Source organism: Methylobacterium sp. Leaf117 (assembly GCF_001422985.1).
Classification (GTDB): Bacteria; Pseudomonadota; Alphaproteobacteria; order Rhizobiales; family Beijerinckiaceae; genus Methylobacterium.
On record NZ_LMNL01000036.1, the window covers coordinates 61,508 to 174,951 of the forward strand.

Here is a 113,444-nt window from a genome sequence, read left to right on the forward strand (position 1 = left end):
GCCGCAACGCCGCCGAGATGTCCAACATCGGCAACCCCAAGCTGCTGCCGTACTTCGACAAGATCGAGGGTGGCGAGGAGGACACCGCCGCCCTGCTCTACAACATCGGCGGCCTGTGCGAGGATCGGGACCTGCCGTCCAACGACGGCTATCGCTACGCCGACCGGACCCTGCGGGCGCTGCGCTACCGCAGCCGCCTCGCGCCCCGGCCCCTGTGCTTCCGCAGCCTTGCCGGAACCGTGCCCCATCTGCGCGATCCCCGCACCGACACCTTCAACGCCGGCTGGATCGCCCACGTGGAGGCGCGCTGCCGCCGGGTCCCCTTGCCGGTGCCGCTGCTGCCGGTCTCCTATCGGGTCGCCGCCAATCAGGCGGAGTTCGCCGCCCTGCGCGAGGCCGGCCGGCCGCCGGGCCGCCGGGCGGTCGCCCGCATCCTGGCGATGATCGATTACGCCCTCGACCACGGCCGGGTGCCGACCATCGGCTACAGCTGGTACCTCCTGGAGGACCGCGACCCGAAGGACCCGGACCTGCACGCCGATCACGCCAGCCCCGTCATCGGCCGCCGCAAGGTCGGCGGCAGCTGCCAGTATCGGGTCCAGGACAACACCGGCGAATACTGCGCCCGGATGCGCGAGGGCATGCGCGAGGCCTGTGACAACGGTCGGGTCTGGGTCGATGAGGAGGCCCTGCGGCGCACGCTCTACAGCGTGACCTATCTTCGCTGACGGCGTCGCGTTTCGGCGCGGGAACCCAGATGCGGGTCCGGAGTGGACGAGGCCTGCGTCGGAGGGATGCGAGTCCCGGCTGGAGTTTGGCTGAGATCGGGGGAAACCGGTTATTCCGACAAGCCAAAGGAACCTGACGGACTCCAGTGCCTTGGAGCCGGGCGGTCAGAGCAGGCGCCGGTCCAGGCGCAGGATGCGGCAGGGCGCACCGGCCTTCGCCGCGGGGGCGTGCGGCGCGCGGATCAGCAGCGCTTCGGCCGATCCGAGGATGCGCAGCATCGACGAATCCTGGCGGTTCTCCGGATACACCACCGGCAACCGGTCGGGCGCCGTCTCGATGCGGGCGCGCAGGTAATCCTGGCGCAGGTCGTTCTCCGCGAGGTCGCAGCCGAGGATGGCCGGCTCCGAGGCATCAGCGGCCGCGTGCGGGTTGCCCAGGAGTGCCCGGATCGCCGGAACCACGAACAGCAGGCCGCACACCACCGACGCGACCGGGTTGCCGGGCAGACCGAGCACGGCCATGCGGCCGAGCCGGCCATGCATCAACGGTTTGCCGGGGCGCAGGGCCACGCGCCAGAAGCCAAGGTCGAGGCCCCGGGCGTGAAGGGCCGATTGCACGAGGTCGTGGTCGCCGACCGATGCGCCCCCGAGGGTGATGAGCAGGTCCGCCTCCGCCGCGACGGCACGGCCGATGGCATCGTCGAGGGCCGCCAGTGTATCCCCGGCGATCCCGAGGTCGATCGCCTCGGCGCCGGATTCCCGGACCAGGGCCGCGACGGCGAGGCCGTTGGAGGCGACGATCTGGTCCCAGCGCGCCGGTTCGCCCGGCGCCACGAGTTCGTCCCCCGTGGCCAGGATCGCCACGCGCGGGCGTCGCCGCACGGGCAGGACGGCGTGCCCCCCGGCGGCCGCGAGGGCGATGCGGCGGGGATCGAGGACGTCGCCGGCCTTGAGCAGGGGGTCGCCGGCCCGGAAATCGAGTCCGCTCGGGCGGATGAAGCGTCCGGCCGGCACGGATTCCCGTGCCGTCACGGTTTCGGGGGCTGCTTCGGCGTTCTCCTGGATCAGGATCGCGTCGGCGCCCTCCGGGACGGGCGCGCCGGTGAAGATGCGTACGGCCTCGCCGGCCCCCACGGCGCCGGCGAAACCGTGGCCCGCCGAGCTGGTGCCGACGAGCCGAAGGGCGACGGGCGCCGCGTCGAGGTCGGCGCTGCGCACCGCGTAGCCGTCCATCGCCGAGGCCGGGAAGGGCGGCTGCGTGCGTAAGGCGGCCAGATCGGCGCCGAGGGTCCGGCCGGCGGCCTGCCCGATGGCGATCGTCTCCGCCACGACGGGGCCGGGGATGCCGGCGAGAACCCGCGACAGGGCCTCGGCGACCGAGATCATGCCGGACCCCTTCCGACCTGAACCTTTGCCGCTCGGATCCTTGTCGCTCGGATCCTTGCCGCTCAGATCCTTGCCGCTCGATTTCCGGCCAGGCGCGTCCTGGCCGCTCAAGCGTGATCCTCGGCTCGGTAGGCGCCGGAGCGGCCGCCATCCTTGGCCAGCAAGCGGATGCCCTCGATCCGCATGCCGCGATCGGCTGCCTTCACCATGTCGTAGATGGTCAGGCAGGCGACGGAGACGGCGGTCAGCGCCTCCATCTCGACGCCGGTCGGCCCGAGCACCTTCACCTCCGCCGTCACGCGCAGGCCGGGCAGGCTGTCGTCGACCTCGCAATCGACCCGGACCTTCGAGAGCAGCAGCGGATGGCACAGGGGGATCAGCTCGTGCGTCCGCTTCGAGGCCATGATGCCGGCGAGCCGCGCCGTGCCGATGACGTCGCCCTTCTTGGCGTCGCCCTCGCGGATCAGCCGCAGGGTTTCGGGCAGCATGACGACGCTTCCCGTCGCGCGGGCGGTGCGGGTGGTCGCGTCCTTGTCGGACACGTCGACCATGTTGGCCGCGCCGGTGGCGTCGAGATGGGTGAGTTCGGCCATCGTCGCGTCCTCAGGCCTTCGCGTCGCCGAACAGCAGGCGCCGGGTGGCTGCCGTCACGTCGGCCTCGCGCATCAGGCTCTCGCCGACCAGGATGGTGTCGAGGCCGGCCTCCGCCAGGCGGACCACGTCGGCATGGCCGGCGATGCCGCTCTCGGCCACGGCGATCCGGTCGGCCGGCACGCCCTCGGCGAGGCGGATCGCGGTCTCGAACGAGACCTCGAAGGTCTTCAGGTTGCGGTTGTTGATGCCGACCAGCCGGGTGCCGAGCGGCAGGGCGCGGGTCAGCTCCTCGGTGTCGTGGACCTCGACCAGCACGTCCATGCCGAGATCGTGCGCGGTCTCCACCAGGGCGGCGGCCTCGTCGTCGTCGAGGCAGGCCATGATGACCAGGATGCAGTCGGCGCCCCAGGCCCGCGCCTCGAACACCTGATAGGGCTCGAACAGGAAATCCTTGCGCAGGACCGGCAGGGCGCAGGCGGCCCGCGCCTCGGTGAGGTATTCGGGCTTGCCCTGGAACGAGGGCGTGTCGGTCAGCACCGAGAGGCAGGTGGCGCCGCCGGCCGCGTAGGCGGCGGCGAGCACGGCCGGGTCGAAATCGGCGCGGATCAGGCCCTTCGACGGCGAGGCCTTCTTCACCTCGGCGATCAGCGCCGGGCGCTTCTCGGCGATATGCGCCGCGATCGCATCGGCGAAGCCGCGCGGGGGCGAGACGTCGGCGATGCGCTTCTCGAGCTTGGTCTGCGGCACCCGCAGCTTCGCCTCGGCGATTTCACGCCGCTTGTAGGTCTCGATGCGGGCGAGCACGTCCTTGCGCTCGGCGGGAGCGACGTGCGCGACGGACCCGGATTTGGGCTCGGACATGACGGGCTTTCAGGCGTGCGAGCGAAGGTTCGAGAGGCGGACCAGCCTGTGGAGTGTGGCACGCGCGGCGCCGCTGTCGAGGGCCTGTCCGGCCCGGACCACGCCTTCCGCGAGGGAGCCGGCGGCCTCGGCCACCACCAAGGCGGCGCCGGCATTGAGCACGGCGATGTCGCGATAGGCGTTGCGCGCCCCGTCCAGCACCTCGGCCAGGGCGGCGGCGTTGTGCGCGGGGTCGCCGCCCCGGAGGGCTTCGAACCCGTGCAGCGGCAGGCCGACCTCGCGCGGATCGATGGTGAATCGCGAGATCCGGCCGCCCTCCAGCGCCACCACGGCGGTGGGGCCGGTCACGGTGATTTCGTCGAGGCCGTCGCTGCCATGCACGGTCCAGACCCGGTCACTGCCGAGTTCGGCGAGCACGCCGGTCAGCGGCTCGGCCCAGGCCGGCGACGAGACGCCGAAGAGCTGGCGCCCCACCCCGGCCGGGTTCGCCAGGGGACCCAGCATATTGAAGATCGTCCGCGTCGGCAGCTCGGCCCGCACCGGGGCCACGTGGCGCATGGCGGCGTGGTGCGTCTGGGCGAACATGAAGCACAGGCCGGCCTCGGCGAGGCAGAGGCTCAGCTCCTCCGGTGCGAGGCCGATGCGGACGCCGAGCGCCGCGAGCACGTCGGCGGCGCCCGAGCGCGAGGTGGCGGCCCGGTTGCCGTGCTTGGCCACCGGCACGCCGCAGGCGGCGGTGACGATCGCCGCCAGGGTTGAGACGTTGTAGCTGCCCGAATGGTCGCCGCCGGTGCCGACCACGTCGATCGCGCCCGGAACGCTGCGCACCGGCACCATCCGCGCCCGCATGGCCTCGACGGCGCCGATGATCTCGTCCGGGGCCTCGCCGCGGACCTTGAGCGCCATCAAGAAGGCGCTGGCCTGGACCGGCGTGACCTCGCCCGAGAGCAGATCGTCGAAGGCCTGCCGCGCCTCGGCACGGTCCAGGCCCGCGCCGGTGGCGACCTTGGCGAGGAGGGGCTTGAAGGATTCCATGTGGCTCGGGCGTGACGGTCCGGCGCGGAGAGCCGGAGTGATTCCAGACAGGCGACGTAACCCGTCAATGCACGCCGTCGCGGTCCTTGTCACGCGCCGCATTCCACGTGGCCGCGATGTCCAGGAAATTCCGCAGGATCTGCGATCCGTGATGCGACAGGATGCTTTCCGGGTGGAACTGCACGCCGTGGACGGGGAGATGCGCGTGGGCGAGCCCCATGATCAGGCCGTCGGCCTCCGCCGTCACCGTCAGGTCCGTCGGGCAGCCGTCGCGCTCCACCACCAGGGAATGGTAGCGCGTGGCGTCGAAGGGGCCGTTCAGCCCCCGGAAGATCCCGGACGCCCGGTGCCGGATGCTGGAGACCTTGCCGTGCATCGGCGTCGGTGCCCGCACCACGTCGCCGCCGAAGGCCTGGCCGATGGCCTGGAGCCCGAGGCAGACCCCGAAGATCGGGATCTCGGCCGACAGGTCCTTGACCACATCGAGGCAGATCCCGGCCTCGTTCGGCGAGCAGGGGCCTGGCGAGAGCACGATCGCGTCGGGCCGGCGCGCGCGGATCTCCGCGATGGTGATCGCGTCGTTGCGCACCACGTCGATCGAGCCGCAGAGCGGGCCGATCAGGTGGACGAGATTCCAGGTGAAGGAATCGTAGTTGTCGATGACGAGGACGTCGGACATCGGAGCTTCGCGCGCGGGCATGGAGGCGGTGTGGCGCGAGTCCGGCGACCCGTCAACCGGTGCGCTATTGCCCCCGTCGCGCCCGGCTCGCGAACACCACCGCGTCCTCGGCCGCCCGGAACAGCGCCTTGGCCTTGTTGACGCATTCCTGCTGCTCGGAGGCCGGGTCGGAATCGTAGACGATGCCGGCACCGGCCTGGACGTGCATGCGGCCGTCCTTCACCAGGGCGGTGCGCAGCACGATGCAGGTGTCCATCTCGCCGCGCGCGCCGAAATAACCGATGCAGCCGCCATAGGGGCCGCGCTTCTCGCGCTCCAGTTCGTCGATGATCTCCATCGCCCGCACCTTTGGCGCGCCCGAGACCGTGCCGGCCGGGAAGCCCGCCGACAGCGCGGCCAGCACGTCGTGCTTCGGGTCGAGCTCGCCCTCGACGTTCGAGACGATGTGCATGACCTGGCTGTAGAACTCGAGGAAGAACGAGCCCGTCACCGTGACGCTGCCGATGCGCGAGACGCGGCCGACATCGTTGCGGCCGAGGTCGAGCAGCATCAGGTGCTCGGAACGCTCCTTCGGGTCGGCCAGCAGCTCGTCGGCCAGCGCCTGGTCCTCGGCCGGATCGGCCCCGCGCCGGCGCGTGCCCGCGATCGGCCGGATGGTGACGCGCCCGTCGCGCACCCGCACCAGGATCTCGGGTGACGAGCACACGAGCTGGAAGTCCTCGAAGTCGAGGTAGCACAGGAACGGGGCCGGGTTGGTCCGGCGCAGCGAGCGGTAGAGCGCCAGGGCCGGCAGGGTGAAGGGCGCCTCGAAGCGCTGCGACAGCACCACCTGGAAGACGTCGCCGGCGACGATGTACTCCTTCGCCCGCGCCACCATGGCGAGGTACTCCTCCGGCGTGGTGTTCGAGACCGGCTCGGGATGCGCGATGGCGCGCGGGTCGATCCGGGCCTCGACGGGCAGGGGGCCTTCGAGGATTTCGGCGACCCGCTCCAGGCGGTCGAGGACGGCTTCGTAGGCGGCACGCGCGGAGATCCCTTCCGTCGGGCGTACCGGGCCGACGACCGTGATGAGGTCGCGCACCGAGTCGAACACCACCATGATGCGGGGGCGCACCAGGATCGCGTCCGGGACCCCGAGGGGGTCGGGGTTCGGCGAGCCGAGGGTCTCCATCGTCCGCACCATGTCGTAGCCGAGATAGCCGAACAGGCCGGCGGCCATGGGCGGCAGCGCATCGGTGGCGCCGTCCACCCCGATGGCGCTCTCGGCGATCAGGGCGCGCAGGCTGGCGAGGGGGTTCGCCTCTTCGGGCGTGAACGCCGACAGGTCCGGGCCGCGCGCCAGTTCCGCCCGGCCGTCCCGGCAGCGCCAGGCGAGGTCGGGGTCGAGGCCGATCATCGAGTAGCGCCCGCGCACGACCCCGCCCTCGACGGATTCGAGCAGGAAGGCCGTGCCGGAATGTTGCGCCCGCAGCTTCAGGAAGGCAGCGACCGGCGTCTCCAGGTCCGCCACCAGGGTCAGGTTGAGGAGGGTCGGGCGACCCGCCGCGTAGGTCTCCGCGAAGGCCGTGAAGGCAGCGTCTTCGGTCATTGCCGGCTCAGTACTCGCCGCCGCCGATCGCCCGGCGGACGGCCGCCTGGTTGACCGTGACGCCCACGGAGGTCTGCACGTCGCCGATATACTGGCCGAGCACGTCGTCGGCGATGGTCGGCTGGAAGCGCTTGGTGATGGCCTCGTCCTCCGGTGAGCCCGGCACGAAGGCCGGCATCGTCGCGGCCGTGACCTTGAACAGGGCGCGGCTCTCGCCGGCCTCGGCCGAGGCCGCCTTGTTCACCGGCGTGGCGAAGGCGCGGTTGACCACGTCGGCGGTCATGTCGCCCTGCGGCTGGTTGCGGGCGAGATCGGTCACGGTCTGGACGTTGAGTCCGGCTTCCGCCGCCACGGTCTCGACGGCCTCCCCCTTGTCGAGGCGGGCGGTGAGGTCCTTGGCCTTGGCGATGAGGCGGCTCTGCGTCTCGGCCGCGCGCCAGCGGGCGACGACCTCGTCGCGGACCTGGTCGAGGGGCTTGTCGTGGGCGCGGTCGATGTTGGTGATGTCGTACCAGACATAGCCGCCGGACTTGGTCCGCAACGGCTCGTTGTCGCTGCCCATCTCGGCCCGGAACAGGGCGGACAGGGTTGTGTCGCGGTCGGGGATGCCGTCCACGGTCTTGCCCTCCGGGTCGAGGCCCTGGGCGGTCACGGCCGGGATGGTGCGCAGCGGCAGGTCGCGCTCCTTGGCGATGTCGGCCAGCGGCTTGGTGTTGGCGCGCTGATCCTCGATGGCGTCGTGGGCCGCGTCGATCCCGCTGGTGGCCCGCTCGAGGGCGATGGTCTTGGCGATCTCGGCGGAGACGTCGGCCAGGGGCTTCACGGTCTCGGGCTCGATGGCGGTGACGCGCAGGAGCACCGTGCCGAAGCGGCCCTTCACGGGGGCGCTGACGCTGTTCACCGGCAGCGCGAAGGCGGCATCGGCCACGGCCGGATCGAACAGCTCGGCCTTCGTCAGGGTGCCGAGCGACAGGTCCTTGGCATCGGCTCCGGTGCCGGCGGCCACGGCCTCGAACGGCTTCTCGCCGGCCTCGATCACCTTGCGGGCGGCCTCGGCGGCCGCGGCGTCCGGGAACACGATCTGCTGAATCGTGCGGCGCTCGGCCGTGCCGTAGCGGCCCTTCTCGGCGGCGTAGCGCTTGGCGATGTCCTCGGCGCTGACGGCCTCCGGCTTGGCCATCGCCTGCGGGTCGAGGACCAGCAGGGTGACGGACCGGGCTTCGGGGGCGCGGAAAGCGTACTTGTTCTCCTCGTAATAGGCCTTCACGGCCTCCTCGCTCGGCGCCGGGATCTCGCCGGCCACGGAGGGCGGCAGCATCATCAGGGCCACGGAGCGCCGCTCGGTGGTGTAGCGATGCACCGCCTCGCGCAGGGCTTCGGGCACGTGGAGGTCGGCCGCCACCGCCTCGGCGAGCTGGAGGCGGGCCGCCACGGCGCGCTGCTCACGCACGAAGGTGGCCTCGTTGATGCCGGCGCGCTGGAGCGTCTGGTAGAACAGGGCCGGTTCGAACTTGCCGTCCGCGCCCTGGAAGCTCTTCTCCTCCTGAATCGCCCGCAGAACCGCCGCATCGGGGATGCTCAGGCCGAGTGCCGCGGTCTGCTGGTCGAGGGAGGCCTCGCTGACGAGCTGCGCCAGCACCTGCCGGTCGACGCCGAGCCCCCGGGCCTGGTCCGGCGTCAGGGTGCGGCGGGTCTGGCTCTGATAGCGCTGAAGCTGGTTCTGGTAGGCGGTGCGCAGGGTCTCGGCCGAGATCTGCGCCTTGCCCACGGTAGCCACGCTGCTGGACGAGCCGGCGCGGAAGAACTCCTCGACGCCGAAGATCGCGACGCCCGCGATGAGGAAGGTGAAGACCACCGTGAGGATGATCTTGCCGAGCCAATGCTGGCTGGCCTTGCGCATGTTCTGCAGCATCGAACGTCCGGGTACCCGTCGGGTGGGCGTCGGGGGACGCCCGTCATTCCAGGGAAAGCCGCCCGCGATAGACCATCCGGGCTGTCACCGCAAAGGGCGTCCGGCGTTTGCGCCGCCTCCGAGCCTCTGTTACGGGCGGCGCAATCGCCAAGCGAAGCCATTTCTCGCCACGCAAGGTTTTATTGCCAGGCGAAGCGATGCAGGGCCGAGCGAAGCCGCAGAAGCCGAAACCACATCAGTGAGGAACGGGATGACGAAGTCGGGGCGACGGCCTCTTATTGCCGGCAACTGGAAGATGAACGGCCTGCGCAGCTCGGTCGCCGTGGTCGAGGCGGTCCGTCACGGCCTGACGCCCGACCTTCTCGATACGGTCGACGTCCTGATCTGCCCGCCCTCGACGCTGATCGCATCCTGCGTCGCCGCGGCCTACGGCTCGCCCATCGCCATCGGCGGCCAGAACCTTCATGCCAAGCCGAATGGCGCCTTCACGGGCAGCATCTCGGCCGAGATGCTGGCCGATCTCGGGGCCTCCTACGTCATCGTGGGTCATTCCGAGCGCCGGGCCTACCATCACGAGACCGATGACGGCGTCCACGCCAAGGCGCTCGCGGCGCGTCGCGCCGGCCTGTGCGGCATCATCTGCGTCGGTGAGACCCAGGAAGAGCGCGAGGAGGGCCGGACCCTCGACATCGTGCGCGCGCAGCTCGCCATCGGCGTGCCGAAGGGCGCCACCGCCAAGGATACGGTCATCGCCTACGAGCCCGTCTGGGCCATCGGCACCGGCCTGACCCCGACCCCGGCCGACATCGCCGAGGTCCATGCCTCCTTACGCGAGATGCTGGGCCAGCTCATCGGCGCCGAGGCGCAGGCCGTCCGCATCCTCTATGGCGGCTCGGTCAAGCCGAGCAACGCGCGTGAGCTGATGGCGGTGGAGAACGTCGATGGCGCCCTGGTGGGCGGCGCCAGCCTCGTCGCCGACGACTTCCTCGGCATCGCCCGCGCCTACATGCGCTGAGGTCCCGATACGCCGGGCCGGAGCGCCGGACGTCCGCTCCGGCTCGGGATCGCCTTCACGGCACCGAAAATATGGACGTGTGAACCCGATAGGCCCGGCTTGGGAGGGGAGGGCAGACATGTCCTGGACGTCGGATGCGGATTTGCACTGGTCCGTCGAGGAGGCCTGTGCCAACGCCCGGCCTTCGCCAAACCAGATCGTGTTCGGGGGCTGGCTTCTGCGAGCCTCCGGCGGGCCGACCCGGCGCACCAACGCGCTGAACCCCCTGCGCGGGCGGCGCGACGATCCTGCGGCGGTAATCGCTGCGGCCGACGCGGTCTATCGCGCCCTCGGCCAGCCGCTGATCGTCCGCGTTCCCGATCTCGCCCCCGAGATGGATGCGGCTCTGGACCGCCTGGGCTTCCGGGCCGAAGGCGAGACCGATACGCTGTTCGCCGCCGGCGCGGCGTGCCACGCGCCCGCGCCGGCCGATCTCGTCCTCAAGCCCGAACCCGATGCGGCCTGGTTCGCGGCGCAATCCGCCTGCGAAGGTCCCGTCTCCGCCCTCGCCGCGCAGACCTACCGGGCTTCGCTCGCCAGCCTCCTCCTGCCGCGCGTCTTCGCACGGCGCATGCGGGACGGGCGGCCGGCGGCGGTCGGCTACGGTGCCCTCAATCGTGGCCTGCTGGTGCTCGAATCGGTGGTCACCCATCCGGAGCATCGCCGGGCGGGACACGCGACGGCGCTCGTCGCCGGCCTGATGGCTTGGGCTCGGGCGCGGCAGGCGGAGGGGGCCTGCCTGCAGGTCGTCGCCGACAACGGTCCGGCCCGGGCGCTCTACGAAACTCTCGGATTCTCGCGTCGGTTGTACGGCTACCGCTACCGGCGCCGCGACTGAGCCGGCCGGCCGGGCGCCGGTTGGCGCAGGCAGCCATCTGGTGTATGGCCCCACGACATTGTCGGCGGCGCCAGGACTCTCCGGCCCGTGGCGCGCCCGCGTCCGACCCGATGCCCGACCGGGCTCGGGGCCGGCGCGCATATGGTGAAGATTCCGGATTTTCGATGCAGACCGTTCTGATCTCGATCCACCTCATCGTCGTCCTCGGCCTGATCGCCGTGGTCCTGCTCCAGCGCTCCGAGGGCGGTCTGGGCCTCGGTGGCGGCGGCAGCGGTGGGGTCGCCGGCTTCATGACCGGCCGCGGTCAGGCCAATGCGCTCACCCGCGCCACCGCGATCCTCGCCGCCCTGTTCTTCACCACCAGCATGGCCCTGGCGATCCTGTCGCACCGCAGCGCGGCGCCGCGCTCGATCCTCGACGGGACCGGCACCAGTCAGCCCGCGACCCAGCCGAATGCCGGCAACCTGCTCGACACCCTGCGGAACCAGGGCGGCGCGCAGCCGGGCACTCCGGCGCAGGTGCCCGAGACCGCGCCGGCCCAGCCGGCCGTGCCGCAGGCGCCGCAATCGCGCTGAACGTGTTGAGCCGGGGCGTTCGCCGCACCGGATGATTGTGAAGAGCGCGGCGTCCGAGGCATCGGGCGCCGCACAGCGTTCCACCGCCACGCCGAAACGAGTGTCTCACCGCCCCTGCGACCGCATGGCGGGGGACAAGCGTTTTTGTCGTTTGGCGAATCGTTCTCCCTTGTTTATGGACCGAGGCCCATGACGCGGTACGTATTCATCACCGGCGGCGTGGTTTCCTCGCTCGGCAAGGGCCTCGCATCGGCGGCCCTCGCGGCCCTGCTCCAGGCACGGGGCTACAAGGTCCGCCTGCGCAAGCTCGACCCCTACCTCAACGTCGATCCGGGCACGATGAGCCCGACGCAGCACGGCGAGGTGTTCGTCACCGACGACGGCGCGGAAACCGATCTCGATCTCGGCCATTACGAGCGCTTCACCGGCGTCGCCGCGACCCGGGCCGACAACATCACCACCGGCCGGATCTATCTCGACATCATCACCAAGGAGCGGCGCGGGGATTACCTCGGCGCGACGATCCAGGTGATCCCGCACGTCACGAATGCGATCAAGGACTTCGTCCTCGAGGGCAACGAGGCCTTCGACTTCGTCCTGGTGGAAATCGGCGGCACGGTCGGCGACATCGAGGGCCTGCCGTTCTTCGAGGCGATCCGCCAGCTCGGCCAGGAGCTGCCGCGCGGCGCCACCGCCTTCGTGCATCTCACCCTGCTGCCCTACATCCCGTCCGCCGGCGAGCTGAAGACCAAGCCGACCCAGCACTCGGTCAAGGAGCTGCGCTCCATCGGCATCCAGCCCGACATGCTGCTGTGCCGCTGCGACCGGCCGATCCCGTCGGACGAGCGGCGCAAGCTCGGCCTGTTCTGCAACGTGCGCGAGACGGCCGTGATCGAGGCCCGCGACGTCGATTCGATCTACGACGTGCCGCTGTCCTATCGCGAAGCCGGCCTCGACCGCGAGGTGCTGTCCCATTTCGGCCTGCCGTCGCAGGACGAGCCGGACCTGTCGCGCTGGCGCACCATCTCCGAGCGGGTGAAGAACCCCGAGGGCGAGGTCTCCATCGCCATCGTGGGCAAGTACACCGGCCTCAAGGACGCCTACAAGTCGCTGACGGAGGCGCTGACCCATGGCGGCATCGCCAACCGGGTCAAGGTCAACCTCGAGTGGATCGAGGCCGAGGTCTTCGAGCGCGAGGACCCGGCACCGTTCCTCGAAGGCATCCACGGCATCCTGGTGCCCGGCGGCTTCGGCCAGCGCGGGGCCGAGGGCAAGATCCGCGCGGCCCGCTACGCCCGCGAGCGCAAGATTCCGTATTTCGGCATCTGCTTCGGCATGCAGATGGCGGTGATTGAGGCGGCCCGCTCGCTGGCCGGCGTCACGGGAGCGAACTCCACGGAATTCGGTGAGACCGCCGAGCCGGTGGTCGGCCTCCTGACCGAGTGGCTGAAGGGCAACGAGCTGGAGCGGCGCGCGGCGGCCGGGGATCTCGGCGGCACCATGCGGCTCGGCGCCTATCAGGCGAGCCTGCGGCCGGACACCAAGATCGCCGAGATCTACGGCACCACCGACATCTCCGAGCGCCATCGCCATCGCTACGAGGTCAACATGGCCTATCGCGAGTGCCTGGAGGCCAAGGGCCTGCGCTTCTCCGGCCTCTCGCCGGATGGCCTCCTGCCGGAGACCGTCGAGCATGTCGGCCACCCGTGGTTCATCGGCGTGCAGTTCCATCCGGAACTGAAGTCCCGCCCCTTCGAGCCGCACCCCCTGTTCGAGAGCTTCGTCGGCGCCGCCATGGTGCAGAGCCGGCTGGTCTGAGGCAGCGCGTGCCCCGGCCGACGGGCTCGGCGGCGACCCCGAGACCCGGCGGCGCGGAACATCCGCTCCGGCTCTGCCATTGACAGCGGTCCGAGGCGTTTATCCGCCTCCTCGGGAAGTCCCCGCACCGGAGCCGCCTTATGCCGCCGACCTTCACCGCTGAATTCGAGACCCGTCGCGACGCCGAGATGAGCGTGGAGCATCTCGTCCAGGAGCACGGGCTCGACCGGAAGGCGATCATCGTCGTCTCTGCGGGCGACCAGAACAGCGCCGGGGTCGAGCAGGCCGGCGCAGACCTGGAGGACGGCCGCAACAAGACCGAGACCGAGGGCGAGCCCGCCCTGACCGGTGCGATCCAGGTTCGCGTCGAGGCCGACGACGCCCAGCGCGGCGTCATCGACGAATCGTTCTCGACCTTCGGCGGCAAGATCCGCCAGGTTTGATCGGACGTTTGCGTCTGACCGGAGCCCCCGGTCGGGGGGCGCCCTCAGGCGGCGAGCTTGACCTCGACCGGGGCCACGGACGCCCGCGGTCCGAACAGGTGCTGATGCATGGCGTTCGGGCAATGCGCCCGACCGGCCGCATCCGTGATGACGACCTCGGTCATCCCCGCCACCATCAGCGACCAGCCCTGCTCGACGGCGCCCAGGATCGAGCTGTGACGAAAGCTGAAGCGGCGCTCGGAGACGCGCGCGCTGACGGTGAAGTTCACGGGGGATATCCTCATGTGATCGCGGCGCGGACCGATCTGGGGCACGCGCGCCGATGAACGGATGAAAGGGCAGGGGAGGCGTCGGCGATCCGCAGGCCGGGTGCGGCTGCGAACAGATCGTGTGTGCCCTGCAATAATGGCTCTTGATTGACGAAGCCTGAGGAGAATCCGGCGGCCGGCGATTTCTTTTCAGGCCTTTTCGTGGCCCTGTCCGACGATGGCCCGCGTGGCCGCCAGCACGGCCTCCGGGTGCTGGTGGTGCAGCATGTGCCCGGTGCGCGCGAGCCCGCTGAAATGGGCGCCCGGAATGCGGTGGGACGCCCAGAGCCCGTGGCGCGGCGTGCTGACCACGATATCCGAATCACCCCCGAGGATTCGCACCGGCACCCGGCAGGTGTGATAGGCGAGGGCGCTCCGGATCAGGCCCGCCAGGAGGCCGGCCGCGTCCTCGCCCTCCGCCACCAGCTGCTCCGCGTTTCCCGCGAGCCCGAACGGATAGGCTTCGGCATAGGCCTGCGGCATCGTCCCGGGCAGGAACATGGCGTTCCACAGCAGCGGCAGCAGGGCCGGATCGGACGAGCGTTCGAGTAACCCCGACAGCCAGTTGCCGCCCGGCACCGCCCGGGGGCCGAACAGCAGGTGTTCGAGGCGGGGTTCGGGGAAGCAGATCGGCGCCAGCGCCACAACGCCCGCGATCGTATCGGGGAATTGCAGCCCGTACGCGAGGGCGACGGCGGCGCCGAACGAGTGCCCGACGATCACCGGCCGCTCCAGGCCGAGGGCCGCGATCCCGTCCCGGATCAGGGCGGCCTGTCGCCAGGAATGGGCATCGGCCGGTCCGCTGCGCCGGCTGAAGCCGTGTCCCGGCCGATCGACGGCGATCACCCGGAACTGCCCGGCCAGCATCGGCACCGGGCCGAGCCACATGTCCTCCAGCGACATCAGCGTCCCGTGGATGACGACCACCGGCGGTCCCGCGCCGGTCTCCGCATAGGCGAGCGTCCGGCCACCCCCGAGCTCGAGGGTGGAGCGCGGCACCAGGCGCGCGGCAACGGTGGGCGACAGCACCCCGATGGGGCTGGCGATCGGCTCGGGCTCGCTCACAACGGGCGCCGGCGCCGACGGCTCTGGCTGGCGACGAGGGCGGTCGCGGCGAGGCCGAGACCGATGCGGATGGCCGTCGCGGCGGGATGCAGCGAGGCTCGGGTGTAGGTGCTGGTGCGCCGGACATAGCCCGGCTGGTCGCCATGGGCCTCGCCGTCCTGGCCTGGATTGTGGAGCGCCCCTTTCGGGTCGCGCGGCGTCTCGCTGCGCTTCTGAAAGGCGATGATCGCCGGGGCCAGCAGGTCGTAGGCGCCGGGCGAGAATTCCTTGAGGCTGGTTAGGGCCTTGCCGCCGCCGCCGACCACGATGTCCCGCTCGGGGTGCACGGCGGCATGCAGGATCGCGTGCGCCACCTCCTCCGGCCGGTAGACCGGCGGCGGCAGCATCGGCTCGTGGTCCATGTAGTTGCGAGCGCGGTGCGGCAGCGGCGTATCGATCGAAGTCGGCTTGATCAGCGTCACCGAGATCGGCGCGCGCTCGTGGACCAACTCCATGCGCAAGGCGTCGGTGAAGCCTTTGATGGCATGCTTGCTGGCGCAGTACATGCCCTGGAACGGGAAGGCGAGATCGCTGGCGACGCTGCCGATGTTGATGAGACTTCCGCCGCGCTCGCGCAGGTGCTCCACCGCGATCAGCGAACCGTAGACAGTGCCCCACAGGTTGGTCTGGAGCAGGCGCTCGTGGTCGGCATCGGTGACCTTGCCGAGCGGTCCGTAGATGGTCAGGCCGGCGACGTTGACCCAGGTGTCGAAGCCGCCGAACGCTGCGATCGCCCGGTCGGCGATGGCCTGCACGTCGGCGCGCTTGCCGACATCGGCCGCGACCGCGATGGCGTGGCCGCCCTGGCTCTCGATCTCCTGCGCGATGCGTTCCAGGGTGTCCCCGCTCCGGGCCGCCAGCACCACCCGCGCGCCGGCCTGTGCCGCCATCCGGGCCGTCGCGAGACCGATTCCGCTCGATGCGCCCGTGATGACGATGACTTGGTCGCGCAGCTTCTTGCGATGGTGCATGGTGGTGGCTCCCCGGGTGGTCGGTTCGGATCGCCCGAACGCCTGTTGGTACGGTTACTCACCGAACGCCCGAGGGTTCTGTCGTGGAAGGGCCTGCGCGGTTTTCACGCGCGCGTTTTCCGGGGCTCGCCCGGGTGGGGCGGGACGGACCGGCTGGCAAAGGCGCGCGATAGGACTACCTTGCAGCCTGTGACCGAGATCCTGTTCTACCATCTGCAGCACCAGCCCCTCGAGGCCGTCCTGCCGAACCTGCTGGAGCGCTCCCTGGAGCGCCAGTGGCGCGCGACGATCCAGGCCGCCAGCGAGGAGCGCCTTCAGGCCCTCGACGACCAGCTCTGGACCTACAGCGACGACAGTTTCCTGCCGCACGGGACCGATCGCGATGCCGATGCGGCGAGCCAGCCGGTGGTGCTGACCCTGAAGGACACCAACCCCAACGCGGCCTCGATCCGCTTCCTGGTGGAGGGGGCCGACCTGCCGCCGGATGCCGCCGGTTACGCCCGCATCTGCGTCCTGTTCGACGGGACCGACCAGGACGCCCTCCTGCGCGCGCGCGCGCAGTGGAAGCAGGCCAAGGCAGCCGGTCACACCATTGCCTACTGGCAGCAGGACGAGGACGGCCGCTGGCAGAAGAAAGCGTGATCCGCTGTTCGGCCGCTTGGCCCGGAGGATCTGACCCGGCGGCGCCTCCGCTTTCGGACGGCTTTCATCCTCACGCAATACAGCGCAACACCGCCCCTCTTCCCAGCGAACCTCGGGTTCGTGGAGAGGTCTTGGTAGTGCCACCACCCGTTGTCATCCCGGGGCCGCGCAGCGGAACCCGGGAACCAGAAACTGCAATATTGCGGAGTCTTGCACGGTCAGCGGCGCTGGACTGCACGCCTCCGGCGCGCGCCTTCGGGTCCGGGTCCGGGTCCGGGTGCGCCTGCGCCGTCTCTTCCCCTGCGCCGTCTCCGAGTCGCTGGGTCGGGGCCGGTCTGATCCCGCCGCCGCATCACGACCCGTCGCCGAGAGGATCCCCCATGAGACGACACGCCATGAGACGACACGCCCTGAGAGGTTGCGCCATCGGCCTCGCGTCCCTGATGCTTGCCGCGCCGTCGCTCCAAGCCCAGCCTGCCCCGCAAGCCCAGCCTGCCCCGCAAGCCCAGCCCGCCCCGCAAGCCCAAGCGGCGGAAAAGGCGCAGGCGAGCGACAAGCCCGCAGAGGCGCGCAAAAGCCCGGACAAAAGCGCCGAGACGCGCGGCATCCCCGGCGGCAAGCTGCCGGCCGATGCCGTGACCGAGCACAGCGTCACCTTGCCGGGTGGCCGCGTCCTCGCCTTCACGGCCCGGGCCGGCAGCCTGCCGCTGGTGGACGAGGCGGGGAAGCTTCAGGCCGAGATCGCCTACATCGCCTACACGCTGAAGGGTCAGGACGGGGCGGCCAACCCGGGCGAGGGGGGGCGCCCCGTCACCTTCGCGCTGAACGGCGGGCCGGGTGCCGCCTCGGCCTACCTCAATATCGGGGCGATCGGCCCCTGGCGCCTGCCGGTGGAGGGCGCCAGCATCAGCCCCTCGGCACCCATCGGCCTCGTACCGAACGACGGCACCTGGCTCGATTTCACCGACCTCGTCTTCATCGATCCCATCGGCACCGGCTACAGCCGCGCCGCCGACGGCGATGCCAAGCGCTACTGGAGCATCGACGCCGATGCCTCGGTGCTGTCCTCCGCCATCGCCCGGTGGCTGCGCACCAACGACCGCATGGCCGCGCCGAAGTTCTTCGTCGGCGAGAGCTACGGCGGATTTCGCGGCCCCCTGATCGCGGCGAAGCTCCAGGAGGAGATCGGGGTGGGCCTGTCCGGCATGGTGCTGCTCTCGCCCGTACTAGATTTCGCCTGGCTGCAGGCGCCGCGCACCACGCCGTGGGGCCACGTCATCAAGCTGCCGTCCTTCGCCGCCGCCGCCATCGAGCGGGCGGGCGGCACGCCGACGCGCCAGACCATGGCCGACGCGGAAGCCTACGCCACCGGCCCCTTTCTCGCTGACCTGCTCAAGGGTCCGTCCGACAGCGCCGCGGTCGCGCGGCTCGGCGACCGGGTCGGTGCCCTGGCGGGTCTCGACCCGGCCTTCGTCCGCCGGCAGGCCGGGCGCCTGTCGGGACAGAGCGTCCAGCGCGAGATCGGCCGCGACACCGGTCGGGTCGCCAGCGCCTACGACACCGGCGTGACCGGCTGGGACCCGGACCCGAGCGCGGCTTATTCAGGCTTCGAAGACCCACTGCTCACCGGGCTCCAGGCGCCGCTGACCAGCGCCATGCTGGCGCTCTACACCGAGAAGCTGAACTACCGGGTGCCGGACCTGCGCTACGAGCTGCTCAACAGCGCGGTGAACCGGGGCTGGACCTGGGGCGGCGGCCGCTCGGCACCCGAGGCGCTCGGTGCCCTGCGCGGCGTGCTCGCCCTCGACGGCAACCTGCGGGTGCTGGTCGCCCATGGCTACACCGATCTGGTCACGCCGTACTTCGCCTCGAAGCTGCTGATCGACCAGATGCCGGCCTTCGGCGGCGGACGCCTCGATCTCGCCGTGTACCCCGGCGGGCACATGTTCTATTCCCGTCCCGATTCGCGCGCCGCCTTCCACATGGATGCGGCGGCTCTCTTCGCGGCCGCGCTCAAGGCGCGCAACGCCGCGCAGCGCTGAGGACCTGTCCGTGCCTGCTTCCTTCCGCCTGCGTCTGCTCGCTTCGATCGGTGTGATCGCGCTCGTCCTCTCGGCCTGCACCAGCACCGAGGAAGCCCGCGCGCCGGCGCCCGCTCCTGCGCCTGTCCCGGTGGCCAAGCCTGCCCCGGTGGCGAAGCCTGCCCCGGTGCCGACCTTCTCGGGGCCGGTCCTGACCCAGGAGGGGACCTGCACCGCCCCGGCCCCCGTGGGCGCGAGCGCCATCGAGATCGGCATCGGCGAATGCGATTTGGTACGCCTGAAGGGCAAGCCGCCCACCGACGTCCTGGTGGGCGAGGGGCGTTCGGGACGCGAGGTGCAGGTGCTCTACAACGAGCCGGGCGCGAAGGAGCTGTACTTCTTCGTCAACAACCGTCTCGACCGGATCGTGAAGTGAGGCGCCGCCTCACCGTTCGGTGAGCTTCATCTCGATCCGGCGGTTGCGCGCATAGGCCTCCTCGGTCGTTCCGGCCTCGATCGGCTGGAACTCGCCGAAGGCGGCGGCGAGCAGGTGCTGGGGCGGGATGCCCTTGGCCACCATGGCCTGCACCACCGCGATGGCGCGGGCCGCCGAGAGCGCCCAGTTCGAGGGGAACTGCGACGACGCGATCGGCCGCGCATCGGTGTGGCCGTCGATGCGCAGCACCCAGGGAATGTCGGCCGGGATCTGCTTCGACAGATCGAGGATGGCTCCGGCGATCCGGTCGAGTTCCGGGCTCGCCTCGGGCTTCAGGCTGGCGGAGCCGGCGGGGAACAGCACCTCGGATTGCAGCACGAAGCGGTCGCCGACGATGCGGATGTCCGGGCGGTTGCCGAGAATCTGGCGCAGGCGCCCGAAGAAGTCGGACCGGTAGCGCGCCAGTTCCTGGACCTTCTGCGCCAGCGCGACGTTCAGGCGGCTGCCGAGATCGGCGATGCGGGCCTGGCTCTCGCGGTCGCGATTCTCGGAGGCCGCCAGCGCATCCTCCAGCGCCGCGAGCTGCCGGCGCATCGCCGCGATCTGCTCGTTCAGAAGATCGATCTGCGACGCGGCCCGGGCCGTGTTGGCGCGCTCGGCCGCCAGCTGCCTGTCGACCTCGCCCTGGCGCCCGGCGGAGCCCTGCACCGCCTCGGCCTCGGCCTTCAGGCGATCCCGGTCGGCCTGCGCCCCCAGAAGGGTGCTGCGCAGCGACGACGCCTGCTCCTCCTGGGTCTTGCGGGTCGAGCGCTCCAGCGCCAGCAGGTCGGTGAGATCGGCGATCTGGCGATTGAGCCGGGTCAGTACCGAATCACGGCCGCTGATCTCCTGCGACAGGAAGAACTGCCCGACGACGAAGATCGTCAGCAGGAAGACCACCGCCAGCAGCAGCGTCGCCAGGGCATCGACGTAGCCCGGCCAGACGTTGAGGCTCCGGTCGCGACGGACGCGGGTCGAGGCCATCTCAGTTCCGCTCGCGGGCCAGGCGCTCCAGCACCTGCTTCAACTCGCGCTCGCGATTCGCCTGGGCCTCGACCCAGTCGCGAATCATCTGCTGCTCGGCGCGCATGTGCTGGACCAGCCCCTGGATGCCCTCGGCCAGATTGGTCATCGCCTGCGTCGCCACCCGACCGTTCGCACCCTCCGCGACCACCGCGGTCAGCCGGTCGACGGCATCCTTGAGCTCCCGGGCACTGGCGGGGTCCTGGACCGGAAGCGGCGCGGCCTGCGGCTTCGCGAAGGCCGCGACCTCGACGCGACCCTGCGGTATATCGCCGGACAGCAGCCAGTCCTCCAGCTCGTTGTGGAAGCGGGCATGGGCCTGCCCGGCCTGCAGGTCGAGGAAGCCGATGATCAGCGAGCTCGCCAGGCCGAACAGCGAGGCCGAGAAGGCGAGACCGATGCCGGAGAGCGGCACCGCGAGCCCGTTCTTCAACTCGTCGAACATCGCCGCGGCCTCGCCGCCGCCCCGCATGGTCCGGATCACGGCGCCGACCGCGCTCAAGGTGTCGATCAGGCCCCAGAACGTGCCCAGCAGGCCGAGCAGGATCAGGAGGCCCGAGACGTAGCGCAGGATCTCGCGTCCCTCGTCGAGGCGCGCTGCCGCCGTATCGAGGAAGGCGCGGGATGTCGGCAGCGTGACGCCGTCGTGCCGGGCCGCGATTGCGGGGGCCAGCGGCGCCATCAGCGGCGGCGCCCGGCTCGGGCTCTCGCCGGCCGCGACCGCGTTGACGTAGGCCGTCTCGCGGTAGAGCCGGATCACCTGTCCGAAGGCCAGCAGCACCGCGATCAGCAGGACACCGAGGATCAGCCCGTTCAGGCCCGGATTGGCCAGGAAAGCCGGCGTGATCTGCCGGAACAACACGAAGGCGAGGAAGCCGACGAGGATCAGGAAGACCAGCATCCGAACGAGGTAGATGCCGGGCTTGGCGATCGTCGCGGGTGCGGTGGGGGTCGCCATCGTTTCGGGCACACTCTTCGACGCGGAACTGGCAGCCCGCGCGCGGCGGACCTCGGGACGAACCCGGCGGTACATTGCAGGGTGGTTCGGCCCCGATCAAGTCGCGGGAGGCGCCATCCCGTGGAAGCGCACGGCGTTGCGGCCCCTAATCCCAGTCGCGCGGCCAGGTCTCTTCCAGGTGCGGACCGAGCCGGACGGCCGCGACGCTCCTGGCTAGGCCGGTGGCATCGTCGGTCTCCACCGCGATCCCGCACAGGGTTCCCTTGCCCTGAGCGGCCTCGAGGCGGGCGCCGGGCGTCTTTTGAAGGAAGCGGCGCAGCGGCTCGTCCTTCTGCATGCCGAGGATCGAATCGTAATCGCCGCACATGCCCGCATCCGAGAGGTAGGCCGTGCCGCCGGGCAGGATGCGGTGGTCGGAGGTCGGCGTGTGGGTGTGGGTACCGACCACGAGGCTGGCCCGCCCATCGAGGAAGTACCCGAAGGCCTGCTTCTCGCTGGTGGCCTCCGCATGCACGTCGACGATGATCGCGTCCGCGACGGCACCGAGCGGACAGGCGGACAATTCCCGTTCCGCCGAGGCGAAGGGATCGTCGAGGGCATCCATGTAGATGCGTCCCATCACGTTGAGGACCAGGACGCGTGCTCCCTTCCGGGTCTCGACGACGGTGGCGCCACGCCCCGGCGTCCCCGCCGGATAGTTCGCGGGCCGGACCAGCCGCGTCTGGCGCTGGATGAACACCAGGGCTTCGCGCTGATCGAAGGAGTGATTGCCGAGCGTCACCGCATCGGCACCCGCCTGGAGGAGTTCATCGCAGATGGCTTCGGTGAGCCCGAATCCGCCAGCCGCGTTCTCGCCGTTGATCACCACGCAATCGAGGCGCCAGCGCTCGCGCAATCCGGGCAGGCGGTCCGTGATGACGGTCCGGCCGGGGCGGCCGACCACGTCCCCGAGGAAAAGAATGCGCATCGCGAAGGGTCAGGTCCGTATCAGCGGGACGGCGCCCGCTTCGGTCACGAGATGATCCAGGGGCTGGTCATGCGGCTCGGCGGGGACCTCGTCCACCGCCTGAGCCGAGAAGGCGATCCCGATCGTCAGCACAGGGCCGTTGCGCGACAGGCGCTCGATGGCCTGATCGTAGTAGCCGCGACCGTAGCCGACGCGATGGCCGCGCCGGTCATAAGCCGCCAACGGAACGATCAGGGCAGTGGGATCGAGCGGGGGCAGATCGTCGTGCGGTTCGCTGAGGCCGAACCGTCCGGCCACCAGGGCTTCGCCCTCGCGCCACTCCCGGAACACCAGTCCGGCGGGCGTGACCTTGGGCAGAGCGATCCGTTGACCGCGGGCGAACAGCAGGCGGGCGAGGGGACGCGGGTCGACCTCGCTGCGGATCGGCCAGAACGCTCCGACGATGGCGGCCTCAGCGAGGGACGGAATGCCCATGACGATGCCGGCGATCCGCTCGGAACCGATCCTTCGGTCCTCGGACGGCATGGCGTCGCGTCGGGCCAGGGCCGCGTTACGCAGAGCCGCTTTGCGGGCGGAGATCGCGATGTCGGGGGGGGAAGAGTCTGAGTGCGGAGCCACGTGAGCCGTTGGAGTGTCGATCCCGGGAAACCTACAGTGTAGGTGGGCGCCGTGTTGGCCAAGTCCAGGGACAGGGCCAGGGACAGCTCCCTTGGGAGTCGATAAGGCCCCGGGGAAAAGTTCTCCTGACGGACCCGGCAGCCCCGCATCCCCCATGTAGCGTCGGCAGGGGAATGGCGCCAGGGGGGTGCGGTCGCGGTCCGTCGAAATACCGGCGGATCGGGGTCTCAGCCGGCGGAAACCAGGTGTGCCAGGCGTTCGATCCGGTCCGCGCATCGTTCGAGGCCCGCAGCCACCTGCGCCTCCTCATCGGCTCGAACCGCATCGGCGGATTCCACTCGGGCTCGCAGAGCGGCCGTCTCCTGTTCCAGGGCGGCGAGGCGCCCTTGGGCCTCCTGCAGTTCGTCGGCCTGCATCAGCGCGGCCATGACGTGCAGCCGCATGTCGCCGATCTCGCCGAAGGCCCGTCGCATCTCGATGATGCGGGCGTCGAGGCCTTGCGCCAGCGCGGTCAGGTGCGCCTCCTCACCATCGGCGCAGGCCATCCGGTAGTTTTTGTCGTCGATGGTGACGTTGATCTGGGGCATCGGGCTTCGGAGTGATCGACCGTGACGCGTCAGGAGTTAGCGGCTGGCGCGCGAGGGCGCCAGCACGCCCTCGACCGCATCGATCGCCTGGCCGAGCCGATGCTCGACATTCGCCGAGGTCGCCTCGACTTCGGCCAACCGGGCGCTCGCGGCGTCGAGTTCGGCTGCGAGCCGCGCTCTGTCCTCCCCCATGATCGCCAATTCGGTTTCCAGGTCGCTGGGATCGCGCTCAGCCTCGAAGCGCTGGGTCACCGCACCTTCCAGCCGTGTCAGCACGGATTCGAGGCGTTGCAGCGCGTGGTCGATAGCCTGGCTCACGGACGGTCGCTCTTCATGGTCCACATCTTTCTCGCGGGTGCCGATCCGCTGTTTCCGCGGGGTGTGAAGCCGGAGATCCACTGACGGAGGGCTGTCGGAGGACCGGGTTCTGCATTCGCACAGCCACAGCGTACCCGCATGCAGTCGTCGATCCAGCCCTCCGAGTACGCCATGTGACCTTTGCCAGGATTTGTCACCATGTTAGAGACCGGCCGCTCGCAGACCGGTTATACGGCATCCCGAGACACTTACAGGCAGCTTGTCAGGAGATCCGGCGATAGCCCGGGTGATCCGAGGAGCCGCCTGATCAGGGTCCCGCCGCACGCTTCCTCCGGTCTTCGGCCGCACATGACGGCCTGCATCGGCGCGACAATTCATCTGTCGTTCAACCGGGGCGGGCTGAGAGCGGACGACAGATCGAGGCCTGCCCGTTGGGCGCGCCGCGACGATCAACATGCTGAAGGGTGCCGCGAAGCCGGCGCCCGAATTTGGGAAGGACTCACGCTGTGTCGGTGAAGGTTGCCATCAACGGGTTCGGACGCATCGGCCGCAACGTCCTGCGCGCCATCCATGAGGCCGGCCGCCAGGACATCGAGGTGGTGGCGATCAACGATCTCGGTCCGGTCGAGACCAACGCTCACCTGCTGCGCTTCGATTCGATCCATGGCCGGTTCAACGCCAAGGTCGAGGTCGATGGCGACTGCATCGTCGTCGATGGCAAGCGCATCCGGGTCACGGCCGTGCGCAACCCGGCCGAACTGCCGCACCGCGAACTCGGCGTCGATATCGCCCTCGAGTGCACCGGCATCTTCACCTCGAAGGACAAGGCCAAGGCCCACCTCGACGCCGGTGCGAAGCGCGTCATCGTCTCGGCCCCCGCCGATGGCGCCGACCTGACGGTGGTGTACGGCGTTAATCACGACCAGCTGACCGCCGACCACCACGTCATCTCCAACGCGTCCTGCACCACCAACTGCCTCGTACCGGTGGCCAAGGTGCTGAACGATCTCGTCGGGATCGAGCGCGGTTTCATGACGACGATCCACTCCTACACCAACGACCAGCCCTCGCTGGATCAGATGCACAAGGACCTCTACCGGGCCCGTGCCGCCGCGCTCTCGATGATCCCGACCTCCACGGGGGCTGCCAAGGCCGTCGGCCTGGTGCTGCCGGAGTTGAAGGGCAAGCTCGACGGGACCTCGATCCGCGTGCCGACCCCGAACGTCTCGGCCGTCGACCTCGTGTTCACGGCCAAGCGCCAGACCACGGTCGAAGAGATCAACAACGCGATCCGGGCCGCTGCCGATGGTCCGCTGAAGGGCGTGCTCGCCTATACCGATCAGCCCAACGTCTCGATCGACTTCAACCACGATCCCCACTCGTCGACCTTCCACCTCGACCAGACCAAGGTCATGGACGGCACCTTCGTGCGCATCCTGTCCTGGTACGACAACGAGTGGGGCTTCTCGAACCGCATGGCCGACACGGCTGTGGCCATGGGCAAGCTGCTCTGAGCCACGCCATCGTGTGCCGGATCGCCCGTTACGGACGATCCGGCGCAGTTCCAGGCAAGCGCGCTACAGGCTGGTGTTCCTGACATGACAGAGACTTCCCCTACCGGACGCGACTTCATCCCAGGTAACCCAGCGTCGCCGCCCTCGACGGCGGCGACCGGCCCGGGCGCGACCCCGCCCGTGGTGGTCGGCAAGGCGGAACCCCTGCCGGCCCAGAACGGCGCGCCCGGCGGCGACCAACTTGCCCGGATCGAGGACAAATGCGCCCGGATCGAGGACAAGTACGCCCGCTCCGAGGCCCTGCTCTCGCGGGTCGAGGAGAAGGTCGAGGGCGCAGCCGGCCGCATGAACGAGGCAGCCCGGCAGAGCGATCTCTCGGCCCTGCGTAGCGAAGTGCGCGCCATCGCCGACCGCACGCGCGGCCTGCCCGGCTCCGGCGCCTTGGTGTTGACTGCCGTGATCACCGCTGTGCTCACGGTGGCGCTCACCATCGCGGCGCAGCGCTTCCACCTCGACGCTCTGCTGCCCCCGCGCTGACCGCATTCCGCTCCGATCCTTCCAACGCTCAGGCCCCGATGACCGCTTTCCGCACCCTCGACGATGCAGGCCCGCTTCAGGGCAAGCGCGTGCTCCTGCGCGTGGACCTGAACGTGCCGATGGAGGCCGGGCGGGTGACCGATGCCACCCGCATCGAGCGGATCGTACCCACCATCGAGGACATCGCCGGCAATGGCGGGCGCGTGGTGCTGCTGGCGCATTTCGGGCGCCCGAAGGGCAAGCCGGTGGCCTCCGAATCCTTGAAGCCGGTGGTGGAGACCCTGAGTCGAAAGCTTGGTCGCCCCGTCGCCTTCGCCGAGGATTGCGTCGGTCCGGTCGCCGCTGAGGCAGTCTCTCGCCTGAAGGACGGTGAGGTCGTGCTGCTCGAGAACACCCGGTTTCATGCCGGTGAAGAGAAGAACGACCGGGCCTTCACCGAGCAGCTTGCCGCCAACGGCGATCTTTATGTGAACGAGGCGTTCTCGGCCGCGCATCGTGCCCATGCCTCCACCGAAGGTCTGGCCCATCTGCTGCCCGCTTATGCCGGTCGCCTCATGCAGGCGGAGCTCGAAGCGCTGACCAAGGGCCTGGAAGCGCCGACCCGCCCGGTGATCGCGCTGGTCGGCGGAGCCAAGGTCTCCTCCAAGATCGATCTGCTGCAGAATCTCGTCGCCAAGGTCGACATGCTGGTCATCGGCGGCGGCATGGCCAACACCTTCCTGCACGCGCAGGGCAAATCCGTCGGCAAGTCCCTGTGCGAGAAGGACCTCGCCGAGACCGCCCTGCGCATCATAGAAGCGGCGAAGGCGGCCCAGTGCCGGATCATCCTGCCCGTCGATGCCGTCTCGGCCTCCGAATTCAAGGCGAATGCCGCTCATGAGACCGTGCCGGTGGATGCCGTGCCGGAGAGCGGCATGATCCTGGATGCCGGTCCGGCCTCCGTCGCCGAGATCAACGCGGCCATCGACGAGGCCGCGACTTTGGTCTGGAATGGGCCGCTCGGTGCCTTCGAGTTGACGCCCTTCGACACTGCGACGGTCGCAGCCGCCCGGCACGCGGCCGAGCGCACGAAGGCCGGGAAGCTCGTTTCCGTGGCGGGTGGCGGCGATACGGTCGCGGCCCTCAACCACGCGGGTGTGGGCGAGACCTTCTCCTACGTTTCCACCGCCGGCGGCGCCTTCCTCGAATGGCTGGAGGGCAAGGCCCTGCCGGGCGTCGAGGCCCTTCGCGCGAAGGCCTGAGCGAACGGGGCGCGGCAGACCGGGCTCGGGTGGACGAGGCTCCCAGATGCAGGGCTGCCTCCCCGGATTGCTGTCCCGCGAGAGTTGCAACGGATCGCCAAAGGTCCGAAAAGACGAACCAAATTCGAATGACCGTGCGCTTCGGCGCAATAATTGACGGATCGCCTCGGCGGCGATCGTATCTGAGGAGAAATCCATGGCCCGCATCACCCTGAGGCAGCTCTTGGACCATGCCGCCGAGCACGAATACGGTGTGCCGGCGTTCAACCTGAACAACATGGAGCAGGGGCTCGCCATCATGGCGGCGGCGGATGCCACGGATTCGCCCGTCATCCTCCAGGCGAGCAAGGGCGCGCGCGCCTATGCGAACGACATCGTGCTGGCCAAGCTGATCGACGGCCTGGTGGAGATCTACCCTCACATTCCCGTCTGCATGCATCTTGACCATGGCAGCGACGAAGCGACTTGCGCCACGGCGATCCAGTACGGCTTCACCTCGGTGATGATGGACGGGTCGCTGAAGGCCGACGGCAAGACTCCGGCGGATTACAACTACAACGTCGAGATCACCCGCAACGTCACCAAGATGGCCCACTGGGCCGGCGTCTCGGTGGAAGGTGAGCTCGGCGTGCTCGGCTCGCTCGAGAGCGGGCAGGGTGAGGCCGAGGACGGCCACGGCGCAGAAGGCGTGCTCAGCCACGACCAGCTCCTGACCGATCCGGACGAGGCGGTGAAGTTCGTCGAAGCCACCAAGGTCGATGCCCTTGCGGTGGCGATGGGCACCTCGCACGGGGCCTACAAGTTCACCCGGAAGCCCGATGGCGACGTGCTGGCCATGAACGTGATCGAGGAGATCCATCGTCGGCTGCCGACGACCCACCTCGTGATGCACGGCTCCTCGTCGGTGCCGCAGGACCTGCAGGACATCATCAACCAGTACGGCGGCGAGATGAAGCCGACCTGGGGCGTGCCGGTCGAGGAGATCCAGCGCGGGATCAAGCACGGCGTGCGCAAGATCAACATCGACACCGACAACCGCATGGCGATGACGGGCCAGATCCGGAAGATCCTGGCCGAGAACAAGGCCGAGTTCGACCCGCGCAAGTACCTGAAGCCCGCCATGGAGGCGATGACGAAGCTGTGCCGCCAGCGCTTCGAGGAATTCGGCACCGCCGGACAGGGCTCGAAGATCCGTCCGGTCTCCGTGGCGACCATGGCCAAGCGCTACGCCAACGGCTCCCTCGATCCGAAGATCGGGGCGGCGGGCTGAGGCCTGCGAAAGGAACCTCGATGTCGGAACCCCGCACCCGCCTCGCCCTGCTCAGCCCGCACCGGGTCGAGGCCGGTGACGCCGACGCGCTCGCCGCCGCGATCACGGCGGCCTGCGCGGCTGGCGATGTCGCGGCCGTCCTGCTGCGACTCGCCCCCGCTGACGAGCGCAGCCTCGTCAATCTGGTGAAGCGTCTGGCACCCGTGGCGCAGGAAGCTGGGGCCGCCGTTGTGGTGGCCTGCACGGGCTTTGCCGGCGATCTCGTCAGCGTCTCGGCACGCGGCGGGGCCGACGGCGTGCATCTCGACAAGGCGCGAGACGGCGATTTGCGCGACCTGCGCGAGCGCCTCGCCGATGGGCGCATCCTCGGCGCAGGCGGCCACGAACAGAAGCACGCCGCGATGGAGGCCGGTGAAGCCGGCGTCGACTACGTGATGTTCGGCGGTCTCTACGCCGATGGAATCGCGCCCGAAGCCGCGACGGTCATCGAGCGTGCGAGCTGGTGGACCGAGATCTTCGAGACGCCCTGCATCGCAGTCGCGCATACGCACGACGAGGTCGGCCCCATTCTCGAGACCGGAGCCGAATTTCTCGGCCTCGAGAGCGCGCTCTGGATCGGCGATCAAGCTGATGTGGGCGCGATCCAGGCCGCGGTCGGTCAGGCTCGGATCGCAGCGGCAGCTCGGGACGCCGCCTCGTGAGGCTGGCGCTCGGCTTCCTGGCCCTGGCGCTCTGCGGCTCCGAGGTCCGCGCCGCGTCCTCACTCTCGCCCGAAGCGGCCAAGCCCGCGACGCGCGAGATTTTCACGGCGCCCCTCAAGGAATTGCCGACGCCCTACTCGGCGAACGCCGCCCGGGTGGTGCCGTTCACATCCAAGCCGAGCGACAAGCCGGTGGATACCGCCTTCGGCGCCTACCAGCGCGGACAGTATACCACGGCCTTCCGCGAGGCGACGAAGCGGATCGCCGCCGACCCCAAGGACGCGGCAGCGATGACGCTCTTGGGCGAGCTCTACAACCAGGGGCTTGGCCTAAAGCAGGACCCCGTAAAGGCGGCCGAGTGGTATCGCCTCGCAGCGGCGCAGGGCGATGTCCACGCCATGGCCTCCCTCGGCCTGATGTCGATCGATGGGCGCGGCGGTGCCAAGGATCTGAAGGCCGGGCGGCAATGGCTGGAGAAGGCCGCCGACAAGGGTGACACCACGGCGGCCTATAACCTCGCCCTGATCCTTCTGGGGACCGGGACGGAACCCGATCAGGCCCGGGCTGCCACTCTGTTCCTCAAGGCCGCCGAGGGCGAGATCGGCGCGGCCCAGCATGATCTCGGCGTTCTCTACCTCCAGGGCCGCGGTGTCCCGAAGGATCCGACCCAGGCGGCCGAATGGTTCCGCCGGGCCGCCGATAACGGCGATCTCGCCGGCGAGGTCGAGTTCGCCATCCTGCTCTTCAATGGCATCGGTCTGCCCAAGGACGAGGGTCGGGCCGCACGCTACTTCCAGCACGCGGCGGCGCGGGGCAACGCCATCGCGCAGAACCGGATTTCTCGGCTGTTCGTGGTCGGGCGCGGCGTCCAGAAGAATCTGGTCGAAGCGGCGGCCTGGAACCTCGCGGCCTCCGCGCAGGGACTCTCGGACCCCTGGCTCGACGACAACCTGAAGACGCTGGATACGGCCGAGCGCAGCCGGGCGGAAGCCCTCGCCGCCGAGCGCGCCAGGGTGAACTAGCTTCACCCGGAGGACGCCCCCGCCATGACCGGGGGGTGAGTCCGCGCGCAAACGTGGTATGGCCGCGCGAAATCTCCCGGATTGCAGGGTCTCCGTACCCACGGTCCGGGCATCGACGTTCTTTGAACCGACTTGGACCTGCAGATCGATGATCAGCTCACCCCTCATGACCGTGATGGTCGACGCCGTCCGCAAGGCAGCCCGTGGCCTCAAGCGCGACTATGGCGAGATCGAGAACCTTCAGGTCTCGCGCAAGGGCCCGGGAAACTTCGTGTCGGCGGCCGACCGCAAGGCCGAGGAAGTCCTGAAGGACGCGCTGATGAAGGCGCGCCCCGGCTACGGACTGATCCTGGAGGAGACCGGCAACATCGAGGGGGCCGACAAGAGCCACACCTGGCACGTCGATCCGCTCGACGGCACCACCAACTTCCTGCACGGCATTCCGCATTTCGCAATTTCGGTGGGCCTGGAGCGCGAGGGCCAGATCGTGGCCGGCGTGATCTATGATCCGGCCAAGGACGAGCTGTTCGTCGCGGAGCGCGGCAAGGGGGCCTACCTGAACAATCGGCGCCTGCGCGTCTCCGGGCGGATCGACATGGCCGACGCCCTGGTGGCCTACGGCTCGCCCTATCTGGGCCGGGGGGATCACCCGAAGCTCCTGCGCGAGGTCGCGGCCGTGATGGCGGTGACCGGCGGCGCCCGTCGCTTCGGTTCGGCGGCCCTCGACATGGCCTACGTCGCCTGTGGCCGGTCCGATCTGTACTGGGAACGCGATCTGCAGACCTGGGACTTCGCAGCCGGGATCATCCTGGTGCGCGAGGCCGGCGGGTTCGTCACCAGCGCGGATGGCGGCGCCGAGCCGCTGACCGCCCGCTCCGTCGCCTGCGGCAACGAAACCCTGCATGGCGAACTCGTGAAGCTCCTGCGACGTGCCAACGCCTGAGGGCACCGTCCCGTCGCGCTTCCCACTTCCTCGACAAAGGCCGCCCGCATGGAACCCCGCCGCCATATCGCGTTGAAGGATTCGATCCGCTCGATCCCGGACTATCCGAAGCCCGGGATCGTGTTCCGGGACATTACCACGCTGCTGAGCGATCCGCGGGCCTTCCGGCGCGCGGTTGATGCGCTCGTCCATCCCTTCGCCGGCGGCCGGATCGATCAGGTGGCCGGGATCGAGGCCCGGGGCTTCATCCTTGGCGGGGCCGTGGCGCACCAGCTGTCATCCGGCTTCGTGCCGATCCGCAAGAAGGGCAAGCTCCCGCACACCACCGTGTCGATCGCCTACGCGCTCGAATACGGGACCGACGAGATGGAAATCCACGTCGACGCCATCAAGCCGGGCGATCGGGTGTTGCTGGTGGACGATCTCATCGCCACGGGCGGCACGGCCTGCGCTGCGGTGAATCTGCTGCGCCAGATCGGGGCCGAGGTCGTGGCGGCCTGCTTCGTCATCGACCTGCCGGATATCGGCGGGGCGCAGAAGCTGCGCGATCTCGACGTTCCGGTGCGAACCCTGATGGAATTCGACGGGCACTGAAACGCCCGTGTTTCCCCCTCGAGTCGAGGGCGTGATTTCTCTGAAGCGAGCGGGAGCGCCGTCGCTCTTGAATCCAGTCCGAGAAACCGCCCGATATCTTGGACGGTCGCTCTCGGCAGGGGTGCAGAATGGCGCGGGCTAAGCCGCCAAGCTGGCGAAGAGCCCTCGCCCGTCGGTTCCGCCCACGAGACCTTCCACGAAGTTCTCCGGATGCGGCATCAGCCCGAGCACGTTGAGCTGCTCGGAATAGATGCCCGCGATCGAATTCAGCGAACCGTTGCGGTTGGCATCCACCGTCAGGTTTCCAGCGGCGTCGCTGTAGCGGAAGGCGACCCGGCCCTCACCCTCGAGGCGGGCGATCGTGTCCGGATCGGCAAAGTAGTTGCCCTCGCCGTGGGCGACGCAGACGTCGATGACCTGGTCTTTGGTATAAGCCGAGGTGAAGCGGGTATCGGCGCGCTCGACCCGCAGAAGCTGGCGGTGGCAGATGAAGCGCCGGTCGACGTTGCGCATCAGGACGCCCGGCAGAAGCCCCGATTCGCACAGGATCTGGAAGCCGTTGCAGATGCCGAGCACGAGGCCGCCGCGGGCCGCATGGGCGCGGACCGCATCCATCGCGGCCGCGCGGCCCGCAATGGCGCCGCAGCGCAGATAATCGCCATAGGAGAAGCCGCCCGGCAGCACCGCCAGATCGGTTCCGGCCGGCAACTCCGTGTCGGCGTGCCAGACCTTGACGACGTCGGCGCCGGCCTGGGTGAGGGCCCGGGACACGTCCGCATCGCGGTTGGAACCCGGAAAGACGATGATGGCGGCGCGCATCAGGCGATCTCGATGGCGTAGTTCTCGACGACGGTGTTGGCGAGCAGCTTTTCGCAAGCGCTCTTCAGCGTCGCCTCGGCTGCCGCACGATCGTCACCCGCGATCTCGACGTCGAAGACCTTGCCCTGGCGTACGCTATCGATACCGGCGAGACCGAACGAGGTCAGCGCCGCCTCGATCGCCTTGCCCTGCGGGTCCAGCACGCCGGTCTTCAGGGTGACGATGATGCGTGCTTTCATGGGGTCGAACTCATCTCGTGTCGGGGCCATCCTGCCGATAATCGGGAAATGCCGGACAGGCAACGCGAAACGGCCCCGGAGGGGCCGTTCAGGGTCATCGAAGCGAACGGGTCGGTTCAGCGCGTCGCCGATTTGCGATCCCGAAGGGGCTCGATGGTGGTGGCGCGGCGCCAGAGCTGCAGCATCACCCAGGCGGCGAACAGGCTGAACACCGCCATCAGGACATGCCCCACGGTCTCGCCGAGATCGAACATACCGGCCAGGGCCCAGCCCGCCGCGATGGCGACCGCGAACACTTCCGTGCCGACGAGCACCATCATGCTGAGAATGGTGATGAGGTTGCGCGTGTTCAAAGCTGTCTGTCCCGTTGCGGGCGTCACGCCGAGAGACTCGGCGCTCCCATCAGAAAGGGCGACGTAGCGCGAACCGGGCTGGTCGCGCAACGTCGCCCCTGTTGACCCGTCGGGTCTTACGAGCAGCAATGTTCAGCGCGGCGCGCGCTTGGCCAGGATGCGCTGAAGCGTACGACGATGCATGTTGAGCCGGCGTGCCGTTTCGGAAACGTTCCGTCCGCAGAGTTCGTAGACTCGCTGGATGTGCTCCCACCGCACCCGGTCGGCCGACATCGGGTTCTCGGGCGGATCGGCCCGTTCCCCCGGCTGTGCCATCAGCGTTCCATGGATTTCGTCGGCATCGGCGGGCTTCGCGAGGTAGTCGAACGCACCGAGCTTCACCGCGGTCACCGCGGTTGCGATATTGCCGTAGCCGGTGAGAATGACGCCGCGCGCTTCCGGGCGACGCTCCTTCAGGCGCGCGATCACGTCGAGCCCGTTGCCGTCGCCCAGGCGCATGTCGATCACCGCGAAGGCTGGCGGGCGAACGTCGACGAAAGACACGCCTTCGGCGACGCTCTCGGCTACCTGGACTTCGTAGCCGCGCATCTCCATGGCGCGGGCGAGGCGCGTGGAAAAGGGCTTGTCGTCATCGACGATCAACAGCGTGCGGTCCGTAAAGGCCGCCAAGGGATCGTTGTCGGCAAGCTGCGCGATATCGGCACTCGGCGCCGCTGTTCCGGTATGCGTCAGCATCCGACGCTCCTCCGTCTGTCCTGAACCAATTGCGATCGGGTTGTCATCTGACGTTTATATAGGTGTCGCACCGGTTTCGGTTAGGGGTTGCCCACGATTCAATTGCGCATGATGCAGCGCGATGGCGTCCCGCTCGAAGATGTGGCGGGCCCAGCTGATGCGGACGACTGCGCCGGTCGCCTCGTGTTGCGAGACGTTCGACAACGTCAACTGCGCGCCCGAGCGTTCGATCAGTGTCTTGGCGATGAAAAGTCCGAGGCCGAGCCCCGCACCCGTACTGTCCGGGCTGCGCGACCGATCCGGGCTGCGGGTGGTCACGTAAGGCTCGCCCGCCCGCAGCAGAACCTCGCTGGAGAAGCCCGGTCCGTCATCGCGGATCTCGAGCCAGACCCGTTCGAGGGTCCAGCGCGCCTCGATGATCACCCGCGATGTGGCGAAGTCGACCGCGTTGTCGACGATGTTGGCGAGTCCGAACATCACGCCGGGGTTGCGTCGGCAGGCCGGCTCCGGGCCTTCGCCCTGATTCGAGACGTCGAGAATGATCCCCATGGCGCGCTGAGGCTCCACGAGCTCTTCGACGAGGTGGCTCAGGCTCACCGTCTGCAGAATACCGGTCTCGTCGCTGTCGAGGGACGTCAGCTTGGAGAGGATGCCGCGGCAGCGATCGACCTGATCGCGCAGCAACGCCAGATCCTCGCGGACCGCCGGGCTGGCGGTCGTGGCCAATTGGCGCGTCAGCTCCTTGGTCACCACCATGATGGTCCCCAGGGGCGTTCCCAGTTCGTGGGCCGCCGCCGCCGCCAGGCCGTCGAGCTGCGACAGGTGCTGCTCGCGCGCCAGGACCAACTCGGTGGCGGCGAGTGCCTGGGCGAGCTGGCGCGTCTCCTCCGCCACCTTCCAGGCATAGACTCCCGTGAAGGCGGTTCCGAGCAGGATCGCGGTCCAGATGCCCGAGATGTAGAGGAACGGCAGTTCGAGCCGGCCGTCGGCGAACCAGGGCAGGGGGCGGTGGACCAGCGCCAGCAGGGTGGCGAGGCCGATGGCCAGCAGGCCGAGCGCCAGCGTCCGCTCCGGTGGCAGCGCCGTCGCTGAGATCAGGACGGGAGCGAGGAACAGGAGCGAGAAGGGGTTCTGCAGCCCGCCGGTGAGGAACAGCAGGGCGGCGAGTTGCACGATGTCGAAGGCCAGGAGCAGGGCCGCCGAATCGTCGCTGAGGCGATAGCTCGCCGGAAACCGGATGCGGAGCGCGAGATTGAGCCAGGACGAGGTGGCGATGACCAGGAAGCACCAGCCGAACGGAAGCGGCAGGCCGAGGCCGAACTGCGCTCCGACCACCGCCGCACTCTGCCCGGTAATGGCGAGCCATCGCAGCCGGACGAAAGTATCGAGACGCAGATGCCTGGCGTCACGGACGAAGCCGTTGGTGCTCATGTCGATCATGTCAGAAGAACGATAGGGCCGGGTTGTCTCGCGTCTATCCCTCTGGGGTCAGCAGATCGCTCTTGTCGACCGGGCATTTGCGCTAGTTCGGACCGGGTGGATCGGCGCCGAGCGAATCGCGGACGAGCCGGGCGGCGCACTTCGGCCCATGGAAGGCTCGTAAGGCGCGCGGTCCGAAGGCGGGGGAGCAGATCATGAACCTGTCCTATTTCTGGTACGAAGCGGCCCGACTCATGATGGCGCCGGCGCGTCTGGCCGCCGACATGGCGCGGCACAGCCTGCAGAATCCGGCCAACCCGCTGGCCTATTCGCCCTATGCGCGCTCTATGGCGGCCGCTTGCGAGATGTTCGAACGCGTCACACGGCGCTACGGCAAACCGAGCTTCGGTTTCACCGGCACCATCATCGACGGCGTGTCGGTGCCGGTGAGCGAGCGCGTGGCGTGGGAGCGCCCGTTCTGCCGCGTCGTCACCTTCGATCGCGGCTTCGTCCGCGGACCCGCCGAGCCGCAGCCCAAGCTGCTGATCGTGGCGCCAATGTCGGGCCACTATGCCACGCTCCTGCGCGGCACCGTCGAGGCGATGCTGCCGCATCATCAGGTCTTCATCACCGATTGGACCGATGCCCGGATGGTGCCGCTCGCCGCCGGGCGCTTCGATCTCGACACCTACATCGACTATCTCATCGACCTGTTCCGCGACCTCGGGCCGAACCTGCACGTGATGGCCGTATGCCAGCCGGCCGTGCCGGTGCTCGCCGCCATCGCGGTGATGGAGGCGCAGGGCCACGCTCCGGTGCCGGATTCGATGACCCTGATGGGCGGCCCCATCGACACCCGGCGCTCGCCCACCGCCGTGAACTGCCTGGCCCAGGAGCGCGGCACCGCGTGGTTCGAGCGGAACTGCATCACCACGGTTCCAGCCGCCTATCCGGGCGTGTGGCGCAGCGTCTATCCGGGATTCTTCCAGCTCTCGGGCTTCATGGCGATGAACTTCGACCGCCACGTCAACGCCCATGCGGAGATGTTCGACCATCTCGTCACCGGGGATGGCGATTCGGCCGAAAGGCATCGCGAGTTCTACGACGAATACCTCGCTGTGATGGACCTCACGGCCGAGTTCTACCTCCAGACCGTCAAGACCGTGTTCGTCGACCATGCCCTGCCGAAGGGGACGATGATCCATCGCGGCACGCGGGTCGATCTCGGCGCCGTGCGCAGCTGCGCCATCCTCTGCATCGAGGGCGAGAACGACGATATCTCGGGCGTCGGCCAGACACAGGCCGCCCTCGACCTGACGCCGAACCTGCCGCCGGAACGCAAGGCCTATCACCTGCAGACGGGCGTCGGGCATTACGGCGTCTTCAACGGCTCGCGCTACCGCACCATCATCGCCCCGCGGATCGCAGCCTTCATCCGGGATATGGGGCGATCCGCGGGCGCCGCGGACGGGAACGGCGCGGCAATCGACGGAGCGGGCCCCGAAGCTCAGAGCTGAGGATTGCGGTGCGCGGATCGATGGCGGAGGCCCGCGACAGCGGTTAAGCTGGCGTCATGCGATTGGCGTTGCTGCGCGGGGCGGACCCGGATCACCTCGACATCGTACACGAGGGCGAGAGCCTGCGTGTCCTGCTGCGGCGTCGGCCGACGGCCCGCCGCCTGACCCTGCGCGTCTCCAGCGCCACCGGCGAGGTGGTGATGACCCTGCCGACCCGGACGTCGGTCGGCGTCGCCCGGACCTTCGCGGTCAGCCACGGCGGCTGGATCGCCGCACGCCTCGCCCGGATGCCCGAGAAGGTGGCCTTCACGCCCGACGCGGTGCTTCCAGTCCGCGGCGTCCCGCATCGGATCGTCCATCGCGACCAACGCAGCGGCATTACCCGCCTGGAGCATGCCGGCGGTGAGCCTGTGCTGTCCGTGGCCTGCGACGCGCCGCATATCGGGCGACGGGTCGGGGATTTCCTGCAACGGGAAGCCCGGCGCGACCTCACCGAGGCCGTCGCACGGTATACCGAGGCCCTCGGGCAGGGGCCGACGCGCATCACCCTGCGGGATACCAGGAGCCGCTGGGGCTCCTGCACGGCCCGGGGCGAACTCAACTTCTCCTGGCGGCTCATCCTGGCGCCGCCGCTGGTGCTCGATTACCTCGTGGCGCACGAGATGGGTCACCTGCGCGAGATGAATCACTCGGCACGGTTCTGGACCCTCGTCGGATCACTCTGCCCGCACGTGGACGAAGCCGAGCGCTGGCTGAAGCGCAACGGAGCCACCCTCCACCGTTACGGCTGAGGCAGCCGCAAGCCTCAGCCTCTTGCGCGCAGGACGCGGCCGCGAACGACCTGCTCGGCCGGCCAGGTGGGGCGGGGATCGACGTCGCCGGGGTTGAGGGTGCGCGGCGCGACGTTATCGCAAACCTCGCGCTGGCGCAGGATCACCGGCTGGCCGAATTCGTCCCGTCTGCGGATGATGCCGCCGTCCCGGCAGAAGCCCGCCAGCTCGGCGGCGTTTCCGGCCCGGCGTCCGCCCGGCGTCCGGGCGATCGGCCGGTGCTCGATCACCAGCGGACCGTCCCGGTTCAGCGAGCGTTCGATGTAGGTCGTCTCGCCCACGGGCAACGGCTCGGCGACGGCCGGTCCGGCGAAGACAAGAGTGGCGAACAGGAGTGGGGCGCGCAGTCGCATGGATTCGTCCGTTGGCGAGCAAGCTTGGCGGTCAAGCGTGGCGGTCAGCACTAGAGGCTGTACGCGCGGCGCGATAGTCGGTTCCCGTGGGCCGGCCTTCGCTTGACAGGCAATGGCCCAGCATGGTCGGAACACCCGTGTTTTCGGTTAACGGCTCGCGGGGCATCGGGCCAGACGAAAGGGTCGACGCGTGGGGTTTCGTGGAATGGTGCAGCGCGCACGCGGCCTGGTCGCCCGGGGTGTCGCGGCAGGCGCGCTTGGCGCGGCGATGCTGATCGTCGTCTTCGCCCCGCAGGGTGCCTCCGCCCAGGGTATGGTCCGAAACACCTTCGGCGATTGGCAGTTGCGCTGCGAGACGCCGGCCGGCGCGAAGGCCGAGCAATGTGCCCTGGTGCAGTATCTCGCGGCCGAGGATCGGCCGAACCTGACCCTCGTGGTCATCGTGCTGAAGACGGCCGACAATCGCGGCTACCTTCTGCGCGTCGTCGCCCCGCTCGGGGTCCTGCTGCCGTCCGGTCTCGGGCTGAAGATCGACAAGACGGATGTGGGCCGGGCCGGCTTCGTGCGGTGCCTGACCACCGGCTGCGTCGCCGAAGTCGTGATGGATGACGGCTTGATCAAGCAGTTCAGCGCTGGCGCGCAGGCGACCTTCATCGTCTTCCAGACGCCCGAGGAGGGTGTCGGCATCCCGCTCTCGATGAAGGGCTTCGGCCAGGGCTTCGACAGTCTGAAGTGATGCGCTTCACAGGGGTCGGGCGTGCGATGCCGGTTGGATTCGGAAAGCGTGCCGGGCAATCAAGTTGGATCTGGGCAATGGATCTGAGCAAACGCATGGATAAAAGCCGACGCGCGGGCGGGCAGCGTCTCGGGTTCCTCCTGGCGGCCGCTCTGGCGGCGAGCCTCGTCGGCGCCGACACGGCTCGGGCGGAAGAGGGCAACATCTTCACCAACATGTTCAAGTACGGCGGGACCACCGTGCCGCCGTCTCAGCCGGACGACAGCGACCCACCCTACTGCCCCACGGTGGCGGTGCCGGAGGGCGGCGCGGCGACCCAGGCCTATGGCGGCCGCAGCGGCGACAGTGCGAGCCTTCGCCATCAGGTCACGCTCGGGCGCCTCGCCCGCGAATGTGCGAGGCTCCAGGACGGATCAATCTCGGTCAAGGTCGGGGTCGAGGGGCACGTACTGCTCGGCCCGCTGGGCAAGCCCGGTCGCTTCGATGCGCCTGTCACCATCGCCATCAAGGCGGGGGACAAGACGGTGACGTCGCGCGTTCACCGGGTGTCGGTGACGGTATCGCCCGGGGAGGCGCAGGGGCTGTTCTCCTTCGTCGAGGACAACCTCACGGTTCCGGGCGCCCTGGCGCGCGACTACGACATCGAGGTCAGGCTCGGCGCCGCACCGCAGCGTGCGGCACCCCGCAAGAGAAAGCCTCCCGTCGCCGCCGCGACGTCCGAAGACCGCGTCGCCACGCCCAACAAGGACGCGGCAGAGTGAAGAATGAACGCGTGCGGGGGATGTCCTGACCGAATTGGGTCGCTCCGTCGCCTTCACGCTCGATCCCACGCAGGATCCCGTCTTCGACCGGCGTCTCGGCCTCTCGGCGCCGGCGCGCGGACGCTGGATCGTGCTGACCTACCGCGGCAACCCGGTGCCCCGGCCGCTGCGCCCGCTTCTGCGCCTCACCCGTGACGACGGCCGCCGTGAAACCTTCGTGCTGCCGGCACCGGTCCAGGGCGCAGCCGTCTGGCTTGGCTACCTGCCGGCCGATTGCGCGGCGGTGGACCTCGCCATCGATGGGCGCGGCTTCGAGCTGGAACGGGTCGGCCTGCGCTCCGAGGCGAGCCTGTTCGGCGAGTGCCTGCGCAAGCGGCCCCTGCGCGCCATCGCGGCGGGCTATAACCGCCTGAGGCGCCACGAGCGGCGCTATCGCGACATCCTGCGCGGCAGCTGTGCCGTCACGCCGCGCGGAGCCTTCGATGCCTGGGCGAGGGACCGAACGCGCGCCGATCTCGGCCCCGTTCCGGCAGGCCCCACGCTGCAACTGATCCTTCCGGCCCGGCGCGAGGAAGGGGAACGGGTCGCCGAGACGATACGCAGCCTCCAGGCCCAGCGGTTTTCCGCCTGGCGCCTTCACGTGGCCTGGGATCACGCGGGCGCCGATCCGATCCCCGCCGATGCCCGCATCGTAGAGGGCCGGTGGCCGACCGCCGGGTGTTTCGGCGATCTCGTCGGGCGGGCCGAGGTGGCGGCCCTGCTGACTCCCGGTGACAGGCTCGATCCCGACGCTCTCGCGATCCTGGTCCGCACCCTGTCGGACGCGCCGGCGTCGGAGATGATCTATGCCGACGCCTGCATCGGAGCCGGGACGCCCGAGAGCGCGCGACTGAAGCCGGACTGGAGTCCCGATCTCGCCCTCACCACCGCCTATATGGGCACACCCACGCTCTATGCCGGCGCGTTGCTGGAAAGCCTGCAGGCTTTGCCCCTGGACGCTCAGGATACGTTCCCCCTCCGCCTGGCTCTGAACGCCACCGGCGCGGTCTCCTGTGCGCGGGTCTCGCATGTGCCGCGAATCCTCTCGCAGGGAGAGGTGCCCGACTCGGATGCCGGGCAACGCCACGCCGCCGTTCTTCAGAGGTATCTCGACACGCACCGCCTCCCGGCGCGGGTCGAGGCCCATCCACGCGGCTTCGACCTCCTCTGGGCCCTGCCGGAGCCGCCACCCCTGGCCAGCGTGATCATCCCGTCGCGCGATCGTCTCGATCTCATCCGGGTCGCGGCCGATGGAGTCCTCAATGGGACGGCCTACCCGGCGATCGAACTGGTCATTGTCGACAACGGCTCCGTCGATCCCACCGTCCTCGCCTATTACGACGGCCTGAAGCAGGATTCGCGCGTCCGCATCCTGTCCCATCCCGGCCCCTTCAACTTCTCGGCGATGATCAATGCCGGCGTGGCCGCTGCGCGCGGATCGGTGGTCGTCCTCCTCAACAACGACGTGGCGGTGCTGCGTGACGATTGGCTGGAGGTTCTGGTGCGGCAGGCCTGCCGGCCCGAGATCGGCGCGGTCGGTGCCAAGCTGCTCTACGCGGACGGAACCCTGCAACATGCCGGCGTCGTGGTCGGTCTCGGAGGCAGGGCCGGCCACATCCTGCGTCGCCGTCCGGCGGCCAGTCCGGGCGTCCTCGGCCGAAAGCGGGTGGCTCATGAGGTCTCCGCCGTGACCGCCGCCTGCCTCGCCGTCGAGCGGCACAAGTTCGACGCCGTCGGTGGCCTCGATGCGGAGACCTTCGCCATCGACTTCAACGATGTCGATGTGTGCCTGCGCCTCGCCGCCGCCGGCTACCGCACGATCTGGACGCCCCGTGCCGTCATGGCCCACCTCGAATCGACCAGTCGTGGCCCGGCGATCGGCGCGGCCCGGCTCCGCTTCGAGCAGGAGGCCGAGCGCTTCGTCGCGCGCTGGGGCGGGACCATCCGACACGACCCCTATTACCATCCGGCCTTGTCGCTCACGACTTTCGGGGAAGACCTTGAATAGGCCGGTGGCGGGCGAGGCGTCGCCCGCCCTGGCCTTCGCGACGGCCGCGCGGGAAGCGGCGCCTGTGCGCTGGCTGAGGGCCGCCGCGATCCTCGCGCGATCTCCCCGCGAGGCTGTCGCGATTCTGCGCGCACGGTTGGCGGGCAAGCGGGTCCGGGCGCAGCAGGCGAGAGCGGCCCTGTTCGGCCTCGATCATGGATCGCTCCAGGCTTCGCCGGCCGTCCAGGCGCGACTCCTTGCCGGAATCGCGACCGAATTTGCTCGAACCGACGTCGAGGATGTGGCCATTCTCCTCCCGGGAGATTTGGCAAGTTCGGGCCTTGCAGCGGCTTCTTCGGGCCTTGCAGCGGCTTCTTCGGGCCTTGCAGCGGCTTCTTCGGGCCTTGCAGCGGCTTCTTCGGGCCTTGCAGCGGCTTGTCTGGGCCGTGCGGCGGCTTCGGCCCCGATCCTTGTCCTGACGGCACCGGGACATGCCCTCGTGCCGGGAGCGACCGATCGCCTGACTGAACTTTTCGCCCAGGCTCCGACGATCCAGCTCGTCTATGGCGACGCGCTGCTCGGGCCGGTGACCGGTGCCGCGACGCCGCTGCTGCGCCCTGCCTTCGATCCCGAATACCTGACGGCCGTGGACTATATCGGACCGGTGCTGGCGATCCGGCGAAGCGCCCTCGCGGCCATCGTCGGCCCGGACGACGCCGCCAGCGGGGCCTTCGAACTCGTGCTGCGCACGGCCCGGCATTTCGGGCGCCAAGCCATCGCGCATCTGCCCGGCATCCTCTCCCGAAGCGATCCTGCGGAGAGCCCTCCGGCCGGCGACCCGGATCAGGCCGCAATCCTGCGTCGAAGCCTGGACCGGAGCGGTGGACACGCGATCGCGATCACCATCGAGCCGGACGGCATCCGGCGGCTGTCGCATCCGCTGCCGGAACCACATCCCCTGGTCAGCCTGATCGTGCCGACTCGCGACCGCGTCGACCTCCTCCGAACCTGCCTGACCAGCCTGATCGACCGCACAGACTGGCCGCGGCTCGAAATCCTCATCTGCGACAACGACAGTCGCGAGCCCGAGACCCTGGCGTATTTTCGGGATCTGACGGCGCGGGGCGTGGCCCGGATCATCCCGTGTCCGGGCCCCTTCGACTTTGCCGGGATGAACAACGCGGCCGCCTGCGCCGCACGGGGCCGGGTTCTCGCCTTCATCAACAACGACGTGGAAGCGCTGCATCCGGACTGGCTCGAACGCCTCGTGCGCGAGGCCCTGCGGCCCGATGTGGGGGCGGTGGGCGCCAAGCTGCTCGATGGGCAGGGCCGGATTCAGCATGGCGGCGTGCTGCTCGGCCCCGGAGGCCTCGTCACGCATGCGCATCGCTTCTTTGCTGGGAATGCCCCCGGCTACCTCGCGGGCCTGCGGGCGACGCGCGAGGTCTCGGCCGTCACGGCAGCCTGCCTCGTCGTGGAGGCCGCCAAGTTCTCGACGGTCGGGGGCTTCGATTCAGAGGCTTTCGCGGTCGATTTCAATGATGTCGACCTGTGCCTGCGCCTCAACGAAGCCGGGTATCGCACCTTGTTCGTCCCGGGGGCGGTGCTGCGGCACGACGAGGCTGCGAGCCGGCGCTGGACGCTCGCTGCGCGTGCCCGCCACGGGCGCGAGGTCGTGGCCTTTCAAAAGCGATGGGGGCCGCTGCTGGCGCAGGACCCCCATTATCATCCCGGGTTCGACCCCGATCTCGGCACCTATGCCCGCCTGCGGCCGGGCTGGCCCGGGGCCGGCCCGATACGCGCGCGCTGAACGGGCCTACTGAACCAGGCGCGGGCCGCCGGTCTGGACCTTCTCGTTCTCGGACATGATGCCGAGACGCTTGGCGACCTCGGTATAGGCCTCGATCAGGCCACCGAGATCCTTGCGGAAACGGTCCTTGTCGAGCTTGTCCGACGACTTGATGTCCCACAGGCGGCAGGAATCCGGGGAAATCTCGTCGGCGACGACGATGCGCATCATATCGCCTTCCCACAGGCGGCCGGTCTCGATCTTGAAGTCGACCAGACGGATGCCGACGCCGAGGAAGAGCCCGGACAGGAAGTCGTTGACCCGGATGGCCAGGGCCATGATGTCGTCGATCTCCTGGGGCGTCGCCCAGCCGAAGGCGGTGATGTGCTCTTCCGACACCATCGGATCGTTGAGCGCGTCGTTCTTGTAATAGAACTCAATGATCGAGCGCGGCAGCTGCGTGCCTTCCTCGAGGCCGAGGCGCGTGGCGAGCGAGCCGGCGGCGACGTTGCGCACCACCACTTCGAGCGGAATGATCTCGACTTCGCGGATCAGCTGCTCGCGCATGTTGAGGCGGCGGATGAAGTGCGTGGGTACGCCGATGTCGTTGAGATGCTGGAAGACGAACTCGGAAATCCGGTTGTTCAGCACGCCCTTGCCGTCGATGACATCATGCTTCTGCGCGTTGAAGGCGGTGGCATCATCCTTGAAGTGCTGGATGAGCGTTCCCGGCTCGGGACCCTCGTAGAGGACCTTCGCCTTGCCCTCGTAGATGCGACGGCGGCGGTTCATAGGCGTGTACCGTGGTTTGAGGAAGTCCATGGGCCGTGACTCCTTGCGAGCGAACGATGCGGAATCCGCGGCGTGGCGGCCAGAGAGAGAGGCCGGGCCGAGAGACACGTCGTACGTCGAAAGCCTCCGCGACCGTGGCGCAAACTACCCGAAGCAAGCTGGCAGCACAACGCGTTGGCCGGATGGGTCCCATGCCGCCTGGGGAGAGCCGGGCGAGCGATCGGAGGCTTTTCGCGCGCGGCCGATCGGAGCGTCAGGCTGATGGCGTCGGGGGAGCCGGTGTCGGGGGAGCCGGTGTCTTGGCCGGGAATCGGCACAGGTCGGTGATCGGACAGCGATAGCACTCAGGCTTGCGCGCCTTGCAGATGTAACGTCCGAACAGAATCAACCAATGATGGGCGTTCAGCCGGTAGGGCGCTGGCACGATCGCCTCCAGCCCGGCCTGGACCTTGTCGGTGGTGGGCGCGACCACCAGCGGGATGCGGTTCGAGACCCGGAAGATGTGGGTATCCACCGCGATCGTCTCCTCGCCGAAGGCGACGTTGCGCACGACGCTCGCGGTCTTGGTGCCGACTCCCGGCAGCACCTCCAGCGCCGCGCGGTCGCGGGGCACCTGTCCGCCATGGCGCTCCACCAGGAGGCGCGACAGCGCAATCACGTTCTTCGCCTTGGTGTTGAACAGCCCGATGGTGCGGATGAAATCCCGCACCCGCTCCTCGCCCAGGGCCAGCATCGCCTCCGGGGTGTCCGCGATGGCGAAGAGCGGCGCGGTGGCGAGGTTGACGCTGCGATCCGTCGCCTGCGCCGAGAGCACCACGGCTACCAGCAGGGTGAAGGGGTTCTGGAACTCCAATTCCGCCCGCGGTTCTGGGTTGGCGGCGCGCAACCGCGAAAAGATCTCCGTGACCGTCTCGGGTCCCACCGGTTCGGGCGTTGCGGGTACCGCTGCGACGATCGGCGCGGCGAGGCGCGCGGAGATCGATGATTTCCGGGGTCTGATCGGCTGTCGGCTCGGCATCTGCGCGTTATATTCCCTGAATGGCGAGCGGCAATCATCACGTTCCACGGATCGGCCGGCATCCGGACGGCCTCGATCCCGACAGCATGGATCGGCCCGTGTTCCAGGCCACCATCCGGCCGCACCAGTCGCTCGGCCCCGACGGCTTCCGCATCGTGATGGGCCTGTGTTGCGCCGTTTCCCTCGTGACCTCGATCGCCTGCGTGCGGGCGGGCTTCTGGCCTGTGGCCGGGTTCTTCGGACTCGACATGATCGCCCTGTATGTCGCCCTCAAGGCCAGCTTCCGGCGCGGACGCTCCTTCGAGGAGGTGGTGATCACCCCGATCGAAGTGATGCTCGCCCGCGTCACCCATCGCGGCGAGCGGCGGGAATGGCGCTTCAATCCCCTCTGGACCAAGCTGACCCGGGTCGAGGACGAGGAGTACGGCATGCAGAGCCTCACCCTCGAATCGCGTCGGGAATTCGTCGTGGTGGCGCGCGACGCCTCGCCCCCGGAGCGCGAGGTGATCGCCGAGGGTCTGACGCGCGCCCTCGCGCAGGTGAAGAAGGGATACTGAGATGGCTGCCGGCGGACGGGCCAGACTGGCGATGCTGGTTGCCGTCGGCGGTCTCGGTTTCATGGGGCTCGCCCTTCCGAGCCTCAGCCTCGCGGGTCCCGCTTCGGCTACCCCCGCGCAAGCCCGAGTCACGGTCCGTTTCGTGGCACCGGAGCGCTACACCGATGCCGACGACCGGTACGGTTCGGGACCGGCCTTGCGCGGAACGTTGGCCGAGATCCGCCGGATCATCGAGGCGTCCGCCCTCCGGGTGATGGGACCGGACGACACGCTCGTCGTCGACGTCCTCGACATCGACCGGGCCGGATTCGTACGGCCGGACCTCAACATCCCCTCCGGCCTGCGCGTGGTCAGCGATGTGACGCCGCCCGCCATCCGCCTGCGCTACGATCTGCGCCGCGGGAAAAGACGGATCGCTTCCGGCGAGGATCGCCTGACCGACATCAACTTCCTGTTCGGCGCGCGCGGCGCAGCGGCCACCGGCAGCTTCGGCTACGAGGAGGAGTTGCTGCGCCGCTGGGCCCGCGAGCGGCTGTCCGCCCGCGACGGCGCCGCCGCCCCGGGCCTACACCTGGATTAGGACGCGGCGTCCTCCGGCCGTCGGTCCCATCCGCGTTCCGGTCCGCACATGACCAAAGCGTCATGTTGCCGCCAGCCTCGCGCAACGGTTGCGCTCCTACCGTCCCGGTCTTGGATCGCGGACGGAGGGCGCAGCATGAACGTGACCGGACAAGGCGGTTTCGTAATCCCGGGCGAGCCCCTATCACTCCGTCCCATGCGTCTGCTCATCATCGAGGACGACCGCGAGGCGGTCGCGTACCTGGTCAAGGCCTTCCGGGAAGCCGGCCACATCGCGGACCATGCCTCCGATGGCCTCGATGGCTACGCCATGGCGCAGGAGGGCGATTACGACGTGCTCATCGTCGATCGCATGCTGCCCAAGCTCGACGGCCTGTCCCTCATCCGCTCCCTGCGCGAGCAGGGGGTGACCACCTCCGTCCTCATCCTCTCTGCCCTCGGCCAGGTGGACGACCGCGTGAAGGGCCTTCGCGCCGGTGGCGACGATTACCTGCCCAAACCCTACGCCTTCTCCGAACTGCTCGCCCGAACCGAGGTGCTGGCCCGGCGCCGGGCCGGTTCGGGCGCGGCGGCGGAGGCGACGGCCTACCGGGTCGGCGATCTTGAACTCGACCGCCTGTCCCATCGCGTCACCCGGGCCGGACAGGAGATCGTGCTGCAACCGCGCGAATTCCGCCTGCTGGAATACCTCATGCGCCATGCCGGCCAGGTGGTGACCCGGACGATGCTGCTAGAGCATGTCTGGGACTATCATTTCGATCCGCAGACCAACGTCATCGACGTGCACGTCTCGCGCCTTCGCGCCAAGGTCGACAAGGATTTCGAGCACCCGATCATCCACACCGTGCGCGGGACCGGCTACGTGCTGCGGGTCGACGAGGGGCGCGGGAACGGCACGGCGCCGTGACGACGTTCGACGACGCCCCCGGCGGGCGCCTGCGCAACCTGTTCCGCACCACGGCCTTCAAGCTCTCCGTCGCCTACCTGCTGGTGTTCGCCACCTGCGCGCTGGCGGCTCTGGGCTACGTGGCCTGGAATGCGAGCCGGGTCCTCGACGACCAGATGGTCTCCACCATCGAGGCCGAGATCAACGGCCTGTCCGAGCAGTACAAGGTCGGGGGCCTGCGCCGACTGATCGCCGCGGTGGAGCGCCGGGCCGGCGAACCCGGGGCCTCCCTCTACCTCGTCACCAACGCGGCCGGCGAGCGCCTCGTCGGCAACATCGCGGCGCTTCCGACCGGTCTCATCGTCGATCCGGGGCAGACGGAAGCCGACTACGCCCGCAACGGGGGATCGCAGAGCCTCGATCACCGCGCCATCATGCAGATCTTCGTACTGCCGGGCGGTTTCCGGCTCCTGGTCGGGCGCGACGTCGAGGAGCGCGACCGCCTGCGCTCCGTCATCGGGCGGACCTTCGGCTCCTCGGTGGGTCTCGTCGTGGTGCTCGGCGTGGTGGGCGCCTGGTTCATCGCCAGCCGCGTGCTGAAGCGGGTCGATGCCATGACGGAGACCACCCGCCGGATCATGGCCGGCGACCTCGACGGACGCCTCGCGGTGGCGGGCAACGGCGACGAACTCGATCGCCTCGCGCGCAATCTCAACGCGATGCTGGAGCGAATCGGCGAACTGATGCGGGGCCTGCGCGACGTCTCCGACAACATCGCCCACGACCTGAAGACCCCGCTGACCCGCCTGCGCAACCGGGCCGAGGAGGCTTTGCGCAGCGCCGAGTCGCCCGAGGCGCTGCGTACCGCGCTGGAGGGCGTGATCGAGGAGAGTGACGGCCTGATCCGGGTCTTCAACGCCCTCCTGATGATCGCCCGCCTCGAAGGCCCGAGCGCCCGCGAGGAGTTCCAGGTCTTCGACGTCGGTGCGGTGGTGCAGGCGGTGGCGGAGCTGTACGAGCCCCTGGCCTCGGAACACGGGCTCGCCCTCGCGGTAGTGACCGAAGGCGACCCGCTGACCCTGCGCGGCAGCCGCGAACTGGTCGGTCAGGCCGTGGCGAACCTGGTCGACAATGCGGTCAAGTACGCGGGGCCGGACGGCGAGATCCGCGTGTCGGCCGTTCGAACCGGCGATACCCTGCGCCTCAGCGTTTCGGATTCGGGACCCGGCATTCCGTCCGACGCACGGGGGCGGGTGCTCGACCGCTTCGTCCGCCTGGAAGAGGCCCGCTCGCAGCCCGGATTCGGTCTCGGCCTCAGCCTCGTCAACGCGGTGGTGCGCCTGCATCAGGGGATATTGTCCCTCGAAGACCATGCCCCCGGCCTTTCGGTCGTGATAACCCTGCCGGCGGGAGACGCGGGAGGATAGGGCATGTCGCAGGGGGCCAGCACGCCGAAGGGCACCCTTCGGGCGCGTCTCACGGCCGCGCCGGTGCTGTCCGATCCCGAAGGTGCGGCCGCTCGGCTGGCCGAACTGGAGCCCGCGCTTCCAGCCGGGTGCCTCGATGCCCCCTTAAGGGCGCTGCTGGCGGGACTGGCCGACCACGCGCCGTTCCTCTGGCAACTCGTGCTGCGGGAGCCGGACCGCTTCGCCGCCCTGGTCGAGGCGGAGCCCGATGCGTCCCTCGCGGCGATCGTCGCCCGCCAGCGGGTGGCGGGGCGGAGCGGCGATCTCGACGCCGTCGCGAAGGCCTTGCGGCGGAACCGGGCGGAGCATGCCCTGCTGGTGGCGCTCTGCGATATCGGCGGTCTGTGGCCCCTGGCGAACGTGACCCAGGCCCTGTCCGACTTCGCCGATGCCTCGGTCCTGGCCGCCGCCGACGCGATGCTGCTGCAGGCCGCGGCGGCGGGGCGTTTCCTGCCGCGCGATCCGGACGATCCGCAAGTGGGCTCGGGCCTCATCGTCCTGGCGCTCGGCAAGCACGGCGCGGGCGAGCTTAATTATTCCAGCGACATCGACCTCGTGGTGTTCTTCGATCCTGAGGTGGCGCCCCTCAAGGCAGACCTGCCGCCGACGCCGTTCTTCACCAAGCTGGCGCAGGGCATGGCCAAGCTGCTGCAGGAGCGGACCGCCGACGGCTACGTCCACCGCGTCGATTACCGCCTGCGTCCGGACCCCGGTTCGACGCCGGCGGCGCTCTCGCTGAACGCAGCCTACGTCTATTACGAGAATCTCGGGCAGAATTGGGAGCGGGCCGCCTACATCAAGGCGCGCGCCATCGCGGGCGATATCCCGGCGGGCGAGACCTTCCTGACCAACCTGCGCCCCTTCGTCTGGCGCAAGTATTTCGACTTCGCCTCCATCGCCGACGTGCACGCGATGAAGCGCCAGATCCATGCCGTGCGCGGCCACGACACGATCGCGGTGGCGGGCCACGACATCAAGCTCGGGCGCGGCGGCATCCGGGAGATCGAATTCTTCGTCCAGACCCAGCAACTGGTCTTCGGGGGGCGCAGGCCCGAGCTGCGCGGCCGTCGCACCGTCGCGATGCTCGACAGCCTGACCCGGGACGGCTGGATCGACGCGACCGCCCGCGACGATCTTACGGCGGCCTACGACTTCTTGCGCACGATCGAGCACCGGCTCCAGATGCTGCGGGACGAGCAGACCCAGCGCCTGCCCGCCGACACCGACGAACTCGACCGGTTCGCCCGCTTCGCCGGTTTCGCGACGCGCGAGGCTTTCGAGGCGGCGCTGCTTCACCATGCCCGCCGGGTCCAGGGCCATTACGCGCTGCTGTTCGAGGCTGAGCCCGACCTTTCCTCCGACGTGGGCGATCTCGTCTTCAGCGGGACGGGGGACGACCCGGCCACCCTCGCAACCCTGCGCAAACTCGGGTTTCGCGAGCCCGAGCGCGCGGTGGAGACCGTGCGCGGCTGGCATTTCGGGCGGCGCCCCGCCGTGCGCACGCCGCGCGCGCGCGAAGTGCTGACGGAGCTGGTCCCGGCCCTGATGCAGGCGCTCGGTGGCACGGCGCATCCCGATACGGCCCTCGACACCCTCGACCGGGCCTTCGCCCGGATGCCGGCGGCCCTCGAACTCCTGACGATCCTGCGCTCGAACGAGCGACTTCGGCTGCTCTTCGCCGATCTCCTCGGTACGGCCCCGCGCCTCGCCGAGACCGTGGCGTTCAGCCCCCATGTTCTCGATGCGGTGATCGATCGCGATTTCGCCGAGGCCGAAACGGATGCCGGTGCCCTGGCGACGCAGTTCCGGGCGCGCCTGGGCAATCCGACCGATCATGAGGATTTCCTGGACCGGAGCCGCGACGCGGCGCGCCAATTACGCTTCCTCACCGGCGCGCGCCTGCTCTCGGGCGTCCTTTCTCCGGAAGAAGCCGGTCGCGCCTTCGCGGGCATTGCCGACGCGGTGATCGCCGCCACGGTGGAGCGCGTCTCCGCGGGCTTCTTCGCCGAGCACGGTGCGGTGCCGCAGGGGCGCTTCGCGGTCCTCGGTCTCGGCCGGCTCGGCTCGCGCCAGCTCACGGCCGATTCCGATCTCGATCTCGTGCTGGTCTATGATTTCGATTCCACCGACCGGATGAGTGCCGGGCCGAGGCCTCTGGACGCGGCGGTGGCCTACAACCGCCTGGCCCAGCGCATCGTCGCCGCCCTCACGGTGCCGACCCGCCGCGGGCATCTTTATGAGGTCGACCTGCGCCTGCGGCCCGGCGGTGGCCAGGGACCGGTGGCCGTGCAGTGGCGCGGCTTCCGAACCTATCAGGCCGAAGACGCCGAACTCTGGGAGCACATGGCTCTGACCCGGGCGCGTGTCATCGTCGGCGATGCGAGCCTCACGGGCGATCTCGACGGGGAGATCCGCGCCCTCGTGAGCCGTCCGAGGCCGGCGGCAGAAGTCCATCGCGCGGTTCGGGACATGCGCCGCCTCGTGGAAGCGGAAAAGGGTCATCGGGGGGCCCTCGACCTCAAGCTCGCCCCCGGCGGTCTGCTCGACCTCGACTTCCTGGCCCAGGCCCTCGTGCTCGGGCAGGCGCATGCGACGCTGGATCTCATCGGACTCGGGGCCTGCGCGGTGTTCAGCCGCGCGGCCGATCACGGCCTGCTTCGACGATCGGACGCCGACCGGCTCGCGGAGGCCTACCGCCAGTTCGACGATGTCCTGCACTGGCAGAGACTGATGGTCGAAGGCGATCCGGCCGAGGCCGCGCCGGTGGCCCTGTCGCGATTGGCGGTGGCGATGGGGGCGCCCGATGCGGCGCGACTGGTCGCGGCCCTGGACGAGACTCGCGCCGAGGTGCGCGCCCTCTTCGACCGTCTGCTCGGTGCCGGCGCGGCGGACTGATCCGCCCACTCGACCGCAGCGGTCAGATCTGCTCGGCCTGGGGCTCCATGCGCCGGGCGGTGGCACCGGCCGCGTCGCGCAGGGAGGCGACGGTCTCCTGTGCGGCTTCGATCGACAGGCTCCGCAGGTGCTCCGGCGTCGGGATGGGCATCCGGACCAGCACGATGGTGCCGAGACCTTCCTGGGAGCGGATGCGCAGGCCGCCGCCGTGCAGCTCAGCCATGGAGCGTGCGATGGCAAGGCCGAGCCCGGAGCCCTTGTGGCTGCGGGTGAGATTGGTCTCGACCTGCTGGAACGGCGCGCCGAGGCGGCTCAGGTGGGTCTTGGGGATGCCGATGCCGGTATCCTCCACGAAGATGTGGACGTGGTCGCCGGCGGGACGCGCCTTGATGATGATCCGGCCGTCGCCGGCCGGCGTGAATTTCACCGCGTTCTGCACGAGGTTCGTGAGGATCTGGTGCAGGGCACGCTCGTCGGCCAGCACCGTCAGGGCCTCGACCACGTCGACGCAGACGGTCAGAGACTTGGCCCGGGCGGCCTCACCGACCAGCTTCAGGGTGCCCTCGATGGCGCCCGCGACCGCGATCTCGCGTGGGGCGAGCTTCACCGTCTGCGCCTCGATGCGCGACATGTTGAGGATGTCGTCGATGACCGAGAGCAGGTAGTCGCCGCTCGACCGGATGTCGCGACAGTAATCGGTGTAGCGCGGCGAGCCGAGGGTGCCGTAGACCTCGCTCTCCATCAGCTCGGCGAAGCCCATGATGGCGTTGAGCGGCGTGCGCAGCTCGTGGCTCATATTGGCCAGGAACTCGGACTTCGCCTGGTTGGCGCCCTCCGCTTGGGCCTTCTGGTCGAGGTAGCGCTCCGCGAGATCGGCGAGCTGCTGGGTCTGGAGTTCGAGGGTGCGGCGCGAGCGCTTGAGGTCGCGCACCGTCTCGATCAGCTCGCGCTCCGACTGGACGAGCTGTTCCTGGTGGCGCTTCAGGTTGGTGATGTCGGTGCCGACCGAGACGTAGCCGCCGTCCTTGGTGCGACGTTCGCTGATCTGGAGCCAGCGCCCGTCGGTCAGTTCGGCCTCGAAGGTGCGGGCGGTGGCGCCGCTCGGCTCGAGGTCGCGCAATTCCCGCCGCACGGGGGGCAGCACGCCCCGGCCCATGATCTCGGCGTAGCGCTTGCCCGGCGTGGCGTCCTCGGAGCTGAGCGCGTGCAGGTGGCGGAATTTCGAGTTGCAGAGGACGAGGCGGTTGCCGGTATCCCACAGCACGAAGGCCTCGGAGATCGCCTCGACGGCGTCACGCAGGCGCATGTCGGCGGTGGCGTTCAGCTCGGCGAGGTTGCGCTGCTCGGTGACGTCGAGGGCGATGCCGACGAGGTGGCGTCCGCCGTCGATGGTATCGGGCACGATCTCGGCCCGCATCCGCATCCAGACCCAGTTTCCGTTGGCGCCGCGGACCCGGAACTCGTGGTCGACGGTCGACTGGCTGGCGGCGAGGTGCCGGGCGAGGCTGTAGAGGTCGCCGTCGTCGGGATGCACGAGGGCGTTGACGTCGCCGAAGGAGAGAAATTCCCGCTCGCGGTGGTAGCCCAGCAGGGCGTACATCGAATCCGACCAGTAGATGCGCCCACGTGGGATATCCCAGTCCCACAGGCCGCATCGGCCGCGCCCGAGGGCCGTATCGAGGCGCTGCTTGATCTCCTCGCAAACCCGGTCGACGGCGTGGGCCCGGCGCGTCTGCAAGGCGTAGGCGATGCCGGTCCCGATGATCACCAGGGCGGCGGCCCCGAGCAGGATCGCCTGGTTGCGCATGCGCAGGGTCCAGGCGGCGGTGATGCCGGTGAGAGGTTGCAGCACCGCCACCTGGCCGCGCCCGCCAGGCAGGCTGCGCAGGGCCGCGATCACCACCGAACCGTCAGACAGGGTCACGGTCATCACGCCGGCGCTCTCGCCGAGGGTGCTGAGGGCCTGCATCTCGCCCAGATGCTCGGTGAGCGTCCGCCTCGGGCCGGGGAGGGGCGGATTCGCCGCCACGATGACGTCGTCGGGGGAAATCAGCAGGATCTGGCGCCCGGCATGGAGCAGGCCCGGCGGCAGCAGGGCGCCGAGATTGCGATGGGCCTCGTTCGCCTTGGCCTCGCCGTCGATGTCGATGTTCGCGAAGGCTGCCGCGGCGAGCCGGGTCACCGCCTCCACGTCGGTGGTCGCCGCGCGGATCACCTCCGCCCGCTGCGCCTGGAGCAGCATGGCCGCCACGGCGCCGAAGCAGATCAGAAATGTGGCGAACAGCGCCGGCAGGGCGAAGCGCAGCCAGGTCTCCGCACGGACGAACCGGACATGCGCGGCGTGTTGGGGCCGGTGGATGCCGAGAATCGTATCCGCACGCGCGGAGAGGGAAGCGGAATCCGCCTCCAGCATGAACGAACTCCGCAATTGGGATTGTCTGGCCTGGAGCGCGGATCAACCCGCGTTCCGAATCGTATACGATTCAACATTTCCGCCGGGGGTTTGTCCACGCGTTTTTTCCGGCCACGCTTGACTCCCCGCGCGAATCGAAGCGCGGAAATCCGTCTCCGATCCGTCTGAAAAACTGATTCCCGCCAAACACTTGCTAGCCGGCAAGCGTCCGCTGGAGGATGTCCGAAACGTCCCGTGACAGACCCGCAACACCCTGAATTTTCGTAAGCGCGGCCTTTGCCCGGTCGCGGCGTTCCGGCTCCATCATCCGCCACGATCCAAAAGCCGTCAGCAGGCGTGCGGCCACCTGCGGGTTGGTCGAATCGAGTGCCAGAACCGCGTCTGCCACAAGAGCATAGCCGGTGCCGTCCGGCCGGTTGAACTGAGTCGGATTTGCCATCCCGAAACTACCGATCAGGGACCGGACGCGGTTGGGATTGGTCATGGTGAAGGCCGGATGCCCCTGGAGCCGGCGGATGCGCTCCGGCGTGCCCTCGTCGGGAATCGTCGCCTGGATCGCCAGCCACTTGTCGAGGACCAGGGGCTCCGACCGGTAATCCGTGGCGAAACGCGCGAGCGCATCCTCGCGGGCCGGGCCGGAGACCTGGGCCAGGACCGCCAGGGCCGCGAGACGATCGGTCATCGTGGTGGCGGCCTCCATCTGGGCGAGGGCGAGACCGGTCGCGGCCTCGGGATCGGCCGCCGACATCAGGTCGAGGGCGGCGTTGCGCAACGCCCGCCGCCCGGCTGCCGCCGAATCGGGGCTGAAGGGCATGCCCGCCGGTTCAGCCAGTGCTTCACGCAGGCCGGCGAGCCGGTCGCGAAGGCACGCTCCGAGGTGCCGCCGCAGGGCATGGCGTGCCCGATGGATCGCGTCCGGATCGATGTCCGCCGCGATCTCGTTGGCCACGTCGGCCTCGCTCGGCAGGGCGAGGATCAGGGCGGCGAAGGCCGGATCGGACAGGGCCTCGGCGTCGAGGAAGGCGGCGAGCGCGGTGCCGAGGCCCTCGGCGCCAGCGTCGGAGACCGTGCCCGAGCGCGATCCCTGGACCAGCAGGCGCATGGCCACGCCCTGGGCCGCCTGCCAGCGGTTGAACGCATCCGGGTCGTGGCGCAACAGGGTCAGCGAATCGGCATCGGTCATCTCGATCTCGACCCGGACCGGGGCGGAGAAGCCGCGGAACAGCGACGGCACCGGGCGTTCGCCGACGTTCGTGACGACGAGGGTGTCGGTGTGCCGTTCGAGCACGAACACGCCGTCCTCCATCCGGTCGCTCCGCGCCGCGACGAGGGGACCGTCCGGCCCGACGAGGCCGAGCCGGATCGGAATCACCAGGGGCGGGCTGTCGGACGCGCCCGGCAGGCTCTGCCGAAAGTCCAGGCGGTAGGTCCGGGCCTGCGGATCGTAATGCGCCTGCACCGCGACGCGCGGCGTGCCGGGGCGTTCGTACCAGCGCGCAAAGGCGCTGAGATCGCGCCCGGAGGTCGCCGCGAAAGCGGCGAGGAAATCCTCCACCGTGGCGGCCGTGCCGTCGTTGTCGGTGAAGTAGCGGTCCATCCCGGCCCGGAAGGCTTGCGCGCCCAGGAGCGTGCGCAGCATCCGTACGATCTCGGCGCCCTTCTCGTAGACCGTGGCCGTGTAGAAGTTGTTGATCTCGGTGTACTGCCTCGGCCGAACCGGATGGGCGAGGGGACCGGCATCCTCGGGGAACTGCCGGGCGCGCAGGGTACGGACCTCGCCAATGCGATGGACGGCGCGCGAGCGCATGTCGGAGGAGAATTCCTGGTCGCGGAAGACCGTCAGGCCCTCCTTGAGGCAGAGCTGGAACCAGTCCCGGCAGGTGATGCGATTGCCGGTCCAGTTGTGGAAATACTCGTGCGCGATGATCGCCTCGATGGCCGCGTAATCCGCATCCGTCGCGGTCTCGGGCGAGGCGAGCACGTAGCGGTCGTTGAAGATGTTGAGGCCCTTGTTCTCCATCGCTCCCATGTTGAAGTCGGAGACGGCGACGACGTTGAATACGTCGAGGTCGTAGGCGCGGCCGAAGGCGGTCTCGTCCCAGGCCATCGAGCGCGCGACCGCGTCGAGGGCGTAATCGGCACGGTCGGCCTTGCCGGGTTCGACGTAGACGGCGAGTTCGACAATGCGGCCCTCGCTGGTGGTGAAGGGGCGCCGCACCAGATCGAGGCGCCCGCCCACGAGAGCGAAGAGATAGGCCGGCTTCGGGTGCGGATCGTGCCAGATCGCGAAGTGGCGCCCGGGACCGGCCTCGCCGCGCTCCACCGGGTTGCCGTTGCCGAGGAGCACCGGCGCCTCGTCGCGGTCGGCCTCGATCCGGGTGGTGTAGACCGCCATCACGTCCGGCCGGTCGAGGAAATAGGTGATCCGGCGGAAGCCGTCGGCCTCGCACTGGGTGCAGTAGACGCCGTTGGAGCGATACAGCCCCATCAGCTTGGTGTTGGCCGTGGGATCGACCCGTGTGGCGATGCTGAGGGTGAACGGGCCGGCCGGGGGATGCGGCAGCGTGAGGCTCGACGGGGTGAGGCTGTAGGCCTCGGGCGGAAGGGGCTGACCGTCCAGGACGAGGCCGACGAGGGTCAGGTCCTCGCCATCGAGCACCAGGGGCGCCCCGGGGCGCCCGGCCGGATTGGGGTGGAGGGTCAGTTCAGCCCGCACCGTCGTCGCGCTCGGGTGGAGCGCCACGTCGAGAGCCACCGTCCCGATCAGGTAGTCGCTCGGGCGGTAATCCTCCAGGCGGATCGGGATGGGCGTTTCGGTGCGCATGCGGGGTCCTTCGGCTGCGGCGCCACTGTGCGGGCGAGGCGGCGCCGGCGCAACGCGCCGTCTGACAGGCGCGTTGACGCGCACCCACCTGGGGCCACATAGGCGCTATTCCTCGGAGAGCACCAACCCATGCGATTCCTTCACACCATGGTCCGCGTCGCCGACCTCGACCGCGCCCTCGACTTCTACGTCAACACCTTCGGGCTTCAGGAGGTGCGCCGCGTCGACAACGAGAAAGGCCGCTTCACCCTGGTTTTCCTGGCGGCCCCCGACGATGCCGGCACCGCCAAGGAGACCCAGGCCCCGGTCATCGAGCTGACCCATAACTGGGACCCCGAGACCTATTCGGGTGGCCGCAACTTCGGGCATCTCGCCTACGAGGTCGATGACATCTACGCCTTCTGCGCCAAGCTGCAGGCTGCCGGAATCACGATCAACCGCCCGCCGCGCGACGGCAACATGGCCTTCGTGAAGTCCCCCGACGGCATCTCCATCGAGCTGCTGCAGAAGGGGCCGGCCAAGCCGCCGCAGGAGCCCTGGTCCTCGATGGAAAACACCGGCACCTGGTAAGCTCCCAGCCTCCGACCGTGAGGGTTTGCAATTGCAAGAGCCGCCTGCACCGAAAGGTGCGGGCGGCTCTCGACCTTCGAATCAAGGCTCGGGCACGGGTGTGATGCCGAGTTGGCTGAGCTTGGCCGTCACGGTCTCGATCGGCCGACGCAGCTTCAGGCTCATCACCGAGACGGGGATGCCCTCGCGCGCCATCGCGGTGAGTTGCTGGACGGATTCGAGCGTCCAGGCCGTGTCGTTCGTCGCCATCGCTTCCTCCTGTTCCGAACGCTGTCTGCGGTGCGGGTCTGCCCGCCTCGCCCTTCGAGACGTGGCACTGACGAGGATGTGGACAAGGGGACGCGCGAAGGGGCGGGCGAGCGGGCAGGCAAGTCCTCCTCCAAGATGGCAGCAAGCCGGGCGCCGGAAATCTCGCGCCCCCGTGCGGAACGTCGCGCCGGATGTCCCCCGGGCCTTCTCACTCGAGCCTTCTCACTCGGGCCTTGACCCCCGGCCCGCGCCCGGCGCACACCCGCGCCGGATCAGTCGGCCGGGCGGCCGCTCCGGGCCTCAGGCCCGGGGAGGAAAGTCCGGGCTCCATGGAGAGACGGTGCCGGATAACGTCCGGCGGGGGCGACCCCAGGGACAGTGCCACAGAGAGCAGACCGCCACGGATCGGCGCGAGTCGATCCGCGGTAAGGGTGAAAGGGTGCGGTAAGAGCGCACCGCGGACGCGGCAACGCGGACGGCACGGCAAACCCCACCGGGAGCAAAACCGAATAGGGGCGACACGGCGGGCCTCGCGGCCCGTTCAGGCCCTCTCTCCAGGCTCGTCGCCCGGGTTGGTTGCTCGAGGCGGTCGGTAACGATCGTCCCAGAGGAATGGCCGCCACGTTCGGATGCCGTCAGGCGTCCGGGCCCTACAGAACCCGGCTTAAAGGCCGACTGATCCACCTCGCGTTTCGGGAGCTGCCCAAGCGGATACCGGCATGTCCGGGCTGCCGCGTCAAAATGCGCCGGACCGATTTCAAGCGCGACGGCCGGTGTTCCGCCTCCGGGATCGCTCGTGGTTCAAGCCGGCGCAAGCATTTGGACGCCGTGCCGTAAGTTATCGGACCGAATCCTTGGCGGAAATTTCGGTTTCAGATCAAGATCGAACCCTTCGAACCGGATGACCAAGGATTTCGATCGGATACGATCGCACCAGAACGCCGGGCATCGGAAATTGTCTTCCTGACCTAACGAAGGACTTGTTTCGGAGGTGCCAGAGACAGCTGGAAAACATGGAATGAAGATCCGTCGTTCTTCAATTACATGGCGGAATCTATTGGGTTTATAAAATATTCAAGCAAAGAAATATTTAATTCAATTCCCGTATTCGGGCTTCCTCAAGTCGAGATTCGTTTCTTTCGACTATTGGCGGAACCGGTCCGAGGTTAGGCAATGGCTTTTCTGCGCGGGGTGATGATGCTGGCCGTCGGCATGGTGTTGTATGCGGGCGACGGGGCGACTTCGGCAGAATTGGACGATCTCAAAGCGCGTTACAAACGTCCGACCGCGATCCCGTTTCCGGAGGCCGCGCCCTATTCGCCGCAATTGGCGACGCTGGGCAAGATGCTGTTCTTCGATCCTCGTTTGAGCGGCAAGCAGAACCTGAGCTGCGCCAGCTGCCACAATCCCTCCTTCGGCTTCGAGGTCCCGGTCGCCGGTGCCATCGGGGCGACCAACACGCCGCTGGGCCGCAAGGCCCCGACCGTGCTGAACGCCGCCTGGATTCCGACCCTGTTCTGGGACGGGCGCGCGCCGGACCTCGAGACGCAGGCGATGGGGCCGATCACCGCGGATGCGGAGATGGACGGCAAGTTTCCCGAAATCATCACCCGCCTGAAGGGCACGCCGGAATACGCGGCCTGGTTCGCCAAACTGTTTCCCGGCAAGGGCGTGACGCAGGAGGCGATCCTCACCGCGATCGCGACCTATGAGCGGACGGTTGTGTCCGGGTGGGCCCCGTTCGACCGCTGGGTGGACGGCGATGAGGCGGCGATGGCGCCAGCCGCGCAACGGGGCTTCGCTCTGTTCAACGGGAAGGCCGGTTGCGCCGGCTGCCACACCGGATGGAACTTTACCGACAACCAGTTCCACGACCTCGGCCTCCCGACCAAGGATATCGGGCGCGCGGCCTTCGAACCGGATGCGCCCCTGGCACGCCATGCCTTCAAGACGCCGGGCCTGCGCAATCTGACCTACCGCGCGCCCTTCGGCCATGCCGGCCAGTTCGCCAACCTGGAGTCGATCGTCGACTTTTACGAGACCGGAGGCATCGTCCGCCCGTCGAAGTCGCCGCTGATGAAGCCCCTCCGGCTGGCGCCGGAGGAGCGCGCCGACCTGATCGCGTTCCTGCGTTCCCTCACTGCGGAGCAGACCCGGACGGCGCTGCCGAATCTTCCGAACTGAAACCTGCCGAACGGCGCTTGAACCAAGTCCGATACGAGAGCCACCGCGATGTCGATCCGCTACACGATCCTGCTTCCGCTCCTCGGCTTCATGCTCCTGGCCGGTCTTCTCTCCGGCGTGACCGGCTGGGTCGGCCTCGGAGCGGTCGGCGACCTGTCCCTGCTCGGCTCGCGCACCACCGAGACCAACGAAGCGAGTCGCATCGCGCGTGACCGCTTCAACCGCGCCGAGGATCTGATCGCCCGCGTCAGCGCCATGACCGATCTGGTCGACATGGGCCCGATCAACCGCGAGTTCACGGCGGCGAGCGATCAGATCATGGCTCTCCTGGGCCGGCTCGAGGCTCTGGCCCAGTCCGATCGGATGCTGATACTCGCCCGCAGCGCCCAGGCCGAGGCCCGGCAATGGCGCGCCGATGCGGAAGTCCTGCTCGGCCTCCGGCCCTCCGCCCAAGTCCCGACTCTGGAGCGGATGGCACAGGAGAACCAGCGCCTGCGGCAGCGTTTCGACGAGGCCGTCGCGCTCGCTGCCGAGGATGCGCGCGCCCAGATCCAGGCCACGCATGCCGGCACGGTCTGGAAGATCTGGGCCATGCTCGGCCTCGTCGGCGGCGTCGTCCTCGTCGGCTCCGGCACCGCGTGGTGGCTGGCCGGAACGCTGGCCCGTCCGCTGGAGCGCCTCACCGAGGACACCACCCGCCTCGCCAACGGCGACACCGACGTGGCCCTGGCGGCGACCCGGCGCCGGGACGAGATCGGCGACATCGCCCGGGCGGTGATGGCCATCCGCGACATGTCCCTGGCGGACGCCGCCCAGCAGCTTCAGACCACCGAAGCGGCGCGGCTGCGCGAGGATCAGGCCCGGCGCACCCTGCTGCGCGACCTCGCCGACCGCTTCGAGCGCTCGGTGGGCGGCATCGTCACCCACGTGGCCGAGGCGGTCACCGGGCTGCAGTCGTCGTCGGACACCATGCGGAGCGCGGTCGAGGGCACCGCCCTGCGCTCCACCAGTGCGGCTGAGGCCGCGCGGCAGACGTCCGGCAATGTCACCGCCGTGGCGGCCGCCGCCGACCAGCTCGGCTCGACGGTGGGGGAGATCGGGCGGCAGGTCGATCAGGCCAGTGAGATCTCCGCCGCCGCCGTGCAGGCCGCGTCCCGCACCGGCGCGACCATGGCGGCGCTCTCCGCCGCCGCGACCCGGATCGGCGACGTCGTCGGGCTGGTCTCGACCATCGCCGGCCAGACCAACCTCCTCGCCCTCAACGCCACCATCGAGGCGGCCCGCGCGGGCGAGACCGGCCGCGGCTTCGCCGTGGTGGCGGCGGAGGTGAAGGAGCTTGCCTCCCAGACCAGCCGCGCCACCGAGGAGATCCGTCAGCAGATCGGGGCAATCCAGGCCGCCACCGGCGGCGCCGCGCTGGCGATCGAGGAGATCACGTCCCAGATCCACGCGATGAGCGGCGTCACGACGAGCATCGCCGGCGCGGTCGAGGAGCAGGGGGCCACCACGCAGGAGATCATGCGCAGCATGATGCAGGCCTCCTCCGGCACCGACCGGGTGACCACCGACATCTCCGAGGTCGCCCGTTCGGCCGACGCTGCCGGCCAGGTCGCCCAGTCTGTGGCGACCGCCGCCGATGCTCTCGCAGGTCAGTCACGGACCCTGCGGGCCGAGATCGAGAACTTCCTCGGCAACGTCCGGGCGGCCTGATCGCGATTGCTTGGCGACGACGGCCGAAGCCGCGTCCTCCGCGCGAGAAGTTCTGCCGCCTCGACGCCGACATCGAGGCGCCGGCGCGCATCCCGGATGTGCCTTTGACGTCCGATCCTTACGCTCGGTTAACCTTGCTGAGGTCTGATCGACGCTGGCCGCTTCCCCTCGGCTAGGTTCGTTGACGGCGCTCAGAGGCCCATGGTACCCCGATTCATCCCGTCAACGGCGAATTTCGGATCGACGGACGCAGCCTGTCCCAGGCAGGCCGGTGTCCGCATGCGCGGTCGCGTCTCGCGTCGACCCGGAGACGCCCCGTCTCTCCGAGCCGCGCCTGCGTGCTCCAGCCCCGTGGAAGGGACGCATGCGCCGCTTCACTCCCGTCGATTTCCGGCTCCGCTTCGGAGCGCAACGGCGGCACGCCGAGGCCATCCGATGATGCGTGCTCCTCGCGAAGCGCGGGTCCCGCGCGCCCTCGACGGCGCGCCGCACGTCCCCGTCCTCCTCGGTGAGGTGCTGGCCGCCCTCGATCTGCCCGGCCGCAGCCTCGCCGTCGACGGCACCTTCGGGGCCGGCGGCTACACCCGCGCGATGCTGCAGGCCGACCCAGGCGTTCACGTTCTGGCGATCGACCGCGATCCGGGCGCGATCGCGGGCGGCGCCCCCCTGGTCGCCGAGGCGGCCGGACGCCTGACCCTGGTGCCGGGCCGTTTCGGCACCCTTGACGCCTGCGTGGAGGGCGCCGGCCATGCGCTGGCCGATGCCGTGGTCCTCGATATCGGCGTGTCGTCGATGCAGATCGACCAGCCGGAGCGTGGCTTCTCCTTCCGCAACGACGGCCCCCTCGACATGCGCATGGAGCGCGCCGGCCCGAGCGCGGCCGACCTCGTCAACGAGTCCGAGGAAGCCGACCTCGCCGACATCATCTTCCATTACGGCGAGGAGCGCCGCTCGCGCGCCGTCGCCCGGGCGATCATCGAGGCCCGCCGCAAGGGGCGCATCGAGACGACCGCGGCGCTGGCCGACATCGTCGCCAGCGTGGTCTGGGCCGATCCGGCGAGCGGCATCCATCCGGCGACCCGGACCTTCCAGGGTCTGCGCATCGCGGTGAACGACGAACTCGGCGAGCTGGTCCAGGCGCTGCACGCCGCCGAGCGCATCCTGCGGCCCGGCGGTCGCCTCGCGGTGGTGACCTTCCACTCGCTCGAAGACCGGATCGTCAAGCAGTTCTTCTCGGCCCGCAGCGGCCGGGCGGCTCAGGCCTCCCGCCACCTGCCGAGCCTGGAGGCCCCGGCGCCCCGGAGCTTCGGCGCCGTCACCAAGGGACCGGTCCTGCCGAGCTCGGCCGAGACCGCCGCCAATCCCCGGTCCCGCTCGGCCAAGCTGCGCGCGGTGGAGCGCACAAACGCGCCCGCGCCCGAACCCCTGGCGGCCATCGAGACCCTGGCGGCGCTGCCGGCGCGGACGGGTCGGAGCGGAGGGGCACGCCGGTGATCCGTTTGCTCAACCTCATCGCGGTGCTCGGGCTGATCGGCTCGGCGATATACGCCTACTCGATCAAGTACGACACCCTCTACCAGGCGGGACAGGTCTCGAAGGCCCAGACCCAGCTCAAGAAGGAGCGTCAGGCCATCGCGGTCCTGCGCGCCGAGTGGCAATTGCTGACGCGGCCGGACCGGCTTCAGGCGGCGGTCGATCGCTATCTCGCCCTCGAGCCCATCGGCACCGCCCATCTGGGGCGCCTGGCCGACCTGCCGGCGCGTCCCGATCGCGGCGACGAGATCGGGCGGCTCCTCGCTGCCACGGCGACGCCCAAGGAGAAGCCGGTGGCCGCTCGCGGGTCCGATGAGCCGCGCATCACCGGCAGCATCACGCCCCGCACCACCACGACCAGAACTCCGACCACGCCTTCGAGGTAGTGCCCGTGTCCGAAGTCCCGACTCACGACGCAGCCGAGTCGACCGGCGCGCCCGCCCGCGGGGAATCCGTCGCGTGCGTGGAAACCGTCACCCCGCAGGGTCCGGCCTCCGCGGCGGGCGCCGCCCAGGTCGAACGGACGGTACTCGAGCCCGCGCCCGAGGCACCGGCCGCACCGCCGGTGTCGCGGGCCGAGTGGGTGCTCCGGCACGCGAAGGCGATGTTCCACCTCGCCATCGAGCGGTCCTATACCCGCGTCGGGCTCGTCGGTCTCGCCTTCGCGCTGGTGTTCGCCACCATCGCCGGGCGCCTGATTTTCGGGGCGGCCTTCCCGGAGCCCGATAACGGCGATCGCCGGATCGCGGCGGCCGCCACGACGGCGATCCGCCCCGACATCGTCGACCGCAACGGCGAGATCCTCGCCACGGACATCCGCACGGTCTCGATCTTCGCGGAACCGCGCAACATCTACGACAAGGACGAGGCGGTCGAACTGCTCACCGCCGTGCTGCCGCAGATCAACGCCACCGAGTTGCGCGCCAAGCTCTCCACCAAGAAGGGCTTCGTCTGGGTCAAGCGCGAGATCACCCCGAAGCAGCAGGCCGAGGTCCACCGTCTCGGCATCCCGGGCATCGGCTTCCTGCCCGACCACAAGCGCGTCTACCCGAACGGCGTCGCCGCCGCCCACATCCTCGGTGTGACCAACCTCGACAACATCGGCATCGCCGGCATCGAGAAATACATCGACAACCAGGGCAACAAGGCGCTCAACGATTTCGGCCTCGTGGCGAAGCAGACCGACCTCGCGCCGGTCCAGCTTTCCATCGACCTGCGGGCGCAGTTCGCTGTGCGCGATGAACTCGCCTGGGGTCTGGAGCATTTCAAGGCCAAGGCCGCCGCCGGCATGATCCTCGACGTGCAGACCGGCGAGGTGATCGCGCTCGCCTCCCTGCCGGATTTCGACCCGAACGATCCGGCCGACGCGCTCAACCCCGACCGCATCAACCGCATGAACGTCGGCGTCTACGAGATGGGGTCGACCTTCAAGGCGATGACCCTCGCGATGGCGCTCGATTCCGGCAAGTACAACGTCAACTCCACCTTCGACACCCGTGGCGGCGTGCTGAACTGGGGCCGCCAGAAGATCCACGAGTATCACGGCACCAACCGCGTCATCACTATGCCGGAGGTGTTCACGCACTCGTCGAACATCGGCTCGGCCAAGATGGCGCTCGGCATCGGCGTGCCCGGCCACAAGGCCTTCCTGAAGAAGATGGGCCTGACCGACCGCATGCGGACGGAACTTCCCGAGAGCGCCGAACCGCTGGTGCCGCCGCGCTGGACCGAGATCAACACCATCACGATCGCGTTCGGCCACGGCCTCGCGGTGGCGCCGATCCAGGCGACGGCGGCGGTTGCGGCTATCGCCAATGGCGGCTTCCTGATGACGCCGACTTTCCTGAAGACCACGCAGGCGGACGCCATGGCGAAGGCCACCCGTGTGCTCAAGCCCGAGACCAGCGAGGCGATGCGCTTCATCATGCGCCTCAACGCCGTCGAGGGCTCGGCCAAGAAGGCGTCGATCCCGTACTACTTCGTGGGCGGCAAGACCGGCACCGCCGAGAAGGTCATTCACGGCCGCTACGTGAAGAACCGCCTGTTCACGACCTTCATGGCCGCTGCCCCGATGAACAACCCGAAATACCTCTTCGTCACCATCATGGACGAGCCGCAGGGCCTTCCGGAATCCGGCGGTTACGCTACGGCCGCCTGGAATTCCGGTGTCGTTACCGGCCGTGTGATCGAGCGGGTCGCGCCCATCCTCGGCCTGCCGCCGCAATTCGATCCGCCGGTCAAGCCCTTCCCCCTCATGGTGAAACTCGGCGCCTATCACGCGACGCAGGTGGACGGGCGATGAGCGGGCCGACCCTCGGCTCACTGTTTCCCGAGGCCGAGGCGGCCTTCGCTGGCCTGCCCGTCTCCGGGTTGACGGCTGATTCACGCAAGGTCGCGCCCGGCATGGTGTTCGTGGCCGTACCCGGCACCGTGGCGGATGGAAGGCGCTTCGTGGCGCAGGCCGCGCAAGCCGGTGCCGTGGCGGTGGTGAGCGAGGGCGCGCGGCCGGCCGATCTCGACGGAGCCGTGCCCTACATCGCCGTCGCCGATGTGCGGCACAGCCTCGCACGCGCCGCCCGCACCTTTTCGGGCCGGCAGCCGGCCCAGGTCGTCGCGGTGACCGGCACAAGTGGGAAGAGTTCGGTCACGGATTTCGTGCGCCAGATCCTGGCGCGCCTCGGCGTCGAGGCGGCGAGCCTCGGCACGGTCGGCATCGTCACCAGCCGCGGCGCGACCTATGGCTCGCTGACCACGCCCGATCCCGTCACGCTCCACGCCACCCTGGCGCAATTGGCCGATGACGGCATCGGATACCTCGCCATGGAGGCGTCCTCCCACGGCATCGAGCAGCGACGCCTCGACGGCGTCGATCTCGCGGCGGTGGGCTACACCAATCTCGGGCGCGATCATCTCGACTACCACGCCACCATCGAGGACTACCTCGCCGCCAAGCTCCGCCTGTTCACGACCCTGGCGCAGCCCGGCATCCCGGCGGTGATCAACCTCGACGGCGCCTATGCCGACGTGGTCGTGGCGTCCGCCGCCGCGCGTGGGCTCGACATTCACACCACCGGCACCAAGGGTGACACGGTGCGGCTCATCGCGGCCCGCACCGAAGGCTTCCACCAGCACCTCACCCTCCTGGCGCCGGGCACAAGCGGCGTTCTCGAGGAATACGGCGTCCGCCTGCCCCTCGTTGGCGGCTTTCAGGTGGAGAACGCGCTGCTCGCCGCCGGTCTCGTCCTGGCGACTCCGGCCGGTCACGCGGACTGCCCCGGCGTTATCGCCGCCCTCGAACATCTCACCGGGGTTCCGGGCCGGATGGAGCGGATCGGCGAAGCCAATGGCGGGCTCTGCCTCGTCGATTACGCCCACAAACCCGAAGCGCTGGAGGGCGTGCTGACGGCGCTGCGCCCGTTCGCAACCGGGCGCCTGCGGGTGGTCTTCGGCTGCGGCGGCGATCGCGATACGGGCAAGCGCCCCATCATGGGCGCCATCGCGGCACGGATGGCGGACGCCGTCATCGTCACCGACGACAATCCCCGCAGCGAGGACCCGGCCACGATCCGCGCCGCGATCCTGGCCGCTGCCCCGGGAGCGATCGAGATCGGCGACCGGGCCGAGGCGATCCGGACCGCCGTGCGGGCGCTCGCGCCCGGTGATGTGCTGGTGGTGGCCGGCAAGGGCCATGAAACCGGCCAGATCGTGGGGTCACAGGTTCTGCCCTTCTCGGACCACGACGTCCTCCGGGCTGCGATCGCGGAACGCTCACGATGACCCAACCGAACCCGCTCTGGACGCAGGACGCCTTGGAGGCCGCCACCGGCGGGACCGTGCACGGCGCGCCGAGGGCCATCACCGGCGCCTCCATCGACACCCGCACGCTGCAGCCGGGCGACCTGTTCTTCGCCATCAAGGGCGAGGCACGGGACGGGCACGACTTCGTCCGCGCCGCCCTGGAGCGTGGCGCCGGAGCGGCGGTGGTCGCCACCGAACGCGCGCCGGACTTCGCCGGGGCCGGTCCCGTCCTGGCGGTTTCCGGCAACGCGTCCGGCTCGGGTGACGATCCTGTTCTCGACGCCATGCGGGCCTTGGGGGCCGCCGCCCGGGCCCGCAGCCGGGCCGGCATCGTCGCGGTGACGGGCTCGGTCGGCAAGACCGGCACCAAGGAAGCGCTGCGTCACGTCCTGTCGGCGCAGGGAATGACCCACGCCTCCATCGCCTCCTACAACAACCACTGGGGCGTCCCTCTGACCCTGGCGCGGATGCCCGCCGATGCGCAGTTCGGCGTGTTCGAAATCGGCATGAACCATCCGGGCGAGATCGTGCCGCTGACCGCCATGGTGCAGCCGGACATCGCCCTGGTGACCACCGTCGAGCCCGTGCACATCGAACACTTCGCCTCGCTCTCGGCCATCGCCGACGCCAAGGGCGAGATCTTCTCCGGCCTGAAGGCCGGCGGCACTGCGATCATCAACCGCGACAATCCGAGCTATCCGCGCCTGCTCGCCCATGCCCAGGCCTCGCGCGCGGGTCGCGTCATCACCTTCGGCGAGCATCCGGAGGCGGATGTTCGCGCTCAGCGCATCGTCCTGCGCCCCGACCTCTCGGTGGTGGACGCGGTGGTGATGGGCATCCCCGTCACCTATCAGCTCGGCACGCCCGGCCGGCACACGGCGATGAACTCGCTCGGCGTGATGGCGGTGGTGCATGCGCTGGGGGCCGATCTCGCCCTCGCCGCCCTGTCGCTCGCCGCCCTGCGGCCGCCGGTCGGTCGCGGCGAGCGCACCGCGCTGGCGATCGGGGCGGGCGAGGCCTTCCTGGTCGACGAGAGCTACAATGCCAATCCGGCCTCGATCCGCGCCGCGCTCGCGACCCTGTCGGCCATCGAGACCGGCCCGCGTGGACGCCGCATCGCCGTGCTGGGCGACATGCTCGAACTCGGACCCGAGGGCGAAGCCCATCACCGCGACCTGGCCGGACCTGTGGAAGCGGCCAAGGTCGACCTCGTCTTCACGGCTGGTCCGCTGATGCGCAACCTCTTCGAGGCGCTGCCGGTGAGCCGGCGCGGCGCCTGCGCGGCCACCTCCGCCGACCTGCTCGAATCCGTGCTCTCGACCCTGCGCCCCGGCGACGCCGTGATGGTGAAGGGCTCGAACAGCATCCGCATGGGCCGGATTGTGGAAGCGCTCAAAGCCCGTTACGCGAACGCCCAAGCCGAACCGCCACACGCCGTCGCGCGCTGAGGCGACCTTCATCACGGCCGGGGAGGGGACGCGTGCCCCGTGCCTTCGGCCGAGTTTCGAACCGAACCACGGCCGGGTGCTGGATGCTGTATCTCCTGTCGGACTTGAGCGGCACCGTCTCCGCCCTCAACGTCTTCCGCTACATCACCTTCCGCACCGGCGGCGCGCTGTTCACGGCGGGCCTGTTCGTGTTCTGGTTCGGGCCGCTGATCATTTCGCTGCTGCGTCTGCGCCAGGGCAAGGGCCAGCCGATCCGCGAGGACGGCCCCCAGTCGCACCTGCTGACGAAGCGCGGCACGCCCACCATGGGCGGCCTGATGATCCTGGCCGGCTGCGTCGTGGCGATCCTGCTCTGGGCCAATCCGCGCAACCATTATGTCTGGGTCACCCTGGCGGTGACCCTCGGCTTCGGCGCCATCGGATTCTACGACGACTATCTCAAGGTGACGAAGCAGTCGCACAAGGGCTTCTCGGGCAAGTTCCGCCTCCTGCTGGAAGCGGGTATCGCCCTCGCGGCCTGTGTGCTGATCTCGGTCTACTCGGCCCCGACCCTGCAGAACCAGCTCGCCTTCCCGGTGTTCAAGGACGCGCTCCTGAACCTCGGCTGGTTCTACGTGCTGTTCGCCGCCTTCGTCATCGTGGGAACCGGCAATGCCGTGAACATGACCGACGGACTCGACGGCCTCGCCATCGTGCCGGTGATGATCGCCTGCGGCACCTTCGGCGTCATCGCCTACCTCGTCGGCAACGTGTTCACGGCCGGCTACCTGCAGGTGAACTACGTGCGCGACACCGGCGAACTCGCGGTGGTCTGCGGCGCGGTGATCGGGGCGGGGCTCGGCTTTCTTTGGTTCAACGCGCCGCCGGCGCAGGTCTTCATGGGTGATACCGGCTCGCTGGCGCTCGGCGGTCTCCTCGGCACCATCGCGGTGGCCACCAAGCACGAGATCGTGCTGGCCATCGTGGGCGGCCTGTTCGTGCTCGAGATGATGTCGGTGATCATCCAGGTCGCGTCGTTCAAGCTCACGGGCAAGCGGGTCTTCCGCATGGCCCCGATCCACCACCATTTCGAGCAGAAGGGCTGGAAGGAGCCGCAGGTCGTGATCCGGTTCTGGATCATCGCCGTGATCCTGGCGCTGGCCGGCCTCGCCACTCTGAAGCTGCGCTGATCCGCATGACGCCCGTCACCACCTTCGCCGGCCGGAAGGTCGCCTTGTTCGGCCTCGGTGGCTCCGGCCTCGCCACCGTGCGCGCCCTGATCGCCGGGGGCGCCGACGTGCTCGCCTGGGACGATTCCCCGGAGAGTACGGCGCGGGCGCGCGACCAGGGCATCACCGTCTTCGACCTGAACGAGGCCGACTGGACCGGCTTCTCCGCCCTGATCCTCGCCCCCGGCGTGCCGCTGACCCACCCCGTTCCCCACTGGACCGTCACGAAGGCGCGCGAGGCCGGCATCCCGATCATCGGCGATATCGAGCTGTTCGTCCGGGAGCGCCGCGCCCTTGCGCCGGGCGCACCCTTCGTCGCCATCACGGGCACCAACGGCAAATCGACCACTACGGCGCTGATCGCCCACATCCTGACGGCGGCCGGCCGCGACGTGCAGATGGGCGGCAATATCGGCACCGCGATCCTGTCCCTGGCGCCGCCGGCGCCCGACCGCATCCACGTGATCGAGCTGTCCTCGTTCCAGATCGACCTGACGCCGAGCCTCGACCCGAGCCTCGGCATCCTCCTCAACATCACGCCGGACCACCTCGACCGCCACGGCACCCTGGCCGACTATGCGGCGATCAAGGCGCGGCTGGTGGCGGGGGCGGACCGCGCCATCGTCGGGGTCGACGACGATCTCAGCCGGACCATCGCGGACGCCCGGACGGGGCCTTGCGTCCGCATCCATGTCGGAATGCCGGATGCCGATTTCGACGGCCTGTCGGCCCGCGACGGAACGGTGTTCGATGCGGACGGCACCCCGATCGCGGACCTCAACGGCATCGGGTCCCTGCGCGGGGCGCACAATTGGCAGAATGCCGCTGTGGCGGCCGCCTGCGTCCGGGCTCTCGGAATCAGCGATGCCGAACTGGTGGCGGGTCTCCGGAGCTTCCCCGGTCTGCCCCACCGCATGGAAGAGGTCGGCCGGCGCGGGCGCGCTCTGTTCGTCAACGATTCGAAGGCCACCAACGCCGATTCCACCGAGAAGGCCCTGACCGCCTTCCACGACATCCACTGGATCCTCGGCGGCAAGGCCAAGGAGGGGGGCATCGCATCCCTGGCGCCGCTGTTCGGCCGCGTCGCCCACGCCTATCTGATCGGCGCGGCAAGCGACGCCTTCGCCGCCACCCTGGAGGGCCGGGTGCCCTACACCGCCTGCGGCACCCTCGCGGTCGCCACCGCGAAGGCGGCCGAGGCCGCTGCGGCGTCGGAGGCGGCCGAGCCCGTCGTCCTGCTCTCGCCGGCCTGCGCGTCCTACGACCAGTTCCGAAGCTTCGAGGATCGCGGGGATCGGTTCCGGGATCTGGTGCGCGCGCGGACCTGAGGACAACCGCTTCTCGAAATCTCAATCATTCTCGCGCCTGATGGAGAGCAGGTAGCGCGCGCTCGCCCCCTCGGCGGCGCGGGGATGGGTTGAGTGCATGGCGTCCACGATGGCACCCGGCGCGGCGCGCTGGCAGGCGGGAGCCTGGGCCCGTATCCCTGTTCTCAGCGTCCTGAAGCGCCTCGCGACGCTTCTCCTCGTCGCCTTCATCTTCTTCGCCTGCTTCGCCTTTTCCGACACCTCGCCCTACGATGTCGTGGCGATCCCCACCATCGTGCTGTGGCTCTGCCTCGGCCTGCGCCTGCATCGGGGCATGGTGCCTCTGCTCTGGCTGCTGATCCTCTACGTCAGCGCCATCACGGTGGCGCTGATGCCCTTCGTCGACCAGCCCCTGCCGGTGACCTGGACGATCCAGCTCGCCTATCTCGCCATCACCGGCGTGTTCTTCGCCATGCTGTTCTCCGACGACACCGAGGCGCGGATGGAACTGGCGCTCAAGACCTTCGTGGCGAGCTGCCTGCTGTCGAGCGCCTTCGGCATCGTGGGCTATTTCGGATTCATCCCGACCGAGGACCTGTTCTACAAGTACGGCCGTGCCTCGGGCACCTTCCAGGACCCGAACGTGTTCGGCTCGTTCCTGACGCTGGGCGCGCTCTACCTGATGCATGGCCTGCTGCTCGGCACCAGCCGGCGGCCGATCCTCTCCTCCGCGATCCTGATGGTGATTGTGGCGGGCATCTTCCTGTCGTTCTCGCGCGGCTCCTGGGGCGGCACGCTGATCGCCGTCGCCGTGATGGTGGGCAGCGTCTACACCACCACGCCCTCGGCGCGCTTGCGCCGCCGCATCGTCATCCTGACGGTGCTGGCCGTGGCCGCCACGGCGGTCGCCATCGTGGGATTGCTGTCGATCGGCGACACGGCCGAGATGTTCTCGAAGCGCGCGGCGGTCACGCAGGATTACGACACCGGCGAGACCGGTCGCTTCGGCAACCAGATGCGCGGCCTCGCCATGCTCCTGGATGAACCGCTCGGGATGGGGCCCCTGCGCTGGCGCCTGATCTTCGCGCTGGAGCCGCACAACACCTATATCGGCAGCTTCGCCAATGGCGGCTGGCTCGCCGGCGTGACCTTCATCGGCCTCGTGCTGACCACCAGCGTGGTCGGCTTCCGGCTGATGCGCCGCGACACGCCCTACCGCCGCCACGCCCAGATCGTCTGGCCGGCCCTGCTGATGTTCTTCCTGCAGGCGGTCCAGATCGACATCGAGAAGTGGCGCCACGTCTACATGATGCTCGGCATGATCTGGGGCCTGGAGGCTGCCCGCCTGCGCTGGCTCGCGCGCGAAGAGCGCGGCTGAGGCGGCATTTCAGCCGCCCTCGGGCTTCGACGCGTCCGTTTCCGGCTCCCCAGTCTCCGAATCCTGACCTTCCGGCTCCGGGTCGGCCGTCCAGGCCGTGGCGAAGGCCGCGAGGTGGCGGGCATCCGCGAAGGCCAGGACGGTGACCGCCCGGTCGACCGGCATCGCGCCGGGATAGGGCGACAGAAGCACCTTCTCCTCGGAGAATCGGGCGCCCGGGGCGTGCTCGGCGAGCCAGGCTTCGGCCTCCGGGGAGAGGCGGCTCGGATCGGCCGCGTCACGCGCCCGTGAATCGCCACGCAGGACGAGGACATAGGAGCCGAGCGCCGGATTGCGCTGCTGCACCGCTTTGACGATGTCGAGAAACATGCCGATCGGGTCCCGGTTGTGCTCAGTGCAGTTTCACGCGCGACTCGGTTCGCCGGGTCAGCGCGCGAGCCACCGCGTCGAGGGTCGTCTTCACGGTGCCGTGCAGGGCCTGCTCGTGCATCTTGTACAGGGAACGGTACATCATGCGGGCGAAGAGGCCGGCGATGAACATGTTCTTGCCCTTGATGAACCCCATCAGGCTGCCGACCGTCGAGTATTCGCCTAAGGACACCAGCGAGCCGAAGTCGCGGTACTTGAAGGCTTTCAGCGGCTTGCCGGCCATCTTGTCGGGGATGATCTTGATGAGGTGCGTCGCCTGCTGGTGAGCCGCCTGCGCGCGGGGCGGGATCGGCGTATCCGACCCCTTCTCCACGAGGTAGGCGCAGTCGCCCATCGCGAAGATGTCCGGGTCGCGGGTGGTCTGCAGGGTCGGCGTGACCACGAGCTGGTTGTTGCGCGTGGTCTCGAGGCCGCCGATCTCGTGCAGGAACGGCGGCGCCTTCACGCCGGCGGCCCAGACCACGAGTTCGGAGGGGATGAAGCCGCCATCGGCGAGTTGCACGCCCTCGGGTCGGACCTCGGTCACGCGGGCGCCGGTGCGAACCTCGACGCCGATCTTGTCGAGCAGCACCATGACGTCGCGGGACATCCGCTCCGGAACGGCGGGCAGGATGCGGCTCGCCGCCTCGACGAGGGTGATCTTCAGGTCCTTGGCCGGATCGATGCGGTCGAGACCGGTCGCCGCCACGTGGCGGGTGGTGCGATGGAGTTCGGCGGCGAGTTCGGTGCCGGTGGCCCCGGCGCCGATAACGGTGACGTGGAGCTGGCCGGGCCGCACCGGTCCCGGCTGGGTGTGGGCGCGCAGCATCCCGTTCACGAGGCGCTGGTGGAAGCGCACCGCCTGGCTCTGGGTGTCGAGCGCGATGGCATTCTCTTTCACGCCGGGCGTACCGAAATCATTGGTGGTCGAACCCACCGCCATCACCAGGGTATCGTAGGCGATCTCGCGGACCGGCGTGACCTCGCGGCCCTCGGTGTCGTGGCTGGCGGCCAGGTGAATCACCCGCTTGGTCCGGTCGAGCCCCGTCATCTCGCCGATGCGGTAGCGGAAATGGTGCCGGTGGGCGTGGTGCAGGTAATCGACCGCATGGTGCCCCACATCGAGGCTGCCGGCGGCGACCTCGTGCAGCAGCGGCTTCCAGATGTGGGTCCGCGCCCGGTCGACCAGGGTGACGTGCGCCTTCTGCGTCCGACCGAGCTTTTCGCCGAGCTTGGTCGCGAGCTGCAGCCCCGCCGCTCCGCCGCCGACGACCACGATGCGGTGCAGATTGTCCTCGGATTCGGCCGGTACCATGACGCTCACACCCTCGATCTTGTCGTCTTGTGTCGAAGTCTTGTCTGATGCTGAAATCTTGTCGAAACCTTGCGGCGGCGTGCCCCCGATGCGGGGCGACGCGACGAGATCCGAAAGCTTAGTTTAGAAGGATTAGAAACCGACCGCCATTCCTATCAGGCAGGGCTGCCCAGGAGACAGGGCTGTCCAGGAGACAGGGCGACTTATCAGACCGGGATGCCTCGCGAACCCGGTCCATGCGTCACGCCGGTGCGCCCGGCTGGCGCAGGGGATGGGCGCGGGCGAAGGCGTCCTGGGCCAGGCAATCCTCGGCGATCCGCTGCACCGTCGGGAACGGTGCCGTGTCGACGCCGAAGATGCCGGTGCCGACCCAGAGGCTGACGAGGCAGAGATCGGCATGGCTGACCGCATCGCCCTGGGCATAGCGGCCGGTGCCGGGCTCGCGGGTCAGGCGCGTCTCCAGGGTCTTCAGCCCGGTCGCCATCCAGTGGCGGACGAAGCCGAGCATGCGCTCGCGCGGCAGGTCGTAGGTCTCCATCAGGAAGTTGCGCACCCGCGGCACGTAGAGCGGATGGGTGTCGCAGGCGACCACCTGGGCCAGAGACCGGGCCCGCGCCCGCGCCCGCGGATCGCTCGGCAGGAGCGGCGTCGCCGGGTGTATGTCCTCCAGGTAGTCGAGGATCGCCAGCGACTGGATCAGCGGCGGCCCGTCGCCGTCGAAGACCGCCGGGACCGCTCCCTGCGGATTGATCGCGAGGAATTCCGGCTTGAACTGCTCGCCGGCATCGAGGTCGAGGAAGGTCTCCTCGTAGGCGATCCCCTTGAGGTTGAGGGCGACGCGGATCCGGAACGCGGCAGCCGAGCGCCAATTGCCGTACATCTTCATGCGCGCACCGTTTCCTTGCTCCGCGGATTCTTGTCCGTCTCTCGTGCGAGACGACCACACCCGACATCGCGCCGCCCCGCAAGTGCGTTCTACCGGCCAGCATGGCGGCGCGTACGATTTGGCAGCGCCGTGTTCATCGCGCATAGACAGGCCCCGAGGCCCCCATCCTCGGACGGTGAGTGACGCGATGCAGATCGAAACGCCCTACCTGATGTTCCTCGGCGACGTGCCCGATCGGCTCGCCGCCAAGACCGCCTACGGCATCAAGGATTGGCGCCCCGAATGGTGCGTCGGTCAGCTCCGCCTGCCGGGCTGCGCCGCCGATCTCGGGATTCCCGATCTCACTCTGGCGGAAGCGGTGGCGCAGGGCTGCCGCACGATGGTCATCGGGGTCGCCAATGCGGGCGGCGTCCTGCCGGAGCATTGGATCGCCGAGGTGGTGGCGGCGCTGAACGCCGGTCTCGACATCGCCAGCGGGCTGCATGCGCGCCTCGGCGCGGTGCCGGCCATCGCCGAGGCCGCCGAGCGCAACGGCCGCCAGTTGCACGACGTCCGCCACACCGCGGAGACCTTCGCCACCGGCAAGGGCACGAAGCGGCCCGGCCGCCGCCTGCTCAGCGTCGGCACCGACTGCTCGGTGGGCAAGAAGTACACCGTGCTTGCCCTGGAGCGCGGTATGCGCGAGCGCGGGCTCGATGCGGATTTCCGTGCCACCGGCCAGACTGGCGTCTTCATCTCCGGGCGCGGCGTCGCCATCGACGCGGTGGTGGCCGACTTCATCTCCGGTGCCGTCGAGTGGATCGCCCCCGCCGCCGCGCCGGACCATTGGGACCTGCTCGAAGGACAGGGCTCGCTGTTCCACCCGTCCTTCGCCGGCGTCAGCCTCGGGCTGCTGCATGGAGCCCAGGCCGATGCCTTCGTGGTCTGCCACGAGCCGACCCGCACGACCATGCGCGGCGTCCAGCATCCGCTTCCCACCATCCGTCAGGTCATCGACCTGACGGTGCAACTCGGCAGCCTGACCAATCCGGACATCCGCCCGGTCGGCATCGCGGTGAACACCCAGGACCTGGAGGAGGGGGCGGCCCGCGCGCTGCTGGTCGACCTCGCCCGCGAGCACGATCTGCCCGCCACCGATCCGGTGCGCTTCGGCGTCGAGGCCATCGTCGACCGGATCGTCGCCGAATTTCCCCCCGCCATCACGGGGGCGAGCGCGTGACCCGGCGCCTCGACGTCGCGGTCGAGCGCTTCCCGATCGCGGGAGCCTTCACCATCGCGCGGGGCAGCCGCACCGAGGCGGTGGTGGTGCTGGCCACGATCACCGACCCGGAGGGCCGCATCGGGCGCGGCGAGTGCGTGCCCTATGCCCGTTACGGCGAGACCGTCGAGAGCGTCACCGCGCTGATCCGGGATCAGGCCGAGGCGATCGCCGCCGGAGCGACCCGGGCCGACCTTCTGCTTCGCATGACGGCGGGAGCAGCGCGGAACGCCCTCGATTGCGCCCTGTTCGACCTGGAGGCGAAGCAGCTCGGGCGGCCCGCCTTCGAGATCGCCGGCCTGTCGGCGCCGGCGGTCGCCACCACGGCCTATACCCTGAGCCTCAGAGATCCCGAGAGCATGGAGGAGGCCGCCCGCAAGGCTGCGCACCGGCCGTTGCTCAAGGTGAAGCTCGGCGGCGTCGGCGACCCGGAGCGCATCGCCGCCGTACGGCGCGGAGCGCCGGATTCCCGTCTCATCGTCGATGCCAACGAGGCCTGGCGTGCGGAGACGATCGAAGCCAACCTGGCGGCCTGTGTCGCGGCGGGCGTCGGCCTCATCGAGCAACCGCTGCCGGCGGGCGAGGATGCGCTTCTCGCCGATCTCGCGCGGCCGATCCCCATCTGCGCCGACGAGAGCCTGCACGACCGGGCCGGCCTCGACGCTCTGAGCCGGCGCTACGACGCCATCAACATCAAGCTCGACAAGGCCGGCGGTCTCACCGAGGCGGTGATGCTGGCGCACGAGGCGCGGGCGCGCGGCTTCTCGCTGATGATCGGATGCATGGTCGGCACCTCGCTGGCGATGGCGCCCGCCATGCTGCTCGCCCACCATGCCGACTATGTCGACCTCGACGGCCCGCTGCTCCTGGCACGGGACCGGGAGCCGGGTCTGCGCTTCGACGGCAGCCTGATCCACCCGCCCGAACCCGCGCTGTGGGGCTGAGATCTCAGCCCCTCACGATGAAGCGCAGGGCGTAGACCAAAGCCGTGAAACTCACGAGGCTGAAGGCATAGAAGGCGACGAACCAGAGCAGCCGCTTGCCCGTCATCCGGGTCTTGGGCAGGGGCGCCGGATCGCTCAATGCCCGTAGCCTCCGATATCCTCGGCCACCTTTCCTCGGAAGACCCAGTAGGCGTAGCCCGTATAGGCGAGGGTCAGCGGCATCACCACGGAATACCCCACGAGGGCGAATTGCAGGGCGCTGACCGCGTTGGCGGCTTGCCAGATCGTGAAGTGCGGCGGCACGATGTAGGGGAACAGGCTGATCGCGAGGCCGAGGAAGCCGAGCAGGAACAGCACGATCGTCAGGAGGAACGGCGCCACGTCGCGCCCGCTGCGGATGCCCCGGAAGATGCCCCAGGCGACCAGGGCGGTCACCACCGGCACCGGCGCCACGTAGAGGATGTTCGGCCACGAGATCCAGCGCCACTGAATGTCGAGGCCGAGGAACGGTACCCAGGCGCTCACCACCGCCATCGACACGATGGTGGCGGCCAGGAACTGCAGGCTCTTGCGCCGGGCCCAGATCTCCAGTTCCCCGGAAGTCTTCATCACGCACCAGGTCGCCCCGAGCAGGCCGTAGCCGCAGACAAGGCCGATGCCGGTGAGCACGCTGAAGGGGGTCAGCCAGTCCATGGTGCCGCCGGTGAAGCCGCGACCCTCGACCTTGAAGCCCTGGACGAAGGCTCCGAGCACCATGCCCTGCGCGAAGGTGGCCACCAGGGAGCCGTAATGGAAGGCGTTGTCCCAGACGAACTGCGAGCGATCGGCCTTGAACCGGAACTCGAAGGCGACGCCGCGGAAGATCAGCGCGATCAGCATCAGGATGATCGGGATGTATAGCGCCGGCAACAGGATCGCGTAGGCGACGCTGAAGACCGCGAACAGGCCGCCGCCGCCCAGCACCAGCCAGGTCTCGTTGCCATCCCAGATCGGGGCGACGGAGAGCATCATCCGGTCGCGCCAATTGCCCTTCCGCGCCGCCGTGAACAGGATGCCGACCCCGAGGTCGAACCCGTCGATCACCACGTACATCGCCACCGCGACCGCCAGGAGGCCGGCCCAGACGAGAGGCAGCCAGAACGCGGCGCCCTCGTAGTCCATTCCGAAGCCGAACATCGTCTAGCCCCCTGTCGCCTCTCGCAACATGTACCGCATCAGCGGCCCAGCCGTTCCCCGCTTTCGCCGAGCCTAGCGCGATCGGCGTGGGATTGCGCGCCGCGCCACGGGACTTTTCGATCGAACTCCGCCAGCGTGTCCCGGGATGCCGGCAGCGGCGAGGCCGCCATCCGGGCGATCTCGGCCGCGCCCTCCCGAAGCGCCGTCTCGCGAAGCGCGTCCGGCAGGGCGCCCCAGACCGCAGCCGCGGCGAGAGCCGGGGCCGGTGCGATCGGGCGACCCATCTCGGCGGAGCGCTGCAGCGCCAGCCACGACAGCACGCCGATGACCAGGCCGGCGCGGATGAGGAACGACATGGGTCCGGTCCGGGCGCGCACCGGCAGGGGGCCGGGCAGGCGCGCCCGAACACTCCGCGCTCACCGGTAAACACCCCCTGACGCCGGCGGGGTCGTTCGTCGAAATGGTAAACGCAAGCTTATCCAGGCATCGTTACGGCTATCCCAGCCTAGTGACCCGAAAACGACTATCGCACCGACCGATGATGGTTACGACCCGGAAAGCATGACGAGACAATAGGGCCGTCCTGCGCAAGACTCGCTTAAGTCGCGTCTGCGAGGTTCGGGTCAGTCGAGTTTTCGTCGAGCCAAGGGGCGTCGGAGTGGCCGGTCAGGTCCGTCTCCGCGCTGTGCGTGTCGGTATTGCGTATCTACAGTGCCCTGGCGTCCCTCATTGATATCCGCCTCGCCGGACTCGTCCACGAGTCGGTGAGCGAGGAGAGCGGCGTCCGCTTCCGGCACGAGCGCTTTCTCGTGTCTCGTCTGGCCACCGGCCTGATGATGATGCTCTGCCTGCCGCCCTATCTCGTCCTGCGTGGCGTCCCGACCGGCATCGAGGCGCTGGCGATCGCGGGCCTGCTGCTGCCGATCTTCGCCGCGGTGCTGCTGTCGCGCACCGGAAGCCTGTGGCTCGCCCACGGGATCTCGTCGGCCGGTCTCACCGGGGTCGTGGTCTGCCTCGCCATGATGACGGGCGGCGCGGAATCGGCCGCCGCGATCTGGCTGGTGGCGATCCCCCTCGAAGCGGTGGTGTCGGGATCGCGCCGGGCTACCCTGGCGGCCGCCATCGTGGCCGCCCTCGGTGCCCTCGCGGTGGCGCTGCTGCCGCCGCTCGCCGAGGGAACGCCGCTGCCGGAATGGTCGCGCGCCCTGGCCATGCCGGTCTTTGCCATCACGGCCATCGGCCACATCGCCGCCCAGGCCCTCGAACATTTCCGCCATGAGGGCCGCTGGCTCGCCCGGCTGCGCGACAACGAGCGGCGCGACCGGATGCTGCTCTCGGCGATCGACGACCTGGTGACCTGGCACGACGAGAACGGCCGCGTGCTCGAAGCCAGCGCCTCGGCCACCCGGTTCGTCGGTGCCGAGCCGACGCTGCTGCACGGCCACGGCCTGCTGGAGCGGGTCCATGTCGGCGACCGTCCCCTGCTGCTCCAGGCGCTCAGCGATGTCGCCGCCCACGGCCGCCCCGCCACCGTCCAGTTTCGCCTGCACCTCGACGCCGCCGCGATCCGCCCGGACGGTTATCGGCCGGACAGCCAGCGCGACGGCGCCCCGCGGGTGATCTTCGCCGAGATGCGCATCCACCGCATCGAGGGCCCGGCGACCGGCGTCAGCATTCCGGGACGGCTGCAGTCCAGCGTCGTCGCGGTAACCCGCGACGTGACCGAGCATCGCCGCCACTCCGAGGAACTGGAGCAGGCGCGGGCCGAGGCCGAGCGCGCCGACGAGGTGAAGAGCCGCTTCCTCGCCAATGTCAGCCACGAACTGCGCACCCCGCTGAATGCGATCATCGGGTTCTCCGAGGTCCTGGCGGGGGAGGGCGGCCTCGCGACCGATCCCGAGCGGACGCGCGAATATGCCGGCATCATCCGCAATTCGGGCCAGCACCTCCTCGAAGTGGTCAACACCCTCCTGGACATGTCCCGGATCCAGAGCGGCCACTTCGACTACGCGCCGGATACGCTCGATATGCGCGCCCTGGTCGAGGCCTGCTGCGATCTCATGCAGCTCAAGTTCGATCAGGCCGGGGTGATTCTGGTGCGCGATGTCGGTCCCGCGCCGGTGGAGATCACCGCCGACCTGCGCGCCTGCCGGCAGATGTTCATCAACCTTCTGTCGAACGCCCTGAAGTTCACCCCGCGCGGCGGGCGCGTGGAAGTCGGCCTGCGCTGGTCCGGCCAGAACCTCGACCTGATCGTGGCCGATACCGGGATCGGGATCAGCGCGGCCGATCTGCCGCGTGTGGGCAGCCCGTTCTATCAATGCGCCGGTGGCTATGAGCGCACCCACGAGGGCACCGGGCTCGGCCTCTCGGTGGTTCAGGGTCTCGTCGGCCTGCACGGCGGCGCCATCACTCTGGAGAGCACCCGCGGGGAGGGGACCACCTTCACCGTCACCCTGCCGCGCGCCTGCCGGGTCGCCGGCGGCAGCATCCCGACCGCGGCGATCCGGGCTCGTCCGCGCCCGCCGATGGTCGGCGGCAGCCTCGTGGCGGCCGCAGGGGCCGGGCCGGTACCGAAGCGCCGGACCATGGGACTGTTCGAATCGAGCCCGGAGCCGGTGCGCGAGAGCTACGTCCCCCTGCGGCGGGCCGGATGAGCCGCCGCCCGGATCCCCGTCACGCCGAATGTGTCGGGCATCGCGCCATGCGGTGCCCGTATCCCGTTGCGATCCAGACCGAGGAGCCATGATGCGCGAGCCGCAAGCACGCCGCGACCAGCGAGAGATCGTCGTCCCGTCCCGGAGCCGCGAACCCCGCCCCGCCGGTCATCGGCGCCCGGCGGCCCGGGCTTCGGGCCGCTTCACGGCCTTCGGCGCCCTGGCCGCCGGTGCCGGCCGCGCCTTCCTGCGCCATCCGGGAGAAGTCGTCGGGGTCGTCGTCGTGCTCGGCGCCGTGTCGATGATCTGCCTGAATGCCCTCGGCTACCAGATGGGCCGGCACCCGGCGCCGATCTTCCCGAAGGTCGCCGCAAAGCCGGCCTTGTCCCGCGTGGCCGAGGCACCGAAGCCGGCGGTCCCGGCCGTGAAGCCGCCGGTAACGGCCTCCGAGGTCGCGCGCCCGGAGACGGTTCGGGCCGAGCCCGTGAAGGCGGAGGCGGCGCCCCGGACCCCGCGCGACGGCATCGGCGATCTCATCAAGGCCGGCGAGCCCGCGGGCGCCGAGACCACCGCCTCGGTGGCGAGCCTCGGCGGCCTGTCGATCGCCCAGGCCCAGCGCGCCCTGGTCAAGCTGGGATACGGTCCCCTGAAGGCGGACGGGCTGATGGGGGCGAGCACCCGCGCGGCCCTCGAGCGGTTCGAACGGGACCGCAAGCTGCCGGTCAAGGGCGAGCCGTCCCAGCGGACGTTCCGCGAACTCGCGACCCGCGCCGGCGTGACCCGGGGCTGATCCGCCGGAAGGGCGTGCTATAGCCTCCGGCATGGCACGCCTGCGATCGGATTTCTGGGTCTCCGCCCATCTGCGCCGTCTCGGCATCGAGGGCATCGCCGCCGTCCAGCGACGGCGCGGCTCGGCCGAGGCCGGAGCCATCTTCGTGAAGGTCGATCGCCTCGACGGCCGCGCCGATCTCTACGGCCCGGCCCCGCAATCCCTGGTTGACACGGAGGCGGATGGCGACCGGCGCTTCGTGTCGCTCCTGCAGGAGGCCATGCCGGCGGACGTGGAAGTCCGCCTCGGCAAGGAGCTGCGCTTCGACGACGATCTCTGGATCATCGAGATCGACGACCGCGCGGGCCGCCACTGCCTCGATCTCGCGGAATAGCCGGCGCTGCCTTCGTGCGGACCGGGCGGCCTCCCGATCAGCTCGACTGGCGCAGCCGGGTCGGCAGAAGGGTGCGCAGGGGCGGTCGCTCGGACGCGACCTGCTGCTGGCGCAGGCGCGGCGCGTCGGGGGCTGCGTAGGGCTGATGCGCCGTCGCGGCGGCGCGTTCCTGCGGCGTCCAGTCGAGGATCGCCGCCAGGACGTCGCGCGCGGCGGCGCGGGGCAGGGTCCGGAACAGCTTGACCAGATTGAACACGCGGTCGACCGAGCTGGCGACGGTCTCGTTCAGGGTCAGGTAGATGTACACCGCCTCCTCCTCGTGGAGGCCGGCCGCGCGCAGGGCCACCGTCAGCAATTCATAGCGCAGTGACGGGTCGGGGGTGGCGGTAAGAAAGCCCTTGGGCAGTCCGAGCAGCTGGGTGATCGCCCCGATGAAGCCTGAAATGTCGCCGCGGGCCGAGAACTCGGTGAGCACCGTACCCGCCTCGCGGGGTGCGGGCGGGAGTGGCCTCAGGGCTGCCGTGGCCATCATGGCGTGCCCGATCGCCTCGCGACGGGACTCGTCGGCGTAGAGGAACAGCGGGGCGACATCGGCATGCGCCAGGTCGCGCCGGGCCAGGAATACCCGGGCGAGATCGGGCCTGCGCCGGGCGCGCCCGACGAGGCGGGCCAGCATCTCGCTCGGCAGGTTCGCGGCCGGGTTCTGGGCCAGCGACTTGTCGATGGCGGGATCGTCGCGGGCGATCAGTTCGGCGAGGGTGGCGCGGCTGAGATCGTGCCGGCTTGCGATGGCGGCGCCGATTTCGGCGCCGTCGCTCAGGGCCGCGTCGATCATGGGCTGGATCAGGATGGGGGCGCCGGCGATGACGGCGTCCCGGGCGCCGCCGCCCCGGGCGATCAAGGCCGCCAGCAGGGCGGGCGGGGTGTCGGGAAACGGCGCGAGCTTGCGGGCGACCGCCTCGGCGGTCTCATCGTCCACGATCGGGATCAGGCCGCCTGCCAGGGAGGCGAACGACGACATCGTCTTCCGGTCGCGAACCGACGCGGACAGAAAGAGGTCCGTCTGGACACGAAGGATGACGGGTTTCAGATCGAGGTTGTCGAGACGCGACAATTCGATCAGGCCGGAGAGGTCCGGCGCATCGTCGAAAGATGGGGACATGGCACTTCGGTTACGCAGAACTCGCTGATCCCGAGGATTAGCGGAATTGCGTGAACCGACCTTTAAGCACGGCGCCCCGGGAGCGTCCCTGCTTGCGCCATCCTGCTCAGGTCATCCTTGCTTGTGCTTTCGTCGATCGAGCCATGCGATTGGGCCATGGGATCGGGCCATGTAATTGGGCCATGCGATCGGGCCCTGATCGCCAAGAAGCCCGACCGCGGGGCCGGGCTTCTGAAACTAAATTCGGACTTTTGAGCCGCCGAGGTTAATCCGGCCCGCCGGGGCTTGGCTATCCGGCCCGCCGGGGCTTGGTGGCGTCGCCCTGCGATTTCGGTGCCGGGAAGACGACCGGGGTCGCCGTGTTTCCGACGAGCGGACCGGAATCCGGCCTTGCCGCGGCTGCCGCCATGCCGGCGGCCACGGGTGCCGTGCCGTTGGGGGCACTCGACGGGAACAGTACCGTCGCGGTTCGGATCTCGGTCGACGTTTCCGCCTTCGGCACCGGCGTTGTGGCCGGGGACGGCGTCGACGGGGCCGGGATGGTCCCGGGCGCGGAAAGCCTGCCCTCCGTCATGGCTGGGTCCGCCTTGGACGCGGATTCGCCGTTCGCATCGCCCTGTGCCTCTTCGGGACCGGCGAGGAGTTCGGTCGGCGTCTTCCACACGAATGCGTCCAGGCGGCCGCTCACCGGCGAGACGGGAGCCCAGGTCTCGGAGGCGATGCCGTCGGCGATCCACAGCGGGTCGCGCGGCGCGTGGGCGGCGCGCGACAGCCACTCGCGGGCGCGGCCCGAGCCGCTGCCGTGCTCGGCTTCCTCGATGCGCGCCATGGTCAGGCAGGTGCGTACGGTCGGACGGTCGGCCAGGAGCGGCGCCAGGGCATCGCGGGCCTGTCCGAACTCGCGAGCCTCGTAAGCCGCCTGCGCCATGGCGAGACGGGCTTCCGGGTGCCAGGAGGAGATCTTCGCCAGGGTTTCGGCCCGGGCCATGCGGTCGCGCACGGAATCGCCGGTGCGCAGGTTGAGGTAGGTCTTGGCGAGGTCCGGGTGCGGGCCGGTGCGCCAGGTCGCCTCGAGGATCTTGGCCGCTTTGCGCAGGTCGCCCCGTCGCACCATCAGGCGCGCCGCGAGAACCGAGGCCGGAACGAGATCCGGTGCGAGCTTGACGGCCTTCAGGACCCGCTCGGTGGCCGCTTCCGGCTCGCCCGCCTCGCGCTCCTGCGCGGCGGCGGTGAGCAGCACCGCGCGCTGGCGCCGGGCGGTGGTCTTGTCGATGAGGCCGAGGGAAGCGCGACGCTCAACCGTCTCGTTGGCGCCGCTCCAGTCGCCGTCGGCGCATTGCGCTTCGAGAACGGCCTCGTTGGCCCAGGTGACGCTGGGGGCGAGGCGGGCGGCCTCGGCCGCATAGGCGCGGGCGGAGGCATCGTCCTCGCGACGGCGTGCCTCGACGAAGAGGCCGCGCAGGCCGAGCACCCGTGTCTCAGGATCGTTGACCATGCGCTGGAAGGCCTGCTCGGCCGCCTCGCGATCGCCCGAGATCTGAGCGGCCTGCGCCTTCAGCAACAGGGTCAGCGGCTCGGCGCCCAGCAGGCGCTCGGCATCGCTGGCGTGCCGGCGGGCGGCCAGCGGATCGCCCGACCCGACCGCCACCATGCCACGCGACAGGGCCGAGAAGCCCTTGGCCCGGCGCCGGTCGCGCGAGCCGCGCACCAGGGTCTCCGGCAGGGTGATGAACCCGCGCACGATGGCCCAGATGAAGCCGATCACGATGGCGGCGATCAGGACGCCGATCAGCCCGATGGCGAGGCTGGTGGCCACCTCGTAGCCGTTCCACACGATGGTGACGGTGCCGGGATGGTCGGCGACCCAGGTCGCGCCGTAGGCGGCAACCGCGAGAAGGGCCAGGAAGGCGAGGGCGCGCCACATGAGATCAGAAGCTCCTGGGAGGGGCGTCGGCCGATTCGGCGACACCGAGAGTCGGGGGCGGGAGCGCGTGGCGCTCCCGCGCGAAATGGGTGAGGCCGCCGGTACGATGGGTCGGCGGCCGCCGGATCAACGGGACGCGCCGGTGGCCGGCAGGCCCTTGAAGGCGTCGGCAAGCAACCCCTGAGCCGCATCCGCAGCGGCCGCCCGCGACGCCAGCTTGGTGCCGAAGTCGCCCGCTGCCGCCCGGTCGGCCTCGGGCAGGGCCGCGAAGGCGGCGGCCGCCTCCTTGATCGCGCCGCGATCGAGGGCGTCCTGGACCTTCGGAGTCTCGTCCGCGGCGGCCGCGTTGGCTCCGCCGCCGGTGGCCGGTGCATCGACCCGGCGCACCTGCACGATCGATTCGGCCATGCTCATCAGCTTGGTGCCGATGTCGCCGCTCTCGGCCACGGCCTTGCTCTGGGCCGCCCGGCGCTGTGCCGCGATCTTCTCGGCGATCGGCCGGAATTCGGCCGCCAGGGTCCGGGCCGTCGGCGCGCCCTTGTCGGCGAAGACCGCCACGGCGGTCAGGCGGGCCGGGTCGCCCGGCTCGAGTCCACGCAGCGCCGCCAGCGCGTCCGCGTAGGGCGCGCCGGTGTTGAGGGCGGTGGCGATCCGGTCGGCCGAGACGACCCGGAGGGCCGCCTGCAGGGTCGCGGTCTCAGCCCGCTCCGAGACCGCCTTGTCGAGCCCGGCGATCTTTTCGGATTGGGCCTGAAGTTGGCGCTCCACGGCCTTCGCCGCCTCGGTCGCCTGGGTCTTGGCGGCATCGGCCACTTTCTCGCTGGCCTGGGTCGCGGTCTGGACCGCTTCCGTCGCGGCCTGGACCCGCGCTTCGAGGGATTGCTGGAGCGCCGCCACCTTCTGGCTCAGGGCCTGCGCGGCCTCGGCATTGGCCTTGGTCTTGGCCTCGACGTCGCCCTGGAGCGCGGCGAGCTTGGGGGCGAGATCGGGGGTCGCGACCGGCTTCGGCGCGGCGTCGACCTTGCCTTCGATCGCCTTCATGCGCTGCTCGAGGGCGCCGATCTGCGGTGCCACGGCGGGCATCGCCGCCATCCGCGTCTCGCCGCCCTGGTCCCGCCCGGGCTCCTCCTGGAGAGCCGAGACGCGCTGGTCGAGGGCGTCGAGACGGGCCGTCAGCTCGGCGGGTACGGCGGCCGGAGCCGCCGAACCCTCGGCGGGTGCGGTTGTCCCGCCCTGGGCCGCGTTGGCCTTCTCCAGGGCCTGACGCGCCGTCGACAACGCCTCGGGCACCGCCTTCAAGGCGGTCTCGTTGGCGGCCACGCGCTTGTCGAGGCCGGTGATGGCGTCCTTGGGCGCCAGGGCGGCCACGCGCTGGTCGAGGGCGTTCAGCCGCGCGTCATCGCCAGCGGGCAGCAGGCCGCTGCGGGCGACACCGAACAGGAGACCGGCGCCGACGACACCGCCGAGCAGGCCGGCCGTGGCCAGCGATCCGAAGCCCGGACCGCGCGCGGCAGCTGGCGCCGCCGCTGCGGCGGGAGGCGCGGGCGTGATGCGCGGCGTGGTGGAACCGGCCGGCTTCGGCGCCTCGCCCTTCGAGGGCTCAGTTTTCCAGGCGTTCGGCTTTCCGGCGTCCGGCTTTCCGGCGTCCGGCTTCCCGGCGTCCGATTTGCCCGCCTCCGGCGCGGATTTCGGATCGCCCGGCTTCGCCCCGACGGCCTGGGCACCCGACGCGGCACCGACCATCCCGGCCGCGACCGTGGCGGCTGCGGCGGGCTTCGCCGGCGGCGCCGGGTCGGGGAGGCGCTTGGCCTTCAGGTCGATGATCGGCCCGTCGGTGACGGACGAACCGGGACGCCCGCCGGGCGGCGTCGAGCCGAATGCACCGGACTTCGGCGCCTCGGGCTTGGCCGTGTCCGGCTTACCGGTGTCCGATTTACCGGCCTCCGGCTTCAGGATCTCGGCCTTGGCCGCTTCGGTCTTCACGGCGTCGGTCTTGGTGCCTTCCCCAACGCTCTCCCGGGCGGCCTCCGTCTTCGGAGCCTCACCCTTGGGGGCATCCATCTTCGGCGGCTCGGACTTCAGCGGCTCGGATTTGACGGGGCCGCCGGCGGACATGTCGGGCTTGGCCGACGCCTCGCCCTTCGGCGGCACGGGCTGGCCCGGCATCGACGGCTTGGCGGGCTCGGGCGGCCGGTTGCCGGTGGGAGATCCCGGACGGTTGGCGTCGCTGTTGGGTGGTTTCACGGTTCAAGGCTCCCTTCCCGTCTCCCGCCGCCCGGCCACGCCCCGTTCGGCGCATCCGGCGCCCGGTGGGTCGTGGCTGGCGGCGCAGCTTGTTGCGCTCGTCCTAGCATCAGGGCCGCCGCCGGAGCGAGGCCCTTATCGGAATCCTGTTGGCCCGGAGGCCGGCAGACCCGCGAGGAGCGCGTCCTCGTCGGGTCGATCGGCTACGAAATGAACCGTGATCCCGGCCGACGCCAGGGGCACGGCCACGTCTGCCGACAAGCAGTAATGCATCAGAGCTGCGAAGGCTCCGCCGAGGCCGGCCGCCGTAGCGAGATCGTGCGCCGCCTGCGCACTGCGCCGCGAATAGTGAAGCACGGCGTCGAGCGCGTCCGCGCCGAGCGCCTCCGCCACGGCCCCCGGCAGCGCCGCCGCGATCCGTGCGGCATAAAGTTCGCGCACCGTGAGCCGGTAGCCCGCGGCGATCAGGGAGGCTGCCGGCTCGGCCTTGCGCTCGGCGCCCGCCGCGTGAAGCAGGGTGACACCCGGCTCCAGCACGGACCGGACCAATTCGGCGAGGGTGCGCGCATCGCCCGCCGCCACCCGGACATCGCGGAATCCCGCCTGCCTCGCCAGCGCCCCGGTCCGCGCGCCCACCGCGAAGATCGGGACCGCGCGCAGCCTGTCCCGGTCTTGCGCGGCGAGGGCCTGCACCGCGTTGGCGCTGGTGAGAATCAACCCGGCGAACGCGCCCTCGGGCAGCTTCGCCCCGGTCGGCACCACGGCCAGGACCGGCGCCACCAGGGGGCGATGCCCGAGCCCGGCGAGACGGTCGCCCGTCCGCGTCGCTCCCGGTTCCGGCCGCGCCACCCAGATCCGCATCCCGCCTCGCGTGTCTCGAAAACCCGGATGCATCCAATGCCGGTCCGGCGCCGGGAGGCAACCCATCGTTGCCGCGACGGGAGGCGGGCGTTAGGGTACGGGCGACCGGACGGGCCGGCGCGACCACCTTCGGCGCGCGGTCCCGTGCCTCGCTGTCCCCTCTTGCCCGCATCCCCACCCGATTCCCGCCCGCGAAACGGAAACGACCCGCCGTCCATGATCGTCCTCGGCATCGAAACCACCTGCGACGAGACCGCGACCGCCGTGGTCATGCCCGGAGAGGGCGGCCGCGGGCGCATCCTGTCCAACGAGGTCCTGAGCCAGATCGCCGAACACGCGGCCTATGGCGGCGTGGTGCCCGAGATCGCGGCCCGCGCCCATGTGGAGGTGCTCGACCGGCTCATCGAACGGGCGCTCGGCAGCGCCGGGATGAGGCTGTCCCAGGTCGACGGCATCGCGGTGGCGGCCGGCCCCGGCCTGATCGGCGGCGTCCTGATCGGCCTCGTCACGGCCAAGACCTTGTCGCTTGTCGCGCGCAAGCCTCTGATCGCGGTCAACCACCTCGAAGCGCACGCGCTCACGGCCCGGCTCACCGACGGCATCGGCTTCCCCTATCTCCTGCTCCTCGCGTCGGGCGGCCACACCCAGCTCGTGGCGGTGAAGGGGGTCGGCGATTACGTCCGCCTCGGCACCACCATCGACGACGCCATCGGTGAGGCGTTCGACAAGGTCGCCAAGCTGCTGGGCCTCGGCTATCCGGGCGGCCCCGAGGTGGAACGGCTGGCCGAGACCGGCGATCCGGAGCGCTTCGCCCTGCCGCGCCCGATGATGGGGCGGCGCGAGGCCAATTTCTCCCTGTCCGGCCTGAAGACCGCCCTGCGGATCGAGGCCGAGAAGCTGGCCCCGCTCTCCTCCGTCGACGTGGCCGATCTCTGCGCCAGCTTCCAGGCGGCGGTGGTCGATGTGGTGGTCGACCGCCTTCGGGTGGCGATGCGCGACTTCGCCTCGGTGGCCGGCCATCCGACCGCCCTGGTGGCGGCGGGCGGTGTCGCCGCCAACGGGGCGATCCGCCGGGCGCTCACCACCCAGGCCGGCGAGGCCGGCCTCGCCTTCGTGGCGCCGCCCCTGGCCCTGTGCGGCGACAACGGCGCCATGATCGCCTGGGCGGGCATCGAGCGCCTGCGCCTCGGCATGGTCGACGACCTGACCGCGCCCGCTCGCGCCCGCTGGCCCTTCGCGGAGCCCAAGGCGGTTGCCTGAGGCCGAACGGGCGCGCTGGCGCGACCTCGTCGAGCGGCGCCTGCCCGAGGCCGTGCGGCCCGGCTGGCCGGTGCGGGCCGATCACTGCTTCGCCCGCATCCTGCTCGACAACACCTGCGGCGCACCCTGGCGCGAGAGCGTGAAGGCTCCCGCCTGGGCCAACCTGTCGGGCGACCAGCTCGCTGCCGCCATCGGTCTCGGCGAGGCGGTGCTGGCGGGCCGGGCGGATCTCGGCTGGCTGAACCGACGCTCGCTGGCCCTGCGGGACAAGCTGCGGGCGCCTGGGCCGGACACGCCGACGATCGCACCGCCGCCGGAACAGCTTCGCGACGGAAGCCTCGTTCTGCGCCGCTGGCAGGCGGGCGACGAATCCCGCCTCGCGGCCCTCAACGCCGATCCCGAGGTGATGCGCCATTTCCCGGCGCTCAAGGATGCAGCCGCCAGCGCGGCCGAACTGCGCTCGTTCGAGCGTCGGTTCCGCATCGACGGGTTCGGTCCCTGGGCCGTCACGATCACGGGGGGCGCCTGCATCGGACTTGTCGGCGGCGCCCGGCTGATGCGGCCGATGCCGTTTCCCGGCGGCGATCGGCCCGGCGAGACCGTCGAGATCGGTTGGCGCCTCGCGCGCTCGGCCTGGGGCCAGGGCATCGCAACCCGGGCGGCCCGGCTCGCCCTCGGCGATCTGTTCGGCCGCTGCGGCCTGTCCGACATCGTGGCTTTCACGGCCGAAGGGAACGTCGCCTCGCGGCGGGTCATGGAACGCCTCGGCATGCGGCCGGCGGGCGGCTTCGCGCACCCGGCCCTGCCCGAGGGGCATCCGCTCCGGGTGCATCGCCTGTATCGTCTGTCGGCGGTGGTCGGCGAAACGCCGGACTCGGGTGTTTGAGGAGGTTTTGCGCATGAGCGGGCTCGACACGGCGACCCACCGCGACTCCGGCCCGGGCCCTGACGTCGGCGTCGTGGGCGGCGGCGCCTGGGGCACCGCCCTGGCCAACGCGGCGGCGGCGGCGGGCCATTCCGTCACCCTATGGCTGCGCGACGCCGCCATGGCGGCGCGGCTGGAGCAGGCTCGGGAGAACGCGCGCTACCTGCCCGGCGTGCCCCTGCACCGGCGCATCGTCGCCACATCCGATGCCAGCGCCCTGGGGGCAGCCCGAACCGTCCTGATGGTCACGCCGGCCCAGACCCTGCGCGGCGTGCTCACCGAACTCGGCGCGGCCTTCGCGCCGGGGGCCGCGATCGTGCTCTGCGCCAAGGGCATCGAGCGCGGCAGCGACGCCTTCATGAGCGAGGTGGCGGTGGAGGTGCTCGGCGTCTCGGCGCCGGTGGCGGTGCTGTCCGGCCCGAGCTTCGCCGCCGATGTCGCCCGCAACCTGCCCACGGCCGTGACCCTGGCGGCCTCGGATTCGCGCTTGGCGGCCCGCCTGGCCGGCACGCTCTCGGGGCCGACGCTGCGGGTCTATCACACCGACGACGTGCGCGGCGTCGAGATCGGCGGGGCGGGCAAGAACGTGCTCGCCATCGCCTCCGGCATCGTCGCCGGGCGCGGTCTCGGCGACAGTGCCCGCGCCGCCCTCATCGCCCGGGCCTTCGCCGAACTCATGCGCTTCGCCCGCGCCTATGGCGGCCGGCCCGAGACCCTGATGGGCCTGTCCGGCCTCGGCGATCTGGTCCTGACCGCCTCGTCGCCGCAATCGCGCAACTTCGCCTTCGGCGAGCGCCTCGGCGCCGGCGCTTCGCCCGAGTCGGCCTCCGGCGGCAAGCTCGCCGAGGGCGCCTTCACCGCCGCCGCCCTGGTCGATCTCGCCCGTAAGCGCAGCATCGAGATGCCCGTGGCCGAAGCCGTGGCGGCCATCGTTTCCGGCGGGGCCAGCGTGGACGGCGTCATCGCCGCCCTGCTGGCGCGGCCTTTGCGGGGAGAAGCCGAATGAGCCAGTACCCGATCCTGGCCTTCCTGGCCGGCGCCGGCCGGGATGACCCCGGCAGAGACGGTGCCGGACGCACCCTGCGCGACATCCTGGCCTTCGACGACGCCCATATCGAGGGCGTGCATGATTACATCCAGTGGTGCTTCCCCCTGCACGAGGCGAGCCTGGCGGTGCCCGGCGCGCCGGTGCTGAGCCGGGCCGAGGCGGAGGCGATCCGAAACGATCCGGCGGCCCTGTCGGGTCTGCGCGCCGCCCTCGGGCGGATGACGCGGTTCTATGCCGAGACGGAGGGCTGGCTTCGAAGCCACGACCATAACCACCTGCGCATCACCCGCATCCTCTCGGCGGTGTCCGACCTTCTCGGCCCCGAGGCGGCGGCCGAGTTCCACGCCTTCGTCACCGCCCGCAACGCCGGGGCCGGCGCGCCGGTCAACGGGCCGAGCCTGCGCTACTGGGACAACGCCCTGCGCCGGGCCTGACCGCCACGCAGGTAAAGCTGGCGGGCCTGACGGCCACGCTTGTCTCGTGTATGGAGCCTGCGTCTCCGGAGAAGCGCATGGCCTATTGGCTCTACAAGTCCGAGCCCTCGACCTGGTCCTGGGATCAGCAGGTCGCGGCAGGGGCCGCCGGAACCCACTGGAACGGCGTGCGCAACCACGTCGCCAAGAAACACCTGATGGCCATGGAGGTCGGCGAGCGCGGCTTCTTCTACCACTCGAACGAGGGCAAGGCGGTGGTCGGCATCGTGGAGGTGATCCGGCCCTATTACCCAGATGATTCCGACGAGACCGGCCGGTTCGGCATGGTCGACCTGCGCGCCGTCGAGGCCCTGCCGCTGGCCGTGACCCTGGAGGCGATCAAGGCCGAGCCGCGGCTCGCCGCCATGGTGCTCGCCAACAATTCGCGCCTTTCGGTCCAGCCCGTCACCGAGGCGGAATGGGCGATCGTCCGGGAGATGGGCGGCCTCGGCTGAGCGTCCGGGGGACGCGGCCTTCAGCCCTGGCGCTGCGCCTGCGTCACCGCCACGTGGATCAGCTCCGCCAGCGTGCGCAGACCGAGCTTCTGGCGCATCAGCGAGCAGGCGTTGGTGATGGTCTTGTAGCTCACCGACAGGTCGCTCGCGATGGCGCCGTACGACTTGCCCTGGGCGAGGCGTTGCAGGATCTGCAATTCGCGCGGCGTCAGCTGGGTCTCGGGCGTGCGCTTCGGGTCGGTGCGCAGCATCGCCACTTCGGTGGCGAGGCGCGGGTCGAGGTAGGGCCGTCCGGATCGGACCCGCTGGAACGCCTCGAACAGCTCGCCCGAGGCGTGGTCCTTCAGCACGTAGCCGAGGGCGCCGGCTTCGAGCGCGCGCGAGACGATCACCGGATCGTTGTGCATGCTGAAGACGAGGATGCGGACCGCCCGGTTGGCGTTGCGCATCCGCCGGATTAGTTCGAGCCCGGCAAGGCCGCTGCCCTGGAACGTCAGGTCACAGATCACCGTGGTGGGACGCAGGCGCAGGAAGCTGCGATAGGCCGCGACCACGCTGGTGGCCTCGATGATCCGTTCGATCCCCGCATCCTCGAGCACCCGGCGGCAGCCCTGGAGCACGATCGGGTGATCGTCGATGACGAGGGTCGGCGCCTCGGCGGTGGTGGCGATCGCGTTCATGCGCTGGGAATCGGACTCGGGTCGACGTCCCGCTCATCATCGAGCGGAATCATGATCCGCACAACTGCGCCGGGCTGGTCATTGTCAAGCCTGAACGTGCCCCCGAGGGCTTCCACCCGCTCCCGCATCCCCGAAAGGCCGAGGCCGAGGCTGTGGTCGGCCGGGATGCCGGTGCCGTCGTCATGCACCGTCAGGCGCAGGACCCGGCCGGCCGGCGCCGCCTCGTCGCGAACCTGCACGGTGACGTTCCGGGCCCCGCCGTGCCGCACGGCGTTGGTCATGCTCTCCTGCATGCAGCGGAATACGGTCAGGTCGGTCACGTCGCCGTAGCCGCGCGCCAGGCCCTCGAAGCTCCCGGCAAACCGGGTTCCGGTGTGGCGGCGCCGGAAATCGCGCAGCAGCAGATCGAGGCACTCGGTCAGCGGCACCTGCCCGAGGGCGTGCGGCCGCAGCCGGTTGAGGAGTTCGCGGTTCCGGGTCTGGACCTGACCGACGATGCTGGCGATGTCCTGGGCGCGCTGCTTCAGCCGCCCCCGGTCCGGTGGGGCCTCGGCCTCGGCCGTGCGGACCACCGAGGCGGCGGTCGCCTCCAGGGCGAAGAGACAGGGGCCGAACTCGTCATGCAGTTCCAGCGCGGTGCGGCGGCGCTCGTCGTCCTGCGCCGACAGCAGCTGGCGGTTGAGCCGCCCGTTGGCGGCCCGCGTCTCCGCCAGCGCCTGGGCCACCCGGTTGAACCGGGTGGCGATGGCGGCGAGTTCGCGCGAGGCCGGCGGCTCCATCCGCACGGTGTAATCTTGCTGTTCGAGCTGGATCAGCCCCTCGGCGAGGTCGGTCAGCGGCGCCAGGACGCGGCCGAAGGCGACCGTGAGGGCGGCGAGCAACCCCAGGCTGAGGCACAGGCTGGCGAGCGAGAGGGACAGGGCATAGACCCAGACCTCGTCGATCTCGTCGTGCGGCTGGGTGGTGATGCGCGCGGTGCCGATGCGCTGGCCCTGGGCCACGATCGGCAGGTCGTGCTCGCGAATCGCCGGGGCGATCAAGGCAGCGAACCAGGCCGGCGCCGCGTGCTGTTCGTGCCGGACCCGGCCGAGGCCGCCGGTGACGACCTTGCCGGCGGCGTCGAGCACCGTGACCCGGACGTGGCGCAGGTCGTGGATGCGCAGGTTCAGGGTCTGGAGGATGCCGGCCGGCGGCCCCGCCTGGGCGAGATCGATGGTATCCGACACCAGAAGCTCGACATTCGTCATCGCGGCCTGCATCTCGACCTCGACGGCGGAGCGGGCGTTGACGACGATCACCGCGCAGGACACCAGGGCGGCCAGGACATCGATCGCCAGCACCAGCACGATCATCCGGGTCCGTGTCGGCCAGGAGGCCCAGAACGGACGGCGGCCCTCGTCCGCCGACGCTGCGGGCGATGCGGCGTTGCGGTGGGTCAGGCCCCATCGGGACCGGGGCGCGGAGGCGGCGTCGTGAGGCATGGAAACCGGGGTTCGACCGTCGGACGGGTGGCGCGGAGCCGCCCCGCCCTGTGTAGCCGACCCGGAGCGCGATGGCATGGGGCCGATGTCGATGTCTGAACGGCCCGATCTTGACGGGGTCGCCGAACTCGTCGCGGGCGCGCTGGCCAATCCCGAAGCGACCTGGACCCTGGGCGGGTTCGGGGCGCTGGCCCGCTTCAGCCGCACCGGTGACGAAGCCGCGACCCCGCTCGCATCCGGACGCCTCGGCCTCGTCACCTCGCGGGGCGGCATCGCCCTCGACCCGGCCGGGGCGATCCCGGTCGCCTACGAGACGGCCTTCGCCGGGGGCTGGAGCCATGCCGTCGCCTTGTGCCGGCCGGCGACGCTCCATCCCCGGCCGGGGTCCCGCCCGATCGCCGAGGCGGGTCGCGATCCGGATGCACTCCGGCCCGAAAATCTTGGGGACAACTGGTTCGACCTCGGCCTCGACCTCCCCCAGGGGCGACTCCGCCTGCGCTCGGCCAATGCGGATGCGCTCAAAATCCTCCGCGCGGCGGTCGGCCGCGACCTTCGTGACGATCCCGGATTCTGGCGTGACCTCGACGCGATCCCGATGGTCGACCACGTGGTAATTACGCCCCTCGGCCGCATCGAAATCTTCGGCGGGTCGGCCAGTGCATCCGACGGACCGCGCGTCTTTCTCGTGCCGAAGATGCTCGCCCTCGGGCGAACGCACCCCGCCACGGCCACGATCCCGGCCGGCCTGCTGCCGGTCGCTCTCCTGGTGCCGCCCCATCCCTGCGGCTCGCCGGAGCGGGCCTTCGATCCCGCTCGCCACGCGGCCTTCCAGGCGATCCTGGCCCGCTGGGGCGCGCCCGATCTCGTCGCCCTGAAAGCGCGGCTCGCCGCCGGCGAGGCTCCGGCGACCGGAACCACCAATCGCATCACCCGGAACATCGCCCGGGTGGTACGGCTCCAGGCCGAGGCGATGACGATTCGGTACGGGACCAAATTCTGATCTGAGAAGTTCTGGGTCGATACGCGTCGTTAAACCTCTTCGGGTTATTCAGATTCGCGGCGTGTCCCGTCCTATCCTCTGCAAGGCGGAGGCTCAGGACATCTTCATGCCCCATTGCGCGGTCTTCTTCGTTGCACGCCGGTGCCGTTCGTCTGCGGTCGCCGCGCGGATCGCGTCACGTGATCGACCGGCCACGGTCAACACCTATGTTCCCCAGCGTGCGAGATGTCTGAGACCATGATGTCCGTGACGATCGACCCTTCCGAGACCCGGCGCCCCGCGAGTCCGGCGCCACGCCCATCCCACGTGAACCTCCGCATCGTGCTTCTGTCGAGCCTCGGTGTCCTCGGTCTGGCGGGTTTCGGGGTGCTGGCCTTCACCACCCTCGGCGATCTCGCCGGCCCTCAATTCACCCGCCCGTCGCTGGCGAAGATCTCCGCCGCTTCGCCGGTGACCAAGCACTCCGCGTCCGAATGGCCGGACCTGCGCGACGGCGTTCCGGCACTGGCCCCGTCTGAGCCAAAAGCCGCAGCACCGGCCCCGACCCTCGCCGTCGCGGCGCCCGCGAAGGTCGAGCGTCTTCCGGCCGCAGCGACGCCTCCCATGGTTCAGGCCGCCGTCAAGCCGCCGGAGCCGCCGTCCTTGCCGGCCTCGGCGCCCGTGGTTCAGGCCGTCGAGGTCAAGATCCCCGAGAAGCGGCTGGAAGTCGCCGCCACACAGAAGCCGGTCCGTCTACCGCCGATCGAGAACGCTGCGGTGCTGCCGCCGGCTCGTCCGGCCTCGCTGATTCCAGCGACGCGCACGGCCGCGGTCATCGCGCCGCTTTCCACCGAGACGACCCGGTCACGGGCGACGAACGGCATCTTCACCGCGCTTCCGCCCGAGCGTGAGACGACGCGGCGCAAGCCCGTCGCCGCCGCGGCCGCACCGCATGCCAAGCCCGCCGCTGCCAAGCCCGCCGTTGCCAAGCCCGCCGATGCTAAGATGGCGTCGGCCGCCGCGCCCGAGGCGATGCCTGCCAGTGCAGCCGCCGAGGAGTCGGAGCAGACGGAACTCTTCGGCCTGAAGGTGCCGTCCCTGGCCCCGGCCGGACGAAAAATCGCCGAAGGCGTCGAAGCGCTCGGGAACGCCGTGAAGAGCCTGCCCGATCACTTCTGAGGGCGATCGCCCGGATCTTGCTCCCATCGGTCGCTTCACCCGGTCCGGGTCAGGACCAACGATCCGATCGAGTCTACCGCCAAGCACCCACAGGGCGCCCATTTCGTATCGTATGAAGCTTTCCGGCAGGGACGCCTGATCGTCGCCGAACGAGGCGCCTAATGGGCGCCTCCTGCCGGTTCAGCGAGGCGCGCGGCTGGTCCGCGGCTTCTTGGCGATCTCGCGCTCGTGGCGGGCGCCGCGCGGGCTCTTGAAGGCCTTCGTCGCCTTCTCCTCGCGATCGGGCTCGCCGCCTTCGAGCAGCGGCTCCACCTGAATCTCGGGCGAACCGTTCTTGGCGAAGGTCTGTGCGAAGCGCGAGGCGGCACCGCCCCGGACCTCGAACTTGGTCTCACGGTCGAAAATCCGGATCGCTCCGATTTCCTGGCGGCCGATATTGCCGCGCCGTGTCAGCATCGGCAGGAGCCGGCGCGGATCGGCATTGTCGCGGCGGCCGAGATTGAGCCGGAACCAGACCGATGGTCCCTCGGCATCGATTCGCGCCGTATCAGCGGGATCGTACACGGGCCGAGTCTTGCGCTCGGGGCCGGCGCCCGGATCGGTGACATCCTCGGGGGCGGGCAGGCGCGAGCGATAGATCCGCGCCAGGGCGGCGGCGAGTTCCTGAGGCGTGCGCTGGCCCATCAGGGTCTCGGCCATCGCCAGATCTTCCTCGGCCGGAGCCTCGGTGAAGATCGGATCCTGCCACATGCGTTCGCCGTCGAGGCGGCGGATCTCGTCGGCGGTGGGCGGACCGGCCCACTCGAACGAGACCTTGGCGATCATCAGCATCTGCTCGGCCCGGCGCCGCTTCGAGGCCGGGATCAGCAGCAGGCTGGTGCCCTTGCGGCCGGCACGCCCGGTGCGACCCGAGCGGTGCTGCAGCACCTCCGCATCATGCGGCAGGTCGGCATGGATCACCAAGCTGACGGTGGGGAGATCGATGCCGCGCGCGGCGACGTCTGTCGCTACACACACCTTGGCCCGGCCGTCGCGCAGGGCCTGAAGGGCGGCGTTGCGCTCGCCCTGGCCGAGTTCGCCCGAGAGCGCCACGGCCGAAAAGCCGCGTTCGGTGAGCACCGCCTGGAGATGGCGCACCGCGTTGCGCGTGTTGCAGAAGATGATCGCGGTCGGCGCATCCATGAAGCGCAGGGTGTTGACCACCACATGCTCCAGCTCGCGTGGCACGACGCGGATGGCCCTGTAAGTGATGTCCGAGTGACCGCGCTCCTGACCCTTTACGGCGATGCGCAGGGCGTCGTTCTGGTAGCGCTCGGCGAGCGTCGCGATGGCCTTCGGCAGGGTCGCGGAGAACAGCAGCGTGCGCCGCTCCTTCGGGGTCACCGACAGGATAAATTCGAGGTCGTCGCGAAAGCCGAGGTCGAGCATCTCGTCGGCCTCGTCGAGGACCACGGCGCGCAGATCCTGGGTCGCGAGGTTGCGCCGCTCCAGGTGGTCGCGCAGGCGCCCCGGGGTGCCGACGACGATGTGGGCGCCGTCGTTGAGCTGGCGGCTCTCGCGACGCGGGTCCATGCCGCCGACGCAGGAGATGACGCGGGCGCCGGTCTCCGCATAGAGCCAGCTGAGTTCGCGCTCGACCTGAATGGCGAGCTCGCGGGTCGGCGCGATGACCAGGGCAAGGGGAGCACCGGCCGGGCCGAAGCGCTCGGCTCCGTCAAGCAGGGTCTCGGCGAAAGCGAGGCCGTATGCCACGGTCTTGCCGGAGCCGGTCTGGGCCGAGACGAGAAGGTCTCGTCCCTGGGCTGCCGCCTCGATGACGGCGCTCTGCACGGGCGTCGGGTCTTCGTAGTCGCGCGCGGTCAGCGCTCGGGCGAGCGGGGCCGGCAGGGTGGGGAAGGGCACTGTGACGGAAGCCTTAGGGGGCAAGCAGGCGAAACACGCGCCGGGGAGGGCTCGCGACAGGGCGCGATCATCTCCAAGCCGACGGGATTCCGACCTCGAACGGTTACGGATGGTTCGCCTTGTAGCGGGAACTGGGTCGCAGCGCCATGACCGTGCGTGCATGCCCGATGCTGGCTCCGCGCGCGTCGGCGCCCAAGCAGTCGCGCGCCTCGGTGCTCAAGGATTTGCCCGGCGGTCATCGATCGCGATCACCCGAGGGTAAATGGCCCGAGGGTATCTTGTGCGGAGCGGATCGATCGGGCACGTGAGAGCCGGTACGGACGATGGGTCGAGGGCCAGCGTTCCGCGCCCTGTCCTTGGCGTCGACATCGTTCTGGTGGACGTCTTTCCCGTCGATCTTCGCTTCATCGGCTGGCCGTGATGGAAATCCTTGTCGTCGGTGCCGGTATCGTAGGACTGGCCGTGGCCCGGGCTCTGGCGATCCGCGGCCATGCCGTGGTCGTGGCCGAGTCCGAGGCGTCGATCGGCACTGGCATCTCGGCCCGGAATTCCGAGGTGATCCACGGTGGGATGTACTATCCTCCCGGCTCGCTGCGGGCGCGGCATTGCGTGGCCGGGGCGGCGATGCTCATGGCCTTCTGCGAGAGCCACGGCGTGCCCTATCGGCGTTCCGGCAAGCTCATCGTCGCCACCGACGAGTCGGAGCGAGCGGCCATCGCCACGATCCGCGACCGCGGTGATGCCAACGGCGTTCCCGGTCTGGCACTGATCGACGGCGCCGAAGCCCGCGTCCTCGAACCGAATCTCGCCTGCGTCGCCGCCCTGCACGCGCCGGGCACCGGCATCGTCGACAGCCATGCCATGATGCTGGCCCTGCAGGGTGACCTGGAGGATGCCGGCGGGGCCGTCGCCTTCAACAGCCCTGTGACTCGAATTCTGCGGATTCCCGAAGGCTGGCGTGTGACCGTCGCCGGTGAGGATCTGGTGTTCGACGCGGTGATCAACGCGGCCGGACTTGGCGCCCAGGCACTTGCCCATCGGGTCGAGGGCTATCCCAAGGTACAGATCCCCCGTCAGGTTCTGGCGAAGGGCAGCTATTTCGGCTGCACCGGGCGACCGGCCTTCTCGCGCCTGATCTACCCGGCGCCCGTCGAGGGCGGCCTCGGCATCCACCTGACGCTCGATCTGGCCGGGCGCATGCGCTTCGGCCCCGACGTGGAATGGGTCGACCGCCTCGATTATGGGGTCGATCCCGCCCGCGCCCAGGCGTTCGCGCAGGCGATCCGACGCTACTGGCCGGGCCTTCCCGATGGGGTACTGACGCCGGATTACGCGGGCATCCGCCCGAAACTGACCGGACCCGGTGAGCCGGCCGCCGATTTCCGTATCGACGGCCCGGCCGAGCACGGATTTTCCGGCTTAGTCCATCTCTTCGGCATCGAGAGTCCGGGCCTGACCTCAAGCCTCTCCCTCGCGGAGGACGTGGCCGACCGTCTCGTCGGGGCCGAAAGCCGCCATCCCGTCTAAGGACTGGTGGCTAAGCCTCCGGGACGAAACGGAGCGTTCCGGCGCGGCGAGTCGTTCCGCCGGTGTCGCTCGGATGGTTCACGCCGTCGAAGACTGGCATTTCGGGAAAGTCGAATGGGCTGACTCCGTCGAGGCAGGCCACGTTGACGCCGTACTGGTGCGGGTTCGATCGGCGTTGATGATGCGTATAGATCCCGCAGCGTGAGCAGAAGAAGTGCTGCGCCGCGCCGGTGTTGAACCGATAGCGCGTCAGCAGGTCCGCCCCTTGCAGGATCTCGACGCCGCCGCCCTCAGCCGAGACCACAGCGGCCCCGCGCATCCGACAATACGAGCAGGTGCAGCGCCGGATTGTGCCAAAGCCGTCGCTCAGCGTCGCCGCGAAGCGAACGCCTCCGCAATGACATTGCCCGAAAAATCGATCCGACCCATCCGTCATGTTGATTCGATCCTCGACCGCCGGACGCGACCTACAACCGGTCTCGGCTGCCGGACAAGACCATCACGACTTCAGCTACCGAAGCGCTCGGTCCGGATCAGGCGCGGGTCCACTCCCGCATCGACGAGCAGGTCCGCCGTTCTCCCCACGAAGGCATTGCCGCCGCAGATGTAGATGTGACCGGGCTGTCCCAGCCGATGGAGCGCTTCGCCGATCATGTCAGCATCGACGCGCCGGCCGCCGGCGCGAGTCAGAGTCAGCATCAGCGCGAAATGCGGTTCGTCCCGGGCGCGTACGGCCAACTCCTCGGCGGCGATCGCCTCCCCCGCGTCGCGCACCGAGTAAAGCAAAAGGGACGGGACCTCGGGAGCCGCCGCCGCACGGTGGCGCAGCATTGCCAGCAGCGGCACCACGCCGGAACCGCCGCCGACCAGAAGGAGCGGTCCGCCATCCTCCGGCCGCCAGACGAAGGCGCCGCCGATCGGCCCGCGCAGCTCAATCGTGTCGCCGACCTCCGCCACCGTCTCGAAGAAACCCGAGACCTCGCCCTCGGGCAGCCCCTCGATCATCAACTCGATGGTGCCGTCCTGGCTCGGCGCCGAGGCGATCGAGTAGCTGCGCTGGGCTTGATAGCCATCCGGAGCGGTCAGGCGTACGTCCACATGCTGCCCGGCCAGCACCGGCCGATCAAAGGCGACCTGGAAGCGATAGCTCTTCACGCGCCCGGTGACGGGCCGGATGGCCGTGAGGGTCGCGGACTGCCAGGGGAGGGGGCGCGCGGTCGGCTCAATCACCGGTAAAGCGCTGCTCGCGCCAAGGATCGCCATACATGTGATAGCCGCGCAACTCCCAGAAGCCGCCCTCGTCGCGCTGGGTGAAGCGCAGGCCCTTCACCCACTTGGCGCTCTTCCAGAAATACAGGTGCGGAACCAGCAGACGCGCCGGGCCGCCGTGGTCAGCTGGGATTGGCGCCCCGTCGTAATGGGTCGCGACCATACCTTTGCCTCCGACGAGGTCCCCCACCGGAACGTTGGTGGTGTAGTCGTCGTAGCCCTCGGCCAGCAGGAAGGCTGTCGGCGCGGCGATGCCCGCATCGGCCAGAATGTCGTCGAAGCTGACGCCTTCCCAGGCCGTGTCGAACTTCGACCACTTCGTTACGCAGTGGATGTCGCCGCTCCAGCGTGTGCGCGGAAGGGCGGTGAACGCCTCCCAGGTCCAGGATTTCAGAGGGCGCGAACCCTCGCGCAAGGTGAAGGACCACGTGTCGAGATCGAGACGGGGATTCGGTCCGATCTGCAGGACCGGAAAATCCTCCGTGAGGTACTGCCCCGGGGGCAGGCGCTCCCGAGTTGCCTCCGGGGGCTTTCGCCCGGTGAAGCCGCGTGTGCTCATCCTGCCCTCGCCTCCATCGTTCCGCCGGCTTGGGTACCAACCCGGCGCTCAACCCTGGCGGACGGATACCATCGGCTCAGCGATCACGCAGCACCAGCCACAGGGCATGGATGGTGCCGGGCAGGACGCCCATCAGCGTGAGCAGAATGTTGAGCAGAAACTGCAGGCCGATGCCGGTGGTCATGAGGACCGCGATGGGCGGCAGGAAGATTGCGAGAATGATGCGGACGAGGTTCGACACGGTCGCTCCGAGAACAATGCGGTCGCAGGATCGCGGCCGCGACGGCCCAACCGGAACACGATCGCGGCGGACAGGTTCCCGCTGCGTTGGGACAAGGGCTGGTTTTCCGCCGCGCCGAATACGGATTGCTGCGGTGAATCATCTCCGTTGCTGATGTTCGGCCGGCTCTTCGCTATGCCGTGTGGAAACGCGGGCGATCCGCGTGCCGATCGCTTGGCTCGAGATCCCCGTGCTGGTCGAACTGTTTCATCTGCTCGTGACACCCGTTCCCCTGCGCCTTCGGCGGCTGGGATACCTGCGGGAGAGCGTGCTGCTGCTGTCGCGCGGCCGGCGCTGCCACGCTGCCTGGGCGTCCCATCTTGCGGCGTCCCGGGCCGCGATCCTGGACGCCTGCGCGGGCCTAGATCAGACCCGCATCGCTGTCGTTCTCGGGTCGGGGCTGCTCCAGGACGTGCCGATCGCGGATCTGGCCCGCCGCTTTCGTGAGGTCCACCTTGTCGATGCGGTGCATCTGTGGCCGGCGCGCCGCTTGGTCCGACCTTATCCCAACGTCCGGTTGATCACTGCCGACCTGAACGCCGAGCCGGGCCGGGTCGATCCGCTGCCGGCGCTCTGCGGTGGCGCCGAGGTCGACTTCGTGGTGTCCGCCAACCTCCTGTCGCAACTGCCGATCCTGCCGCTCGACCGGCCCGGCCTGTTGCCGCCCGATCTCGGCGGTCGCATTGTCCGGGCGCATCTCGAAGGCCTCGGGCGGTTGCGGGCACGCGTCTGCCTCCTCACTGACATCGAGCAGTTCGAGGAGGACCGGACCGGACGGATTACCGACCGGATCGATCTTCTGCACGGGGTGCGCCTCGATCCTCCCGACCGGGACTGGATCTGGGAGATCGCGCCCTTTGGCGAGGCCGCGCGCCATCACCGCCTGCGCCATCGGGTTCAGGCCTTCCTGAATTGGCGCACCGCCTGACACGGCGTGCCAGCCCAAACGCAAGAAGCCGCCCGATCGGGGCGGCTTCCTGTGAAGTTTGTCGAAGGTCGCGCGAACGCGCGGGTTTATTCGGTGACGGACGACGGATCGTCACCGCCGACGCCGCCCTCGGGGGCTTCAGAGCCCTCGAAGCGGGCGCGGCGGCGGCGGCGCGGCTTCGGGGTCGCGGGCGTCCCCTCGTCGGAACCGCCGGGGCCGGTACCAGTGTTCTGGGATTCTGCCGAGGCTGCCGGTTCGGCCGTCCGCTCGACGGCCAGAACGGGACGCGGCGGCGTCATCAGGAAGGCCGGCAGGGCGGCGACGTCCTCGGGATTACCGACCGGTTCACGCTCCTCGCGACGCCGGCTGCGACGCGGTGCGGCATCGTTCGTCCGGCTCGCCCGAGGCGTCTCCTCGCGGCTCGAACTCGGCCGAGCCGCGTCCTGGCCACCGAACTCCGATCGGTTGGCGTCCTGACGCGGGGCCTCGTTCACCGGCTGATCGGTTCGCCCGTTTTCGTAGCGAGGCGTTTCGGACCGGACCGGGGCAGGGCGGTTGAGATCCTGGCGCGGCTGATCCTGCCGGCCCGCATCCTGGCGCCCGTAATCCTGACGCGGATTGTCTTGGCGCACACCGTCCTGGCGGTTCTGATCCGGCCGGAAATCCTGTCGGTTGGAATCCTGTCGGTTGCCGTCCTGACGACCGAAATCGTCCCGTCGGTTGTCCTGCCGGTTGGAGTCCTGCCGATTGTTGTAGTCCGGCCGGTTGCCGTCGCGCGGGTTGTCGAAGCGCTGGGGGCGGTCGCCTCGATTGCTGAAGCGGTCGCGTCGGTTCTGCCGGTTGTTGTCCGAGCCGGAATCCGGCCGGTTGGAATCCTGTCGATTCGAGTCCTGGCGGTTCGCGTCTTGCCGGTTGGAATCCTGTCGATTGTAATCCTGGCGGTAATTCTCAGCCCGCGTCTCCTGTCGCGCCTCCGGCCGGCCCTCGTAGGCCTGCGGCTGAGGCTGCTGACCCGGATCGCCGTATTCCTCGTTGTAGGAATTGGCACCGTAGCTGGACGCAGCGTAGCCCTGCGGGGCGGCCTGACCCTCGTCGTCTCCCTCGTCGCCGTCGTCGTCGAAGCCGCGAGCGTAACCGCCCACCTGTTGACGGGTCTGTTCCTGAGCGCCCGAGATGATCCGGAAATAGTGTTCGCCGTGCTGGAAGTAGTTCTCCGCCGCCACCGGGTCGCCACTGGCCTGCGCGTCGCGGGCCAACTGGGCGTACTTGTCTGCGATGTGCTGGGCAGTACCGCGAATCTTGACGTCGGGGCCGTTCGATTCGTAGGAACGCGTAAGCGGATTGGGACCTTTGGGGCGGTTGCGACCGCGCATCCGTCTATTCTGGTTTGGTCTCATCGGTCTCGATTGACCCTCGTTCGTCTCGGAGCGTCTGATGATGCGGCGGGTTCTGGGCGGTCACGACACCGCCTGAGGCAGGCTCGTCGCTGGCGCCGCGTGATCCGGGTCCGATGTGTCCGTGATCGCTTTCGCCGTGCTTTGCCGTCTCTGTCCGTTGACCAAGGCCCGCTCTGAGCGTCCAGGCGTCCTTCGGTTTTCAGGCACGAAGTTGACCAAGCTCCAGCGCGTCGTCCCGCGCGCACCAGCCTGATCGTGGGGAGATCTTCTAAGGGTGTCGCAGACCGAAGCCACAACCCGCCTTACCTCAGTCCATCTTGATGGACCGTTCGCGATCTGCCGGCGAGACTAGCCGTTCGCCGAGAGGTCAACAAGCGTTTTTTGTCCTCCCGCCGGGTGAGACCTCAGTTTTTCCGATTTTCACACCCTCCCGGCCGGTTCTGACCGTCTCGTCAGGGGCGAAGGTCACCACCCGGGCATGTCCAGCGAGGTCGTAAGTGATCCGCCCAATCCCGAGCCCGGCCTCGCGACCGAGAGTGGCCACCGCGTCCGCCTGGTCGTAGCCGACCTCGAAAACAAGTGCGCCGCCGGCAGCGAGCCCGGCCGGGCCGTCCGTGAGCGCCGCGATGATCGACCGGTAGGCATCGAGCCCGTCCGCCCCCCCGTCAAGCGCCACAGCCGGATCATGCTCACGCACCTCGACGTCCAGGTCCTGGATCGTCGCGCTCGGGATGTAGGGCGGGTTGGAGACGACGAGGTCGAAGGAGCCCGCGAGGGCTGCTGTCCAATCCGCCACCACGAAGGCGGCGCGGGCACCGACGCCGTGCGCCTGCGCATTCGCGCGGGCCTGAAGCAGAGTCGCCTTCGAACGATCGACGCCGATGGCGGTGCTGTTGGGAAGCTCGTTGAGCAACGCCACGAGAATGCAGCCGGAGCCGGTGCCGAGATCGAGGAGACGCAGCGGCGTGCGGCGGTCGGGATGCAGCGCCAGGGCCGTTTCCACCAGGGTCTCGGTGTCGGCGCGGGGAACCAGTGTCTCGGGGGCGAGCCCGAAGGACAGGCCCCAGAACTCCCAGGCGCCGACGATCCGGGCCACCGGCTCGCCCCCGAGCCGGCGGGCCAGAGCAGCCGAGAGTTTGGCCGCATCGTCCGTTCCCAGGGGAGTCCGGCCCCTGAGGACGAGATCGGTCGAGGTCAGGCGCAGCACGTCGAGCAGGAGAAACCGGGCGTCGCTCGCCGCGATGCGTTGAGCGGTGAGCCGGTCGGTCATCACCCGCAGGGCCTCGGTCCGGCTCATGGCCGGATCGAATGGAGGCGCCTCGGCGTCGCCGACCCATTCCGGCGCGGCCCCGCCCGTCATCGGTCCGAAGCAACGGTCATCAGGCCATACCCTCGGCCGCCAGCAACTCGGCCTGATGCTCGGTGACGAGGGCGTCCACCAGTTCATCCAGGGCCTCGCCGGCCAGGACTTCCTCCAGCTTGTAGAGGGTCAGGTTGATGCGGTGATCGGTAACCCGGGCCTGGGGGAAATTGTAGGTGCGGATGCGCTCCGAGCGGTCGCCCGAGCCGACCTGCGACTTGCGGTCGGCGGCGCGAGCGCTGTCCTTGGCGGTCCGCTCGGCGTCGTAGAGCTTCGCGCGTAGCAGCGACATCGCGCGGGCCCGGTTCTTGTGCTGGGAGCGCTCCTCCTGGACGAAAATCACGATCCCGCTCGGAAGATGCGTGATGCGGATGGCCGATTCCGTTTTGTTGACGTGCTGGCCGCCGGCACCCTGCGACCGCATCGTATCGATCTTCAGATCCGCATCGTTGACGACGATGTCGACCTCCTCCGCCTCGGGCAGAACGGCCACGGTCGCTGCGGAGGTGTGGATGCGCCCCTGCGCTTCGGTGTCCGGCACCCGTTGGACCCGGTGGGCGCCGCTTTCGAACTTCAGGCGGGCGAACACGCCCTTGCCCTTCACCTCGGCGATGACCTCGCGATAGCCGCCGACGGTGCCCTCACTCTCCGAGATGACCTCGACCTTCCAGCCCTTCGCATCGGCATACTTGCCGTACATCCGGAACAGGTCACCGGCGAACAGGGCCGCCTCGTCCCCGCCGGTGCCGGCCCGGATTTCCAGGATGGCGCTCTTCTCGTCGGCGGAATCCTTCGGCAGCAGGATCAGCTGCAATGCCCTGTAGGCGGATTCCAATCCGGCCTCGGCCTCCGGCTTCTCGTCGGCGGCGAGCGCCCGCATCTCGGAATCGCCGCCGGGCTCGTCGATCAGCGCCTGGATGTCGGCCAGATTCCGCGCGGCGGCGCGATAGGCGTGGATCGCCGCGACGACGCCCTCCAGTTCGGACAACTCGCGTGACAATTGCACGAAGGTGTCGGAATCCGCCGAGCCGGCGCTCAGCGTGGCCGTCACGATGTCGTGGCGCGTCAGGATCGCGTCGAGGCGTTCTGCAGGAATAGGGGTCATCGCCCGTCGAAAACTCTCACCAGGAACAAGGGCTCGTCGGACCGGAAGCCAGATCGACGACGGGGTCGCGGCACGACCCAGTTAGATAGGAACCCCGTGCGCCTTCGCGAAGGCCGCCAGGGCTGGCCGCAGGGTGGCACCGTCGCCGGCCCGGGCCAGTTCGGTGTCGATCAGGTCGGAGACCGCGTTCACGTCGAGCCCCAGCACCATGGCCTTGACCGGGCCGATGGCGGCCGGAGACATCGAGAGGTGTCGGAAGCCGAGGCCGATCAGCGCCATGGCTTCCAGCGGGCGACCGCCGATCTCTCCGCACACGGTGGCCGGGCAGCCGGCCGCGGCCGCCCGCTCGGCGATGATCCGGAAGGCCCGCATGGCCGGGACGCTCAGGGTGTCGAAGCGGTCCGCGACGCGCCGGTTCTCGCGGTCGACCGCGAACAGGAACTGCATCAGGTCGTTGGACCCCACAGACAGGAAGTCCGCTGCCTTGGCGATCTCGTCGATCTGGAACAGCAGAGAGGGCACCTCCACCATCACGCCGAGCTTGCAGTCGCTCGGCAGGGCGTGGCCGTGGCGGCGCAGATGCGCCTTCTCGCGCTCGACGATGGCCTTGGCGCGGGTGAACTCGTCCACCGTTGCCACCATGGGAAACATGATCTTCAGCGGTCGGCCGCCCGAAGCCTTGAGCAGGGCGCGCAACTGAACCCGCAGCAGAGCCGGGCGGTCGAGGCCGATGCGAATCGCACGCCAGCCCAGGGCCGGATTCTCTTCCTCCAGAGCCGGCATGTAGGGCAGGATCTTGTCGCCGCCGATATCGAGGGTGCGAATGGTCACCGGAAGGTCACCGGTCGCGGCGAACACAGCTTCGTACAGCGTCTGCTGCTCGGCCGCCGACGGCATGCGTTGGGCCACCATGAACTGCAGCTCGGTGCGGAACAGGCCGATGCCGTCCGCGCCGGTCTCGTGCAGATGGGTCAGGTCGATCAGAAGGCCGGCATTGAGCTGCAGGCCGATCTTGGTGCCGTCGAGGGTGACGGCGGGCACGTCGCGCAGCGCCCGGTACTGCTCCTGCCGGCGGGCGCGGAGGCGCACCATCTCGGCATAGGCCGCCTCGATCTCGGGCCCCGGCCGGACCTGGATCTCGCCGGTGGCGCCGTCGACGATGATCGCGTCGCCGGCATCGCACAGGGCCGTGGCGTTGGCGATCTCACCGACCGCCGGAATGCCGAGCGCCCGGGCCACGATGGCGATGTGGCTGGTCGGGCCGCCTTCCTCCAGCACGACGCCCCGCAGGGCCGTGCGGTCGTAGTCGAGCAGGGCTGCCGGCCCCATCGAGCGGGCGACCAGGATCGCGTTCTCGGGCAGCACGCGCTGGACCCCGTTGCCCTCGGCACCGATCAGGGTGCGCAACAGGCGGTTGGCGAGGTCGTCGAGGTCGTGCAGCCGGTCGCGCAGGTACGGGTCGCTCTGGCGCATCATCCGGGCGCGGTTGTCCGACTGGACGCGCTCGACAGCGGCCTCGGCCGTGAGTCCGGAATGCACGGCCTCGCGCATCCGGCGCAGCCAGCCCTTGTCATGCGCGAACATGCGCACCGTCTCCAGCACCTCGCGCGATTCCCCCGTGCCGATGCTGTCGCCGCGTTCGACCAGGTCGTCGATGGCCGAGCGGACCTCGCCAATGGCAAGCTCCAGCCGCTCGACCTCGCGCTCGACATTCTCGGCGATGAGCTTCTTGATGACGATGCGTGGCTCATGCAGCACCACGTGCCCGAGGCCGATGCCATCGGCGAGCGCCACGCCGCGCTGGCTCACCGGCCGGCGCGCCGCCGAGCCCGCGCCCGGCGCCAGGGCCTGAAGCTCGCCCGAGGCGATCATCTCCGACAGCACCATGGCGGTGGTCTGGAGCGCTTCGATCTCCTCCTCGGAATAGACCCGGTAGGTCTTGTTCTGAACGACGAGGACGCCGAGCGTGTTGCCGGCGCGCAGGAGTGGCACGCCGAGGAAGGCGTGATAGGCCTCTTCACCCGTTTCCGGTCGATACGAGAAGGCCGGGTGCGACTGCGCGTCGGAGAGCGACAGCGGCTCGGCCGTCTTGGCGATGAGGCCGACGAGGCCCTCGTCCGCCCGCATCCGGGTCAGGTGGACCGCTTCGCGGTTCAGGCCCTCGGTGGCAAATAGTTCGAGAATATTGTCATCGCTGAGCACATAGACCGAGCACACCTCGGCGATCACGTTGGCGGCGATCAGCGTGACGATGCGGTCGAGGCGAGCCTGTGGGCTGACCGGCTCCGCCATCGCTTCGCGGAGGCGGCGCAGAAGCAGGCGCGGGCCTCCGGGCGCAGCGGGCATGGTCTCCTCGATCCGGCTTCGGCCGCGGGCTCCGGTCCGCGCGCAGGCGTGCGCGCGCTCCGGCTCGTCAGGCCTGGTCGAGGCCGTATAGCGAGTGGAGCGTGCGAACGGCAAGCTCCGTATAGGCGGCATCGATGAGGACGGAGAACTTGATCTCCGATGTGGTGATGGCCCGGATGTTGATGCCTTTTTCAGCCAGCGCCCTGAAAGCCTTGGCGGCGACGCCCGCGTGGCTGCGCATTCCGACGCCGATGGCCGAGACCTTCACCACGTCGGTGGCCCCCTCGATCTGGGCGAAGGCGATCACACCGCTCTGCGCGTCGAGGATCTTGCGGGCGCGATCGTAGTCGGCCGAGGGGACCGTGAAGGTCATGTCGGTGGTCGACTGATCGCCCGACACGGTCTGGATGATCATGTCGACGTTGATGTTGGCGTCCGCCAGGGGCCCGAAGATGGCGGCGGCGATGCCGGGGCTGTCCTTCACGCGACGAAGCGTGATCTGCGCCTCGTCCCGGGAGAAGGCGATCCCGGTGATGATCTGCTGTTCCACGATGTCGTCCTCGTCGCAGATGAGGGTGCCGGGCCGGGCATTGTCCGGCGGATCGAAGGAGGAGCGCACCGTGGTCGGCACGCGATGGACCATGGCGAGTTCGACGGAGCGGACCTGCAGGACCTTGGCGCCGAGCGACGCCATCTCGAGCATTTCCTCGAAGGTCACGCGCTCCATGCGCTTTGCCTTCTGCACCACGCGCGGATCGGTGGTATAGACGCCGTCGACGTCGGTATAGATGTCGCAGCGCTCGGCCCCGATGGCGGCCGCGATGGCGACAGCGCTGGTATCGGAGCCGCCGCGCCCCAGGGTGGTGACCCGGCCGGTGGCCTCGTTCATGCCCTGGAAGCCGGCGATGACCGCGACTTCGCCGCGCTGGAAACCCGCATTGAGGCGCGCGCCGTCGATGCCCTCGATGCGGGCCGAGCCGTGCGCGTCCGAAGTCAGGATCGGGATCTGCCAGCCCTGCCACGAGCGGGCCTGGATACCGATCTTCTGGAGAGCGATGGCCAGGAGCCCGGCGGTGACGAGTTCGCCCGAGGCCACCACGGCGTCGTACTCGGCCTCGTCGTAGATCGGATTGGCGTCCTTGACCCAGGCGACGAGCTCGTTGGTCTTGCCCGACATCGCAGAGACCACCACGGCGACCTCGTAGCCGGCTGCGACCTCGCGCGCCACGTGGGCGGCCACGTTGCGGATGCGCTCGACATTGGCGACGGACGTGCCGCCGAACTTCATCACCAGACGGGGCATGTTCTCACCAGATGGAGCCTGTCGCGTCCGCGACGCGTCGCAAGAGCCAGGGGTAGTGGCAAGAGCCAAGGATAGCGGCAGGAGCCAGGGAAAGCGCAACAGCCAGGGATTCGGCCGGTCTCGGGTCGAAATTTCCACGCCCCGTACGGCCTGCCGCGTCGCTTGGCTGCTGTACCGGACAGGGCTTCGGCGGGTACAAGGGCCGCCCGGGCGTGTCAATAAGGGGGTACGCCCACCCCGCACGAGACATGCCGAGACGATGACCGGACCCACAGGCGCCTCCATCGACCGCGACGAGGTCGCCCGCTTCGAGGCCATTGCGGCCACTTGGTGGGACGAGGCCGGCCCGATGCGGGTCCTGCACCGCTTCAACCCGGTCCGCCTCGCTTACGTGCGGGATGCCGCCGCCCGCCATTTCGGGCGCGACCCGAAGGCGCCTTTTCCCCTCGATGGCCTCGCCCTTGTGGATATCGGCTGCGGCGGCGGCGTCCTGTCCGAGCCGCTGGCGCGCCTCGGTGCAACGGTCACGGGCCTCGATCCGGCTCCCACCAACGTCAAGGTGGCCCAGGCCCACGCCGATGCCGAGGGCGTGCCGGTCGATTATCGGGCGCGCACCATCGAGGACGTGGTGGCCGGCGGCGAGCGCTTCGACATCGTGCTCGCCATGGAGGTGGTGGAGCACGTGGTCGATATGCCGGCCTTCGTGGCACAGGCGGCCTGCGCGGTGAAGCCGGGCGGCCTGCTGTTCGCCGCCACCATCAACAGGACGCTGCGGTCCTACGCCATGGCCATCGTGGGGGCGGAATACGTCCTCGGCTGGCTGCCGAAGGGCACCCACGACTGGGACAAATTCGTTCGGCCCGACGAACTCACCCGCGCCGTCGAGGCCGGCGGACTGCGCGTGACCGACACCACGGGCGTGGTCTTCAACCCGCTCGACGGCTCGTGGCGCCCGAGCCGGGACACCGCAGTCAACTACATGATCGCGGCGCAGCGCCCGGCCTGAACCTTCGGTCTGGCAAGGGGTTGGTCGGCGTATCCGCCGGGAGATCGCCGTTGCTCGAGAAAATTCCGCATGCCGTGGGCGCCGCTCTGTCTGGCCTTAAGGCCGGGCTGGACAGGACCGCCTACCGGACCCATTTCGCCGCGGCGCCGGAGGGCCTGACGCTCACCAGTCCCGCCTTCGACGACGGCGCTGCGATGCCGGCGCGCTTCACCGCGGACGGGGAAGGCACTTCGCCGCCGCTGGCCTTGACCGGCCTGCCAGCCGGCACTGCCCGCGTCGTGCTGCTCGTCGAGGATGCCGGAAGCCCGACGCCGAATCCCCTCGTCCACCTGATCGCCTGGGACCTCGATCCCGATGCGCCGCTGTCGGAAGGCGCGGCGAGCCAAGCCGGTTCGCGTCTCGCTCTCGGCAAGAATCTCGAACTTGGCAAGAACAGCTTTCTGAAATCCGGCTGGCTGCCGCCCGATCCGCCCACTGGCCACGGGGCGCACGTCTACCTGTTCCAGACCTATGCCCTCGACCGGGCGCTGGATCTGCCCGAGCATCCCGGCCGGGGTGCCTTGCTGGAGGCGATGGCGGGACGCGTGCTTGCCAAGGGCTGTCTGGTGGGAACCTACGAACGCCCCTGACGGCCGCAGTGCCTGCACTCTGCACTGCGGTGCCTGCACTTTGGACCGCAGTGCTTGCGCAGGCCGCCGTGTCGGTGCAAGCGCCGATGCGAACATCAGGGAGGTGTGGGCATGAAGGCGCTGCTGTGTACCCGACTCGGGGGACCTGAGGATCTGGAACTCGCCGATCTGCCGGACCCGGTGGCCGGTCCGGGCGAAGCCGTGATCCGCATCACGCTGGCGGCGCTCAACTTCTTCGACACTCTGATCATCGCCGGGCGCTATCAGGTGAAGCCTGAACTCCCGTTCTCTCCCGGCGGCGAGGCCTGCGGCGTGATCGAGGCTTTGGGCGAGGGGGCCGAGGACTTTTCGGTGGGCGACCGCGTCATCGTCCACCAGAAGTTCGGCACCTGCCGCGCGCGGATCGCCGTCGCCACCCGGCACCTCACCCCCGTGCCGGACGGCGTCTCGGACGAGCAGGCCGCTGGGCTGACCATCACCTACGGGACCTCGCTCCACGCCCTGCGCGACCGCGCCCGGCTTCAGCCCGGCGAGACCCTGGCGGTGCTCGGTGCCTCGGGCGGCGTCGGCCTCGCGGCAGTGGAACTCGGGGCGATCCTGGGCGCCCGCGTCATCGCCTGCGCGTCCTCGCCGGAGAAGCTCGCCGTGGCCGAGGCGCACGGCGCCACGATGGGCCTCGATTACGTCGCCGACAACCTGCGCGAGGGCCTGCGCCGCCTCACCGAGGGGGAGGGGGTCGACGTGATCTATGATCCCATCGGCGGCGACTACGCCGAACCTGCCCTGCGCTCGCTCGGCTGGAAGGGGCGCTACCTGGTGATCGGGTTCGCTGCCGGTGACATCCCCCGCATTCCCCTCAACCTTGCCCTCCTGAAGGGCATCGACATCCAGGGCGTGCACTGGGGCGTCTTCGTCGAGCGCGAGCCCGAGGCGCATCGGGCCAACCAGGAGCAGTTGCTGGCCTGGGTGGCGGAGGGACGCCTGACCGCCAAGGTCCACGGCGTCTATCCGCTCGCCGAATACGCCAAGGCCCTGGGCATCCTCAAGCGGCGCGAGGCCGTGGGCAAGGTGTTGCTGCGGATGTGAACGGCACGCCTCTTATTCGTCAGTTCTGGCGCCCGTAACTGTGCGACCCTACCCAGGGGGCCGCAGCGCGACGCGCGTCCCTCGATCTTTGACAGGGGGATCGCACAGGCTTGTTCCACGAGTCGGAAAGGCTCGAGGAGCACCCCGTCATTCCGGGGCCGCGCAGCGCAGCCCGGGACCCAGAAGCACTGGTGTTGCAAGGCTTTCCACGGTCGGCGGCTCTGGATAGCCCACCGTCGGCGTCTCTGAATTCCGGGTTCGCCTGCTGCGCCCCGGAATCACGCGCAGTTCAGACGCGGTCTTCTCCGTACCCAGTTGGAGCGAAGAGCCCGCACCTCGGCTTTCAGCCCCTCAGAGCAGGCCCTGGGCCTTGGCCAGCGCCACCAGGTCGTGCTGGGGCCGGGCGCCGATGTGCTGGATGACCTCGGCGGCAGCCAGCGCACCGAGGCGGGCGCTGGCGACGTGATCGAGGCCGCGGGCATGACCGGCAAGGAAGCCGGCGGCGAACAGGTCTCCGGCGCCGGTGGTGTCGACGAGTTCATGCACCGGGGA

Annotated in this window: 105 protein-coding genes, 2 other RNA genes and 1 pseudogene (2 of these 108 running past the window's edge); 57 read left to right on the forward strand and 51 right to left on the reverse strand. The window is 69.6% G+C overall.

Features of this window, described 5'->3' with window-relative positions; translation table 11 throughout:
- A protein-coding gene (locus ASF57_RS19390) for a hypothetical protein (protein ID WP_056486350.1) crosses the window boundary here: on the forward strand, window positions 1-728 show its 3' portion. Its footprint begins 445 nt before the window's first position; only the last 728 of its 1,173 coding nucleotides appear in the window; its start codon lies off the left edge, out of view; the stop codon is at window positions 726-728.
- Between the two features lie 165 nt (window positions 729-893).
- On the opposite strand, the gene glp is transcribed toward ASF57_RS19390, so the two are convergent.
- The 7 genes from glp to ASF57_RS19425 form a co-directional block, all read right to left on the reverse strand.
- Window positions 894-2,114, reverse strand: coding sequence for a gephyrin-like molybdotransferase Glp (gene glp, locus ASF57_RS19395; RefSeq protein ID WP_056486695.1), 1,221 nt, complete (start codon window positions 2,112-2,114; stop codon window positions 894-896).
- Window positions 2,115-2,221: 107 nt separating this feature from the next.
- Window positions 2,222-2,707: a cyclic pyranopterin monophosphate synthase MoaC gene (moaC, locus tag ASF57_RS19400; protein WP_056188801.1), complete on the reverse strand. Its 486-nt coding sequence runs from the start codon at window positions 2,705-2,707 to the stop codon at window positions 2,222-2,224.
- Window positions 2,708-2,717: 10 nt separating this feature from the next.
- Window positions 2,718-3,569, reverse strand: coding sequence for an indole-3-glycerol phosphate synthase TrpC (gene trpC, locus ASF57_RS19405; RefSeq protein WP_056486352.1), 852 nt, complete (start codon window positions 3,567-3,569; stop codon window positions 2,718-2,720).
- Between the two features lie 9 nt (window positions 3,570-3,578).
- Entirely contained in the window at window positions 3,579-4,604 is a 1,026-nt protein-coding gene (gene trpD, locus ASF57_RS19410) for an anthranilate phosphoribosyltransferase (RefSeq protein WP_056486356.1), read from the reverse strand.
- Between the two features lie 64 nt (window positions 4,605-4,668).
- A complete protein-coding gene (locus ASF57_RS19415) occupies window positions 4,669-5,283 on the reverse strand; it encodes an aminodeoxychorismate/anthranilate synthase component II (RefSeq protein WP_056486698.1) in 615 nt (204 codons plus the stop codon).
- A 64-nt stretch (window positions 5,284-5,347) separates the two neighbouring features.
- The gene (trpE, locus tag ASF57_RS19420; RefSeq protein ID WP_056486359.1) at window positions 5,348-6,871 is read right to left on the reverse strand and encodes an anthranilate synthase component I; all 1,524 of its coding nucleotides are present in this window, start codon (window positions 6,869-6,871) and stop codon (window positions 5,348-5,350) included.
- A gap of 7 nt (window positions 6,872-6,878) precedes the next feature.
- Entirely contained in the window at window positions 6,879-8,783 is a 1,905-nt protein-coding gene (locus ASF57_RS19425) for a peptidylprolyl isomerase (protein ID WP_056188787.1), read from the reverse strand.
- 250 nt (window positions 8,784-9,033) lie between these two features.
- Between ASF57_RS19425 and tpiA the strand changes: the two genes are divergently transcribed.
- The 5 genes from tpiA to ASF57_RS19450 all read left to right on the forward strand — a co-directional run bounded on the left by tpiA (window position 9,034) and on the right by ASF57_RS19450 (window position 13,511).
- Complete coding sequence (gene tpiA, locus ASF57_RS19430) at window positions 9,034-9,798, forward strand: triose-phosphate isomerase (protein ID WP_056188784.1); 765 nt, start codon at window positions 9,034-9,036, stop codon at window positions 9,796-9,798.
- A gap of 118 nt (window positions 9,799-9,916) precedes the next feature.
- Window positions 9,917-10,675: a GNAT family N-acetyltransferase gene (locus ASF57_RS19435; protein WP_056486362.1), complete on the forward strand. Its 759-nt coding sequence runs from the start codon at window positions 9,917-9,919 to the stop codon at window positions 10,673-10,675.
- Between the two features lie 164 nt (window positions 10,676-10,839).
- Window positions 10,840-11,250: a preprotein translocase subunit SecG gene (gene secG, locus ASF57_RS19440; RefSeq protein WP_056188778.1), complete on the forward strand. Its 411-nt coding sequence runs from the start codon at window positions 10,840-10,842 to the stop codon at window positions 11,248-11,250.
- Between the two features lie 189 nt (window positions 11,251-11,439).
- Window positions 11,440-13,068 carry a CTP synthase gene (locus ASF57_RS19445; RefSeq protein WP_056188775.1) on the forward strand — a complete coding sequence of 543 codons (1,629 nt, stop codon included), beginning with the start codon at window positions 11,440-11,442 and terminating at the stop codon, window positions 13,066-13,068.
- A 140-nt stretch (window positions 13,069-13,208) separates the two neighbouring features.
- Window positions 13,209-13,511 carry a hypothetical protein gene (locus ASF57_RS19450; RefSeq protein WP_056486365.1) on the forward strand — a complete coding sequence of 101 codons (303 nt, stop codon included), beginning with the start codon at window positions 13,209-13,211 and terminating at the stop codon, window positions 13,509-13,511.
- Window positions 13,512-13,555: 44 nt separating this feature from the next.
- Here ASF57_RS19450 and ASF57_RS19455 read toward each other — a convergent pair whose 3' ends face one another.
- The 3 genes from ASF57_RS19455 to ASF57_RS19465 form a co-directional block, all read right to left on the reverse strand.
- Window positions 13,556-13,780 (reverse strand): hypothetical protein, encoded by a 225-nt coding sequence (locus ASF57_RS19455; protein WP_056486368.1) that lies wholly within the window; start codon window positions 13,778-13,780, stop codon window positions 13,556-13,558.
- Between the two features lie 189 nt (window positions 13,781-13,969).
- Window positions 13,970-14,884, reverse strand: a complete 915-nt coding sequence (locus ASF57_RS19460) for an alpha/beta hydrolase (RefSeq protein ID WP_082504184.1) — start codon at window positions 14,882-14,884, stop codon at window positions 13,970-13,972.
- Window positions 14,881-15,894: an SDR family oxidoreductase gene (locus tag ASF57_RS19465; protein ID WP_056486371.1), complete on the reverse strand. Its 1,014-nt coding sequence runs from the start codon at window positions 15,892-15,894 to the stop codon at window positions 14,881-14,883. Before ASF57_RS19465 ends, ASF57_RS19460 begins: the two co-directional genes overlap by 4 nt.
- A gap of 189 nt (window positions 15,895-16,083) precedes the next feature.
- On the opposite strand from ASF57_RS19465, the gene ASF57_RS19470 reads away from it, so the two are divergent.
- From ASF57_RS19470 to ASF57_RS19480, 3 genes are all read left to right on the forward strand, one after another.
- A complete protein-coding gene (locus ASF57_RS19470; protein ID WP_056486373.1) occupies window positions 16,084-16,536 on the forward strand; it encodes a DNA polymerase III subunit chi in 453 nt (150 codons plus the stop codon).
- Window positions 16,537-16,931: 395 nt separating this feature from the next.
- A complete protein-coding gene (locus ASF57_RS19475) occupies window positions 16,932-18,578 on the forward strand; it encodes a peptidase S10 (RefSeq protein WP_056486376.1) in 1,647 nt (548 codons plus the stop codon).
- Window positions 18,579-18,606: 28 nt separating this feature from the next.
- Window positions 18,607-18,993 carry a hypothetical protein gene (locus ASF57_RS19480; RefSeq protein ID WP_056486704.1) on the forward strand — a complete coding sequence of 129 codons (387 nt, stop codon included), beginning with the start codon at window positions 18,607-18,609 and terminating at the stop codon, window positions 18,991-18,993.
- Window positions 18,994-19,002: 9 nt separating this feature from the next.
- On the opposite strand, the gene ASF57_RS19485 is transcribed toward ASF57_RS19480, so the two are convergent.
- From ASF57_RS19485 to ASF57_RS19510, 7 genes are all read right to left on the reverse strand, one after another.
- A complete protein-coding gene (locus ASF57_RS19485; protein WP_056486379.1) occupies window positions 19,003-20,016 on the reverse strand; it encodes a peptidoglycan -binding protein in 1,014 nt (337 codons plus the stop codon).
- A 1-nt stretch (window position 20,017) separates the two neighbouring features.
- The gene (locus ASF57_RS19490) at window positions 20,018-21,013 is read right to left on the reverse strand and encodes a MotA/TolQ/ExbB proton channel family protein (protein WP_056188753.1); all 996 of its coding nucleotides are present in this window, start codon (window positions 21,011-21,013) and stop codon (window positions 20,018-20,020) included.
- Between the two features lie 145 nt (window positions 21,014-21,158).
- Window positions 21,159-21,980, reverse strand: a complete 822-nt coding sequence (locus ASF57_RS19495) for a TIGR00282 family metallophosphoesterase (protein WP_056188751.1) — start codon at window positions 21,978-21,980, stop codon at window positions 21,159-21,161.
- A 9-nt stretch (window positions 21,981-21,989) separates the two neighbouring features.
- A complete protein-coding gene (locus ASF57_RS19500) occupies window positions 21,990-22,598 on the reverse strand; it encodes a 5-formyltetrahydrofolate cyclo-ligase (RefSeq protein WP_056486382.1) in 609 nt (202 codons plus the stop codon).
- Window positions 22,588-22,745: non-coding RNA, 6S RNA (gene ssrS, locus ASF57_RS25030), on the reverse strand. The genes ASF57_RS19500 and ssrS overlap by 11 nt, the downstream gene beginning before the upstream one ends.
- An 80-nt stretch (window positions 22,746-22,825) precedes the next feature.
- Window positions 22,826-23,185, reverse strand: coding sequence for a cell division protein ZapA (gene zapA, locus ASF57_RS19505; protein ID WP_056486385.1), 360 nt, complete (start codon window positions 23,183-23,185; stop codon window positions 22,826-22,828).
- Between the two features lie 36 nt (window positions 23,186-23,221).
- Complete coding sequence (locus tag ASF57_RS19510) at window positions 23,222-23,503, reverse strand: DUF4164 domain-containing protein (protein ID WP_082504217.1); 282 nt, start codon at window positions 23,501-23,503, stop codon at window positions 23,222-23,224.
- A gap of 506 nt (window positions 23,504-24,009) precedes the next feature.
- Between ASF57_RS19510 and gap the strand changes: the two genes are divergently transcribed.
- The 8 genes from gap to ASF57_RS19550 all read left to right on the forward strand — a co-directional run bounded on the left by gap (window position 24,010) and on the right by ASF57_RS19550 (window position 31,325).
- Window positions 24,010-25,017 carry a type I glyceraldehyde-3-phosphate dehydrogenase gene (gene gap / locus ASF57_RS19515; RefSeq protein ID WP_056188743.1) on the forward strand — a complete coding sequence of 336 codons (1,008 nt, stop codon included), beginning with the start codon at window positions 24,010-24,012 and terminating at the stop codon, window positions 25,015-25,017.
- An 84-nt stretch (window positions 25,018-25,101) separates the two neighbouring features.
- Entirely contained in the window at window positions 25,102-25,554 is a 453-nt protein-coding gene (locus ASF57_RS19520) for a hypothetical protein (protein ID WP_056188740.1), read from the forward strand.
- A 38-nt stretch (window positions 25,555-25,592) separates the two neighbouring features.
- A complete protein-coding gene (locus tag ASF57_RS19525; protein WP_056486388.1) occupies window positions 25,593-26,795 on the forward strand; it encodes a phosphoglycerate kinase in 1,203 nt (400 codons plus the stop codon).
- A 196-nt stretch (window positions 26,796-26,991) separates the two neighbouring features.
- A complete protein-coding gene (fba, locus tag ASF57_RS19530) occupies window positions 26,992-28,065 on the forward strand; it encodes a class II fructose-bisphosphate aldolase (protein ID WP_056188733.1) in 1,074 nt (357 codons plus the stop codon).
- Between the two features lie 20 nt (window positions 28,066-28,085).
- Entirely contained in the window at window positions 28,086-28,766 is a 681-nt protein-coding gene (locus tag ASF57_RS19535; RefSeq protein WP_056486391.1) for a thiamine phosphate synthase, read from the forward strand.
- A gap of 2 nt (window positions 28,767-28,768) precedes the next feature.
- Window positions 28,769-29,788: a tetratricopeptide repeat protein gene (locus ASF57_RS19540; protein WP_244477038.1), complete on the forward strand. Its 1,020-nt coding sequence runs from the start codon at window positions 28,769-28,771 to the stop codon at window positions 29,786-29,788.
- Between the two features lie 148 nt (window positions 29,789-29,936).
- Entirely contained in the window at window positions 29,937-30,731 is a 795-nt protein-coding gene (locus ASF57_RS19545) for an inositol monophosphatase family protein (RefSeq protein ID WP_056486394.1), read from the forward strand.
- Window positions 30,732-30,779: 48 nt separating this feature from the next.
- Window positions 30,780-31,325, forward strand: a complete 546-nt coding sequence (locus ASF57_RS19550) for an adenine phosphoribosyltransferase (protein WP_056486397.1) — start codon at window positions 30,780-30,782, stop codon at window positions 31,323-31,325.
- Between the two features lie 138 nt (window positions 31,326-31,463).
- On the opposite strand, the gene purQ is transcribed toward ASF57_RS19550, so the two are convergent.
- The 5 genes from purQ to ASF57_RS19575 form a co-directional block, all read right to left on the reverse strand.
- On the reverse strand, window positions 31,464-32,144 hold the full coding sequence (gene purQ / locus ASF57_RS19555) for a phosphoribosylformylglycinamidine synthase subunit PurQ (protein ID WP_056486404.1): 681 nt from the start codon (window positions 32,142-32,144) through the stop codon (window positions 31,464-31,466).
- Window positions 32,144-32,383, reverse strand: a complete 240-nt coding sequence (purS, locus tag ASF57_RS19560) for a phosphoribosylformylglycinamidine synthase subunit PurS (RefSeq protein WP_056188721.1) — start codon at window positions 32,381-32,383, stop codon at window positions 32,144-32,146. The genes purQ and purS overlap by 1 nt, the downstream gene beginning before the upstream one ends.
- A 116-nt stretch (window positions 32,384-32,499) precedes the next feature.
- A complete protein-coding gene (locus ASF57_RS19565; RefSeq protein ID WP_056188718.1) occupies window positions 32,500-32,736 on the reverse strand; it encodes a hypothetical protein in 237 nt (78 codons plus the stop codon).
- A gap of 132 nt (window positions 32,737-32,868) precedes the next feature.
- On the reverse strand, window positions 32,869-33,471 hold the full coding sequence (locus ASF57_RS19570; protein WP_056486408.1) for an ActR/PrrA/RegA family redox response regulator transcription factor: 603 nt from the start codon (window positions 33,469-33,471) through the stop codon (window positions 32,869-32,871).
- Between the two features lie 54 nt (window positions 33,472-33,525).
- The gene (locus ASF57_RS19575) at window positions 33,526-34,911 is read right to left on the reverse strand and encodes an ActS/PrrB/RegB family redox-sensitive histidine kinase (RefSeq protein ID WP_056486411.1); all 1,386 of its coding nucleotides are present in this window, start codon (window positions 34,909-34,911) and stop codon (window positions 33,526-33,528) included.
- A gap of 194 nt (window positions 34,912-35,105) precedes the next feature.
- Here ASF57_RS19575 and phaZ point away from each other — a divergent pair, with 194 nt between their 5' ends.
- Complete coding sequence (phaZ, locus tag ASF57_RS19580; RefSeq protein ID WP_056486414.1) at window positions 35,106-36,407, forward strand: polyhydroxyalkanoate depolymerase; 1,302 nt, start codon at window positions 35,106-35,108, stop codon at window positions 36,405-36,407.
- 56 nt (window positions 36,408-36,463) lie between these two features.
- Window positions 36,464-37,198, forward strand: coding sequence for a SprT family zinc-dependent metalloprotease (locus tag ASF57_RS19585; protein WP_056188703.1), 735 nt, complete (start codon window positions 36,464-36,466; stop codon window positions 37,196-37,198).
- A 14-nt stretch (window positions 37,199-37,212) separates the two neighbouring features.
- Here the strand turns inward: ASF57_RS19585 and ASF57_RS19590 are convergent, their stop codons facing one another.
- Window positions 37,213-37,590: a hypothetical protein gene (locus ASF57_RS19590; RefSeq protein WP_056486417.1), complete on the reverse strand. Its 378-nt coding sequence runs from the start codon at window positions 37,588-37,590 to the stop codon at window positions 37,213-37,215.
- A gap of 268 nt (window positions 37,591-37,858) precedes the next feature.
- Here ASF57_RS19590 and ASF57_RS19595 point away from each other — a divergent pair, with 268 nt between their 5' ends.
- The 4 genes and pseudogenes from ASF57_RS19595 to ASF57_RS19610 form a co-directional block, all read left to right on the forward strand.
- Window positions 37,859-38,326 (forward strand): invasion associated locus B family protein, encoded by a 468-nt coding sequence (locus ASF57_RS19595; RefSeq protein ID WP_200935903.1) that lies wholly within the window; start codon window positions 37,859-37,861, stop codon window positions 38,324-38,326.
- Window positions 38,327-38,421: 95 nt separating this feature from the next.
- A complete protein-coding gene (locus ASF57_RS19600) occupies window positions 38,422-39,087 on the forward strand; it encodes a hypothetical protein (protein WP_056486714.1) in 666 nt (221 codons plus the stop codon).
- 34 nt (window positions 39,088-39,121) lie between these two features.
- Window positions 39,122-41,134: a glycosyltransferase gene (locus ASF57_RS19605; protein ID WP_056486419.1), complete on the forward strand. Its 2,013-nt coding sequence runs from the start codon at window positions 39,122-39,124 to the stop codon at window positions 41,132-41,134.
- Between the two features lie 538 nt (window positions 41,135-41,672).
- Window positions 41,673-42,923: pseudogene (locus tag ASF57_RS19610) on the forward strand (glycosyltransferase); the annotation flags it as partial.
- 6 nt (window positions 42,924-42,929) lie between these two features.
- Here ASF57_RS19610 and purC read toward each other — a convergent pair.
- Entirely contained in the window at window positions 42,930-43,724 is a 795-nt protein-coding gene (gene purC / locus ASF57_RS19615; protein ID WP_055955211.1) for a phosphoribosylaminoimidazolesuccinocarboxamide synthase, read from the reverse strand.
- A 223-nt stretch (window positions 43,725-43,947) separates the two neighbouring features.
- Window positions 43,948-44,712 carry an endonuclease III gene (gene nth / locus ASF57_RS19620; protein ID WP_082504200.1) on the reverse strand — a complete coding sequence of 255 codons (765 nt, stop codon included), beginning with the start codon at window positions 44,710-44,712 and terminating at the stop codon, window positions 43,948-43,950.
- Window positions 44,713-44,732: 20 nt separating this feature from the next.
- Between nth and ASF57_RS19625 the strand changes: the two genes are divergently transcribed.
- From ASF57_RS19625 to ASF57_RS19645, 5 genes are all read left to right on the forward strand, one after another.
- Window positions 44,733-45,269, forward strand: a complete 537-nt coding sequence (locus ASF57_RS19625; protein WP_056486426.1) for a DUF2244 domain-containing protein — start codon at window positions 44,733-44,735, stop codon at window positions 45,267-45,269.
- A gap of 1 nt (window position 45,270) precedes the next feature.
- The gene (locus ASF57_RS19630; RefSeq protein WP_244477032.1) at window positions 45,271-45,849 is read left to right on the forward strand and encodes a DUF3016 domain-containing protein; all 579 of its coding nucleotides are present in this window, start codon (window positions 45,271-45,273) and stop codon (window positions 45,847-45,849) included.
- 195 nt (window positions 45,850-46,044) lie between these two features.
- Window positions 46,045-46,755 carry a response regulator transcription factor gene (locus ASF57_RS19635; protein ID WP_056486429.1) on the forward strand — a complete coding sequence of 237 codons (711 nt, stop codon included), beginning with the start codon at window positions 46,045-46,047 and terminating at the stop codon, window positions 46,753-46,755.
- Window positions 46,752-48,161 carry an ATP-binding protein gene (locus ASF57_RS19640; protein ID WP_056486431.1) on the forward strand — a complete coding sequence of 470 codons (1,410 nt, stop codon included), beginning with the start codon at window positions 46,752-46,754 and terminating at the stop codon, window positions 48,159-48,161. Before ASF57_RS19635 ends, ASF57_RS19640 begins: the two co-directional genes overlap by 4 nt.
- Before the next feature lie 3 nt (window positions 48,162-48,164).
- Complete coding sequence (locus ASF57_RS19645) at window positions 48,165-51,095, forward strand: bifunctional [glutamine synthetase] adenylyltransferase/[glutamine synthetase]-adenylyl-L-tyrosine phosphorylase (RefSeq protein WP_056486433.1); 2,931 nt, start codon at window positions 48,165-48,167, stop codon at window positions 51,093-51,095.
- A gap of 22 nt (window positions 51,096-51,117) precedes the next feature.
- Here ASF57_RS19645 and ASF57_RS19650 read toward each other — a convergent pair whose 3' ends face one another.
- Window positions 51,118-53,508 carry an ATP-binding protein gene (locus ASF57_RS19650; protein ID WP_056486436.1) on the reverse strand — a complete coding sequence of 797 codons (2,391 nt, stop codon included), beginning with the start codon at window positions 53,506-53,508 and terminating at the stop codon, window positions 51,118-51,120.
- A 193-nt stretch (window positions 53,509-53,701) separates the two neighbouring features.
- Window positions 53,702-56,332 carry an aminopeptidase N gene (gene pepN, locus ASF57_RS19655; RefSeq protein WP_056486439.1) on the reverse strand — a complete coding sequence of 877 codons (2,631 nt, stop codon included), beginning with the start codon at window positions 56,330-56,332 and terminating at the stop codon, window positions 53,702-53,704.
- A 129-nt stretch (window positions 56,333-56,461) separates the two neighbouring features.
- On the opposite strand from pepN, the gene gloA reads away from it, so the two are divergent.
- Complete coding sequence (gloA, locus tag ASF57_RS19660; RefSeq protein ID WP_056188675.1) at window positions 56,462-56,902, forward strand: lactoylglutathione lyase; 441 nt, start codon at window positions 56,462-56,464, stop codon at window positions 56,900-56,902.
- An 81-nt stretch (window positions 56,903-56,983) separates the two neighbouring features.
- On the opposite strand, the gene ASF57_RS26525 is transcribed toward gloA, so the two are convergent.
- Complete coding sequence (locus tag ASF57_RS26525) at window positions 56,984-57,151, reverse strand: hypothetical protein (RefSeq protein WP_200935899.1); 168 nt, start codon at window positions 57,149-57,151, stop codon at window positions 56,984-56,986.
- Between the two features lie 272 nt (window positions 57,152-57,423).
- On the opposite strand from ASF57_RS26525, the gene rnpB reads away from it, so the two are divergent.
- The 11 genes from rnpB to ASF57_RS19710 all read left to right on the forward strand — a co-directional run bounded on the left by rnpB (window position 57,424) and on the right by ASF57_RS19710 (window position 71,717).
- Window positions 57,424-57,834, forward strand: an RNA gene (gene rnpB / locus ASF57_RS20325) — RNase P RNA component class A.
- Window positions 57,835-58,363: 529 nt separating this feature from the next.
- Window positions 58,364-59,335 carry a cytochrome c peroxidase gene (locus ASF57_RS19665; protein ID WP_244477039.1) on the forward strand — a complete coding sequence of 324 codons (972 nt, stop codon included), beginning with the start codon at window positions 58,364-58,366 and terminating at the stop codon, window positions 59,333-59,335.
- Between the two features lie 48 nt (window positions 59,336-59,383).
- Window positions 59,384-61,045, forward strand: a complete 1,662-nt coding sequence (locus ASF57_RS19670; protein WP_056486442.1) for a HAMP domain-containing methyl-accepting chemotaxis protein — start codon at window positions 59,384-59,386, stop codon at window positions 61,043-61,045.
- 435 nt (window positions 61,046-61,480) lie between these two features.
- Window positions 61,481-62,539, forward strand: a complete 1,059-nt coding sequence (gene rsmH, locus ASF57_RS19675) for a 16S rRNA (cytosine(1402)-N(4))-methyltransferase RsmH (RefSeq protein ID WP_056486444.1) — start codon at window positions 61,481-61,483, stop codon at window positions 62,537-62,539.
- Window positions 62,536-62,964 (forward strand): hypothetical protein, encoded by a 429-nt coding sequence (locus tag ASF57_RS19680; protein WP_056188666.1) that lies wholly within the window; start codon window positions 62,536-62,538, stop codon window positions 62,962-62,964. The genes rsmH and ASF57_RS19680 overlap by 4 nt, the downstream gene beginning before the upstream one ends.
- A 179-nt stretch (window positions 62,965-63,143) precedes the next feature.
- Window positions 63,144-64,880, forward strand: a complete 1,737-nt coding sequence (locus ASF57_RS19685) for a penicillin-binding protein 2 (RefSeq protein WP_244477040.1) — start codon at window positions 63,144-63,146, stop codon at window positions 64,878-64,880.
- The gene (locus ASF57_RS19690) at window positions 64,877-66,355 is read left to right on the forward strand and encodes a UDP-N-acetylmuramoyl-L-alanyl-D-glutamate--2,6-diaminopimelate ligase (protein WP_056486447.1); all 1,479 of its coding nucleotides are present in this window, start codon (window positions 64,877-64,879) and stop codon (window positions 66,353-66,355) included. Before ASF57_RS19685 ends, ASF57_RS19690 begins: the two co-directional genes overlap by 4 nt.
- Window positions 66,352-67,824, forward strand: coding sequence for a UDP-N-acetylmuramoylalanyl-D-glutamyl-2,6-diaminopimelate--D-alanyl-D-alanine ligase (locus ASF57_RS19695; RefSeq protein WP_056486450.1), 1,473 nt, complete (start codon window positions 66,352-66,354; stop codon window positions 67,822-67,824). Before ASF57_RS19690 ends, ASF57_RS19695 begins: the two co-directional genes overlap by 4 nt.
- A gap of 83 nt (window positions 67,825-67,907) precedes the next feature.
- Complete coding sequence (gene mraY, locus ASF57_RS19700) at window positions 67,908-68,993, forward strand: phospho-N-acetylmuramoyl-pentapeptide-transferase (protein ID WP_056188657.1); 1,086 nt, start codon at window positions 67,908-67,910, stop codon at window positions 68,991-68,993.
- A 5-nt stretch (window positions 68,994-68,998) separates the two neighbouring features.
- Complete coding sequence (gene murD / locus ASF57_RS19705) at window positions 68,999-70,360, forward strand: UDP-N-acetylmuramoyl-L-alanine--D-glutamate ligase (RefSeq protein ID WP_056486453.1); 1,362 nt, start codon at window positions 68,999-69,001, stop codon at window positions 70,358-70,360.
- 97 nt (window positions 70,361-70,457) lie between these two features.
- Entirely contained in the window at window positions 70,458-71,717 is a 1,260-nt protein-coding gene (locus ASF57_RS19710; RefSeq protein WP_056486457.1) for an O-antigen ligase family protein, read from the forward strand.
- A gap of 9 nt (window positions 71,718-71,726) precedes the next feature.
- Here ASF57_RS19710 and ASF57_RS19715 read toward each other — a convergent pair whose 3' ends face one another.
- The 3 genes from ASF57_RS19715 to maiA form a co-directional block, all read right to left on the reverse strand.
- On the reverse strand, window positions 71,727-72,086 hold the full coding sequence (locus ASF57_RS19715; protein WP_056188649.1) for a hypothetical protein: 360 nt from the start codon (window positions 72,084-72,086) through the stop codon (window positions 71,727-71,729).
- Window positions 72,087-72,108: 22 nt separating this feature from the next.
- Complete coding sequence (locus ASF57_RS19720) at window positions 72,109-73,440, reverse strand: NAD(P)/FAD-dependent oxidoreductase (protein ID WP_056188646.1); 1,332 nt, start codon at window positions 73,438-73,440, stop codon at window positions 72,109-72,111.
- 241 nt (window positions 73,441-73,681) lie between these two features.
- Window positions 73,682-74,326 carry a maleylacetoacetate isomerase gene (gene maiA / locus ASF57_RS19725; protein ID WP_056486460.1) on the reverse strand — a complete coding sequence of 215 codons (645 nt, stop codon included), beginning with the start codon at window positions 74,324-74,326 and terminating at the stop codon, window positions 73,682-73,684.
- Between the two features lie 187 nt (window positions 74,327-74,513).
- Here maiA and dgcN point away from each other — a divergent pair, with 187 nt between their 5' ends.
- Window positions 74,514-75,545: an N-acetyltransferase DgcN gene (gene dgcN, locus ASF57_RS19730; protein WP_056486463.1), complete on the forward strand. Its 1,032-nt coding sequence runs from the start codon at window positions 74,514-74,516 to the stop codon at window positions 75,543-75,545.
- Window positions 75,542-76,528, forward strand: coding sequence for an N-acetyl-D-Glu racemase DgcA (gene dgcA, locus ASF57_RS19735; protein WP_056486466.1), 987 nt, complete (start codon window positions 75,542-75,544; stop codon window positions 76,526-76,528). The genes dgcN and dgcA overlap by 4 nt, the downstream gene beginning before the upstream one ends.
- Window positions 76,529-76,532: 4 nt before the next feature.
- On the opposite strand, the gene ASF57_RS27310 is transcribed toward dgcA, so the two are convergent.
- From ASF57_RS27310 to ASF57_RS19745, 3 genes are read right to left on the reverse strand one after another with little or no spacing between them, the layout of a single operon-like run.
- Window positions 76,533-76,667, reverse strand: coding sequence for a hypothetical protein (locus ASF57_RS27310; protein ID WP_280138769.1), 135 nt, complete (start codon window positions 76,665-76,667; stop codon window positions 76,533-76,535).
- Window positions 76,664-77,704, reverse strand: a complete 1,041-nt coding sequence (gene cydB / locus ASF57_RS19740; RefSeq protein WP_056486469.1) for a cytochrome d ubiquinol oxidase subunit II — start codon at window positions 77,702-77,704, stop codon at window positions 76,664-76,666. The genes ASF57_RS27310 and cydB overlap by 4 nt, the downstream gene beginning before the upstream one ends.
- Window positions 77,705-77,742: 38 nt before the next feature.
- Window positions 77,743-78,060: a hypothetical protein gene (locus ASF57_RS19745; protein WP_056486472.1), complete on the reverse strand. Its 318-nt coding sequence runs from the start codon at window positions 78,058-78,060 to the stop codon at window positions 77,743-77,745.
- Between the two features lie 333 nt (window positions 78,061-78,393).
- Between ASF57_RS19745 and ASF57_RS19750 the strand changes: the two genes are divergently transcribed.
- From ASF57_RS19750 to ASF57_RS19760, 3 genes are all read left to right on the forward strand, one after another.
- Window positions 78,394-80,361, forward strand: coding sequence for a PAS domain-containing sensor histidine kinase (locus ASF57_RS19750; RefSeq protein ID WP_056486475.1), 1,968 nt, complete (start codon window positions 78,394-78,396; stop codon window positions 80,359-80,361).
- Window positions 80,362-80,452: 91 nt separating this feature from the next.
- Window positions 80,453-81,151, forward strand: coding sequence for a peptidoglycan-binding domain-containing protein (locus tag ASF57_RS19755; RefSeq protein ID WP_056486731.1), 699 nt, complete (start codon window positions 80,453-80,455; stop codon window positions 81,149-81,151).
- Window positions 81,152-81,182: 31 nt separating this feature from the next.
- The gene (locus tag ASF57_RS19760) at window positions 81,183-81,524 is read left to right on the forward strand and encodes a DUF1491 family protein (protein ID WP_056188623.1); all 342 of its coding nucleotides are present in this window, start codon (window positions 81,183-81,185) and stop codon (window positions 81,522-81,524) included.
- A gap of 37 nt (window positions 81,525-81,561) precedes the next feature.
- Here ASF57_RS19760 and ASF57_RS19765 read toward each other — a convergent pair whose 3' ends face one another.
- The 4 genes from ASF57_RS19765 to ASF57_RS19780 all read right to left on the reverse strand — a co-directional run bounded on the left by ASF57_RS19765 (window position 81,562) and on the right by ASF57_RS19780 (window position 87,715).
- Window positions 81,562-82,686, reverse strand: a complete 1,125-nt coding sequence (locus ASF57_RS19765; protein WP_056486478.1) for a DUF2336 domain-containing protein — start codon at window positions 82,684-82,686, stop codon at window positions 81,562-81,564.
- A 289-nt stretch (window positions 82,687-82,975) separates the two neighbouring features.
- Window positions 82,976-84,610 carry a heme biosynthesis HemY N-terminal domain-containing protein gene (locus ASF57_RS19770; protein WP_056486481.1) on the reverse strand — a complete coding sequence of 545 codons (1,635 nt, stop codon included), beginning with the start codon at window positions 84,608-84,610 and terminating at the stop codon, window positions 82,976-82,978.
- 126 nt (window positions 84,611-84,736) lie between these two features.
- Complete coding sequence (locus ASF57_RS19775; RefSeq protein ID WP_056486484.1) at window positions 84,737-86,854, reverse strand: hypothetical protein; 2,118 nt, start codon at window positions 86,852-86,854, stop codon at window positions 84,737-84,739.
- Between the two features lie 135 nt (window positions 86,855-86,989).
- Window positions 86,990-87,715, reverse strand: a complete 726-nt coding sequence (locus ASF57_RS19780) for a uroporphyrinogen-III synthase (RefSeq protein WP_056486487.1) — start codon at window positions 87,713-87,715, stop codon at window positions 86,990-86,992.
- Between the two features lie 216 nt (window positions 87,716-87,931).
- Between ASF57_RS19780 and tsaD the strand changes: the two genes are divergently transcribed.
- The 5 genes from tsaD (at window position 87,932) to ASF57_RS19805 (ending at window position 91,876) form a co-directional block, all read left to right on the forward strand.
- The gene (gene tsaD / locus ASF57_RS19785) at window positions 87,932-88,975 is read left to right on the forward strand and encodes a tRNA (adenosine(37)-N6)-threonylcarbamoyltransferase complex transferase subunit TsaD (protein WP_056188606.1); all 1,044 of its coding nucleotides are present in this window, start codon (window positions 87,932-87,934) and stop codon (window positions 88,973-88,975) included.
- Entirely contained in the window at window positions 88,968-89,861 is an 894-nt protein-coding gene (locus ASF57_RS19790) for a GNAT family N-acetyltransferase (protein ID WP_056486489.1), read from the forward strand. The genes tsaD and ASF57_RS19790 overlap by 8 nt, the downstream gene beginning before the upstream one ends.
- Before the next feature lie 13 nt (window positions 89,862-89,874).
- Window positions 89,875-90,906 carry an NAD(P)H-dependent glycerol-3-phosphate dehydrogenase gene (locus ASF57_RS19795; protein WP_056486492.1) on the forward strand — a complete coding sequence of 344 codons (1,032 nt, stop codon included), beginning with the start codon at window positions 89,875-89,877 and terminating at the stop codon, window positions 90,904-90,906.
- Window positions 90,903-91,382, forward strand: a complete 480-nt coding sequence (locus ASF57_RS19800) for an opioid growth factor receptor-related protein (RefSeq protein ID WP_056486495.1) — start codon at window positions 90,903-90,905, stop codon at window positions 91,380-91,382. The genes ASF57_RS19795 and ASF57_RS19800 overlap by 4 nt, the downstream gene beginning before the upstream one ends.
- Before the next feature lie 77 nt (window positions 91,383-91,459).
- Window positions 91,460-91,876 carry an EVE domain-containing protein gene (locus ASF57_RS19805; RefSeq protein ID WP_056486498.1) on the forward strand — a complete coding sequence of 139 codons (417 nt, stop codon included), beginning with the start codon at window positions 91,460-91,462 and terminating at the stop codon, window positions 91,874-91,876.
- A 20-nt stretch (window positions 91,877-91,896) separates the two neighbouring features.
- Here ASF57_RS19805 and ASF57_RS19810 read toward each other — a convergent pair whose 3' ends face one another.
- Window positions 91,897-92,556 (reverse strand): response regulator transcription factor, encoded by a 660-nt coding sequence (locus ASF57_RS19810; RefSeq protein WP_056486500.1) that lies wholly within the window; start codon window positions 92,554-92,556, stop codon window positions 91,897-91,899.
- Window positions 92,553-94,037, reverse strand: coding sequence for an ATP-binding protein (locus ASF57_RS19815; RefSeq protein ID WP_056486503.1), 1,485 nt, complete (start codon window positions 94,035-94,037; stop codon window positions 92,553-92,555). The genes ASF57_RS19810 and ASF57_RS19815 overlap by 4 nt, the downstream gene beginning before the upstream one ends.
- A 76-nt stretch (window positions 94,038-94,113) precedes the next feature.
- Between ASF57_RS19815 and ASF57_RS19820 the strand changes: the two genes are divergently transcribed.
- A complete protein-coding gene (locus tag ASF57_RS19820; RefSeq protein WP_056486506.1) occupies window positions 94,114-95,037 on the forward strand; it encodes a hypothetical protein in 924 nt (307 codons plus the stop codon).
- 237 nt (window positions 95,038-95,274) lie between these two features.
- Complete coding sequence (locus tag ASF57_RS19825; RefSeq protein WP_156376249.1) at window positions 95,275-96,195, forward strand: hypothetical protein; 921 nt, start codon at window positions 95,275-95,277, stop codon at window positions 96,193-96,195.
- Between the two features lie 180 nt (window positions 96,196-96,375).
- Here ASF57_RS19825 and ASF57_RS19830 read toward each other — a convergent pair whose 3' ends face one another.
- Window positions 96,376-98,097, reverse strand: coding sequence for a DEAD/DEAH box helicase (locus tag ASF57_RS19830; protein ID WP_056486513.1), 1,722 nt, complete (start codon window positions 98,095-98,097; stop codon window positions 96,376-96,378).
- 420 nt (window positions 98,098-98,517) lie between these two features.
- Between ASF57_RS19830 and ASF57_RS19835 the strand changes: the two genes are divergently transcribed.
- Window positions 98,518-99,624, forward strand: a complete 1,107-nt coding sequence (locus ASF57_RS19835) for an NAD(P)/FAD-dependent oxidoreductase (RefSeq protein ID WP_056486516.1) — start codon at window positions 98,518-98,520, stop codon at window positions 99,622-99,624.
- 10 nt (window positions 99,625-99,634) lie between these two features.
- Here ASF57_RS19835 and ASF57_RS19840 read toward each other — a convergent pair whose 3' ends face one another.
- From ASF57_RS19840 to ASF57_RS25035, 4 genes are all read right to left on the reverse strand, one after another.
- Entirely contained in the window at window positions 99,635-100,060 is a 426-nt protein-coding gene (locus tag ASF57_RS19840) for a GFA family protein (protein ID WP_056486519.1), read from the reverse strand.
- Between the two features lie 71 nt (window positions 100,061-100,131).
- Window positions 100,132-100,887: an FAD-binding oxidoreductase gene (locus tag ASF57_RS19845; protein ID WP_056486522.1), complete on the reverse strand. Its 756-nt coding sequence runs from the start codon at window positions 100,885-100,887 to the stop codon at window positions 100,132-100,134.
- Window positions 100,847-101,452, reverse strand: a complete 606-nt coding sequence (locus ASF57_RS19850; RefSeq protein WP_056486524.1) for a sulfite oxidase-like oxidoreductase — start codon at window positions 101,450-101,452, stop codon at window positions 100,847-100,849. The genes ASF57_RS19845 and ASF57_RS19850 overlap by 41 nt, the downstream gene beginning before the upstream one ends.
- Before the next feature lie 76 nt (window positions 101,453-101,528).
- The gene (locus ASF57_RS25035; protein ID WP_082487210.1) at window positions 101,529-101,693 is read right to left on the reverse strand and encodes a YqaE/Pmp3 family membrane protein; all 165 of its coding nucleotides are present in this window, start codon (window positions 101,691-101,693) and stop codon (window positions 101,529-101,531) included.
- A gap of 229 nt (window positions 101,694-101,922) precedes the next feature.
- On the opposite strand from ASF57_RS25035, the gene ASF57_RS19855 reads away from it, so the two are divergent.
- Window positions 101,923-102,660, forward strand: coding sequence for a hypothetical protein (locus ASF57_RS19855; protein WP_056486734.1), 738 nt, complete (start codon window positions 101,923-101,925; stop codon window positions 102,658-102,660).
- Between the two features lie 86 nt (window positions 102,661-102,746).
- Here the strand turns inward: ASF57_RS19855 and ASF57_RS19860 are convergent, their stop codons facing one another.
- The 5 genes from ASF57_RS19860 to ASF57_RS19880 all read right to left on the reverse strand — a co-directional run bounded on the left by ASF57_RS19860 (window position 102,747) and on the right by ASF57_RS19880 (window position 110,171).
- Window positions 102,747-104,033: a DUF4167 domain-containing protein gene (locus tag ASF57_RS19860; RefSeq protein WP_056486527.1), complete on the reverse strand. Its 1,287-nt coding sequence runs from the start codon at window positions 104,031-104,033 to the stop codon at window positions 102,747-102,749.
- Window positions 104,034-104,424: 391 nt separating this feature from the next.
- Window positions 104,425-105,354, reverse strand: coding sequence for a peptide chain release factor N(5)-glutamine methyltransferase (gene prmC / locus ASF57_RS19865; RefSeq protein ID WP_056486737.1), 930 nt, complete (start codon window positions 105,352-105,354; stop codon window positions 104,425-104,427).
- Between the two features lie 82 nt (window positions 105,355-105,436).
- Entirely contained in the window at window positions 105,437-106,522 is a 1,086-nt protein-coding gene (gene prfA, locus ASF57_RS19870; protein WP_056486531.1) for a peptide chain release factor 1, read from the reverse strand.
- A gap of 81 nt (window positions 106,523-106,603) precedes the next feature.
- Window positions 106,604-108,868, reverse strand: a complete 2,265-nt coding sequence (gene ptsP, locus ASF57_RS19875) for a phosphoenolpyruvate--protein phosphotransferase (RefSeq protein ID WP_056486534.1) — start codon at window positions 108,866-108,868, stop codon at window positions 106,604-106,606.
- Window positions 108,869-108,935: 67 nt separating this feature from the next.
- Window positions 108,936-110,171 carry an aspartate kinase gene (locus tag ASF57_RS19880; protein ID WP_056486536.1) on the reverse strand — a complete coding sequence of 412 codons (1,236 nt, stop codon included), beginning with the start codon at window positions 110,169-110,171 and terminating at the stop codon, window positions 108,936-108,938.
- A 259-nt stretch (window positions 110,172-110,430) separates the two neighbouring features.
- On the opposite strand from ASF57_RS19880, the gene ubiG reads away from it, so the two are divergent.
- From ubiG to ASF57_RS19895, 3 genes are all read left to right on the forward strand, one after another.
- Window positions 110,431-111,177 carry a bifunctional 2-polyprenyl-6-hydroxyphenol methylase/3-demethylubiquinol 3-O-methyltransferase UbiG gene (gene ubiG / locus ASF57_RS19885; protein WP_056486539.1) on the forward strand — a complete coding sequence of 249 codons (747 nt, stop codon included), beginning with the start codon at window positions 110,431-110,433 and terminating at the stop codon, window positions 111,175-111,177.
- 50 nt (window positions 111,178-111,227) lie between these two features.
- Complete coding sequence (locus ASF57_RS19890; protein ID WP_056486542.1) at window positions 111,228-111,806, forward strand: YbhB/YbcL family Raf kinase inhibitor-like protein; 579 nt, start codon at window positions 111,228-111,230, stop codon at window positions 111,804-111,806.
- A 111-nt stretch (window positions 111,807-111,917) separates the two neighbouring features.
- Window positions 111,918-112,892, forward strand: coding sequence for an NADPH:quinone oxidoreductase family protein (locus tag ASF57_RS19895; protein WP_056486545.1), 975 nt, complete (start codon window positions 111,918-111,920; stop codon window positions 112,890-112,892).
- A 351-nt stretch (window positions 112,893-113,243) separates the two neighbouring features.
- On the opposite strand, the gene ASF57_RS19900 is transcribed toward ASF57_RS19895, so the two are convergent.
- Window positions 113,244-113,444, reverse strand: the end of a protein-coding gene (locus ASF57_RS19900) for an adenosine kinase (RefSeq protein ID WP_056486548.1). It continues 813 nt past the right edge of the window; 201 of the gene's 1,014 nt are visible here — the last part of the coding sequence; its start codon lies beyond the right edge, outside the window; the stop codon is at window positions 113,244-113,246.

Coding starts and splice junctions, on each gene's coding strand:
- rsmH (WP_056486444.1), top strand. CDS start 61,481: ATGATGCGTGCTCCTCGCGAAGCGCGGGTCCCGCGCGCCCTCGACGGC.
- ASF57_RS19780 (WP_056486487.1), bottom strand. CDS start 87,715: ATGCGGATCTGGGTGGCGCGGCCGGAACCGGGAGCGACGCGGACGGGC.
- prmC (WP_056486737.1), bottom strand. CDS start 105,354: ATGAGCCGGACCGAGGCCCTGCGGGTGATGACCGACCGGCTCACCGCT.
- ASF57_RS19465 (WP_056486371.1), bottom strand. CDS start 15,894: ATGCACCATCGCAAGAAGCTGCGCGACCAAGTCATCGTCATCACGGGC.
- ASF57_RS19550 (WP_056486397.1), top strand. CDS start 30,780: ATGGAACCCCGCCGCCATATCGCGTTGAAGGATTCGATCCGCTCGATC.
- ubiG (WP_056486539.1), top strand. CDS start 110,431: ATGACCGGACCCACAGGCGCCTCCATCGACCGCGACGAGGTCGCCCGC.
- ASF57_RS19815 (WP_056486503.1), bottom strand. CDS start 94,037: ATGCCTCACGACGCCGCCTCCGCGCCCCGGTCCCGATGGGGCCTGACC.
- glp (WP_056486695.1), bottom strand. CDS start 2,114: ATGATCTCGGTCGCCGAGGCCCTGTCGCGGGTTCTCGCCGGCATCCCC.
- purQ (WP_056486404.1), bottom strand. CDS start 32,144: ATGCGCGCCGCCATCATCGTCTTTCCGGGTTCCAACCGCGATGCGGAC.
- ASF57_RS19670 (WP_056486442.1), top strand. CDS start 59,384: ATGTCGATCCGCTACACGATCCTGCTTCCGCTCCTCGGCTTCATGCTC.
- ASF57_RS19475 (WP_056486376.1), top strand. CDS start 16,932: ATGAGACGACACGCCCTGAGAGGTTGCGCCATCGGCCTCGCGTCCCTG.
- ASF57_RS26525 (WP_200935899.1), bottom strand. CDS start 57,151: ATGGCGACGAACGACACGGCCTGGACGCTCGAATCCGTCCAGCAACTC.
- ASF57_RS19755 (WP_056486731.1), top strand. CDS start 80,453: ATGCGCGAGCCGCAAGCACGCCGCGACCAGCGAGAGATCGTCGTCCCG.
- ASF57_RS19525 (WP_056486388.1), top strand. CDS start 25,593: ATGACCGCTTTCCGCACCCTCGACGATGCAGGCCCGCTTCAGGGCAAG.
- ASF57_RS19600 (WP_056486714.1), top strand. CDS start 38,422: ATGGATAAAAGCCGACGCGCGGGCGGGCAGCGTCTCGGGTTCCTCCTG.
- ASF57_RS19575 (WP_056486411.1), bottom strand. CDS start 34,911: ATGATCGACATGAGCACCAACGGCTTCGTCCGTGACGCCAGGCATCTG.
- maiA (WP_056486460.1), bottom strand. CDS start 74,326: ATGAAGATGTACGGCAATTGGCGCTCGGCTGCCGCGTTCCGGATCCGC.
- ASF57_RS19435 (WP_056486362.1), top strand. CDS start 9,917: ATGTCCTGGACGTCGGATGCGGATTTGCACTGGTCCGTCGAGGAGGCC.
- ASF57_RS19665 (WP_244477039.1), top strand. CDS start 58,364: ATGGTGTTGTATGCGGGCGACGGGGCGACTTCGGCAGAATTGGACGAT.
- trpE (WP_056486359.1), bottom strand. CDS start 6,871: ATGACCGAAGACGCTGCCTTCACGGCCTTCGCGGAGACCTACGCGGCG.
- fba (WP_056188733.1), top strand. CDS start 26,992: ATGGCCCGCATCACCCTGAGGCAGCTCTTGGACCATGCCGCCGAGCAC.
- trpC (WP_056486352.1), bottom strand. CDS start 3,569: ATGTCCGAGCCCAAATCCGGGTCCGTCGCGCACGTCGCTCCCGCCGAG.
- ASF57_RS19490 (WP_056188753.1), bottom strand. CDS start 21,013: ATGGCGACCCCCACCGCACCCGCGACGATCGCCAAGCCCGGCATCTAC.
- phaZ (WP_056486414.1), top strand. CDS start 35,106: ATGAACCTGTCCTATTTCTGGTACGAAGCGGCCCGACTCATGATGGCG.
- ASF57_RS19695 (WP_056486450.1), top strand. CDS start 66,352: ATGACCCAACCGAACCCGCTCTGGACGCAGGACGCCTTGGAGGCCGCC.
- murD (WP_056486453.1), top strand. CDS start 68,999: ATGACGCCCGTCACCACCTTCGCCGGCCGGAAGGTCGCCTTGTTCGGC.
- gloA (WP_056188675.1), top strand. CDS start 56,462: ATGCGATTCCTTCACACCATGGTCCGCGTCGCCGACCTCGACCGCGCC.
- trpD (WP_056486356.1), bottom strand. CDS start 4,604: ATGGAATCCTTCAAGCCCCTCCTCGCCAAGGTCGCCACCGGCGCGGGC.
- ASF57_RS19835 (WP_056486516.1), top strand. CDS start 98,518: ATGGAAATCCTTGTCGTCGGTGCCGGTATCGTAGGACTGGCCGTGGCC.
- ASF57_RS19805 (WP_056486498.1), top strand. CDS start 91,460: ATGGCCTATTGGCTCTACAAGTCCGAGCCCTCGACCTGGTCCTGGGAT.
- tpiA (WP_056188784.1), top strand. CDS start 9,034: ATGACGAAGTCGGGGCGACGGCCTCTTATTGCCGGCAACTGGAAGATG.
- prfA (WP_056486531.1), bottom strand. CDS start 106,522: ATGACCCCTATTCCTGCAGAACGCCTCGACGCGATCCTGACGCGCCAC.
- ASF57_RS19795 (WP_056486492.1), top strand. CDS start 89,875: ATGAGCGGGCTCGACACGGCGACCCACCGCGACTCCGGCCCGGGCCCT.
- ASF57_RS19635 (WP_056486429.1), top strand. CDS start 46,045: ATGCGTCTGCTCATCATCGAGGACGACCGCGAGGCGGTCGCGTACCTG.
- ASF57_RS19880 (WP_056486536.1), bottom strand. CDS start 110,171: ATGCCCCGTCTGGTGATGAAGTTCGGCGGCACGTCCGTCGCCAATGTC.
- pepN (WP_056486439.1), bottom strand. CDS start 56,332: ATGCGCACCGAAACGCCCATCCCGATCCGCCTGGAGGATTACCGCCCG.
- ASF57_RS19860 (WP_056486527.1), bottom strand. CDS start 104,033: ATGCGCGGTCGCAACCGCCCCAAAGGTCCCAATCCGCTTACGCGTTCC.
- ASF57_RS19690 (WP_056486447.1), top strand. CDS start 64,877: ATGAGCGGGCCGACCCTCGGCTCACTGTTTCCCGAGGCCGAGGCGGCC.
- ASF57_RS19425 (WP_056188787.1), bottom strand. CDS start 8,783: ATGCTGCAGAACATGCGCAAGGCCAGCCAGCATTGGCTCGGCAAGATC.
- ASF57_RS19895 (WP_056486545.1), top strand. CDS start 111,918: ATGAAGGCGCTGCTGTGTACCCGACTCGGGGGACCTGAGGATCTGGAA.
- ASF57_RS19485 (WP_056486379.1), bottom strand. CDS start 20,016: ATGGCCTCGACCCGCGTCCGTCGCGACCGGAGCCTCAACGTCTGGCCG.
- ASF57_RS19760 (WP_056188623.1), top strand. CDS start 81,183: ATGGCACGCCTGCGATCGGATTTCTGGGTCTCCGCCCATCTGCGCCGT.
- moaC (WP_056188801.1), bottom strand. CDS start 2,707: ATGGCCGAACTCACCCATCTCGACGCCACCGGCGCGGCCAACATGGTC.
- purS (WP_056188721.1), bottom strand. CDS start 32,383: ATGAAAGCACGCATCATCGTCACCCTGAAGACCGGCGTGCTGGACCCG.
- zapA (WP_056486385.1), bottom strand. CDS start 23,185: ATGCCCCAGATCAACGTCACCATCGACGACAAAAACTACCGGATGGCC.
- mraY (WP_056188657.1), top strand. CDS start 67,908: ATGCTGTATCTCCTGTCGGACTTGAGCGGCACCGTCTCCGCCCTCAAC.
- ASF57_RS19415 (WP_056486698.1), bottom strand. CDS start 5,283: ATGTCCGACGTCCTCGTCATCGACAACTACGATTCCTTCACCTGGAAT.
- ASF57_RS19845 (WP_056486522.1), bottom strand. CDS start 100,887: ATGGCGATCCTTGGCGCGAGCAGCGCTTTACCGGTGATTGAGCCGACC.
- cydB (WP_056486469.1), bottom strand. CDS start 77,704: ATGTTCGGCTTCGGAATGGACTACGAGGGCGCCGCGTTCTGGCTGCCT.
- ASF57_RS19810 (WP_056486500.1), bottom strand. CDS start 92,556: ATGAACGCGATCGCCACCACCGCCGAGGCGCCGACCCTCGTCATCGAC.
- ASF57_RS19545 (WP_056486394.1), top strand. CDS start 29,937: ATGATCAGCTCACCCCTCATGACCGTGATGGTCGACGCCGTCCGCAAG.
- tsaD (WP_056188606.1), top strand. CDS start 87,932: ATGATCGTCCTCGGCATCGAAACCACCTGCGACGAGACCGCGACCGCC.
- ASF57_RS19715 (WP_056188649.1), bottom strand. CDS start 72,086: ATGTTTCTCGACATCGTCAAAGCGGTGCAGCAGCGCAATCCGGCGCTC.
- ASF57_RS19625 (WP_056486426.1), top strand. CDS start 44,733: ATGGCGAGCGGCAATCATCACGTTCCACGGATCGGCCGGCATCCGGAC.
- ASF57_RS19585 (WP_056188703.1), top strand. CDS start 36,464: ATGCGATTGGCGTTGCTGCGCGGGGCGGACCCGGATCACCTCGACATC.
- ASF57_RS19820 (WP_056486506.1), top strand. CDS start 94,114: ATGGGGCCGATGTCGATGTCTGAACGGCCCGATCTTGACGGGGTCGCC.
- ASF57_RS19450 (WP_056486365.1), top strand. CDS start 13,209: ATGCCGCCGACCTTCACCGCTGAATTCGAGACCCGTCGCGACGCCGAG.
- ASF57_RS19800 (WP_056486495.1), top strand. CDS start 90,903: ATGAGCCAGTACCCGATCCTGGCCTTCCTGGCCGGCGCCGGCCGGGAT.
- ASF57_RS19745 (WP_056486472.1), bottom strand. CDS start 78,060: ATGTCGTTCCTCATCCGCGCCGGCCTGGTCATCGGCGTGCTGTCGTGG.
- nth (WP_082504200.1), bottom strand. CDS start 44,712: ATGCCGAGCCGACAGCCGATCAGACCCCGGAAATCATCGATCTCCGCG.
- ASF57_RS19840 (WP_056486519.1), bottom strand. CDS start 100,060: ATGACGGATGGGTCGGATCGATTTTTCGGGCAATGTCATTGCGGAGGC.
- ASF57_RS19710 (WP_056486457.1), top strand. CDS start 70,458: ATGGCGTCCACGATGGCACCCGGCGCGGCGCGCTGGCAGGCGGGAGCC.
- dgcN (WP_056486463.1), top strand. CDS start 74,514: ATGCAGATCGAAACGCCCTACCTGATGTTCCTCGGCGACGTGCCCGAT.
- ASF57_RS19445 (WP_056188775.1), top strand. CDS start 11,440: ATGACGCGGTACGTATTCATCACCGGCGGCGTGGTTTCCTCGCTCGGC.
- ASF57_RS19645 (WP_056486433.1), top strand. CDS start 48,165: ATGTCGCAGGGGGCCAGCACGCCGAAGGGCACCCTTCGGGCGCGTCTC.
- ASF57_RS19570 (WP_056486408.1), bottom strand. CDS start 33,471: ATGCTGACGCATACCGGAACAGCGGCGCCGAGTGCCGATATCGCGCAG.
- ASF57_RS19630 (WP_244477032.1), top strand. CDS start 45,271: ATGGCTGCCGGCGGACGGGCCAGACTGGCGATGCTGGTTGCCGTCGGC.
- ASF57_RS19650 (WP_056486436.1), bottom strand. CDS start 53,508: ATGCTGGAGGCGGATTCCGCTTCCCTCTCCGCGCGTGCGGATACGATT.
- secG (WP_056188778.1), top strand. CDS start 10,840: ATGCAGACCGTTCTGATCTCGATCCACCTCATCGTCGTCCTCGGCCTG.
- ASF57_RS19590 (WP_056486417.1), bottom strand. CDS start 37,590: ATGCGACTGCGCGCCCCACTCCTGTTCGCCACTCTTGTCTTCGCCGGA.
- ptsP (WP_056486534.1), bottom strand. CDS start 108,868: ATGCCCGCTGCGCCCGGAGGCCCGCGCCTGCTTCTGCGCCGCCTCCGC.
- ASF57_RS19595 (WP_200935903.1), top strand. CDS start 37,859: ATGCTGATCGTCGTCTTCGCCCCGCAGGGTGCCTCCGCCCAGGGTATG.
- ASF57_RS19535 (WP_056486391.1), top strand. CDS start 28,086: ATGTCGGAACCCCGCACCCGCCTCGCCCTGCTCAGCCCGCACCGGGTC.
- ASF57_RS19850 (WP_056486524.1), bottom strand. CDS start 101,452: ATGAGCACACGCGGCTTCACCGGGCGAAAGCCCCCGGAGGCAACTCGG.
- ASF57_RS19765 (WP_056486478.1), bottom strand. CDS start 82,686: ATGTCCCCATCTTTCGACGATGCGCCGGACCTCTCCGGCCTGATCGAA.
- ASF57_RS19825 (WP_156376249.1), top strand. CDS start 95,275: ATGATGTCCGTGACGATCGACCCTTCCGAGACCCGGCGCCCCGCGAGT.
- ASF57_RS19495 (WP_056188751.1), bottom strand. CDS start 21,980: ATGCGCATTCTTTTCCTCGGGGACGTGGTCGGCCGCCCCGGCCGGACC.
- ASF57_RS19770 (WP_056486481.1), bottom strand. CDS start 84,610: ATGTGGCGCGCCCTCGCCTTCCTGGCCCTTCTCGCGGTTGCCGCCTAC.
- ASF57_RS19720 (WP_056188646.1), bottom strand. CDS start 73,440: ATGGTACCGGCCGAATCCGAGGACAATCTGCACCGCATCGTGGTCGTC.
- purC (WP_055955211.1), bottom strand. CDS start 43,724: ATGGACTTCCTCAAACCACGGTACACGCCTATGAACCGCCGCCGTCGC.
- ASF57_RS19520 (WP_056188740.1), top strand. CDS start 25,102: ATGACAGAGACTTCCCCTACCGGACGCGACTTCATCCCAGGTAACCCA.